This is a genomic window from Streptomyces sp. NPDC028331, from assembly GCF_055565775.1.
The window spans coordinates 55,827-169,816 of sequence record NZ_JBVHTR010000012.1 but is presented as its reverse complement, the minus strand read 5'-3'; the positions used below and the strand labels follow the sequence as shown (position 1 = coordinate 169,816).

The 113,990-nt window shown below is 72.5% G+C and carries 96 protein-coding genes, 1 tRNA gene and 2 pseudogenes (1 of these 99 only partly in view); 46 read left to right on the top strand and 53 right to left on the bottom strand.

Annotation, left to right across the window (positions count from 1 at the left end):
• On the bottom strand, nt 1-275 hold the 5' end (the start) of the coding sequence (locus tag ACZ4SW_RS19700) for a bestrophin-like domain (RefSeq protein WP_468244768.1). The gene continues 490 nt to the left of window position 1, outside the view; only the first 275 of its 765 coding nucleotides appear in the window; it begins with the start codon at nt 273-275; its stop codon lies off the left edge, out of view.
• Nucleotides 276-291: 16 nt separating this feature from the next.
• Entirely contained in the window at nt 292-420 is a 129-nt protein-coding gene (locus ACZ4SW_RS19695; RefSeq protein WP_468244766.1) for a hypothetical protein, read from the bottom strand.
• Nucleotides 421-1,176: 756 nt separating this feature from the next.
• Between ACZ4SW_RS19695 and ACZ4SW_RS19690 the strand changes: the two genes are divergently transcribed.
• The 4 genes from ACZ4SW_RS19690 (at nt 1,177) to ACZ4SW_RS19675 (ending at nt 6,613) form a co-directional block, all read left to right on the top strand.
• The gene (locus ACZ4SW_RS19690) at nt 1,177-2,127 is read left to right on the top strand and encodes an SCO0930 family lipoprotein (RefSeq protein WP_468244764.1); all 951 of its coding nucleotides are present in this window, start codon (nt 1,177-1,179) and stop codon (nt 2,125-2,127) included.
• 311 nt (nt 2,128-2,438) lie between these two features.
• Nucleotides 2,439-3,251 (top strand): SAM-dependent methyltransferase, encoded by an 813-nt coding sequence (locus ACZ4SW_RS19685; protein WP_468244762.1) that lies wholly within the window; start codon nt 2,439-2,441, stop codon nt 3,249-3,251.
• Nucleotides 3,248-5,404: a putative bifunctional diguanylate cyclase/phosphodiesterase gene (locus ACZ4SW_RS19680; RefSeq protein WP_468244759.1), complete on the top strand. Its 2,157-nt coding sequence runs from the start codon at nt 3,248-3,250 to the stop codon at nt 5,402-5,404. Before ACZ4SW_RS19685 ends, ACZ4SW_RS19680 begins: the two co-directional genes overlap by 4 nt.
• Before the next feature lie 285 nt (nt 5,405-5,689).
• Nucleotides 5,690-6,613: a hypothetical protein gene (locus tag ACZ4SW_RS19675; RefSeq protein WP_468244756.1), complete on the top strand. Its 924-nt coding sequence runs from the start codon at nt 5,690-5,692 to the stop codon at nt 6,611-6,613.
• Between the two features lie 57 nt (nt 6,614-6,670).
• Here the strand turns inward: ACZ4SW_RS19675 and ACZ4SW_RS19670 are convergent, their stop codons facing one another.
• Together ACZ4SW_RS19670 and ACZ4SW_RS19665 are read right to left on the bottom strand one after the other, a co-directional pair.
• Nucleotides 6,671-8,698 carry an NACHT domain-containing protein gene (locus ACZ4SW_RS19670; protein WP_468244754.1) on the bottom strand — a complete coding sequence of 676 codons (2,028 nt, stop codon included), beginning with the start codon at nt 8,696-8,698 and terminating at the stop codon, nt 6,671-6,673.
• A 305-nt stretch (nt 8,699-9,003) separates the two neighbouring features.
• The gene (locus ACZ4SW_RS19665; RefSeq protein WP_468244752.1) at nt 9,004-9,888 is read right to left on the bottom strand and encodes a LysR family transcriptional regulator; all 885 of its coding nucleotides are present in this window, start codon (nt 9,886-9,888) and stop codon (nt 9,004-9,006) included.
• A 120-nt stretch (nt 9,889-10,008) separates the two neighbouring features.
• Here ACZ4SW_RS19665 and ACZ4SW_RS19660 point away from each other — a divergent pair, with 120 nt between their 5' ends.
• The 7 genes from ACZ4SW_RS19660 (at nt 10,009) to ACZ4SW_RS19630 (ending at nt 17,563) form a co-directional block, all read left to right on the top strand.
• Nucleotides 10,009-10,680 (top strand): succinate dehydrogenase, encoded by a 672-nt coding sequence (locus tag ACZ4SW_RS19660; RefSeq protein ID WP_468244983.1) that lies wholly within the window; start codon nt 10,009-10,011, stop codon nt 10,678-10,680.
• Nucleotide 10,681: 1 nt separating this feature from the next.
• Entirely contained in the window at nt 10,682-12,631 is a 1,950-nt protein-coding gene (locus tag ACZ4SW_RS19655) for a fumarate reductase/succinate dehydrogenase flavoprotein subunit (RefSeq protein WP_468244750.1), read from the top strand.
• Nucleotides 12,628-13,377 carry a succinate dehydrogenase/fumarate reductase iron-sulfur subunit gene (locus ACZ4SW_RS19650; protein ID WP_468244747.1) on the top strand — a complete coding sequence of 250 codons (750 nt, stop codon included), beginning with the start codon at nt 12,628-12,630 and terminating at the stop codon, nt 13,375-13,377. Before ACZ4SW_RS19655 ends, ACZ4SW_RS19650 begins: the two co-directional genes overlap by 4 nt.
• 258 nt (nt 13,378-13,635) lie before the next feature.
• Nucleotides 13,636-14,406 (top strand): GNAT family N-acetyltransferase, encoded by a 771-nt coding sequence (locus tag ACZ4SW_RS19645; RefSeq protein WP_468244745.1) that lies wholly within the window; start codon nt 13,636-13,638, stop codon nt 14,404-14,406.
• A 218-nt stretch (nt 14,407-14,624) separates the two neighbouring features.
• Entirely contained in the window at nt 14,625-15,404 is a 780-nt protein-coding gene (locus tag ACZ4SW_RS19640) for a lysophospholipid acyltransferase family protein (protein ID WP_468244978.1), read from the top strand.
• A 49-nt stretch (nt 15,405-15,453) separates the two neighbouring features.
• Nucleotides 15,454-16,953, top strand: coding sequence for a metallophosphoesterase family protein (locus tag ACZ4SW_RS19635; RefSeq protein ID WP_468244743.1), 1,500 nt, complete (start codon nt 15,454-15,456; stop codon nt 16,951-16,953).
• A gap of 136 nt (nt 16,954-17,089) precedes the next feature.
• A complete protein-coding gene (locus tag ACZ4SW_RS19630; protein ID WP_468244740.1) occupies nt 17,090-17,563 on the top strand; it encodes a nuclear transport factor 2 family protein in 474 nt (157 codons plus the stop codon).
• Nucleotides 17,564-17,752: 189 nt separating this feature from the next.
• Here the strand turns inward: ACZ4SW_RS19630 and ACZ4SW_RS19625 are convergent, their stop codons facing one another.
• Complete coding sequence (locus ACZ4SW_RS19625; protein ID WP_468244738.1) at nt 17,753-18,454, bottom strand: HdeD family acid-resistance protein; 702 nt, start codon at nt 18,452-18,454, stop codon at nt 17,753-17,755.
• A gap of 188 nt (nt 18,455-18,642) precedes the next feature.
• On the opposite strand from ACZ4SW_RS19625, the gene ACZ4SW_RS19620 reads away from it, so the two are divergent.
• Entirely contained in the window at nt 18,643-19,284 is a 642-nt protein-coding gene (locus tag ACZ4SW_RS19620; RefSeq protein WP_468244736.1) for a DUF1707 SHOCT-like domain-containing protein, read from the top strand.
• A gap of 16 nt (nt 19,285-19,300) precedes the next feature.
• On the opposite strand, the gene ACZ4SW_RS19615 is transcribed toward ACZ4SW_RS19620, so the two are convergent.
• On the bottom strand, nt 19,301-21,256 hold the full coding sequence (locus ACZ4SW_RS19615; protein ID WP_468244734.1) for an APC family permease: 1,956 nt from the start codon (nt 21,254-21,256) through the stop codon (nt 19,301-19,303).
• Nucleotides 21,257-21,792: 536 nt separating this feature from the next.
• Between ACZ4SW_RS19615 and ACZ4SW_RS19610 the strand changes: the two genes are divergently transcribed.
• Nucleotides 21,793-22,197: a luciferase domain-containing protein gene (locus ACZ4SW_RS19610; RefSeq protein WP_468244732.1), complete on the top strand. Its 405-nt coding sequence runs from the start codon at nt 21,793-21,795 to the stop codon at nt 22,195-22,197.
• 25 nt (nt 22,198-22,222) lie between these two features.
• Here the strand turns inward: ACZ4SW_RS19610 and ACZ4SW_RS19605 are convergent, their stop codons facing one another.
• A complete protein-coding gene (locus ACZ4SW_RS19605; RefSeq protein WP_468244730.1) occupies nt 22,223-22,705 on the bottom strand; it encodes an inorganic diphosphatase in 483 nt (160 codons plus the stop codon).
• Nucleotides 22,706-22,905: 200 nt separating this feature from the next.
• On the opposite strand from ACZ4SW_RS19605, the gene ACZ4SW_RS19600 reads away from it, so the two are divergent.
• Nucleotides 22,906-23,427, top strand: a complete 522-nt coding sequence (locus ACZ4SW_RS19600) for a TIGR03668 family PPOX class F420-dependent oxidoreductase (protein WP_468244727.1) — start codon at nt 22,906-22,908, stop codon at nt 23,425-23,427.
• Nucleotides 23,408-23,833, top strand: coding sequence for a CBS domain-containing protein (locus ACZ4SW_RS19595; protein WP_468244725.1), 426 nt, complete (start codon nt 23,408-23,410; stop codon nt 23,831-23,833). Before ACZ4SW_RS19600 ends, ACZ4SW_RS19595 begins: the two co-directional genes overlap by 20 nt.
• Before the next feature lie 10 nt (nt 23,834-23,843).
• On the opposite strand, the gene ACZ4SW_RS19590 is transcribed toward ACZ4SW_RS19595, so the two are convergent.
• Both ACZ4SW_RS19590 and ACZ4SW_RS19585 read right to left on the bottom strand, forming a co-directional pair.
• On the bottom strand, nt 23,844-24,131 hold the full coding sequence (locus ACZ4SW_RS19590) for a hypothetical protein (RefSeq protein WP_468244722.1): 288 nt from the start codon (nt 24,129-24,131) through the stop codon (nt 23,844-23,846).
• A 151-nt stretch (nt 24,132-24,282) separates the two neighbouring features.
• Nucleotides 24,283-25,482: a hypothetical protein gene (locus tag ACZ4SW_RS19585; protein ID WP_468244719.1), complete on the bottom strand. Its 1,200-nt coding sequence runs from the start codon at nt 25,480-25,482 to the stop codon at nt 24,283-24,285.
• A gap of 355 nt (nt 25,483-25,837) precedes the next feature.
• Here ACZ4SW_RS19585 and ACZ4SW_RS19580 point away from each other — a divergent pair, with 355 nt between their 5' ends.
• Together ACZ4SW_RS19580 and ACZ4SW_RS19575 are read left to right on the top strand one after the other, a co-directional pair.
• Entirely contained in the window at nt 25,838-26,470 is a 633-nt protein-coding gene (locus tag ACZ4SW_RS19580; protein WP_468244974.1) for a helix-turn-helix transcriptional regulator, read from the top strand.
• Nucleotides 26,471-26,480: 10 nt separating this feature from the next.
• On the top strand, nt 26,481-26,969 hold the full coding sequence (locus ACZ4SW_RS19575; RefSeq protein ID WP_468244716.1) for a phosphatase domain-containing protein: 489 nt from the start codon (nt 26,481-26,483) through the stop codon (nt 26,967-26,969).
• Between the two features lie 97 nt (nt 26,970-27,066).
• Here ACZ4SW_RS19575 and ACZ4SW_RS19570 read toward each other — a convergent pair whose 3' ends face one another.
• From ACZ4SW_RS19570 to ACZ4SW_RS19540, 7 genes are all read right to left on the bottom strand, one after another.
• Nucleotides 27,067-27,282: a dodecin gene (locus ACZ4SW_RS19570; RefSeq protein WP_468244713.1), complete on the bottom strand. Its 216-nt coding sequence runs from the start codon at nt 27,280-27,282 to the stop codon at nt 27,067-27,069.
• A 44-nt stretch (nt 27,283-27,326) separates the two neighbouring features.
• Nucleotides 27,327-28,298, bottom strand: coding sequence for an L-histidine N(alpha)-methyltransferase (gene egtD / locus ACZ4SW_RS19565; RefSeq protein WP_468244710.1), 972 nt, complete (start codon nt 28,296-28,298; stop codon nt 27,327-27,329).
• Entirely contained in the window at nt 28,295-29,122 is an 828-nt protein-coding gene (egtC, locus tag ACZ4SW_RS19560) for an ergothioneine biosynthesis protein EgtC (protein WP_468244708.1), read from the bottom strand. Before egtC ends, egtD begins: the two co-directional genes overlap by 4 nt.
• On the bottom strand, nt 29,122-30,438 hold the full coding sequence (gene egtB, locus ACZ4SW_RS19555) for an ergothioneine biosynthesis protein EgtB (protein ID WP_468244705.1): 1,317 nt from the start codon (nt 30,436-30,438) through the stop codon (nt 29,122-29,124). Before egtB ends, egtC begins: the two co-directional genes overlap by 1 nt.
• Entirely contained in the window at nt 30,435-31,751 is a 1,317-nt protein-coding gene (gene egtA, locus ACZ4SW_RS19550) for an ergothioneine biosynthesis glutamate--cysteine ligase EgtA (protein WP_468244703.1), read from the bottom strand. The genes egtB and egtA overlap by 4 nt, the downstream gene beginning before the upstream one ends.
• Nucleotides 31,752-32,623: 872 nt before the next feature.
• Nucleotides 32,624-33,070 carry a type II toxin-antitoxin system PemK/MazF family toxin gene (locus ACZ4SW_RS19545; RefSeq protein ID WP_468244700.1) on the bottom strand — a complete coding sequence of 149 codons (447 nt, stop codon included), beginning with the start codon at nt 33,068-33,070 and terminating at the stop codon, nt 32,624-32,626.
• Between the two features lie 78 nt (nt 33,071-33,148).
• Nucleotides 33,149-33,343, bottom strand: coding sequence for an antitoxin (locus ACZ4SW_RS19540; RefSeq protein WP_468244697.1), 195 nt, complete (start codon nt 33,341-33,343; stop codon nt 33,149-33,151).
• Between the two features lie 333 nt (nt 33,344-33,676).
• Between ACZ4SW_RS19540 and ACZ4SW_RS19535 the strand changes: the two genes are divergently transcribed.
• Nucleotides 33,677-34,282 carry a GOLPH3/VPS74 family protein gene (locus tag ACZ4SW_RS19535; RefSeq protein WP_468244695.1) on the top strand — a complete coding sequence of 202 codons (606 nt, stop codon included), beginning with the start codon at nt 33,677-33,679 and terminating at the stop codon, nt 34,280-34,282.
• Between the two features lie 147 nt (nt 34,283-34,429).
• Here the strand turns inward: ACZ4SW_RS19535 and ACZ4SW_RS19530 are convergent, their stop codons facing one another.
• From ACZ4SW_RS19530 to ACZ4SW_RS19515, 4 genes are all read right to left on the bottom strand, one after another.
• Nucleotides 34,430-35,116 carry an SDR family oxidoreductase gene (locus tag ACZ4SW_RS19530; RefSeq protein ID WP_468244693.1) on the bottom strand — a complete coding sequence of 229 codons (687 nt, stop codon included), beginning with the start codon at nt 35,114-35,116 and terminating at the stop codon, nt 34,430-34,432.
• Nucleotides 35,086-35,319 (bottom strand): muconolactone Delta-isomerase family protein, encoded by a 234-nt coding sequence (locus ACZ4SW_RS19525; protein WP_468244690.1) that lies wholly within the window; start codon nt 35,317-35,319, stop codon nt 35,086-35,088. Before ACZ4SW_RS19525 ends, ACZ4SW_RS19530 begins: the two co-directional genes overlap by 31 nt.
• Nucleotides 35,320-35,565: 246 nt before the next feature.
• The gene (locus ACZ4SW_RS19520) at nt 35,566-37,053 is read right to left on the bottom strand and encodes an SPFH domain-containing protein (protein WP_468244688.1); all 1,488 of its coding nucleotides are present in this window, start codon (nt 37,051-37,053) and stop codon (nt 35,566-35,568) included.
• A 136-nt stretch (nt 37,054-37,189) separates the two neighbouring features.
• The gene (locus tag ACZ4SW_RS19515; RefSeq protein WP_468244685.1) at nt 37,190-37,408 is read right to left on the bottom strand and encodes a hypothetical protein; all 219 of its coding nucleotides are present in this window, start codon (nt 37,406-37,408) and stop codon (nt 37,190-37,192) included.
• Nucleotides 37,409-37,666: 258 nt separating this feature from the next.
• On the opposite strand from ACZ4SW_RS19515, the gene ACZ4SW_RS19510 reads away from it, so the two are divergent.
• Complete coding sequence (locus ACZ4SW_RS19510; protein WP_468244682.1) at nt 37,667-38,713, top strand: LacI family DNA-binding transcriptional regulator; 1,047 nt, start codon at nt 37,667-37,669, stop codon at nt 38,711-38,713.
• A gap of 62 nt (nt 38,714-38,775) precedes the next feature.
• On the top strand, nt 38,776-40,209 hold the full coding sequence (locus ACZ4SW_RS19505; protein WP_468244680.1) for a benzaldehyde dehydrogenase: 1,434 nt from the start codon (nt 38,776-38,778) through the stop codon (nt 40,207-40,209).
• Between the two features lie 19 nt (nt 40,210-40,228).
• Here the strand turns inward: ACZ4SW_RS19505 and trxA are convergent, their stop codons facing one another.
• Nucleotides 40,229-40,660, bottom strand: a complete 432-nt coding sequence (gene trxA / locus ACZ4SW_RS19500) for a thioredoxin (protein WP_468244678.1) — start codon at nt 40,658-40,660, stop codon at nt 40,229-40,231.
• 73 nt (nt 40,661-40,733) lie between these two features.
• On the opposite strand from trxA, the gene ACZ4SW_RS19495 reads away from it, so the two are divergent.
• Nucleotides 40,734-42,164, top strand: coding sequence for a dihydrolipoyl dehydrogenase family protein (locus tag ACZ4SW_RS19495; RefSeq protein ID WP_468244675.1), 1,431 nt, complete (start codon nt 40,734-40,736; stop codon nt 42,162-42,164).
• Nucleotides 42,165-42,190: 26 nt separating this feature from the next.
• Here the strand turns inward: ACZ4SW_RS19495 and ACZ4SW_RS19490 are convergent, their stop codons facing one another.
• On the bottom strand, nt 42,191-42,838 hold the full coding sequence (locus ACZ4SW_RS19490; protein ID WP_468244673.1) for a peptide deformylase: 648 nt from the start codon (nt 42,836-42,838) through the stop codon (nt 42,191-42,193).
• Nucleotides 42,839-42,971: 133 nt separating this feature from the next.
• Here ACZ4SW_RS19490 and ACZ4SW_RS19485 point away from each other — a divergent pair, with 133 nt between their 5' ends.
• Nucleotides 42,972-44,366 (top strand): PepSY-associated TM helix domain-containing protein, encoded by a 1,395-nt coding sequence (locus ACZ4SW_RS19485; protein ID WP_468244670.1) that lies wholly within the window; start codon nt 42,972-42,974, stop codon nt 44,364-44,366.
• 38 nt (nt 44,367-44,404) lie between these two features.
• Entirely contained in the window at nt 44,405-44,668 is a 264-nt protein-coding gene (locus ACZ4SW_RS19480; protein ID WP_468244668.1) for a hypothetical protein, read from the top strand.
• Here the strand turns inward: ACZ4SW_RS19480 and ACZ4SW_RS19475 are convergent.
• From ACZ4SW_RS19475 to ACZ4SW_RS19455, 5 genes are all read right to left on the bottom strand, one after another.
• Entirely contained in the window at nt 44,655-45,002 is a 348-nt protein-coding gene (locus ACZ4SW_RS19475) for a tetratricopeptide repeat protein (RefSeq protein WP_468244665.1), read from the bottom strand. The genes ACZ4SW_RS19480 and ACZ4SW_RS19475 overlap by 14 nt on opposite strands.
• An 84-nt stretch (nt 45,003-45,086) precedes the next feature.
• Nucleotides 45,087-45,530 (bottom strand): MarR family winged helix-turn-helix transcriptional regulator, encoded by a 444-nt coding sequence (locus ACZ4SW_RS19470; protein ID WP_468244663.1) that lies wholly within the window; start codon nt 45,528-45,530, stop codon nt 45,087-45,089.
• Nucleotides 45,527-46,015, bottom strand: a complete 489-nt coding sequence (locus ACZ4SW_RS19465; RefSeq protein WP_468244661.1) for a MarR family winged helix-turn-helix transcriptional regulator — start codon at nt 46,013-46,015, stop codon at nt 45,527-45,529. The genes ACZ4SW_RS19470 and ACZ4SW_RS19465 overlap by 4 nt, the downstream gene beginning before the upstream one ends.
• A 77-nt stretch (nt 46,016-46,092) precedes the next feature.
• Nucleotides 46,093-46,602 carry a DinB family protein gene (locus ACZ4SW_RS19460; protein WP_468244658.1) on the bottom strand — a complete coding sequence of 170 codons (510 nt, stop codon included), beginning with the start codon at nt 46,600-46,602 and terminating at the stop codon, nt 46,093-46,095.
• Nucleotides 46,599-47,096, bottom strand: a complete 498-nt coding sequence (locus ACZ4SW_RS19455; RefSeq protein WP_468244656.1) for an SRPBCC family protein — start codon at nt 47,094-47,096, stop codon at nt 46,599-46,601. The genes ACZ4SW_RS19460 and ACZ4SW_RS19455 overlap by 4 nt, the downstream gene beginning before the upstream one ends.
• A gap of 581 nt (nt 47,097-47,677) precedes the next feature.
• On the opposite strand from ACZ4SW_RS19455, the gene ACZ4SW_RS19450 reads away from it, so the two are divergent.
• Complete coding sequence (locus ACZ4SW_RS19450) at nt 47,678-48,670, top strand: PP2C family protein-serine/threonine phosphatase (protein WP_468244970.1); 993 nt, start codon at nt 47,678-47,680, stop codon at nt 48,668-48,670.
• A 19-nt stretch (nt 48,671-48,689) separates the two neighbouring features.
• On the opposite strand, the gene ACZ4SW_RS19445 is transcribed toward ACZ4SW_RS19450, so the two are convergent.
• Nucleotides 48,690-50,180: an RICIN domain-containing protein gene (locus ACZ4SW_RS19445; RefSeq protein ID WP_468244653.1), complete on the bottom strand. Its 1,491-nt coding sequence runs from the start codon at nt 50,178-50,180 to the stop codon at nt 48,690-48,692.
• A gap of 322 nt (nt 50,181-50,502) precedes the next feature.
• Here ACZ4SW_RS19445 and ACZ4SW_RS19440 point away from each other — a divergent pair, with 322 nt between their 5' ends.
• Complete coding sequence (locus ACZ4SW_RS19440; protein WP_468244651.1) at nt 50,503-52,440, top strand: glycoside hydrolase family 97 protein; 1,938 nt, start codon at nt 50,503-50,505, stop codon at nt 52,438-52,440.
• Nucleotides 52,441-52,465: 25 nt separating this feature from the next.
• On the opposite strand, the gene ACZ4SW_RS19435 is transcribed toward ACZ4SW_RS19440, so the two are convergent.
• Complete coding sequence (locus ACZ4SW_RS19435) at nt 52,466-53,275, bottom strand: maleylpyruvate isomerase family mycothiol-dependent enzyme (RefSeq protein WP_468244648.1); 810 nt, start codon at nt 53,273-53,275, stop codon at nt 52,466-52,468.
• Nucleotides 53,276-53,439: 164 nt separating this feature from the next.
• On the opposite strand from ACZ4SW_RS19435, the pseudogene ACZ4SW_RS19430 reads away from it, so the two are divergent.
• The 4 genes and pseudogenes from ACZ4SW_RS19430 to ACZ4SW_RS19415 all read left to right on the top strand — a co-directional run.
• Nucleotides 53,440-53,718: pseudogene (locus tag ACZ4SW_RS19430) on the top strand (DNA topoisomerase IB); the annotation flags it as partial.
• Nucleotides 53,719-53,978: 260 nt separating this feature from the next.
• On the top strand, nt 53,979-54,650 hold the full coding sequence (locus ACZ4SW_RS19425) for a hypothetical protein (RefSeq protein ID WP_468244645.1): 672 nt from the start codon (nt 53,979-53,981) through the stop codon (nt 54,648-54,650).
• A gap of 252 nt (nt 54,651-54,902) precedes the next feature.
• A complete protein-coding gene (locus ACZ4SW_RS19420) occupies nt 54,903-58,787 on the top strand; it encodes a Pls/PosA family non-ribosomal peptide synthetase (protein WP_468244643.1) in 3,885 nt (1,294 codons plus the stop codon).
• On the top strand, nt 58,784-60,235 hold the full coding sequence (locus ACZ4SW_RS19415) for a M1 family metallopeptidase (RefSeq protein WP_468244966.1): 1,452 nt from the start codon (nt 58,784-58,786) through the stop codon (nt 60,233-60,235). The genes ACZ4SW_RS19420 and ACZ4SW_RS19415 overlap by 4 nt, the downstream gene beginning before the upstream one ends.
• A gap of 68 nt (nt 60,236-60,303) precedes the next feature.
• Here the strand turns inward: ACZ4SW_RS19415 and ACZ4SW_RS19410 are convergent, their stop codons facing one another.
• Nucleotides 60,304-60,477 carry a hypothetical protein gene (locus tag ACZ4SW_RS19410; protein ID WP_468244640.1) on the bottom strand — a complete coding sequence of 58 codons (174 nt, stop codon included), beginning with the start codon at nt 60,475-60,477 and terminating at the stop codon, nt 60,304-60,306.
• 196 nt (nt 60,478-60,673) lie between these two features.
• On the opposite strand from ACZ4SW_RS19410, the gene ACZ4SW_RS19405 reads away from it, so the two are divergent.
• Entirely contained in the window at nt 60,674-61,657 is a 984-nt protein-coding gene (locus ACZ4SW_RS19405) for a DMT family transporter (protein WP_468244638.1), read from the top strand.
• A gap of 25 nt (nt 61,658-61,682) precedes the next feature.
• On the opposite strand, the gene ACZ4SW_RS19400 is transcribed toward ACZ4SW_RS19405, so the two are convergent.
• The 3 genes from ACZ4SW_RS19400 to ACZ4SW_RS19390 all read right to left on the bottom strand — a co-directional run bounded on the left by ACZ4SW_RS19400 (nt 61,683) and on the right by ACZ4SW_RS19390 (nt 65,748).
• On the bottom strand, nt 61,683-62,597 hold the full coding sequence (locus ACZ4SW_RS19400) for an MBL fold metallo-hydrolase (protein WP_468244636.1): 915 nt from the start codon (nt 62,595-62,597) through the stop codon (nt 61,683-61,685).
• 79 nt (nt 62,598-62,676) lie between these two features.
• Nucleotides 62,677-65,415: a SpoIIE family protein phosphatase gene (locus ACZ4SW_RS19395; RefSeq protein ID WP_468244634.1), complete on the bottom strand. Its 2,739-nt coding sequence runs from the start codon at nt 65,413-65,415 to the stop codon at nt 62,677-62,679.
• 114 nt (nt 65,416-65,529) lie between these two features.
• On the bottom strand, nt 65,530-65,748 hold the full coding sequence (locus tag ACZ4SW_RS19390; protein ID WP_468244631.1) for a hypothetical protein: 219 nt from the start codon (nt 65,746-65,748) through the stop codon (nt 65,530-65,532).
• A 162-nt stretch (nt 65,749-65,910) separates the two neighbouring features.
• Here ACZ4SW_RS19390 and selA point away from each other — a divergent pair, with 162 nt between their 5' ends.
• A complete protein-coding gene (gene selA / locus ACZ4SW_RS19385; RefSeq protein ID WP_468244628.1) occupies nt 65,911-67,293 on the top strand; it encodes an L-seryl-tRNA(Sec) selenium transferase in 1,383 nt (460 codons plus the stop codon).
• 5 nt (nt 67,294-67,298) lie between these two features.
• Nucleotides 67,299-69,047 (top strand): annotated as a pseudogene (locus tag ACZ4SW_RS19380) (SelB domain-containing protein); the annotation flags it as partial.
• 35 nt (nt 69,048-69,082) lie between these two features.
• Here the strand turns inward: ACZ4SW_RS19380 and ACZ4SW_RS19375 are convergent.
• A tRNA-Sec gene (locus ACZ4SW_RS19375) sits at nt 69,083-69,175 on the bottom strand.
• Nucleotides 69,176-69,209: 34 nt separating this feature from the next.
• On the opposite strand from ACZ4SW_RS19375, the gene selD reads away from it, so the two are divergent.
• Nucleotides 69,210-70,217: a selenide, water dikinase SelD gene (selD, locus tag ACZ4SW_RS19370; RefSeq protein WP_468244626.1), complete on the top strand. Its 1,008-nt coding sequence runs from the start codon at nt 69,210-69,212 to the stop codon at nt 70,215-70,217.
• A 28-nt stretch (nt 70,218-70,245) separates the two neighbouring features.
• Here selD and fdh read toward each other — a convergent pair whose 3' ends face one another.
• From fdh to ctaD, 6 genes are all read right to left on the bottom strand, one after another.
• Nucleotides 70,246-73,506: a formate dehydrogenase gene (gene fdh / locus ACZ4SW_RS19365; RefSeq protein ID WP_468244623.1), complete on the bottom strand. Its 3,261-nt coding sequence runs from the start codon at nt 73,504-73,506 to the stop codon at nt 70,246-70,248.
• 223 nt (nt 73,507-73,729) lie between these two features.
• Nucleotides 73,730-74,749 (bottom strand): NrfD/PsrC family molybdoenzyme membrane anchor subunit, encoded by a 1,020-nt coding sequence (gene nrfD, locus ACZ4SW_RS19360; RefSeq protein WP_468244620.1) that lies wholly within the window; start codon nt 74,747-74,749, stop codon nt 73,730-73,732.
• Nucleotides 74,746-75,780 (bottom strand): 4Fe-4S dicluster domain-containing protein, encoded by a 1,035-nt coding sequence (locus ACZ4SW_RS19355; RefSeq protein ID WP_468244618.1) that lies wholly within the window; start codon nt 75,778-75,780, stop codon nt 74,746-74,748. Before ACZ4SW_RS19355 ends, nrfD begins: the two co-directional genes overlap by 4 nt.
• Before the next feature lie 197 nt (nt 75,781-75,977).
• Nucleotides 75,978-76,718, bottom strand: coding sequence for a DUF4142 domain-containing protein (locus ACZ4SW_RS19350; protein ID WP_468244615.1), 741 nt, complete (start codon nt 76,716-76,718; stop codon nt 75,978-75,980).
• A 121-nt stretch (nt 76,719-76,839) separates the two neighbouring features.
• Entirely contained in the window at nt 76,840-77,211 is a 372-nt protein-coding gene (locus ACZ4SW_RS19345) for a hypothetical protein (protein ID WP_468244613.1), read from the bottom strand.
• Nucleotides 77,208-78,920 (bottom strand): aa3-type cytochrome oxidase subunit I, encoded by a 1,713-nt coding sequence (gene ctaD, locus ACZ4SW_RS19340; RefSeq protein ID WP_468244610.1) that lies wholly within the window; start codon nt 78,918-78,920, stop codon nt 77,208-77,210. The genes ACZ4SW_RS19345 and ctaD overlap by 4 nt, the downstream gene beginning before the upstream one ends.
• Nucleotides 78,921-79,198: 278 nt before the next feature.
• Here ctaD and ACZ4SW_RS19335 point away from each other — a divergent pair, with 278 nt between their 5' ends.
• The 4 genes from ACZ4SW_RS19335 to ACZ4SW_RS19320 all read left to right on the top strand — a co-directional run bounded on the left by ACZ4SW_RS19335 (nt 79,199) and on the right by ACZ4SW_RS19320 (nt 85,313).
• Nucleotides 79,199-80,224: a YihY/virulence factor BrkB family protein gene (locus tag ACZ4SW_RS19335; protein WP_468244608.1), complete on the top strand. Its 1,026-nt coding sequence runs from the start codon at nt 79,199-79,201 to the stop codon at nt 80,222-80,224.
• Between the two features lie 174 nt (nt 80,225-80,398).
• Nucleotides 80,399-82,204, top strand: a complete 1,806-nt coding sequence (locus ACZ4SW_RS19330) for a thiamine pyrophosphate-requiring protein (protein WP_468244606.1) — start codon at nt 80,399-80,401, stop codon at nt 82,202-82,204.
• Nucleotides 82,194-83,366 (top strand): enolase C-terminal domain-like protein, encoded by a 1,173-nt coding sequence (locus ACZ4SW_RS19325; RefSeq protein WP_468244604.1) that lies wholly within the window; start codon nt 82,194-82,196, stop codon nt 83,364-83,366. The genes ACZ4SW_RS19330 and ACZ4SW_RS19325 overlap by 11 nt, the downstream gene beginning before the upstream one ends.
• Before the next feature lie 153 nt (nt 83,367-83,519).
• Complete coding sequence (locus ACZ4SW_RS19320; RefSeq protein WP_468244602.1) at nt 83,520-85,313, top strand: FAD-binding and (Fe-S)-binding domain-containing protein; 1,794 nt, start codon at nt 83,520-83,522, stop codon at nt 85,311-85,313.
• Nucleotides 85,314-85,379: 66 nt separating this feature from the next.
• Here ACZ4SW_RS19320 and ACZ4SW_RS19315 read toward each other — a convergent pair whose 3' ends face one another.
• The 3 genes from ACZ4SW_RS19315 to ACZ4SW_RS19305 form a co-directional block, all read right to left on the bottom strand.
• Nucleotides 85,380-86,189 (bottom strand): ribonuclease BN, encoded by an 810-nt coding sequence (locus tag ACZ4SW_RS19315; RefSeq protein WP_468244599.1) that lies wholly within the window; start codon nt 86,187-86,189, stop codon nt 85,380-85,382.
• A 111-nt stretch (nt 86,190-86,300) separates the two neighbouring features.
• On the bottom strand, nt 86,301-87,296 hold the full coding sequence (locus ACZ4SW_RS19310; protein WP_468244597.1) for a lysylphosphatidylglycerol synthase transmembrane domain-containing protein: 996 nt from the start codon (nt 87,294-87,296) through the stop codon (nt 86,301-86,303).
• Nucleotides 87,297-87,476: 180 nt separating this feature from the next.
• Entirely contained in the window at nt 87,477-87,656 is a 180-nt protein-coding gene (locus ACZ4SW_RS19305) for a hypothetical protein (RefSeq protein ID WP_468244595.1), read from the bottom strand.
• Between ACZ4SW_RS19305 and ACZ4SW_RS19300 the strand changes: the two genes are divergently transcribed.
• From ACZ4SW_RS19300 to ACZ4SW_RS19290, 3 genes are all read left to right on the top strand, one after another.
• On the top strand, nt 87,643-88,242 hold the full coding sequence (locus tag ACZ4SW_RS19300) for a hypothetical protein (protein ID WP_468244593.1): 600 nt from the start codon (nt 87,643-87,645) through the stop codon (nt 88,240-88,242). The two genes, ACZ4SW_RS19305 and ACZ4SW_RS19300, sit on opposite strands and share 14 nt — an antisense overlap.
• A 216-nt stretch (nt 88,243-88,458) precedes the next feature.
• The gene (locus ACZ4SW_RS19295) at nt 88,459-93,057 is read left to right on the top strand and encodes a cation-translocating P-type ATPase (RefSeq protein WP_468244590.1); all 4,599 of its coding nucleotides are present in this window, start codon (nt 88,459-88,461) and stop codon (nt 93,055-93,057) included.
• A 195-nt stretch (nt 93,058-93,252) separates the two neighbouring features.
• Entirely contained in the window at nt 93,253-94,404 is a 1,152-nt protein-coding gene (locus tag ACZ4SW_RS19290) for a glutathione-independent formaldehyde dehydrogenase (protein ID WP_468244587.1), read from the top strand.
• Between the two features lie 125 nt (nt 94,405-94,529).
• Here the strand turns inward: ACZ4SW_RS19290 and ftsH are convergent, their stop codons facing one another.
• On the bottom strand, nt 94,530-96,632 hold the full coding sequence (ftsH, locus tag ACZ4SW_RS19285; RefSeq protein WP_468244584.1) for an ATP-dependent zinc metalloprotease FtsH: 2,103 nt from the start codon (nt 96,630-96,632) through the stop codon (nt 94,530-94,532).
• Between the two features lie 325 nt (nt 96,633-96,957).
• Between ftsH and ACZ4SW_RS19280 the strand changes: the two genes are divergently transcribed.
• The 3 genes from ACZ4SW_RS19280 to ACZ4SW_RS19270 all read left to right on the top strand — a co-directional run bounded on the left by ACZ4SW_RS19280 (nt 96,958) and on the right by ACZ4SW_RS19270 (nt 102,647).
• Nucleotides 96,958-98,514: a cytochrome P450 gene (locus ACZ4SW_RS19280; protein WP_468244582.1), complete on the top strand. Its 1,557-nt coding sequence runs from the start codon at nt 96,958-96,960 to the stop codon at nt 98,512-98,514.
• Nucleotides 98,498-99,505, top strand: a complete 1,008-nt coding sequence (locus ACZ4SW_RS19275; protein ID WP_468244580.1) for a (-)-alpha-amorphene synthase — start codon at nt 98,498-98,500, stop codon at nt 99,503-99,505. The genes ACZ4SW_RS19280 and ACZ4SW_RS19275 overlap by 17 nt, the downstream gene beginning before the upstream one ends.
• Before the next feature lie 238 nt (nt 99,506-99,743).
• The gene (locus ACZ4SW_RS19270) at nt 99,744-102,647 is read left to right on the top strand and encodes an ATP-binding protein (RefSeq protein ID WP_468244578.1); all 2,904 of its coding nucleotides are present in this window, start codon (nt 99,744-99,746) and stop codon (nt 102,645-102,647) included.
• Nucleotides 102,648-102,664: 17 nt separating this feature from the next.
• Here ACZ4SW_RS19270 and ACZ4SW_RS19265 read toward each other — a convergent pair whose 3' ends face one another.
• Nucleotides 102,665-103,081 (bottom strand): ATP-binding protein, encoded by a 417-nt coding sequence (locus ACZ4SW_RS19265; protein WP_468244576.1) that lies wholly within the window; start codon nt 103,079-103,081, stop codon nt 102,665-102,667.
• A gap of 145 nt (nt 103,082-103,226) precedes the next feature.
• On the opposite strand from ACZ4SW_RS19265, the gene ACZ4SW_RS19260 reads away from it, so the two are divergent.
• Entirely contained in the window at nt 103,227-103,994 is a 768-nt protein-coding gene (locus ACZ4SW_RS19260) for an IclR family transcriptional regulator (RefSeq protein WP_468244574.1), read from the top strand.
• 41 nt (nt 103,995-104,035) lie between these two features.
• Nucleotides 104,036-105,553, top strand: coding sequence for a glycerol kinase GlpK (gene glpK / locus ACZ4SW_RS19255; RefSeq protein ID WP_468244571.1), 1,518 nt, complete (start codon nt 104,036-104,038; stop codon nt 105,551-105,553).
• A 436-nt stretch (nt 105,554-105,989) separates the two neighbouring features.
• Here glpK and ACZ4SW_RS19250 read toward each other — a convergent pair whose 3' ends face one another.
• On the bottom strand, nt 105,990-107,720 hold the full coding sequence (locus ACZ4SW_RS19250; RefSeq protein ID WP_468244568.1) for a thiamine pyrophosphate-dependent enzyme: 1,731 nt from the start codon (nt 107,718-107,720) through the stop codon (nt 105,990-105,992).
• A 325-nt stretch (nt 107,721-108,045) separates the two neighbouring features.
• On the opposite strand from ACZ4SW_RS19250, the gene qcrB reads away from it, so the two are divergent.
• Entirely contained in the window at nt 108,046-109,608 is a 1,563-nt protein-coding gene (gene qcrB, locus ACZ4SW_RS19245) for a cytochrome bc1 complex cytochrome b subunit (RefSeq protein WP_468244962.1), read from the top strand.
• Nucleotides 109,609-109,623: 15 nt separating this feature from the next.
• Here qcrB and ACZ4SW_RS19240 read toward each other — a convergent pair whose 3' ends face one another.
• From ACZ4SW_RS19240 to ACZ4SW_RS19210, 7 genes are all read right to left on the bottom strand, one after another.
• A complete protein-coding gene (locus ACZ4SW_RS19240; RefSeq protein ID WP_468244565.1) occupies nt 109,624-110,115 on the bottom strand; it encodes a hypothetical protein in 492 nt (163 codons plus the stop codon).
• A 3-nt stretch (nt 110,116-110,118) separates the two neighbouring features.
• Nucleotides 110,119-110,481 carry a hypothetical protein gene (locus ACZ4SW_RS19235; RefSeq protein WP_468244563.1) on the bottom strand — a complete coding sequence of 121 codons (363 nt, stop codon included), beginning with the start codon at nt 110,479-110,481 and terminating at the stop codon, nt 110,119-110,121.
• On the bottom strand, nt 110,478-112,151 hold the full coding sequence (locus tag ACZ4SW_RS19230) for a cytochrome c oxidase subunit I (RefSeq protein WP_468244561.1): 1,674 nt from the start codon (nt 112,149-112,151) through the stop codon (nt 110,478-110,480). The genes ACZ4SW_RS19235 and ACZ4SW_RS19230 overlap by 4 nt, the downstream gene beginning before the upstream one ends.
• Complete coding sequence (locus ACZ4SW_RS19225) at nt 112,148-112,807, bottom strand: cytochrome c oxidase subunit II (RefSeq protein WP_468244558.1); 660 nt, start codon at nt 112,805-112,807, stop codon at nt 112,148-112,150. The genes ACZ4SW_RS19230 and ACZ4SW_RS19225 overlap by 4 nt, the downstream gene beginning before the upstream one ends.
• A gap of 95 nt (nt 112,808-112,902) precedes the next feature.
• Complete coding sequence (locus tag ACZ4SW_RS19220; RefSeq protein ID WP_468244556.1) at nt 112,903-113,052, bottom strand: hypothetical protein; 150 nt, start codon at nt 113,050-113,052, stop codon at nt 112,903-112,905.
• Nucleotides 113,053-113,117: 65 nt separating this feature from the next.
• Nucleotides 113,118-113,324 (bottom strand): hypothetical protein, encoded by a 207-nt coding sequence (locus tag ACZ4SW_RS19215; protein ID WP_468244553.1) that lies wholly within the window; start codon nt 113,322-113,324, stop codon nt 113,118-113,120.
• A gap of 18 nt (nt 113,325-113,342) precedes the next feature.
• Nucleotides 113,343-113,948 (bottom strand): DUF5947 family protein, encoded by a 606-nt coding sequence (locus ACZ4SW_RS19210; protein WP_468244959.1) that lies wholly within the window; start codon nt 113,946-113,948, stop codon nt 113,343-113,345.
• Nucleotides 113,949-113,990 lie beyond the last annotated feature (42 nt).

The window sequence follows — 113,990 nt, the reverse complement described above, 5'->3', positions numbered from 1 at the left end:
TAGACGCGGACGCGCTCCGAGATCTCGTGCAGCGCCTGGGCCTCGGCCCGCACGTGGTCCTGGGCGGCACTGCGCGCCTCCCACACCCCGGCGATGGCCAGGCCCAGCACGATGGCGTACACCACGCCGATCCACATCGTCATGTACTCGATCACGTCCGGGGTCTCGGACGGGTCCTCGTCCGCGGCGGCCCTCCGGGCGCGTACGAGGGTCACCACGACCACGACGGCGCACGCGGCCGCCATCGCGAGGATGAGAACAAGCCATTCCGACAACAGGGGCCTCCAGGGATCAGCGCGGGCGCAGCGCGGCGATGGCGAACACCGCGGGCGCGACGATGAGCAGGGTGAACGTGAGCGGCGACGGCCCGTCGTGGAGCGGCCGCGGGTGGGACAGGGGGTGGTACGCCGGATAGCGCACCGGTGACGGTGTGGGATGCGAGCTCGGCCTGGGCGGGGGCGTCGGGGACGGCGTCGGCGCGGGGGAGGGGACGCGGACGGGGGCGGGCCTCGGGACCGGCCGGGGGGCCGGTGGCAGGACACGCGGCGGCGGAGGCGGCGGCACGGGCTTCGGTGCGGGGCGCGGCGGTGGGGGTGGCGGGGGCTCGGGCGGCGGTTTGGGTGTCGGAGTCGGGGTCGGGGTCGGTGCGGGGGTGGGGGTCGGCGTGGGGCTCGGACTCGGTGGGGAGCACGGCGGTGTGGGCCAGAGCCGGCCGCCCGCGACCGCCACCGCCTCCGTGCCGCCCGGGCCGGTCGAGGCGTACGCGCACGCGTCGGCCGACGCCGCCCCGGCGGGAGCGCCCACGAGGAACCACGCCAGCGTCACCAGGGTCAACCCCCGCGTGACCAGGGCCCTTCGGGGCCGTTCGGGTCGTTGCACGACGGAGATCATCGGCTTCGTCGCGCCCTCGCACGCCCCAGCCCGTGCCAATTGCCTCGAAGGTGGGAGATCCGTGTTCGTGGCGTTTCACGCAAGCACGCCCGTCCTGTGCGGAGTTGGGTACATCCGTGCGAGGGGTGCCGGGGCCGGCCGAGCCGGTGGCCGGAAACGCGTCACAGACTCCGGAAAGAAATTCCCGGACCGATTGAACACACCGGGTACTCCCGCCCGTACCCATGGCCATACAGCGGCGCACAGAGGACGCTGCAACACCGAAGCTGACAGCGGGAGTTGAGAATGAACACATCCTGGCGGAGCGCCTCCCTCGTGGCGACCGCTGCCGCCGTGCTGGCGCTCACGACGGCGTGCGGTTCGCAGAGCGGCACCCAGTCGGCGGGCAGTCAGAACGTGGGGGCCACCGCTCTGCCGGGCGGCCTCGGTTCCAGCCCCTCCCTCCCCGGAAACGGCTACGGCGCCGACTCCACCGCCGCGCCGAGCGCCTCCGCCTCCGCGGGCGGGCAGTCAGCGGGTCAGCTCGCCGTCGTGGACAACGCCAAGCTGGGCAAGATCGTCACGGACGGCGCCGGCTTCACCCTCTACCGCTTCGACCAGGACACGGCCGAGCCGCCGAAGTCCTCCTGCGACGGCGACTGCGCGAAGACCTGGCCGCCGGTCCCCGCCGAAGGTGCCACCGTCGCCTCCGGTATCGACACCTCCCTGCTGGGCGAGGTCACCCGCTCCGACGGCACCAAGCAGCTCACCATCGCCGGCTGGCCGATGTACCGCTACGCCAAGGACACCAAGGCCGGTGACGTCAACGGCCAGGGCGTCAAGGGCACCTGGTTCGCGACCGCGCCCACCGGCAAGAAGGCCGGCGCCGCGCTGCCCGGCCTGTCGGTGCGCAACGACCCCAAGCTCGGCCCGATCGTCGTCGACAAGAACGGCATGACGGTCTACCGCTTCCTGAAGGACAAGGCCTGGCCCGAGCCGGTGTCGAACTGCACGGGCCCCTGCCTGGAGAAGTGGCCCGTCGTCGCTCCCGTCTCGGCCGACGACACCAAGGGCGTCCAGAAGAAGGGCCTCATGGGCTTCACCCGCCCCGACGGCGCCAAGCAGATGACCGTCAACTGCTGGCCCATCTACACCTTCTCCGGCGACAAGGCCCCCGGAGACACCAACGGTCAGGGCGTGGGCGGCACCTGGTACGCCGTCTCGCCCGACGGAAAGCCGGTCGGCGCGCCGAAGTAACGATCAGACCTCCCCAGGGTTGATCGACCGCCTCACCCAGTCAGCGACGGAACGCGGAAGGGAGTGGACACACAAGCCGGACGAACGGGACACAGGCGCACGACCGGGTCTACCCCCTCCGCACCGCACGGAGGGGGCGGACCTTTTGCCGTGCGCGGCGGCGTGCGTCCCGGATCCTCCATGAAAAGACCACGTGGTGACCGGGAACGGACGGTCAATTTCCGTTTTTACTCGCTCTGTTGGCGGACGATCAGTAGCCTCAGCTCGAACACCGGATCGCCTACACCGTCGCCAACGCCTTGGAGAGCTGCATGGAGCGTCCCGCCTGGGCCCCCCGGAGCATCGACATCTCCGTGCCGAGCGTCGCCCGTATGTACGACTACTACCTGGGCGGCTCGCACAACTTCGAGGTCGATCGTGAAGCGGCGCGCAGGGCCATGGAGTTCCTGCCGGGCCTTCCCAAGATCATGCAGGCGAACCGGGCGTTCATGCGCCGCGCCGTGCGCTTCGCCGTCGGGGAGGGCATCACCCAGTTCCTCGACATCGGCTCCGGCATCCCGACCTTCGGCAACGTCCACGAGGTGGCGCAACAGGCGCACCCGGGCGCGCACGTGGTGTACGTCGACCACGACCCGGTGGCGGTCGCGCACAGCCGGGCCGTCCTCGAGGGCAACGACCACGCGGACATCGTGGTGGCCGACCTCCGCAAGCCCCACGAGATCCTCGCGAGCCCCCAGGTGGAGCGACTGATCGACCGGAACCGGCCAGTCGCGCTCCTTCTCGTTGCCATACTGCACTTCGTGGAGGACACGGACGACCCGTACGGTGCGGTGGCCGAGCTGCGCGACGCGCTCGCGCCGGGCAGCCTGCTCGTCCTCACGCACGCCTCCTACGAGGGGATCCCGCTGCCGAAGGAGCGGGCCGACGGCGCGGTCGACGTGTACCACGACATCCGCAATCCGCTGATCATGCGCTCGCGCGACGAGATCGCGCGGTTCTTCGAGGGGTACGACATGGTGGAACCCGGGCTGGTGCCGATGCCGAAGTGGCGGCCCGACACGGCACCCGAGGACGAGGACCCCTATGCGTTCGCGGGGTTCGCCGGCGTGGGGCGCTCGGCGTGACCGCGGGACCGGGTGGACCGGGTGGACCGGAGGACAGACTGCGCAGGTTCGCGACGATCTGGAGCCGGGCCGTCTACCCGGTGACCTCCACGTCGCTGACCCGGCCGGAGTTCGAGGAGCGGCTGCTGCCGCTGGCCCGGCGGCTGAGCGAGGGACTGCGGGCCAGGGTGTTCGACGCGGCCGCGGCCAAGGGGATCGGCGCGGCGCTCATCGACGCGCACTGCACCGACCCGGAGGCGCTCAGCCGCACCCTGGACTGCGTCGACGCCTACCTCGTGCTCTACTGCGGCGATCCGGACGCCTCCGCGGAGGTCCAGGAGGCGCAGCGCACCCGCTGCTCGCGGCTGCAGCACGCGATGGCCGCCGGGTTCGCGGCGGCGCTCAAGGAACGGACGCTGGCCGAACAGGAGTCCATCGCACAGGCCGCCCTCACGGCCCAGGGCGAAGTGGCCGAGGCCCTGCACTCCAGCGAGGCCCGATTCCGCGCGGTCTTCGAGGGCGCCGCCATCGGCATCGGCATCGCCGACCTCGACGGCAACGTGCTCCAGGTCAACGGCGCGCTGCTGCGCATGTTCGGCGGATCCGAGCAGATGGTGCGCGGCCGCAACGTCGCCGAGTGGACCCATCCCGACGACGCACCCCAGGTCTGGCGCCTGTACGACGAACTGGTGCGCGGCGAGCGGGACCACTACCACGTGGAGAAGGCCTTCTACCGGCCTGACGGAACGGTCCTGTGGACCAACCTCACCGTGTCCCTGCTGCGGGACGCCGACGACAACCCGCAGTACCAGCTCGCGCTCATGGAGGACACCACCGAGCGGCGGCTGTTGAACCTCCGGCTGCGGTATGAGGCCACGCACGACGCGCTCACCGGACTGCCCAACCGGACCCTGTTCTTCGAGCGTCTGGAGAAGACCCTGGCGTCGGGCGAGGGCCGCCGGTTCGGCCTGTGCTACCTGGACCTGGACGGCTTCAAGACCATCAACGACAGCCTCGGGCACGCGGCCGGCGACCGGCTGCTCGTGGAGGTCGCCGACCGGCTGCAGGCCTGCGCGACCGGCCCCGGCGAGATGGTCGCGCGCCTGGGCGGCGACGAGTTCGTGGCGCTGACCACCGGGCCGGATACCGAGCGAGGGGTCGACGAGCTCGCCGGGCGCATCATGAACGCGCTGGTCACCCCGATCAGGATCGACGGGCGGGAGCTGACCGTGCGGGGCAGCATCGGCATCGTCGAGGGCCCGGTCGGGGAGCGGGGCCCGGCGGAGGTGCTGCGCAGCGCGGACATCACCATGTACCGCGCGAAGTCCGCGGGCGGCAACCGGTACGAGCTCGCCGACCCCGAGGCCGACGCGCGCACCATCACCCGGCACGGCCTGACCACGGCGCTGCCCACGGCCCTGGACCGGGGCGAGTTCTTCATCGAGTACCAGCCGCTGGTGCACCTCGGCGACGGCAAGGTGCACGGAGCCGAGGCGCTGGTGCGCTGGCTGCACCCGCAGCACGGCGTGCTCGGCCCCGACCGCTTCATCCCCCTCGCCGAGCACACCGGGCTGATCGTGCCGCTGGGCCGCTGGGTCCTCGAGGAGGCCGTACGGCAGGCCCGCGCCTGGCAGGAGAAGCAGGACCGGCCCGGACCGCTGCGCATCAACGTCAACCTCTCCCCGTGCCAGCTCTCCCACCCGGGTCTGGTCTCCGACACCGTCGACATCCTGGAGCGGGCCGGGCTGGAACCGGACGCGCTCTGCCTGGAGGTCACGGAGTCGGCGCTCATCGGGGCGGACGACGACCTGCTCAAACCCCTGCGCCGGCTGGCCGAGATGGGGGTGGACATCGCCCTGGACGACTTCGGCACCGGCTACTCGAACCTCGCCAACCTGCGCCGGCTGCCGGTGCGAATCCTCAAGCTGGACCGTTCCTTCACCCAGAGCATGCAGCAGTACCCGGCGGACCCGGTCGATCTGAAGATCGTCGAGGGGATCGTCTCCCTGGCCCACAGCCTCGACCTCGCGGTCACGGTGGAGGGCGTGGAGACCGGCGCCCAGGCCGAACAGCTGCGGATGATGGGCTGCGACACGGCCCAGGGCTGGTACTACGCCCGCCCCGGCCCACCGGAGCGGCTGCACGAACTGGCCCTGGTGGACGCGACGGGCTGAGCCCTCACGGCCGTACGGGCCGCACCCTTCGGCCCGCTCGCCCGTCCTGCCGTGTCTCACGCGTGCGCAGACAACCAACGCGGCCGTATCGCCGTCTCAGCCCGTGACCGACGACTGGGGGAGACGATGAACTGGTCCAGGCTGGTGGGGGTCACCGCGGCCGGTCTTGTGCTGTGCGGGTGCACCCATGCGGCGAGCACTCCCGCAACGGGGCACAGCCCGGGAGCATCCGCGCACCGGACGGCGAGCGCGCCTTCTACCACGCCCCGCAAACCGACGTTGACCGTGAACGGCAATCTCGACGCCCGCCCCGGGCAACTGGTCGACATACGGCTCGACGACGTCGGAAGCGCCCAGGGGCAGAACGCGGTGACCGCGCAGTCGCCGGCGTTCAGCGGGCCCGTACGGCTGCGATGGCAGGACGGCTCCTACGGGGGTACGCCGGCCCTGGCGATGACGGACAAGCCCGGCTGGTACCCCCTCTCGGTCGCCGTCGCGGGCCGCGTCGTCGCCCGCGAGAGGATCCACGTGGTGGCGTCCCAACGCCCGTCCTTCACCCTGACGGCGGGGTCGGACGTGGTCCGGCCCGGGGAGCCGGTGTGGCTGGTCTTCGACGACCTGTACCCCGGTGAACGGGGCACCGACTTCACCGTACGGTCCGCAGCTCTGTCCCGGCCGGTGCCCCTCGTGCACAGCGAGCAGTCCGACTTCTACAACCCCCGGGAGTTCACCGCCCGGCCGGAACTCAAACCCGCCCTGGCGGACGGCAGGTACACCGTCGAGCTGTACGGTCCGCACGGCCGCCGCATCGCCGAGAAGCATCTGACGGTCCGTGCGTCGCGTCCCGGCGACCGCGACTACTTCGGCAAGGCGTACGGTCCTGACCTCTACGACCCGCGCATCGGCTACGCCGACAGCCCTCACGGGCGGGACTTCAAGGTCGCCGCCGGAGGACAGGCCGCGGTCATGTGGCACGACACGGATCCGGACCCCGGCGAAGAGTCGAGGCTGACCGCGACCTCCCCGGCGTTCACCCGCGTCCTCCACCTCAGGCCCGACGACAGCAAGGCCGCCGACGGTGACGACCCGCGCTACCTCGGCACCGCCACCGTGCGCGGCGACCTCGCGCCGGGCCGCTACCCGGTGACGGTCGTTGCCCACCACGGCCGCGTGAGGAAGACCGGCTACCTGACGGTGACGCCGCGGTAGGTCCCCGTGTCCTTCACGAGCCATGAGCAGGGCGGTGATCGGAGCTCTGGCGGTGCCTCAGTAGATGCCGGGCGGTGGTGCCGGGCGGGTGGCGAGGTGGTCCTGGAGCTCTCGTTGGCGGAACTGATACGCGATGCCCGCCGTGCGCAGCAGGCCCAGTCGGTGGCACTGCGCGAGGAAGGCGGCCGGCCTCCATGGCAGGACTCCGCGCGTGGAGAGGACGAAAGCGGCATAGCGCAGCGCCGCTGCTCCGGGGCCGCCGAAAAGCGCGAAGCCGATGGACAGCGAGAGCCCTTCGGATGCCCCGACCCACAGTCCGACAGCGAGGCCGCCGTGCGTTCCCCATGCCACACCGCTCGACAGTCCCTCCACGAGGCTGCAAGCGCACCCTGTCAGAGCGAAGGCCACCGCGTCATCGCGCAACGGCATATGGGGCAGTGTGGGCGCTCGGTGGGGCGCGCCCCCGAAGACGGTTGCACACGCGACAAGGATGAAGGCGACGTTGAGGAATCCCAGCGCGACGGCCCAAGGACCGCCCACCGCGTGCCGGACAGCGTATCCCACCGTGATTCCCACAACGAGGGCCAGAACGTAAGCAGGCCAGAGCGTTCTGTGCCGCAGCCGCCGGAGTTCGACTCTTCGAGGCTGCGGCCAGAAGAAGAACGCGGCTCTGGTCACTGCGGCAATGCTGAGCACGGAGACAACGGCGAGGGCGGTCCGGGTGTGGTGTGCCAGGTCGCCCTCCCACATGATCGTGAGCCAACCCGGCTGCAAGAGCGAGAGGACCATGACGGCGTTGACCGTCAACACCCGGACGGGTGCGCCCAGGGGCCAGAGCTCGTGCAGGACGATGTCGGTGCCGGACAGCCGCCGTCCCGCCACCTGAACCGGCTCTGGAGATGCGCAGACGTTGAGGCAACGGGCGAGAGCCGCCAGGTAGCGCCACGTCTTTTCCGGATCCAGCCGCTTGCCGCGTCGGCGGAAGGCCGAATGGCCGGATGAGCCGTCGTCGGACTCGTAGTCGTCGTACCGACTGGCGTTCACCGCGGCTTTGACGTACCGGTCCAGCAGGTGGCGGTAGAGGTCTCCGCGGCGGGCCAGGTTCACGAGGTCGGCCGGGTCGCGCAGGAAGCCCCCTTGTTCAGCCGGCTCCTCGTACACCACTGCGGCCAGGGTCAGTCTCCAGGGACTGCCGAGTTTGCCCGCCAGCACCGACCGTGCCTGCGGCTGCCCCGGCGGTGGGGTGATGTCGTCGAGGACGGGTTGCCAGCGGGCCAGGCTCACCGGCGAGGACCCCACCCGCAGACGAAGGTAGTCGAGTATCTGGTCCGGGGTCACCGGTTCGATCTGTACGCGCGCCGACATCTGCAGCGCTTTCCCCATGCTCAGCAGTGCATCGTAGGTGTCGTGGCGGCAGGTCACCACCACGTGGGCCTTCTGTCCCGCCCTTTCGTGCCGTTCGAGAGCCTCGAGGAGCTGGGCGGCCCGGGTCGTGGCGGCGCCGGTGTCCATCTCGTCCAGTCCGTCGATGACCGGAAGAACCAGGTTGCCGTCGACCAGACGACGGGCCTCGTTCGAGGTGAGGCGGTAGGTGCTGACCAGATGGGCGCGCAACCAGTCGCGCAGAGGTGTCCCCGGCCAGGCTCCGGCGGCAAGGCGGACCGGGACCGGTTCCTTCTCGCCCCTGTCTCGCGCCAGATCGAGCATCAGCTTGATGGCCAGCACGGTCTTGCCTGCACCGGCGTCCGTCGGCCCGTTGCCTCTTCCGCGTCTTCCCTCGCGGGCGGGCGCTCCTGTGATGACCAGCCGCCGAGGCCGCAGGGACGAGTAGTAGTCCGCGACAGCCTTCAGCGTCCCCTCGTCCGCCGCACCTTCCACACCATGGGTGTCGACCAGGCTGAAGGCCAGGTTGATAGGACCGTTCAGCGCCTGCCTGTCACCGCCGAGCAACTGCTTGAACTGCGCTGTCTCGGCCTTCAGCACCTCGTTGGCCAGCTTGGCCGCCAACTCGCCGTCCGGTTGGGCGGGCCACAGGCCCCACACCGCGAGCACCGCGCCCACCACGCTGGGCAGCACGGACAGCACCCCGGCGGTGTCCCCGAAGGACAGGTCCCCGCGCCACAGGGCGTCCACAGTCCAGGCCAGAGAGGCCACGGACACCAGAGTGCCGATGACCCCGACGGCGCGACGTGCGCCTCGTCCCCTCATATGCATGCGCCGCATCATGGCCCGGGGAGCGTCCCCGTGTCGGCTGTGTTACCGAATCACTGCATACGGTGACGTGTGCACCTCACAGGGGCGACTCGCGGCAGGGGCCGGAGCCCGCCCGGCAGCTCGCTGGAGACCGCGGATCGGGGGGCAGGCAACAAGAACCGTGATGGGCCACAACCTCACCGCTCCAGCAACATCCGCTGCAACTCACTCGCGGCCCGCGGCGGAGCCACATCGCTGCGGTGGGCCAGGGCGATCGTCCGGTACAGTCCGGGCCGGGCCAGCGGGGTCACCCGCAGCCCGCGCCCGGAACGGGTCGCGACCATCCGCGGGACCACGGCGACGCCCAGCCCCGCCCGCACGAAACCCAGCACCGCGTCCATCTCGCCGCCCTCCACGGCGAAGTCCGGTTCGAACCCCTCGGCGCGACACGCGGCCACGGTCAGTTCCCTGAGGTCGTAGCCGTGGCGGAACATCACCAGCCGCTCGCCTTCCAGGTCCGCGATCCGCACCGTACGGCGCCCGCCGCCGGGCCGTGGCGCGTCCGGCGACGACACCACGACCAGGTCCTCGCGCAGCAGCTCCACCGTCGTCAGGGCGGGGGAGGGGGTGGGCAGCGGCAGCACGACCAGCGCGAGGTCCAGGGCGCCGCGCGCCAGTTCCCGTACGAGGTCGTGGGAGCCGCCCTCCTCGATCAGCAGCCGGATGCCGGGATAGCGGTCGTGGAAGGCGCGCAGCACATCAGGCAGCAGGCCGGTGCACAGGCTCGGGGTGGCGCCCAGGCGGATCCGGCCGCTGCGCAGTTGCACCAGCTCCTGCACCTCGTGCCGGGCCGTGTCCGCGTCGGCCAGGATCCGGCGGGCCAGCGGCAGCAGTGCCTCCCCGGCGTCGGTGAGCGTGATGTTGCCGCGCGCCCGCAGGAACAGATCCGCCCCCAGCTCCCGCTCCAGCGCCCTGATCTGCTGCGACAGCGAGGGCTGGGCGACATGGACCGTCTCGGCTGCCCGGGTGAAGTGCCGGGTCTCGGCGACCGCCACGAAGTACTGGAGCTGGTGGAACTGCACCCCTCCATCATAGGGTCTGCCTATCGAAACGAGCCGGACCATGTCTTGGACCGATCGGGACCTTCGGCCCTAGCGTGCTGTGCCATGGCACTGGCAACGCGGACGGACCGACGGCCGTCCATGGCACGCACCGTGTGGGACTCCACCGTCGGCAAGAAGACCGTGATGGCGGTCAGCGGGCTGATCATGCTGCTGTACCTGGTCGCCCACATGATCGGAAACCTGAAGATCTACTTCGGGGCGGGCGAGTTCAACCACTACGCCCACTGGCTGCGCACCGTCGGCGAGCCCTTCATGCACTACGAGTGGACGCTCTGGCTCATCCGGATCGTCCTGATCCTGGCCGTCGTCGCCCACGCCGTCTCCGCCTACCAGCTCAGCCGCCGTGACATCAACGCGCGCCCGAGCAAGTACGTGCACTCCAGGCCCCGGGCGAGCTACGCCACCCGCACCATGCGCTGGGGCGGGATCATCCTCGGCCTGTTCATCGTCTGGCACATCCTGGACCTGACCACGGGCACCGTGCACCCGGGCGGCTTCCAGCCCGGACACCCGTACCAGAACGTCGTCGGCGACTTCTCCCACTGGTACAGCAACGTCATCTACATCGTCGCGATGCTGGCGCTCGGCCTGCACATCCGGCACGGCTTCTGGAGCGCCGCCCAGACCCTCGGCGTCGGCAGCCGGAGGCGCGACCGCGCTCTGAAGACCATCGCCAACGTCCTCGCGCTGCTGCTCACGGCCGGTTTCATCGCCGTCCCCGTGGGTGTCATGACCGGAGTGGTGAGCTGACATGACCGACTACGTGAACTACACATCCGGCGGCCCGGTCGTCGACGGCAAGGCCCCCTCCGGCCCCATCCACGAGCGCTGGGACAAGCGCCGCTTCGAGGCCAAGCTGGTCAACCCCGCCAACCGCCGCAAGCACACGATCATCGTCGTCGGCACCGGCCTCGCAGGCGGCTCCGCGGGCGCCACCCTCGCCGAACAGGGCTACCACGTCGTCCAGTTCTGCTACCAGGACTCCCCGCGCCGCGCCCACTCCATCGCCGCGCAAGGCGGCATCAACGCGGCGAAGAACTACCGTAACGACGGCGACTCGATCCACCGGCTGTTCTACGACACCGTCAAGGGCGGCGACTTCCGCGCCCGCGAGTCCAACGTGCACCGGCTCGCGCAGATCTCGGTCGAGATCATCGACCAGTGCGTCGCGCAGGGCGTCCCCTTCGCCCGCGAGTACGGCGGCCTGCTCGACACCCGCTCCTTCGGCGGCGTCCAGGTCTCCCGCACCTTCTACGCCCGAGGCCAGACCGGCCAGCAGCTCCTCCTCGGCGCCTACCAGGCGCTGTCCCGGCAGATCGCCGCCGGCAACGTGGAGATGCACCCGCGCACCGAGATGCTGGACCTGATCGTCATCGACGGCCGGGCCCGCGGCATCGTCGCCCGCGACCTGATCACCGGCAGGATCGACACGTACTTCGCGGACGCCGTCGTCCTCGCCTCCGGCGGCTACGGCAACGTCTTCTACCTGTCGACCAACGCCATGAACTCCAACGCGACCGCCATCTGGCGGGCGCACCGGCGCGGCGCCTACTTCGCCAACCCCTGCTTCACCCAGATCCACCCGACCTGCATCCCGCGCACCGGCGACCACCAGTCCAAGCTGACGCTGATGAGCGAGTCGCTGCGCAACGACGGCCGGATCTGGGTCCCCAGGGCGAAGGGCGACAACCGCCCGCCGAACGAGATCCCCGAGGACGAGCGCGACTACTACCTAGAGCGCATCTACCCCTCCTTCGGCAACCTCGTCCCCCGCGACATCGCCTCCCGCGCCGCGAAGAACGTCTGCGACGAGGGCCGCGGGGTCGGCCCCGGCGGCCAGGGCGTCTACCTCGACTTCGCGGACGCCATCAGGCGGATGGGCCGCAAGAAGGTCGAGGAGAAGTACGGCAACCTCTTCGAGATGTACGAGCGGATCACCGCGGAGAACCCGTACGAGGTGCCGATGCGGATCTACCCCGCCGTGCACTACACGATGGGCGGCCTGTGGGTCGACTACGACCTGCAGACCACGATCCCGGGCCTGTTCGCGATCGGCGAGGCCAACTTCTCCGACCACGGCGCCAACCGCCTCGGCGCCTCCGCGCTGATGCAGGGCCTGGCCGACGGCTACTTCGTCCTCCCGGCCACCATCAACGACTACCTGGCCCGCAACCCGCACCAGGATCCGGTCACCGCCGACCACCCGGTCGTCCAGGAGGTCCTGGCCGAGACGGAGGACCGGCTGAACCTGCTGCTGTCCGTCGACGGGGACCGCACGCCGGACTCCTTCCACCGCGAACTCGGCGAGCTGATGTGGGAGTTCTGCGGCATGGCCCGCAGCGACTCCGGGCTGCGCAAGGCCCTGGAGCGCATCCCGCAGATCCGCGAGGAGTTCTGGCGGCGGATCAAGGTGCCCGGCACCGGCGAGGAACTCAACCAGTCGCTGGAGAAGGCCAACCGCATCGTCGACTACCTGGAGCTCGCCGAGCTGATGTGCCTCGACGCGCTGCACCGCAGCGAGTCCTGCGGCGGCCACTTCCGCGAGGAGTCCCAGACCCCGGACGGCGAGGCCGCCCGCAAGGACGACGAGTTCTCCTACGCCGCCGCCTGGGAGTTCACGGGTACGGGCCAGGCCCCGACCCTCCACAAGGAAGACCTGGTCTTCGAGTACGTCCACCCCACCCAGCGGAGCTACGCATGAAGCTCACCCTGCGCGTCTGGCGGCAGAAGAACGCCGACGCCGACGGCGCCATGTCCACCTACGAGGTGGACGGCATCTCGCCCGACATGTCCTTCCTGGAGATGCTGGACGTACTCAACGAACAGCTCATCCTCTCCGGCGAGGAACCCGTCGCCTTCGACCACGACTGCCGCGAGGGCATCTGCGGCGCGTGCAGCCTGGTCATCAACGGTGACGCGCACGGCCCCGAGCGCACCACCACCTGCCAGTTGCACATGCGGTCCTTCCGGGACGGCGACACCATCGACATCGAACCCTGGCGGGCCGCCGCGTTCCCCGTGGTGAAGGACCTGGTCGTGGACCGCTCGGCCTTCGACCGGATCATCCAGGCGGGCGGCTACATCACCGCCCCGACCGGCTCGGCGCCCGAGGCGCACGCCACCCCGGTGCCGAAGGCGGACGCCGACTACGCCTTCGAACACGCCGAGTGCATCGGCTGCGGCGCCTGCGTGGCCGCCTGCCCCAACGGCGCGGCGATGCTGTTCACCTCGGCCAAGATCAACCACCTCAACGTCCTGCCGCAGGGCGCGCCCGAGCGCGAGACGCGCGTCCTCGACATGGTGGCGCAGATGGACGACGAGGGCTTCGGCGGCTGCACCCTCACCGGCGAGTGCGCCACCGCGTGCCCCAAGGGCATCCCCCTGACGTCCATCACGAACATGAACAGGGAGTGGCTGAGGGCGACCCGCAAGGCGGCCAGGCGGTAGCCCTCGCACGAGACGTTCGCCGGCAGGGTGCGGACGGGCGGGACCGGGTGTGGTGCTCATCCCCGGTCCCGCCAGGCACCCCAGCCCCCCGGGCCCCGCGCCCGGCGCCACCGGCCCGCGCCGTTCAACAGCTCCACATCCGCTCTCCTGGCACAGGTCACGCGCAGGCCAACCGGCATCGGAAGAACAGGAGCGCGCGGACCGCACCGACACGGTCCGCGCCGCACCGCCGAACCGGCCCGTGACCAGGAGAGAGCCATGACCGGCGTTTCCGCCCTCGCCAGCCCCCCACCACCGCTGGCTCCCACCCGCTACACCGTCACTCTCGCCCGTGACGAGGCCGACGTGCGGGCCGCTCAGCGGCTGCGCCACGACGTCTTCGCCGGGGAGATGGGCGCCCTACTGTCCAGCCCTCAGCCCGGACTGGACATCGACGCCTTCGACGCGTACTGCGACCACCTGCTCGTGCGGGACACGGTGACCGGCCAGGTCGTGGGCACCTACCGGCTGCTTCCGCCCGAGCGGGCCGCGATCGCCGGGCGGCTGTACTCCGAGGGCGAGTTCGACCTCGGCCCGCTCGCGCAGCTCCGCTCCGGACTCGTCGAGGTGGGCCGCTCCTGCGTCCACCCCGACCACCGCGACGGTACGGTCATCGGGCTGATCTGGGCCGGCATAGCCCGCTACATGGTGGACGGCGGCCACGAGTGGCTGGCCGGCTGCTGCTCCCTGCCGCTCGCCGACGGCGGTGCCCTCGCCGCGGCCACCTGGGAGCGGGTGCGCACCAAGTACCTGGCGCCCGAGGAGTACCGCGTACGGCCGCTGCTGCCCTGGCGCCCCGAGACACCGGCCCAGGACGGGCACACCGAGCTGCCCCCGCTGCTGCGCGGCTACCTCCGCCTGGGCGCCTGGGTCTGCGGGGAGCCCGCGCACGACCCCGACTTCGGGGTCGCCGACCTGTACGTGCTGCTGTCGATGCGCCGGGTCAACGCGCGCTATCTGCGGCACTTCCTCTCGCTCGTCCCGGCGTGATGAACACGCCGCGGACCGGAGCGACGAACGTGTCCCGTCCCGGCCCGGCCCTGCGACCGCGCCGTGGCACCCCGATCCTGGCGAGCCCGGGCGTGAGCACGGCGGCGCTCCCCGCCCCGGCCGCCGTACCCACGCCGCGGCGCGCCGCCGCCCCGCACCCGGCCTCCGCCCCGGCGAGCCCCTGGCAGCCCAGCGCCCCGTGCACGCCGCACTCCTGCGTGGACGCCGTGGCGTCGGCGGCCGCCGTACCGCTCGCCGTGCTGCGGTTCGTGACGGTGCTGACGCTGCTGGTCGCCGGGTTCGCCCTCTTCCCGGTCGTCCGCAGACTCCCCGTCGCACCGCGCGAGCGGATCGTCAGGACCTGGAGCCGTACGGTCGTACGCGCCACGGGCGTCCGCGTACGGATCACCGGATCCGCCCCGCCGCACGGCGGTCTGCTGATGGTCGCCAACCACATCTCCTGGCTGGACATCCCGCTGCTCGCCGCCGTCCGGCCCGGCCGGATGCTCGCCAAGTCCGACATCCGGCACTGGCCGGTGGCCGGGGCGCTGACCGCGCTGAGCGGCGCCCTGTTCATCGACCGCGACCGGCTGCGCGCGCTGCCGGACACTGTCGCCAGGATCGCGGAGGGTCTGCGCGGCGGTTCGGCGGTCGTGGTCTTCCCCGAGGGCAGCACCTGGTGCGGCCGGGCCCAGGGCCGCTTCCGGCGCGCCGTGTTCCAGGCGGCGCTGGACGCGGGCGCGCCCGTCCAGCCCGTACGGCTCCACTACCGGCACGACGGCGGCCCGGCCAGCACCGCGCCCGCGTTCGTGGGCAGCGACTCCCTGCTGACCTCCGTGTGGCGGGTCCTCACGGCACGCGGGCTGGTCGCCGAGGTCCGGGTCATGCCGGTGATGGCGCCGGGCGGCGCACCGGACCGCCGCACCCTCGCCCTGGCCGCCCAGCGAGCCGTCGAGTCCGTGGAGACCGCGCATCCGGATCCGTACGCGCGCTTGTGACCTACCGGCCCGGCTCCGGTGCGCCGTAGATCATTGCTACGGTGCACCGGTGTCCGAATCCTCACGCGATACCGCCGAGGGCGCCGGCTGGGGCGCCGTCGAGCGCGGCAGCTACCGCGCCCTGATGCCGGGTCAGGTCGAGAAGCTCTCCTGGCTCAACCCCAAAACCCTCTGGGCGGCCCGCAACGGCGTGCTGGCCTCCTGGTTCGGGGACCCGACCGGTGGGACCCGGAGCCGCTGGGTGGCGCAGCGGGAAGCGGCGGGCGCACCCGCGGACAAGGTGATCCGGCGCGACGACCCGGACCGCTTCTCCTTCATGCTCCTCGGGGACACCGGCGAGGGGGACGAGCCGCAATACGCCGTCGTACCCGGCTTTCTGAAGGTGAGTCAGGGCACCGCCTTCGCCGTCATAGCCAGCGACGTGATCTACCCGGTCGGCGCGACCGCCGACTACGGGACCAAGTTCTTCCGCCCGTACCGGGACTACCGGGCACCCATCTACGCGATACCCGGCAACCACGACTGGTACGAGGACCTGAACGGGTTCATGCGCGTCTTCTGCGACGCCTCTGCGCTCACCCCCCGGCCCGCGCCGCGGCCACCGACCCGCGCCTGGCTGCGCTCCCTGCTGTGGCACAGGCCCGGTGCGCAGAACGCGCAGCTCCTCGCCGAGGCACGCGCGTTGCGCTCCGCACCCGACCAGCAGGCCGTGCAGCCCGGCCCGTACTGGGCCATCGACGCCGGGCCCGTCCGCATCGTCGGCATCGACACCGGCCTGCTCGGCACCCTCGACGCGGAACAGGGCCGCTGGCTGCGGGAGGTCTCCCGAGGCCCCCGCCCCAAGATCCTCGTGACCGGCTCGCCGCTGTACGTGGACGGCGAGCACCACCCCTGCCCCATCGACGGCGGCGGCACGGTCGATGACATCGTCCGCGACCCGGACCACCACTACGTCGCGGCGATCGGCGGAGACATCCACAACTACCAGCGCTACCCGGTGCGGGTGGACGACCGCACGATCCAGTACGTGGTCTCCGGGGGCGGCGGCGCCTTCATGCACGCCACCCACACCATCCCGCGCGTGTCCGTCGCGAACGTCACGGAGCAGGACTTCCGCTGCTACCCGCTGCGCGGCGACTCCCTGGCCTTCTACAGCAGGCTCTACGGACGCCGGCTGCGACTGCGCCGCTTCTTCACCCTCACCGAGGCCGAGGCGACCGCCGTCGTCGCCGAGCGCCTCGGCATCCCCCCGACCCGCGCCCCGGGCACACCCGTCCGGATCAGCCGGCGCGTCCGCCTGGTCGCCGGTCTGCTGGGCGCCGGAGGCCGCCCCGACCGGACCTCACGGTTCCGGCTGCCCGTGCGGAAGATCTACACCCAGCTCTTCTCGCCGGGTTCGGCCACCTACAGCCCGCCGTTCTTCAAGAGCTTCCTGCGCCTGGACGTCGCCCCGGAGGAGATCCGGCTGCGCTGCTTCGCGGCGACCGGCAACCTGCGCGAGGAACTGGACCCGCCCATCGAGGACGAGGTGACCATTCCCCTGGTGTGAGGCGGTCGGGCGGGGTGTTCCGCGCGCCGCCGGACCGCCACGGCTGCGGTGGGACCAGTGGTCTCGTACCGTGGTCGCCCGGGTGGGGAACGGCCGTTCTCCACCCACGCGGAGGCGATACCTACGCGGAGGCGACATGACGCACCCACCCCGCCCACCCCTCCCGCCGTTCACCCACGGCACCGCCACGGAAAAGGTGCGGCTCGCGGAGGACGCCTGGAACACCCGCGACCCGGAGAAGGTCGCACTGGCGTACACGGTGGACTCCCGCTGGCGCAACCGAGCGGAGTTCGTCACCGGACGCGACGAGATCGTCGCCTTCCTCACCCGCAAGTGGCGCCGCGAGCTGGACTACCGGCTCATCAAGGAGCTCTGGGCCGTCGACGGCAACCGCATCGCGGTGCGGTTCGCGTACGAGTGCCACGACGACTCGGGCAACTGGTTCCGCTCCTACGGCAACGAGAACTGGGAGTTCGACGAGGACGGCCTGATGCGCCGGCGTCTGGCGTCCATCAACGACCTCCCCATCGAGGAGGCCGAGCGGCTGTTCCACTGGCCGCTGGGGCGCAGGCCCGACGACCACCCCGGGCTGAGCGACCTGGGCCTGTGAGCTCGCTCATGCCCTGGACCGTGCGAGTCGGCCGCCCCGCCGCCCGACTCGCTCGCACGGCGTCATGGGCAGGGCCCGGGCCGCGGGCCCGGGCCCTGCCGCTGCTCGGTGCCCCCTCTCCGTCGAGCGGATCCGCGCACCGGCCCTTCTGCGCCGCTCGCCGCCGCCCGGTCGATCCGGCTCGGGCGGTCAGTGCTGGGCGTGCGGACGGGCGTGGAAGAGGGGGCGCCGCTGGGTGGTCGTGCCCGCAGCGAGCTGGCCGATCTCGACGCGTGTCCTGATGGCGCGGATCGCCTCGGTGAGGCCCAGGACGATGGCCATGACGCCCACGACCAGGGTGAGTGTCGCGATCGAGGCGAACGGCATGATGATCATCACGATGCCCGCCAGGGAACCGATGATGCCGAAGGCCACGTGCCAGCCGCGGGCCGGCATGTCCTGGGCGGAGGCCGCGGCGGCCGTCTCCGTGGTGCCGCGCAGCAGCCAGCTGAAGCCGATCCACAGGGCGAGCAGCAGGATCGACTCCAGGGGGCCCCGGAAGGAGATCAGCCCCAGCAGGATGGAGCCCGCGCCCGTGACGAAGTGCAGTACGCGAAGGTGCCGGGCCACGTGACTGCCGAAGGCGGCGGCGAGCTGGAAGACACCGGTGACCAGCAGGTAGACGCCGAAGAGCACGCCGATGACGCGCAGGGTCGCGCCCGGCCAGACCAAGGCGATGACGCCCAGGGCGATGGTGGCGAGGCCCATGGTGAGGAGGAGCTGCCAGCCCATGTTCGCCAGGGCAGCCATGCCTTCGGCCAGGGGGCCCTCTTGCGTTTGCGGTGTGTGTTGCGTTCGAGGTTCGGTGCCGCGTGAGGGAACGGGTCCCGGGGCATCGGAAGGAGATGTCATGACGCCTGCCTCCTTCTGGGGCGTGGTCACGTCAGTACACGTCCATCGTCACCCGATCGGCCTCATGCCGCGCGGTGGAGCGGATGCGGCCGTGGCCCGCGACCCCTGTCCCCGCATCGGGCTTGGCACCGAGGTATGACGCGATATAACGTGAGTCCTGGGTCTTCGACTGGATCGGGGTGAAGGAAATGCCGGGAGAACTCGCGCACGCGGAACTCGCACACGCTGAGCTTCTGGACGCGGGCGTGGCGCCGGCGCTGCTGCGGGCCTCGCACGCGGACCGCGAGCAGGTCGTCGACGTGCTGCGCATCGCCGCGGGGGACGGCCGGCTCACCGCGGAGGAGCTGGACGACCGCCTGGAAGCCGCGCTCTGCGCCCGCACCATGGGGGAACTGGCCGTCCTCACGGCGGACCTGCCGGCCGGGGCGGAGGCCATGGGGCGGACGCTGCCCGAGGTGAAGGACGTCGTACGGATCGACCAGCAGGGCAGTTCCACCCGGCGCGAGGGACCCTGGATCGTTCCCCGGCGAATGGAGATCCGCTCGTCCTGGGGCGAGGTGACGCTCGACCTCGCCGAGGCCGTGATCACTCACGACACCCTGCGCATCGAGCTGGACCTGCGCGGTGCGGCCCTGACCCTGAGGACCCGGCCCGGCATCGTGGTGGACGCCGACGCGCTCACGGAGAGCTACGCCAAGATCAGGGTGCGCCGGTCGGGCGGCGAAGCTCCCGTGGCCCTGCGCGTCGAACTCGTCGGCCACATCAGGTACAGCCAGGTCACGGTGCGCCCCCGGCGGCGCGCGCTCTGGCGGCCCCGGCCCTCGGCCTGACGGCCGCGCATCCCGCTCAGCCGACGTGCACGCGTGGCCGGCGCGCGCGGTCCGGTTCCGCTTCGCGCAGGACCTCGCGGGTGACCGGTGCCACCTCGCCCTGGCCGAAGAGGAAGAAGCGCAGGAAGTTGGCGAACGGGCCGCCCTCGGTCCACTCGAAGTAGATGTGCGGGATGCAGCCGGTCCGGTCACGCACATGCAGCAGCAGGGCCGCCAGGGCGTTGGGGATCGAGGACGACTCCAGCGTCAGGACCCGGTAGCGGCCGTGCAGCACCTCGCCGCGCACGTTCAGTCCCGCCTCGAACTCCGAGGGGTCGCCGACCGTCACCTCCACGAAGACGAAGTCCTCCTGGGCCGTCACGTCGTTGTCCGCCCGGATCTGCTCGATCTTCTCGCGGTACTCCGCGACGTCGCGCCGGTCCGGCTCATTGGCGATGAAGCGGATACGGCGGCTCGCGATATCCCTGACGAAACGTTCCGCCATGGCGTCGAGCGTCACGCTGGTCACCCGGAGCTCGAAGGCACGAGCGAGCCGCGACAGCAGCGAGACGAGGATGATCCCGGCGATGAAGCAGGCGCCGATCTTCACACCGTCCGGCCGCTCGATGACGTTGACGACGGTGACGTAGAGCAGGACCGCCGAGACGACCGCGAAACCGATGGTCCAGCCCCGCTGGCGGGCCTTGCGCGCGGCGATGGTCACCGCGATGGCCGCCGACGACATCAGCACCAGGACGCCGGTGGCGTAGGCGCCGCCCTGGGCGTCGACGTCGGCGTCGAAGATCCAGGTGACCAGGAAGGCGATCAGCGTGAAGACGATGACCATGGGGCGCACCGCACGGGCCCAGTGCGGGGCCATGCCGTAACGGGGCAGGTAGCGGGGCATCAGGTTGAGCAGCCCGGCCATGGCGGAGGCGCCCGCGAACCACAGGATCGCGATCGTCGAGACGTCGTAGAGGGTGCCGAAACCGCCGCCCAGGTACTGGTGCGCGAGATACGCCAGCGCCCGGCCGTTGGCCTTGCCGCCGGGCTGGAACTCCTTCGCCGGGATGAGCACCGTGGTGATGAAGCTGGTGGCGATCAGGAAGACGCTCATGATCAGGGCCGCGGCCGTGAGCAGCTTCTTGGTGTCGCGAATCCGGCCGGTGGGCTTCTCCTCGGTGTCGCCGGGGTCGCCCTGGACGTGCGGCATGACGGCCACGCCGGTCTCGAAGCCGGACAGGCCGAGCGCCAGCTTCGGGAAGACGATCAACGACACGCCGATCATGGCGAGGACGTTGCCGTGCTGCGCGGTCAGGGCGTTGCTCCAGTCGGTGACCACATGCCCGGCGGTGAGCACGTGCCACAGGCCCACGGCCACCACGACGGCGTTCAGGCCCAGATACGTCACCACCAGGGCGACCGCGACGCCGATCGCCTCCAGGAAGCCCTTGAGGAACACCGCGCCCAGCAGCGCCACCAGGAACAGGGTGATCAGCATCTCCTTGCCGTGCAGCAGACCCGTCAGATGCGGGTTCTCCACCAGGTGGGTGGACGCGTCGGCGGCGGAAAGGGTGATGGTGATCAGGAAGTCGGTGGCGGCGAAGCCGAGCAGGGTGAGGACGAACAGCTTGCCCTGCCAGAAGGAGAGCAGGCGTTCCAGCATGGCGATGGAGCCTTCGCCGTGCGGGCTCTCCTCGGCGACGCGGCGGTAGACGGGCAGGGCGCCGGCCAGGGTGACGGCGACGAGGACGACGGTGGCGACGGGGGAGAGCAGTCCGGCGGCGAGGGCGGCGATACCGGGCTGGTAGCCGAGGGTGGAGAAGTAGTCGACACCGGTCAGGCACATCACCCGCCACCAGCGCTGGCCCTTGTGCGGGGACTCGGGCTGGGCGTGCGGACCCTGCACACCGCCCTTGCCCATGTCGGACAGCCCCTGCAGCATCCACTCCCGCAATCGACTCGCAGGTGGTTGTTCGGTGGTCGCGGCCATGGACGTGCTCTCCTGATGTGCGGCTTGCGCCTGATGTGCGACTTGGCGCGGGAATCGCCCTCACGCGGACGGCCGCACCAGCGTAAGCAGAGAGTGACGCGAGGGCCCACGGATCGCGGGCCTGGAGGCGTCAAGCTTCCGTTAAGAACGGCAGGCGGGCGGCCGACCGCCCTCAAGGCCGCCCGGAAGAACCCAGGACGCGTCGAGGCCGACGGGGACGGCAGGGGCCCGGCCACCCCGGACCGGACACCCGCACCTCTCCGGGCCGGGGCGCGTACCCGCCGGCGACCTCGGGCCGCGCCCGCCTTCCGTACGGCCGACGCCGGACACTCCCCGAGCCGGGAGAACCGGGCATCGACGCGCCCCTGACGGTCGCCGGGACTCTTTGCGCCGTCCGCACCCGCAGGGATACCCGTCCAGGCGGGGCGGGCCGCGGGCACCCCTCGTCGCGGACGCCGCATCTGCCCGACCTCACGGCCCGGTTACAGAACCGTCAACCTCTGGTGGCGGCGGAGTGAGGGGACGACGATGGGCGCATGACTCTGGCCCAGCGCGCCCTGGAGCGGCTCGACGCCTGGCCCGACCTCACGGTGGGGCCGGCCAGTTGCGGCACCGGGCGGGCGCTCAGCACCCCGCACAGCGAGATCGTCCACTTCCACGGCGACCGCGAGGCGGACCTGCACCTGACCGCCGTGGCCATCCGGCGTTTCTCCGGCGACCTTGCGGAGTCGACCGCCATCCGCATGCTGCCCGGCTCGCGGTGGGTGACCGTGCGTCTGGACTGCGACACCGACGTCGACCTGCTGCTGAGCCTGGTGAGCGTGGCGCTGCACGCCCACCAGGCCTCCCGCCCACCGGCCACCCACCCGCCCGCGGCCTGCAACCTGCACCGCGTCATGCTGCTGCCCCGCGACCAGGACCCGAGCGGGTTCAGCCGCTGACAGCCCCCACATCCGTGCGGTGGCGTCAGCCCTCCGAGGCGCGCCTGCGGGAGGCCTCGATCTCCGCGTACGCCTCCTCCCGCCCCTCCCAGTGGGACCCCTCGACCGACTTGCCGGGCTCCAGGTCCTTGTACACCTCGAAGAAGTGGGTGATCTCCAGCCGGTCGAAGGAGGGCACGTCACCGATGTCCTGGACCCCCGCGTAGCGCGGATCGTGCGCCGGGACGCACAGGATCTTGTCGTCGGGGCCCTTCTCGTCCTTCATGACGAACATGCCGACGGCCCGGCACTCGATCGCGCAGCCGGGGAAGGTGGGTTCGCCGACGATGACGAGGGCGTCGAGCGGGTCGCCGTCCCGGCCGAGCGTGTGGTCGATGTAGCCGTAGTCGGCCGGGTACTGGGTGGAGGTGAACAGCATCCGGTCCAGGCGGATCCGGTGCTGTGCGTGGTCCATCTCGTACTTGTTGCGCGACCCCTGCGGGATCTCCACGATCACGTCGAATTCCACGACGGCCTCCTTGCCTGGTCGGTCGGCAGGCCGGGGCGGGCCGGGCTTCCAGTGTGCCCCGGCGCCTCGCCCGACGGCATCCCGGGGCCGACCGTGTGAGAGCGCCCGACACCGGGTACCCGCCAGCGCCGGAAGGAGTACCCGCCGACGTGCCGGAGCTGTCCCGCGGCGGTGTCACGCAACCCTGAGGAGGAGCGCGAGTGCCGCGGATCGCTGAGGGTGAGGCACGGCGACGGTTCGCCGAGGCCCGGGTCGCGCGGCTGGCGACCGTGGACCCCGGGGGGCGGCCCCACCTCGTACCGGTCGTGTTCGCCGTGCGCGACGACGGCGGGATCGTCATGGCCGTCGACCGCAAGCCCAAGACCTCCCGGCAGTTGAAGCGGCTGCACAACATCGCCGTCCACCCGGCCGTGAGCCTGCTGGCCGACGCGTACGACGAGGACTGGGAGCGGCTGTGGTGGGTACGGGCCGACGGAGGCGCCCGAGCCGTTCCGCCGGACGCGCCCGCGGCGGACGACCGCGGCGAGTACGAGGCCGCCGTCGCCCTGCTGGCGCGGAAGTACCCCCAGTACCGGGACAGCCCACCGGACGGGCCGGTGATCGTGGTGACCGTCCACCGTTGGAGCGGCTGGCACGCCGGCCCGGAGTCCGACGCGGCCGGACGGGAGCCGCACCCCGACACGACGAACCAGGAGGTTCCCCATGACCAGGCAGGTACGTGACGTGATGTCCCGCGGCACGGTCGCCGTCGAGCCGATGACCTCCGTCGCCCGGGCGGCCCGCCTCATGCGCGACGAGAACGTCGGCGACGTGCTGGTGGCGTACGACAGCGACCTCTTCGGGATGCTCACCGACCGCGACATCGTGGTCCGCACCATCGCCGAGAACCGAGACCCGAACACCACGACGGCGGGTTCGGTGTGCAGCCGTCCCCCCGTGGTGACGCTGGCCCCCGACGACAGCACCGAGCACGCGGCCGCCTTGATGCGCCGCCATGCGGTGCGCAGGCTCCCCGTCGTGGAGAAGGGCGGCTGCCCGGTCGGCATCGTCAGCCTGGGCGACCTCGCCGCGGCCGACGACCCGCGTTCGGTTCTGGCGGACGTCAGCAACGCCCGGCCCAACCGCTGAGGGTGCCCCGTCAGGGCCGGGTACCGGGTTCCCCCAGATCGTCGGCCACGGTGGTCCGGCGGGCCCGGCGCGGGCCTCGCGGCCGGTGTGTCGTCGCGGTCACCGCCGTGGCCAGGCCCAGCGCGAAGATCAGGGCCAGGGCCAGACCGGCGCAGAAGATGGCGAGGGGGTTCATGGTGGCGACGTTCTGACCGAGCATCGACACGCTGTAGTGCGGGCCGCCGCCCAGATTGTCGGCGATCACCAGTCCGGTGAAGGCGGCGGTGGCCGCGAGGAGAAGCAAGCCGAGGAAGCGCATCCGAGTCATCTCCCCAGAGAGTCGTGACACCCTGCGGGTACCCGCCTCGCCAAGGGCCAGACAGCGGCGACACCACTCCCGGGGCACCCGCGCCGCACTGCGCGACCGGCACCGCGCCCCCTGAACGCCCGCAGGCCCTGAACCGGCTTGCTCACAGCGGAGTGCGGCTGGCCGTCACCAGGTACGTCCCGTAGAGCACCGACAGCAGGACGAGCGCGGTGCCGAGCAGAAAGGCCTGTTTCGGCCGCACCCGCCAGGTCCGTACGAGCCCCCGCGCGAGGGGGATCAGCAGCGGGAACGCGGGCAGCAGGAAACGCGGCTTCGACGCGTAGGGACCGGAGCCGCCGACGGTGATCAGGAGCAGTATCCCGGCGTAGATGATCAGCGCCAGCGGCGCCCGGTCGACGCACAGCAGGCAGAACAGCAGGATGGCGGCCGCGACGATCACCAGGGCCAGGGGGTAGACGACCCGGCCGCCGTGCACCAGCAGCCCCTTGAGGAAGTGCAGGGAGCCCGCACCGAAGTCGAAGCGGGAGTCCCAGGCGCGCTGCACCGTGAAGTAGCCGCCGAACAGATCACCCATATGGGCGCCCACCCACAGCACGAAACTCACCCAGCCGAGAGGCGCGATGGCGGCGCCGAACCACAGCCGGAGCGGGACCCGGCCGCGCCGCCTGACGATCTCGTGCACGGCGACGACGACCACCGCGGCGGCCACGGAGAAGCCCGTGGGGCGGGACAGGCCCGCGAACGCGGCCAGCACCCCGGCCCACAGCCAGCGCCCCGTCAGCACGGCGTACAGAGCCCAGACGGCGAGCGCGGTCAGCAGGGACTCGGTGTACGCGATGTCGAGGACGACGGATTGCGGCATCGAGGCCCACACCCCGACGAGGACGGTGGCGACCGCCCGTCCGTACAGGCGGTGGCCGATCACGTAGATGCCGTACGCGGCCACCGCCGCGGCGCCCCAGGCGACCAGCAGGGCGGCGGCGCCCGGAGTGACCGGCACAACGGTGTACACGGCGCGGATGAGTCCCGGGTACAGCGGGAAGAACGCCCAGTCCCGCTGGACGGCACCGTTGTGCAGGACGTGGACGTAGGTGCCGTAGCCGTGCTGTGCGATGTGCAGGTACCAACTGCTGTCCCAGGAGTGGGCCAGACCCTTGAACACCGGGTGACCGGCGAGGCGGTTCGCCACGGCGATGGCGACCAGACCGGCGATGCGGATCGTGGCGAACAGGGCGAGGGCCGACGCGGCGCCGGGCAGAAGTCGGTTGTCGAAGGGAAGGCGGATGCGACGGGCACCGCCCCCGGTGCGCAGGGAGGCGGGAGCGGGTGAGAGTGCACTCACCCTTTGACCCTGCGGTACCGGCGCACGGTCCGCAACGTGAAGTTTGGCCATGGTTGGGTCATATACCACTGCTGTACGAGAATCTGGCGTGACCGAGTCCTGAAGCAGGTGAGTTGTCCTACGCCCGAAGAGACGAGGACCTGCGGTGGGCGGTTGCCTCGCGGTCGGAACTTCTCACTCTTCCGCGTGACAACTGGCACCGGCGCGGCCCCTGACAGTTGACTGGAGGTGAACCGCCCTTGTGCCCGACGGAAGGAGGAGCCGCGTGGATTTCCGCCCGCAGCGGATACCCCTGCCGCCCACCAGATCCCCGGCGCCGGACAGCCGCGCGGCGGTCTTCTGACGCAACCGTGCGCTGGGTCTCTTCGACCGGCTCCCGCTGCCCACGGCGTACTGCACGACCGACGGCACCATCCTGCGGGTCAACGCGGCGATGGCGGGGGAGTGGGGCACACTCGCCGGCCCCCTGCGCGGGCGCAGCATCCTCGACCTGTTCCACCCGGAGACCAGGAACGAGCTGCGCGCCGTCACCGAGGCGATCCGGCTGCACCGCAGGTCCCGTTACACCATCGCGGTCGGCTGGACCACCGCGGCCGGCGTCGAGCGCCGTGGCGAGATGACCGTCGACCTGGTCGGCGAGGCGTCCACCGACACCCCGGACCTGCTGACGATGCTCCGCATCCGCGAGGACGTCCCCGCACCGGTGGAGGAGGCGGGCGCCCCGCCGGTCAAGGCGGACGAGATCGATGCCCGGATCCTCGCGCTGGCCGCGGCCGGTTCCACGACCGGTCGGATCGCCTCCGCCGTGGGGCTGACGGTGGACGGCGTCAACTACCACTTCAAGCAGCTCTCCCGCCGCTGGGGTGTGACCGGCAAGGCGGCCCTGGTGGCTCGCGCCTACGTGGAGGGCGTCCTCGCGCCCGGCGTGTGGCCGCCGGCCCCCGCGCGCCCGGAGGGCCGAGGGCCCCGGCGGGGCGCCTCTGCCTAGAGTGGGGTGCGTGACCCACGACAGCAGGCCCGTCGCCGTCTTCGACCTGGACAACACCCTCGCCGACACGGCGCACCGGCAGCGCTTCCTGGAGACGAGACCGCGTGACTGGGACGCCTTCTTCGCGGCCGCGCCGCAGGACCCACCGCTGGCCGAGGGGATCGCGCTCGCGCTGAGGACCGCCGAGGAGTGCGAACTAGTCTATCTGACCGGGCGGCCCGCGCGCTGCCGGCGCGACACCCTCGACTGGCTCGCCGCCCACGGACTGCCCGAAGGGCGCCTGTACATGCGGTCGAACGGTGACCGCAGGCCCGCCCGCGTGACCAAGCTGGAGCTGCTGCGCGAACTCGCACGCGGCCGGGAGGTCCGCGTTCTCGTCGACGACGACGAACTGGTCTGCCAGGAGGCCGAACGGGCGGGTTTCACCGTCGTCCGTGCCCGCTGGGCGTCCTCCTCCGAGGCCCTGAAGGACGCCCAGGAGCGGGAGGGGCGGACCTGAGGGGACCGCCCCTCCACGGCTCGGGCGACCCGAGAGGGCCTGCCCTGCGCGGACCTGAGAGGACCGCTCCCGCGGGGCCTTGAGGACCGGCCGTGCGCTACTCGCCGTCCTCCAGCCGGAAGCCCAGCTTCAGGCCGACCTGGTAGTGCTCGATCCGCCCGTTCTCGATCCGTCCCCTGATCTGCGTCACCTCGAACCAGTCCAGGTGGCGCAGGGTCTGCGAGGCACGTTCGATCCCGTTGCGGACGGCCTGGTCGATGCCCTCGGGCGAGCTGCCGACGATCTCGGTGACCCGGTAGATGTGGTCGGTCATGCGGGTGCTCCTCTCCATGGCGGGTGTGTCACACGCGCGCCCGCTCAGACGGCCGGGCGCGCCGAACTCAGGGACAGGGCGAACCTCCCTTCCCGGTCCGTCCACCAGTGCGTCAATTCCAGCCCCGCGGCGGCCAGTTCACGGCGCACGCCGTCCTCGCGGAACTTCGCCGACACCTCCGTGCGCAGCTCCTCGCCCTCGGCGAAGTCGACCGCCAGGTCCAGCGCGGGCACCTTCACGGTCTGCGCGGTTCGCGCCCGCAGCCGCATCTCGATCCACTCGTTCTCCGCGTCCCACAGCGCCACGTGGTCGAATGCGTCCGGGTCGAAGTCGGCGCCCAGCTCCCGGTTGACGACGGTCAGCACGTTCTTGTCGAACGCGGCCGTCACCCCGGCAGCGTCGTCGTACGCCGCCACCAGCACCGAGGGGTCCTTGACCAGGTCGGTGCCGAGCAGCAGCGCATCCCCGGGCGCCATCAGTGCCCTTACGGCCTTCAGGAACGTGTCCCGTTCGGCGGGCACCAGGTTGCCGATCGTGCCGCCGAGGAACGCGACGAGCCGCGGCCCGGGCGTGTCCGGCAGCGTCAGGCGGGCGGTGAAGTCGGCGATGAGCGCGTGCACGTGCAGACCGGGCCGCTCGGCGGCCAGTGCCTGCCCCGCCTGGGTGAGCGCGCTCTCGCTGACGTCGACGGGGACGTACGTGTGCAGCCCGCTCATCGCGTCCAGCAGGTGCCGTGTCTTCTCGGACGAGCCGGAGCCCAGCTCGACCAGCGTGCGCGCGCCGGCCGCGGCCGCGATCTCCCCGGAGCGGGCGATGAGGATCTCCCGTTCGGCGCGCGTGGGGTAGTACTCCGGCAGCTCGGTGATCTTTTCGAACAGGTCGCTGCCGTGGGCGTCGTAGAACCACTTGGGGGGCAGCGTCTTGGGGCTTCCGGTGAGGCCGGTCAGGACGTCCGTGCGCAGCGCGGCGTCCGTGGTGTCCTCGGGAAGGGTGCGGGTGAGATGGAACGGGCTCACGTGCGGGGCTCCTCGGGTGATGTCGGTGCCCCCACTCGAGCCGAGCCGGGAGTGGGGGAGGATGCCATGTCGTCGCGCGGGTCCTTGAGCGGGGTCAGCAGGACGTCGGTGGTGTCGGCCGTGAGCAGCGTGCGGTCCGGCACCTCCCGCCAGTGCGGGTCGTCGTCGTAGGGCTCGGAGGCCACGACGACGCGGCTGCCCGGCTCGGCGAGGTACCAGAGGGTGTCGCCCCACGCGGTCGCCGCGATCGTCGAGCCGTTGGTGAGCAGCAGGTTGAGCCGGGAGCCGGGGGCCGCCGCGGCGACGTCCAGCACGGTGTCGGCCAGCGCCTGCCCGCCGTCGTCGCCGAGGCGCAACCGGTTGAGCACGAGCGCCCAGACCAGGGCCGAGTCGGTGCGGGCCTCCAGCGACAGCAGTTCGGCCGACGGCAGGGACCGGGCGAGCTGGGCGACGGAGCGGGGCCAGCCGGGGACGGCCCCGTTGTGGCTGAACAGCCACCGGCCCGCGACGAAGGGCGCCGCCGCGGCCTCCCCGGCGGCACACCCTTCGGTCGCGTCCCGCACGGCCGCCAGCAGCGCACCGGAGCGCACGACCCGCACCAGATCGGCGAAGGACGGGTCGCTCCAGATGGGCTCCATCCGGCGGTACCGCGCGGGCACCGGGTCACCCTCGGCGTACCAGCCGACGCCGAAACCGTCGGCGTTGACCGTCCCGTACCGCTGCCGCCTCGGCTCCCACGACTGCCGGTACAGGCTGTGCGACGGCTCCTTGAGGAGCCGGCCGAGCGGCTCCTCCGGTCCCAGGTAGGCGAGATGACGGCACATCACACGTCCCGGGCGGTGCGGAAGCCGGAGAAGATCTGCCGCCGGATCGGATAGTCCCAGTTGCGGAACGTGCCCCGGCAGGCCACCGCGTCCACGGCGAACGAACCACCGCGCAGCACCTTGTACTCCGGCCCGAAGAACACCTCCGAGTACTCCTTGTACGGAAACGCCGTGAACCCCGGGTACGGCAGGAAGTCGCTCGACGTCCACTCCCACACGTCACCGATGAGCTGCCGTACGCCGAGCGGTGAGGCGCCCGCAGGAAAGCTGCCGGCCGGCGCGGGACGCAGGTGCCGCTGCCCGAGGTTGGCGTGCTCGGGCGTCGGGTCGGCGTCGCCCCACGGGTAGCGCCGGGACCGTCCCGTGGCCGGGTCGTGCCGGGCCGCCTTCTCCCACTCGATCTCGGTGGGCAGCCGGCGCCCGGCCCAGCGCGCGTACGCGTCCGCCTCGTACCAGCACACGTGCAGCACCGGCTCGTCGGGCGGTACGGCCTCGGTGACGCCGAAGCGCCGCCGCAGCCACTGCCCGCCCTCGCGGCGCCAGAACAGCGGGGCCTCGATGCCGTGGGCGCGGATGTGGTCCCAGCCCTGAGGGGTCCACCAGCGCTCGTCGCCGTAGCCGCCGTCCTCGATGAAGGCGATGTAGGCCCCGTTCGTCACCGGCGTGGCGTCGATGTAGAAGGGCGCGACCTGACGCTGGTGGGCCGGCCGTTCGTTGTCCAGCGCCCACGGTTCGGTGGAGGTGCCCATGATGAACGGGCCGCCGGGCACGAAGACCTCGGGCGGTCCGTCGTAGGGCTCCACCGGCTCCGGATCGGGGGCGGTGAGCGCCTGGGGGCCCTTGCGGAGCTGGTGTGTGATCAGCATGGTCTCGTCGTGCTGCTGCTCGTGCTGGGCGATCATGCCGAAGGCGAAACCCGCCTCCGTCAGGCGCCGGCCCTCGAACGGCGTGCGCTCCAGCACGTCCAGGGCCCGCCCGCGCACCTCGGCGGCGTAGCGGCGGGCCTCGTCGGGCGGCAGCAGCGGCAGGGAGGGCCGCTCGGCGCGCGGGTGCTCGAAGGCGTCGTACAGCCCGTCGATCTCGGGGCGCATCGCCTCACGGCCGGCGACCGCGCGCAGCAGCCACTGCTCCTCCTGGTTGCCTATGTGCGCGAGATCCCACACCAGCGGTGACATCAGCGGGGAGTGCTGCGCCATCAGGTCGGCCTCGTCGACGCACGTGGTCAGGAGCGCGGTGCGGTCGCGGGCCGTGGTGAGGGCGTCCAGCACGCGCTTGCGGAGTATCTCGGGGTCGATCGGGGACCGTTCGTCGGTCATGTGCGGATGTCCTTCCCGTGGAACCGGGTGTCGTCCCCGCCGGCGGGGCTGTTCTTCCCGTGGAACCGGAGCAGCAGGTCGTCGGCGGGGCAGCGGCCCCGCGCCACATAGCGGTCGGTGAACTCGGCGACGGCGTCCAGCACATCGGCGGTGGCACCGAGCCTCGGCAGCGCCTCGGCGGCGGCCGTGAAGCAGGCGACGGCTGCCTCCTGCAGATCGGGGTCGGCCAGACCGTCGCGCGCCGCGGCGATCCACAGCGGATTGCACGGCGCCGGCAGGGGGCCGGCCCGCTCGGCGAGCGGTTTGACCGACCGGTACGCGGTCTCGGCGGCCTCCGGGTCGTCGAAGAGCGCGGCCGCCACGGCGAGCGGCACCATCCAGCCGTCGTCACCCGGCTGCGCGTCGATCATGCGCAGTTCCAGGTGGCCGCGGGGGCGGACCGGAGGGAACAGGGTCGTCAGGTGGTAGTCGAGGTCGCCCCGGTCCGGGGGATCGGCGGACCGGGTCCAGTCCCGGAAACTCAGGCCCCGCGGCACCCGCCAGGCACCGCCGCCGTTCCGGACGCACATCACCGGTGCGTCCAGCACGTGCCGGGCCCAGGCGGTGCGCGGGTCGCCGTCGAGCGGCGGCGCGCTGGAACGTCCCGGGTCCATGGCCGACCACAGGGACTGCCGCGTCGAGCGCCAGCCCGTGGGCCGGCCGCCGGCCAGCGGGGAGTGCGCGAACGCGGCGACCAGGACCGCGCCGAGCTGGTGCGCCAGCCACCACCGCCGCCCGAAGCCCAGCGGCCCCGGCTCCTCGTGCCCGGCGTCCAGGCACACCTGCACGGAGGCGGAGGAGCACATCATGGACCGGCCCTCGGGCCCCGTACGGTCCAGGCAGCGCTCCATGGCCTCGTAGCGCGGCTCACGGAGGTAGCGGCGGGGAGGGCGCCACGGGTCGTGCCCGTGGCCGCTGAGGCCGAGCCCCGCCTCGCGCAGTACGGCGCGCACCGCGTCGAGGTCGGCGGAGACGGAGCCGATGCACTCCATCAGGGAGGCGGCCGGAGCGGAGCTGAGCTCCAGTTGGCCGCCGGGTTCGACCGTGAGGGCCGAACACAGGGGCAGGGTCCGCAGGGCGGCATAGGCCGCGTCGAGACGTTCCGGCGGTACGGGGAGCCACGGCGTGCGCAGCTCGTGGACGAGCCATTCCACTTCGACACCGAGCGAGCGGGGCGGTCCGGTCTTGAAGCAGATACCGCGGACCAGCGCCTCCACGTCGGCTTCGGTGACGGCGGAGCGGTGCTCCGTACAGTCACTCACCGAATCGGACATGTCGGGATCCTCCTGAGAGTCCACCATGTCGCCGATCCGGGCCCCAGGAGGCCGGACCGGCATCGCTCGTCCCACCCAAGACGCTCCCGTGGATTCGCACAAGGGTGCACAGCGGGGCTTTCCGGACTGCTTGCTTCTTGTTGTGCGCGTGATGAGAGGTGGTTTCCGGGGCCGCGAAACTCTGTTGCGGCGTGAGACCAGCATCGCTCACCATGCGTTCATGAGCACGACGGGGGAGATCGGCGCTGGCGGACCTCTCGCGGGTCGGTACGACGCTGCGAGACTCCACAAGACGTCCCGTCGGACGTCTCTAGAGCTTGGGGGAGGGCGCGCGACGCGCTCACGGCGCCCACGGGGGTGGCGCCGTGAGCGCGCGCCTGCGCGCGGTGGCGCGGCGGACGCGGGAGATCGCGCCGTCGGGCGCCTGCCGGGCGCCCGACGGCGTACGGTGACCATCGCCGCGGCGGTCGAGTCGGCCCGCGCGGGCGCGCGGGTGTACGTACGGCCCGGACACGGTGGGGGCACCGCCGGCCGCACCGGTCGCCACGGGCCTGGAGGTCACCGGCGAGAGCAGTCCGGAAGCGGCCCGCCGCCCGGTCGGCCGTTCGGGTGACCCGGTGGCGTGCCGAACTTCGCCCCCGCTCTCCTCGCGTCGTCCGTTCACCCGCGGTGCCCGTCTTCCGCAACGACCACGGGCGCCTGCTGGACGTGCCGTACGGGGTGGTCTCCCTGACCGCCGCAGCGCCGAACGTGCAGGCCGCACGCCGGGGGCGGCGACCCGGGCCGCGTTCGCAGATCACCGGGCCTCGTACCGCTGACGGGCACCCGCCCCGCACGCCGCGATGCTCGTTGATCACGGCGCGATACGCGCCCTAGTTCCAGCCGTAGCGTTCCCGCAGCCGGTGCACCACGAGGTTGAACCGCATGCGGTCCAGCGCGCACGCCTCGCGCCGCATGCCGGCCTCGTGCACCCGCAGGACGCGGTCCACGTCCACCCAGGAATCGCGCCCCGACCGGTCCCAGGGGCCACTGCCGATCGGCACCCACTCCCGGTCGCCGTCGTGCCGTTTGCTGGACAGCTGCACGGCCAGCAGCGTGCCGGCCGCCTCGCGGGCCACCACGAGCACCGGGCGGTCCTTGCCGCGCCCGTCGTTCTCCTCGAACGGCACCCACGTCCACACGATCTCGCCGGGGTCGGGGTCGCCGTCGTGCGCGGGAGAGTACTCGGTCCGCACCCGGCCCACCTCGCGGGGGTCCGCCTCGGTGGTGGCGGTGGGGCCGTGGCGGCCGGGCACGTCTTCTTCGGTAAAGGCAGTCACGCGGCTCACGGTAGAGCGTCACGCCGGAGACGCACCGAGCGGGTCGGCCCTTGACGCCGCGTCAACTACGATCGGCTGTTACGGCTCGGGCGGGTTGTCCTGCTCCGGCCGGGACCGCATCTGTTCCCTCAGCGCGTCCGGGCCCTTGTCCACCTGGCCCGGCTGCGTTCCCTGAGCCTGCTCGCCGGTGGGCCGCCCCGCCCTGTCATGGCCCTCGCCCATGCGTTCCCCGTGCCCCTTGAGCATCTGCCTCAGCTTGTCCATCACGGACATGACACCCTCCTTCGCGTGTCCGCCCCTTCCTTCAAGGATCGGGGCCGTTCGCCGGGGGTGCATCCGCTGGGCGCGCCGGGGTGCGGGACATCGGGCCGTCCAGGCCGCATCGGTGTGGTCAGCGCTTGCCCGGCTCGCCGTCGGGCAGCCAGGCCGTCGGCTTCCCGCACCACGGGGCGGGTCGTACGGCGCCCGCCCCGGGAGACCCTCCCCCGGCGGCGGGCGCCGTTGCGGCTTCGACGGACCGTCGTCGACGCAGCCGCGCTAGTGTCGGGCTGTCGGGGCGGCCGCTCGACGACCGCCGCCGCCGGAGCCATTGACGGGGAGCCGCACATGACCACTGCACGGGACCTGCTGATCGTCGCCCTGGACGCGGCGCCCGTCCGTCCTGCCGAACCGGGCGACCTCTCCCTCGCGCTCGCGGGAGCGGAGTTGCTCGACCTCCGGGACGCCCGGGCCCTCACCCTGGACGGAGACCTCGTCGTGCCGGGCGACCCGCCGGTGACCGACGACCCTCTGGTACGGCAGGCCGCGGCGTCACTCGTCCGGCAGGCGCCCTACGAAGCGGTCGAGGACTGGCTGTGGCGCCGCGGGCGCGGCCTGTCCTCGGCATATCTGGCGGCCTTCGAGGACGAGGGGCTGCTCAAGCGCCAGCACCGCCGCCTGCTCCCGTCCTGGACCGGCGAGGCCGTGCTGACCGATTCCGCCGCCCGGCAGCGGGCGGCGGGCCGATGGACCGAGGGCGAGCCCGTGCTCGCCGCGCTCGCCACGGCCGTCGGGATCCGCGAGACGCCGGCCGGAGAACTGCCGGAGGAAACGGACGAGGCGGTGACGACGGTGCTCGCGGCCGTCGACGACGCGGTGACCGAACTGACGGCCGTCCGACAACGACGGGCCATCGAGAAGGCGGCCTTCGACAACATCTGGAGGGGGAACTGACGAACATCCGGCGGGGGGGGACTGACGACGACCATCCGGCGGGGACTGACGCGGACCCGGGCCGCCTGCTGTCCCGAAGGGCGGGTCGCTGACCCGGAGGACGGGTCGCTGACCCGAGGGAGGGGTCGCTGACCCGAAGGGCGGGGCCTATGCGTCGAGCGGCTGGGACAGGGCCGCCTTGACCTGCCTCGTCCGCTCGTCGGCGAGGACCTCGACCCGGTTGTCGGCCAGAGCCCGCATGGTCTGCTCCGCGACGTCCGCGGCGCTGATCTTCGGTGCGTCCGTCCAGCCGGCCAGGTCCGTGTCCACGAAGCCCGCGTGCACCCCGACCACCAGCGTGCCCTGGTCGCGCAGCCCCTCGCGCAGCGCGCCGGTCAGCGACCACTGCGCCGCCTTGGAGGCCGCATAGCCGGGCCAGCCGGGCCGGCCCGCCCAGGACGCCACCGACAGCATGTTCACCAGGGCACCGCCCCCGTTGCGTGCCAGGACGGGGGCGAAGGCACGGGCGACGGCCCAGGTGCCGAAGAAGTTGACCTCCATCGCCTCACGGGCACCGTCGAAGGAACCGTCGAACAGCTTGGTGTCCCAGCCGCCCACACCGGCGTTGTTGATCACAATGGTGACGTCGCCCGCGGCGGTGGCGGCCGCGGCGACCTCCTCCTGCCGGGTGACGTCCAGACGCAGCGGCGCGACGTCCGGGTCCGTCACGCTCTCCGGGTTCCGCGCCGCCGCGTAGACCCTGGCGGCACCGTGGTCGAGCAACGCGCGGGCGAAGGCCCTGCCGATGCCGCGGTTCGCGCCCGTCACCAGGGCCACCGATCCGGTGATGTCCATAGCTCCTCCTCAAGCGTCCTCGGCCGCGAACAGCCCGGCGCGCGCCACTCGACCGGCCGGAGCTGCGGGCGCCACAGGCGCAGCAGGCGCCCCTGCGCGGCCGGCTCCCGCGAGTGCGCGGCCTCACGGGCCCGGATGTCCGCGCCGGCTTCGTCCGGTACGCCCTCGGGAACACGGGTGGTCATGGTGACGAGGGATTCCACGGCGAGACTCCCGCTGCCGCTGACGGTGCCCTCCGCACCACCATCACGCGCGGCGCGGCGACGCGCACCCTTGCCGACCGCGCATCACCGGTCGGATCAGTGACCATGGGTGAGCGGCCGTCGCGTCGCGGAACGTGCTTCGGGCGTACGGAACCGGGGTCCCGTACGCCCGAAGCCTGAACGCCGTAACGCTTCGACGGTTCAGCCGCTCAGCGGTTCAGCGGTTCAGTGGTTCACTGCGGGGGATCACCCCTCGTCCGTCTCCACCGCCACCTTCTCCGCCCGCGGCGGCACGAACCCGTTGAGCCCGGCCGTACCGGCCTCCGGCGTTCCGTTCCGGTTCATCGAGGACAGCAACTGGCGCGCGAGCCCCAGGCCGGTGCCGCCCATCGTCAGGGCCTTGGCGAACACGTCGGCCATACCGTCCGCACCGTTGAGCAGCACCATGTTGTCGACGTTGCCGAACGCGGACGCGCCCGCCTCGACGATCTCCGGCCACTTCTCGGCGAGCTGCTGCGCGACCACGGCTTCCTGGTTCTCCGCGAGGGCCGCGGCGCGCGCCTTGATGGCCTCCGCCTCCGCGAGACCCTGGGCGCGGGTCGCCTCCGCCTCGGCCAGGCCCCTCGCCTGGGCCGCGGCCGCCTCGGCCTCACCGGTGGCGCGAGTCGCCTCGGCCGCCGCCGAGCCGCGCGCCTTGGTCGCCTCGGCCTCCGCCGCCGCGGCCGTCTTGACCCGCGTCGCCTCGGCCGCCGCGGCCAGCTCGGTCTCCTTCGCCTTGGCCTGCGCCGCCGAGATCCGCGCGTCACGTTCGGCCTCGGCCAGGGTGCGCTTCTCGTACGCCTTCGCGTCCGCCGGCTTGCGCACGTCCGCCTGGAGCTGCTGCTCGCGCCGGTGCGCCTCCAGCTCCGCGACCCGGGTCTCCTGCACCACGACCTCCTGGCGGGCCGCCGCGTCGGCGAGCGGACCGGCCTGGCGCGCCTTGGCGGCCGCCTTGTCCCGCTCCGCCTGGTAACCGGCCTGCAGGATCTCGCTGTCCCGCGTCGCCTCCGCCATCCGAGCGAACGACTGCTGCTCCGCCTCGGTGGCGAGACGGTTCGCCTCCGCCTGCGCGATGCGCGCGTCCCGCTGCACCGCCGCCGCGTGCGGCGCGGCCAGGTTCTGGATGTACCCGGTGGGGTCCTCGATCTCGTGGATCTGCAGCGAGTCCACGATCAGGCCCAGCTTCTCCATCTCCGTACCGCAGGCGGCCCGGGTCTGACCGGTGAGCTTCTCGCGGTCGCGGATCATGTCCTCGACCGTCAACCCGCCCACGATGGACCGGAGATGACCGGCGAACACGTTGTGTACGCGCTCCGACATCAGCTTCTGCTGGTCGAGGAAGCGGCGGGCCGCGTTGGCGATCGACACGAAGTCGTCGCCCACCTTGAAGATGACCACACCCCGCACCTTCAGCGGAATGCCCTGATGGGTCACGCAGTCCACGTGCAGTTCGGTCTCGTTGAGGTCGAGCGACAGCTTGCGCACCGCCTGCACGCCCGGCAGGACCAGCGTGCCGCGCCCCGTGACGATGCGGAAGCCCATGCCTTCCTCGAGACCCTCGGTCCGATGCTTCGAACCGGAGATGATCAGTGCTTCGTTGGGCTCCGCCACACGCCACATGAGCTTGAAGATCCCAACGATGACAAGCAGCGCGAGGACGACGGCCCCCGCGACGACGCCGATGACCATCGGCATACGCCCCCTTTGCCTGGTGCCGGGTTTCGGCACCGAACGAAGGCGAGTCTGCGCCTTGGCAAGCCCGGGGTGAAGACACTGACGGAACCTTGTTGCAATCTTGACGCCCACGCCTCTCACCTGCGGTGACAGGGGCTCAACTGTCGTACATGGCCTCCACGTAGACCGTCCGCGGCGGCAGATACTCCACCACCATCACCACCGCGCCGCGCTCGATGCGGCCCGACCCGTCCGCGGGATACGCGAGGAAGTGCTCGGCGCCGCCACGCACCCGGACGATCACCTCGCCGACCAGCCCGGGCCCGACGGTGCCGGTGACACGTCCCATCAAGCCGACCATCGGCGCATCGTCCATGGCCACAGGGTACGGTCCGAACACGTCGACGTCGCCGGTGCGTCCGGGGCGGTCCCGCGCCGCGGCCGGCCACCGCCCGCACCGGTGCAGGCCGCCTCCGACTGCACCGCCGGTGACACCACAAGCGGCTCGCTGTCCGCCGGACCGGGCAACCGCGCCCCCGGCCGGCGCCCGCTGCATGTGCAACTGCCCTTGTGGAAGGGGTAGTTCCGGCCATGCGCCCACCCCGGGGACGGGCGGTGTGAGCGTTCTGCGAAGATGCGGTACGTCATGGTGCAGATACCGGAACAGCCCGTCCCTGCGTCGCCCGCACCATCCGCCGTGCCGACGAGTGCCGATGTGGCACGCCTGGCCGGTGTCTCGCGCGCGACCGTCTCCTACGTGCTGAACAACACCAGCGCCGTACGGATCAGCGAACCCACCCGCCGCCGCGTCCACGAGGCCGCCAAGGAGCTGGGGTACGTCCCGCACGCCGCCGCCCGCAGCCTGCGCGCCGGACACAGCCGCATGGTGCTCATGCCCTCCCCGAACGTGCCGGCGGGCCCGCTCTACAGCCAGTTCCTCAACGAACTGCAGTGGGCGCTCGGCCGGCTCGACTACACGGTCGTGCAGTACGGCGGCCTCGGTCTCGACCGCGACGAGGCCGCCCGCGGCTGGGCGGAACTGCGGCCGGTCGCGGTCATCGTGCCCGGCGGCGGCCTCGGCCCCGAGGGCGTGCACGTCCTCAAGCGGTCCGGGGCCCGCGCCGTCGTCACCCTCGGCCCCGAACGCGTCGAGGGCGCGCACACGCTGCTCCTGGACCACCACGGGGTCGGGCACAGCGCCGGGGCCCATCTGCTGGCCCGGGGCCGCCGCCGCGTGGGCGTGGTCATGCCGGAGGAGCCCGGCCTGGGATTCTTCTCCCGGCCCCGGCTGGCAGGCGTACGGCGTGCTGTGGAGGGCACCGGCGCGACCGTCACCGAGCTTCCGCTCGCCTACGAGGAGGACTCCGCGGCCCGGCTCGCCGCGCGCTGGCGCTCCCTGGGCCTGGACGCGGTCTTCGCGTACAACGACGAGTACGCGATGCTCCTGATGCGCGCCCTGCAGGACGAGGGCGTGGCCGTCCCGGAGGAGACGGCCGTGGTCGGCGCCGACGACCTGATGCTCGGGCGGCTGCTGCGGCCGCGGCTGAGCACGGTCCACATCGAACTGCCGTCCGGGCGCCACCTCGCCGAGCTGGTCGACCGCGCCGTGCGCGATCCTGGAGGTGTGCCGGAGGTGCACGAGGTGTTCGGGGCACGGATCGTGCACCGCGATTCAAGCTGAGCACGCGGGACGGGACTCCGCCGGCACCGCGCCCCCACCCGGTGCCGGATCGGAGAGCCGTCATGCTGCTCGACACGGAGACCTGGCAGCCCCGCCCGCTGACCGGCGCCGAGTACGCCGTGACCGAGCCCGCCACGGGCGAGTCGCTCGGCACCGTCACGCTCGCCTCCGAACAGGACGTGGAGACCGCCGCCCGGGCGGCCGTCACCGCCCAGGGCGCCTGGGCGGGAACCCCGTACACCCTGCGCGCCGCCGTGCTCCGCAGGGCCGGCGACCTGCTCGCCGCGCACACCGCCGAACTGCGCGACTGGATCGTCCGCGAGTCCGGCTCCGTCCCGGACAAGGCCGGCCTCGAACTCCATGTCGCCGCACAGGAGTGCTATGAGGCGGCGGCCCTGGCGTCCCACCCGACGGGCCAGGTCCTGCCGTCGGAGGCACCCAGGCTGTCGTACACGCGCCGCGTCCCCGTCGGCGTGGTGGGCGTCATCGCGCCCTTCAACGCGCCGCTGATCCTCGCCATCCGCTCCGTCGCCCCGGCCCTCGCCCTCGGCAACGCCGTCGTGCTCAAACCCGACCCGCGCACCGCCGTCTGCGGCGGCCTCGCCCCGGCGGCCGTGCTCGCCGAGGCCGGACTGCCCGACGGGCTTCTGCACGTCCTGCCCGGCGGCCCCGACGTGGGCCAGGAACTGGTCGCCGACCCGCGCGTCCCGGTGATCTCCTTCACCGGCTCGACCGCCGCCGGCCGGGCGATCGCCGAGGCCGGCGGACACCACCTGAAGCGGGTGCATCTGGAGCTCGGCGGGAATTCCGCGCTGATCGTCCTCGAGGACGCCGACCTCGAAGCCGTCGTCTCCACGGCGGCCTGGGGTTCCTTCTTCCACCAGGGCCAGATCTGCATGACGACCGGCCGCCACCTCGTCCACGCGTCCCTGTACGAGGAGTACGTCGAGCGGCTCGCCGCCAAGGCCGACACGCTCACCGTGGGCGACCCCTACCGTGAGAAGGTCCATCTCGGCCCCGTCATCGACGCGGGCCAACTCGCCCGGATCCACGGCCTGGTGGCGGCCAGCACCGCCCGCGGCGCGAAACTCGTGGCGGGCGGCACGTACCGCGGCCTGTTCTACCGGCCGACGGTGCTCGCCGGAGCCGACGACACCACACCGGCCTACACGGAGGAGGTCTTCGGGCCGGTCGCACCCGTACGCCCCTTCACCACGGCCGAAGAGGCCGTCGGCCTCGCGTCCGCGGGGCCCTACGGCCTCTCCCTGGGCATCGTCACGCGCAACACCGCGCGCGGTCTCGACCTGGCCGAGCGGATCCCGACGGGCATGGCCCACATCAACGACCAGACCGTGGGCGACGAGCCCGTCGCACCCTTCGGCGGTCTCGCCGCCTCCGGCACCGGCTCCCGCTTCGGCGGCGAGGCGAACCTGGACGCCTTCACCCACCTGCGCTGGACGACGCTGCGCGGGGACGTGGCGACGTACCCCTTCTGACTGCCCTCACCGGCAGCCGCTACTCGCCGTTCTGCTCGGCCTTGGTCTGCTGCTCCGCCACCGCCTTGCGGACCTCGTCCATGTCCAGCCTGCGGGCCTGCCCGATCACGTCGTCCAGAGCGGACTGCGGCAGCGCACCAGGCTGCGCGAACACGGCGACCCGGTCCCGGACGATCATCAGCGTGGGGATCGACTGGATGCCGAACGCAGCCGCCAGCTCGGGCTGCGCCTCGGTGTCCACCTTGCCGAACACCAGGTCCGGGTTCTCCTCGGCGGCCTTCTCGTACACCGGCGCGAACTGACGGCACGGCCCGCACCAGGACGCCCAGAAGTCGATCAGCACGAAGTCGTTGTCCTGCACCGTCTGGTCGAAGTTCTCCTTGGTGAGCTCCACGGTGTTGCTCATGGCGAATCCCTCTTCCTGATGTCGGGGCCGAGCCGCTGTCGTCAACGGTCACACCTGGTCACGTATTCCGCGCCCTACCCGTGTGGCCACCGGGCACACCACCCACCAGACTGTCCCCATGACGGAAACGGAATCCATCGCGTACGACGTCGTGGTACTCGGGGCCGGTCCCGTGGGGGAGAACGTCGCCGACCGCACCCGTGCGGCGGGCCTGTCCACCGCGGTCGTGGAGAGCGAACTGGTCGGCGGCGAATGCTCCTACTGGGCGTGCATCCCCAGCAAGGCGCTGCTCCGCCCGGTGATCGCCCGCGCCGACGCCCGCCGCGTCCCCGGCGTCGCCCACCGCGTGCAGGGCCCCCTCGACGCCTCCGCGGTCCTCGCCCACCGCAACTACGAGGTCGGGGACTGGAAGGACGACGGGCAGGTCTCCTGGCTCGACGGCATCGGCGCCGACCTCTACCGGGGCCACGGACGGCTGGACGGTCCACGCAGGGTGACCGTCACGGGTCCGGGCGGGGAGCGGCAGGTGCTGACCGCCCGCCACGCGGTGGCCGTGTGCACGGGCAGCGACGCCCAGCTTCCCGACCTGCCCGGGGTCGCCGAGGTGAACCCGTGGACCAGCCGTGAGGCCACCAGCGCCGCATCCGTCCCCGGCCGGCTGATCGTCGTGGGCGGCGGTGTGGTGGCCGCCGAGATGGCCACCGCCTGGCAGGCCCTCGGCTCGCGGGTCACCGTGCTGGTCCGCGGCAAGGGCCTGCTGCCGCGCATGGAGCCGTTCGCCGGGGAGCTGGTCGCCGAGGCGCTCACCGAGGCGGGCGCGGACGTGCGCACCGGGACCTCGGTGGAGTCGGTACGTCGCGAGGGCGACACGGTCGTGGTCGTCACGGACGCCGGCGACCGCCTCGAGGCCGACGAGATCCTCTTCGCCACCGGCCGGACTCCGCGCACCGGCGACATCGGCCTCGACACGGTCGGCCTGGAGCCCGGCTCCTGGCTGCCCGTCGACGACTCACTGCGCGTGACGGGCAGCGAGTGGCTGTACGCGGTCGGCGACGTCAACCACCGCGCGCTCCTGACCCACCAGGGCAAGTACCAGGCCCGTATCGCGGGCGCGGCGATCGCGGCCCGCGCGGCGGGCGTCCCGCTGCTGGAGACGGACCGCTGGGGCGCCCACTCCGCGACCGCCGATCACGCGGCCGTCCCGCAGGTGGTCTTCACCGACCCGGAAGCGGCGGCCGTGGGCCTGTCGCTGGCCGAGGCGGAACAGGCCGGCCGCCGGGTCCGCGCCGTGGACGTCGAGTTCTCCTCGGTGGCGGGTGCGAACCTCTTCGCCGACGGCTACCGCGGCCGCGCCCGCATGGTCGTCGACCTGGACAGCCAGACCCTGGTGGGCGTCACGTTCGTCGGCCCCGGCGTCGGCGAACTCATCCACTCCGCCAGCATCGCAGTCGCCGGCGAGGTGCCCATCGACCGTCTGTGGCACGCGGTGCCCTCGTTCCCGACGATCAGCGAGGTGTGGCTGCGGCTGCTGGAGGCGTACCGGGGATGATCGACCGGCGATGACCCCGGCCCACGCTAGCCGGGCAGCGTGAACCCCATTTCCCGCGCTGCCCGTTCCGGCGTCGGCTGGGCCCACCGTGCCGCGACCGCCTCGTTCGACGACAGCGAGCGCAGCTCGGCCCGGTCCAGGTAGAGCGTGCCGTCCAGGTGATCCGTCTCGTGCTGGACGATACGGGCCGGCCATCCCGTGAACTCCTCGTCCACGGCGGCCCCGTGCTCGTCCAGCGCCCGCAGCCGCACCCGGGCGTGCCGGGCCACCACGGCCTGCCAGCCCGGCACGCTCAGGCAGCCCTCGAAGAACGCGGCGCGCTCGGTGCCGACCGCCTCGTACGACGGGTTCACCAGCACCCGGAAGGGCTGCGGCACCCGCCCGCGTGCCACCCGCACCTCGTCCGGCACCGGCGCCGGGTCCTCGATGACCGCGATCCGCAACGGCACCCCGACCTGGGGCGCCGCGAGGCCCACTCCCGGCGCCGCACGCATCGTCACACGCAGGGCCTCGACGAACCGGGCCAGCAGCGCGGGCTCCAACTGACCGTCGAACGGCTCGGCGCCACGGCGCAGCACCGGCTGACCGGCGGCGACGATCGGCAACGGGCCGCCGGCGGCGAGCAGTTCCTCGACCCGCTCGGCGAGAGGCTTCAGGTCACGTGCGGATGCCATCGCGCCAGCATGCCACGGCACCCTCGGCTCCTTCGTGTGACCCACGCCACGCACACCTGCCGGAACTCGGCCCCGTCCTTCCCCGACCTCTGGACCGCCACCGCTGAGAACCGAGCCCTCGGAGAGGCCGCCGATGTCCACCGCTCCCTCACCCACGACGGACCAGTCCCCGCCGCCCGTCGCCCCCTCGCCCTCCCCATGGGCGCCGCTGCGGCCCCTGGTGCTGCGCCTGCACTTCTACGCGGGCCTCCTCGTCGCCCCGTTCCTGCTGGTCGCCGCGCTGACGGGAGTCCTGTACGCCGCCTCGTTCCAGGCCGAGAAGATCGTCTACGCCCACGAGCTGACCGTCCCGGCCGGCGACGCCAAGCTGCCGATCGGCGACCAGGTCGCCGCCGCCCGCAAGGCCCACCCCGAGGGCACCGTGTCCGCCGTACGCCCCTCACCGGCGAAGGACGCCACCACCAGGGTGCTGCTCACCGGCGTCCCCGGCGTCGCCGAGGGCCACACACTCGCCGTCTTCGTCGACCCGTACACCGGGAAGGTACGCGGCGCCCTGGAGCAGTACGGCTCCACCGGCGCCCTGCCGCTGCGTACCTGGATCGACGAGTTCCACCGCGACCTGCGTCTCGGCGAGAACGGGCGGCTCTACAGCGAACTCGCCGCGAGCTGGCTCTGGGTGATCGCCGGCGGCGGCCTCGTGCTGTGGTTCGCACGCCGGCGTGCACAGCGAGCGGTCCGCGGCACGAGCGGCCGCCGCCGCACCCTCGGACTGCACGGCACGGTCGGCGTGTGGGCGGCGGCCGGGTTCTTCTTCCTCTCCGCGACGGGCCTGACCTGGTCCGCCCACGCGGGGGCCAACGTCGACGCGTTGCGCACCTCCCTCGGCCAGGCCACCCCGTCCGTCTCGGCGGCCGCGGGCGGCGAGCACGCGGGCCACGGCTCGGCGGCGGCCACCGGCGGCGGCGAGCACGGCGTGGGCCCCGACGCGGTGCTGGCGGCGGCACGCGCCAAGGGGCTGAGCGACCCGGTGGAGATCGTCCCGCCCGCCGACGCCGCCTCCGCTTACGTCGTGAAGCAGGTGCAGCGGAACTGGCCCGAGAAGCAGGACTCGGTGGCCGTCGATCCGGCCACCGGCGAGGTCACCGACGTCGTGCGCTTCGCGGACTACCCGGTCCTGGCCAAGCTGACCCGCTGGGGCATCGACCTGCACACCGGTGTCCTCTTCGGGATCGTCAACCAGGTCGCCCTGATGGCCCTCGCGCTCTGCCTGGTCCTGCTGATCGTCTGGGGGTACCGCATGTGGTGGCAGCGCGGCCGGGCGGGCGCGTTCGGGCGGCCGATCCCGCGCGGCGCCTGGCAGCACGTGCCACCGCAGTTCCTCGTGCCCTGCCTGGCGGTGATCGCGGTCCTCGGCTACTTCCTGCCGCTGCTCGGCATACCGCTCGCGGTGTTCGTCGCGGTGGACGTCGTGCTGGGCGAGATCGCGCACCGGCGTGGCAGGCGCACGTACGGCGGCCGGGTGGCGTAGTCCGATACGCGGAAGCGGATGCCGGAGGGAGATGACGGATGGCACAACGCGACCGCGAGGCCGTCCTCGCCCGCTTCGTCACCGCGCTGTCGCCGGCCGGCGAACAGCTCCTGCGCGCCCTGCCGGAGACGGCCGGCGCGGGCGGCACGACGGACGCCCCCACGGGACGGACCCGGCGGACGGCGGCGGCCGACACTGAGCGCCGCCGTCCCGCGGCGGCCGGTACGCGGCCGCCGGCGTGCACGGTGGTGGGGCTCGCCGCGTGGGGCGCCGCCGGCCGCCGCGTGATCAGACGTCCGTGAAGTCACCCGCGAGCGCCGAGGCCAGCCGCAGATGCGGTGCGGCCTCGCTGTCGCGCCCCTGCCGCTGGAGGGTGCGCCCGAGCAGCAGCCGGGCGTAGTGCTCCACCGGGTCGCGCTCCACGAGGACGCGCAATTCCGCTTCGGCGCGGCGCAGTCGGGCCGAGTGGTAGTAGGCGCGCGCCAGCAGCAGCCGCGGCCCGGTCTGCTCCGGCACCTCGGCGACCAGCCCCTCGAGGACCTGCGCCGCGGCGTAGTAGTCCTTGGCGTCGAAGAACATCCGCGCCCGCTCCCAGCGCTCCGCGGCTGTCCCGTGGTCGTAGTACGTGGTCTTCACGGAGGACCTCCTCACGGGGCGCACAACCGGCACGGATGGTTGAATATTCCACGACCTTGGGAGCGTGGCGTGTGGGGTTCGTGCCTACGCGGCCGTCAGCTCGGCCGTCGCACGGTCGAGCACCAGCGTCAGCACGCGTCCGGCCGCCTCCAGGTCCTCCCGCGGGATGCCCGCATAGAGGCGGGAGGCGATCTCCTGGCCGGCGGCCTGGATGCCGTCGAACCGCTCCCGGCCGCGGTCGGTGAACGAGACCCGGCCGTCGGCGGAGACCTGGAGAACCTCCTCGGTGACGAGCTCGTCGACCGCCGTGCGGACGGTCTGCTCATCGGTGACCTTGAGCGCGTCGGCCACCAGCGCCGCGAGCGAGTTCCGCTCGACGTCCCCGCCGTTGTCGGCGAGCGTCCGCAGCACGGTCGACTGGGTGAAGGTGGTGCCGGTGCGGGCGAGCGCGCGCTCCAGCAGGGCACGGCTCGCGTAGTGGGTGAGGCCTATCAGCCGCCCGTTGGCGAGAGGGGTGGGCTCGGTCATGACTGCTCCTTGTCGAGGTCGGTGACGACGAACGGATCGAGTGGGGCGTCGAGCAATGTCCGCACCTCACGCATGAAGTCCTTCGTGCGGGCGCTGCCCGGTCCGCCGAGTGGCTGGAGGAACTGTTCATGGAGCCGCTGGACCGCCTGGATCGCCTGCCGCGCCACCTCCTGCCCCCGGGTGGTGAGCGAGAGCTGCACGGCCCGCGGGTCCGCCGGGTCCCGGGTCCGGTCCAGGAGGCCGGCCGCCTCCAGGGTGCGGGCGAGCTTCGAGACGTAGAGCGCCTCGAGCCCGGTGTGGTCCGCGAGTTGCCGCTGGCTGGGGCGCCGGCCGGTGCGGTGCATGCCGGACAGTGTCGCCACCAGCGAGTACTGAGCGTGGGTCAGGCCGAGCGGGGCCACCGCGCGGTCGACGGCCACACGCCACTTCATCGACAGCCGCCAGACGAGGAATCCGGGCGTCGCGCCCTCGGGTGCCGTACTCATGAAAGATACAGTACATGGCTACTATGTCCATGGCTACTATCCCTGTGACTACTGTTTTCCTTCTGCCGCAACGAGCCCTAGCCGGCGTAAGGGTTGCCGCCGAGCCAGGTGGTGCCGTCGATCAGTTCGCGCACCGCGTCCAAGTGGCCGCTGTGGCAGGCGACTTCCGCGAGCACGTGGATCAGGACGTGCCGCACGTCGGGCAGCCGCCAGGTCGGCCAGATCTCCACGGGCCAGGCGGCGGGCGCCTGTTCGGGCGCGGCGGTGGCGAGCACGGCGTCCGCGCGTGCGATGGCCGCCCGGTAGCCGGCGAAGACCTCCTCGGCGCTCATCCCCTCGGGCACGTACCAGTGCGCCTCCGCGCCCGCGGTGAGCTGCCCGGCCACATCCGGCTCGCCCGCGATCACCCCGGGGAACCAGAAGCGTTCGACGTCCAGGGTGAGGTGGCGCACCAATGCCAGGCAGCTCCAGCCGCTGGGCAGCACCGGCCGCCGCAGATCCTCCTCCGAGAGCCCGTCGAGGATCCCGAAAACGTGCCCGCGCTGGCGGTCCAGGGCGCCCTTGAGGGCGTCGAGTTCGGCGTTCACCGGGCGGCGCACAGTTCGGCGAGGCGTTCCAGGGAGCGAGCCATCTGCGTCTGCCACCAGGCGCGCCCGCCGTCCACTTCCGCGCGTTTGTCCTCCGGCATGCGTGAACCGTCGAAGATCTCCGTCACGACCGTCGCCCCGGCTCCGCGCGGGACCAGGTCGAAGATCCAGCGGTGGCCCCACGCGGCCCCGGGCGTGGAGGCGTCCGGGTGCCCTCGACCGGGCCTCGGCTCCCAGCCGATGCGGCGGTCCGGCTCGTACTCGACGACGTGGTTGATCATCTCGTAGTCGCCGTAGCGCTCGTAGTGCATCCGCATCACGAAGACGTCCCCGACGCCCGAGACCACGGATGCGGAGACCCCGCCCCGCAGCATCCCGGAGCCGTCGAGGTCCGGATGCCGTCCGGGGTCGGCCAGGATCCGGAAGACGTCCCCCGCCGGCGCGTCGATGCGCCGGGACACCACGACCACGGGCTCGCCCGTCGTGCTCGTCATCCCCACTCCTCCGTCCACCGCCGAGCATGAGCCCGACTCCGGCCCGGACGCTACACCGGGGGTACGACAACGCCCGGCCGAGCACCTACGCGCCCCGCCCGACCCGGACTCCCGCCCGGTCGGCCCCGGTCACGGCTCCTGCCGAATCCGAAGCGAACACCGCGCCGACCTGCGGGGGCAGTGGGGGGAACGGAACGGCCCGGGACACTCCGAGGGGGGCCTGCCCGGCGGCCGTCGCGTCGCCATCGCTCGTCTCGCCTCCCTGACCGTCCGCCACCCGGCACGGGCACCACGGTCACGTCTCCCGGTGATGCCCGGATGGGAAAGAGATGGGAATCGGATGAGCCCTGCGGTCGCCCCGGCGGTGAGGTCTCCCTCTTTACGGGGATGGGCGAAGCTTTCGGTGAGGATCGACAGGTACGTCTGCGACGATGCGGTGTGCGAGGCCCGCAGCGCGGGGGGAAGGTTCCAGCGGCCTGTCCGCCCCCCTTGATCCGCGACAGGCCGCCCGGGTTCCGGAGGGCGACGTGACCGTGAACGACCGCCAGTCGACTTTCCTGTCCGTGGTGCCGTTCGCCGTGATGGCCGCGGTCGGGGTGGTCGATATCGCCGCCGGCCCGTCCATGCACTTCCTGCCGCTGGTGTCGCTCGGGCCGGCGTTCGCCCCGCTCGTGGGCGGCTGGAGACGCACCGCGTGCGTCGGCGGGACGGGGCTGCTGCTGTGCGTCGGCCTGGCCTGGTGCGACAATCTGACCGATGTGCGACGCGGTTCCATGACCTTCGCCTCCGTCGTGGGAGTGACCGTCGCGGGGCTCGTGGCCGTGTCCATGCGCCGGAAGCGGGAGGCGGAGCTGGACAGCGTCCGTTCGATCGCCGAGGCGGCCCAGCGGGTGCTGCTCAAGCCGGTGCCGCGCCTGGCCGGCCACTTGAGGGCGGCCGTCTCCTACACGTCCGCCGTCGCCGAGGCCCGGATCGGCGGAGACCTGTACGAAGTCGTCGCCGCCTCCCAGGGCGTTCGGGTGATCGTGGGCGACGTCCAGGGCAACGGGCTGGAGGCGGTGGAGACCGCGGCCGTGGTTCTCGGGGCCTTCCGGGAAGCCGCGTTGGACGAAGCGGACCTGGTGCAGGTCGGGCGCAGGCTCGAGCGGTCGGTCGCACGGCAGTTGAGCGACGAGAGGTTCGTCACGGCCATCCTGGCCGAGCTGAGCGGGCACCAGGTCACGTTCCTGAACGTCGGCCACCCCGCACCCATGGTGATCCGGTCCGACGGCAGCGTGCACCTGCCCGAACCGCCCGCCTACGCGCTCCCGCTCGGCCTGGGCGAACACGGCGGTGCCGAACCGGTGCCGTTCGACACCGCCTTCCTCCCGGGTGACCAACTGCTGCTGTACACCGACGGAATCATCGAGGCGCGCGATGCCGACGGCCGGTTCTACGCCCTCACCGAACGCGCCCACCTGCTCAAGGAGCCGGACCCCGAGGACGCCCTGGAAACCCTGCGCCAGGACCTGCTCCAGCATGTGAACGGCCCGCTCCAGGACGACGCGGCGATGCTGCTGCTGCGCTACCGGTGACGAGGCCGCGGACACGGAATCAGGAGAGGCTCCACTGCTGGCTCGTCCCGCCGGTGCCCGTCTCCTGGTCCACCGCCGTCCCCTTGGTGGTGACACCGCCCGCGACGCCGATGTCCAGGTCGCTGCCCACGCCGGCGAGCATGTACGTGCTTCCGGTGTAGCTGCCCACCAGGTCGAGGAACCACTGCTGGTTCGTGCCGCCGTTGCAGGTCCACTGCTGCAGTTGCACGCCGGTGTCGGTCGACTGGTTGGGCACGTCCAGGCACAGGCCGCTGTTCACGCTCTTCAACGTGTAGACGTTGTCCCCGACCCGGGTGAAGGTCCACTGCTGGTTGGCGCCGCCCGTGGACGGCCACTGGATGACCTTGCCGCCGTTCGACGTGGAGGCGCCCGACACGTCCATCAGCAGAGCGCTGTTGACGTCGGTCAGGGTGTGGACCCCCGCGGCGGGAAGGCCGCTGTCGGCGGTCCAGGTGCCGGCGCCGGCGTCGAGGGACCACGTGGGGTACTGACCGAGGTTCACCGTGCGTCCCCTGATGGTCAGCGGCAGCCAGATCAGCTTGGACGAGCCCAGGTCGGAGGTGTTCCAGCGGTCGCCGGCGTAGATGTAGGTCGTCCCGGAGGTGCCCTGGACCGTGATGACGTTCGCCGTCTGGCTGCCGTAGGTGTGGGTGCCGGGAGCGGCGAAGTTCCGGAACGCCGACCACGGGCCGCTCAGCGACGTGGCGGTGGCGTAGACGTTGTCGTTCAGGCTCCACCCGGTGAGGTGGGAGCCGAACACGTAGTAGACACCGTCGACCTTGACCATGGCGGGCGCCTCGACGCTGTTGCTGCCACTGCCGCCCAGCACCGCCACCGCGCTGTCGACGGAGAGGTAGTCGGCGGACAGCTTGTCGATGCGCAGGCCGTTGTTGCGGTCCTCGCTGAGCAGGTAGGCGGTGCCGTCGGTGTCCTGGAACAGGCCGAGGTCACGGCTGAGGTTGCCCAGCGGCCGGAAGCTCCCCCGGTAGGTGTACGGGCCGCACGGCGTGCTGCTGGTCGCCACGCCGACCTTGGCCTCGGAGTAGTTCGTGCTGTCGATGTGCATGTACATCACGTACGTGCTCGTCGAGGCGTTGTAGATGACCTTGGGACGCTCCACGATGCGGCCCGGCCCCAGGTCGCCGCTGCTCTGCCTGGCCAGCGCGACGCCCTGGTAGGTCCAGGTGCCCAGGTCGGAGGAGGTGTAGCAGGGGATGTCCTGGAACGACGTGTCCGAGGAGGTCTCGCCGGTCTTGTCCTCCCCGAAGCCGTACCAGGTGCCGCCCACCTTGATGATGCCGAGGCCGTGGAGCTGAAGGGCGTTGCCGTTCTGGTCGGTGCGTGCGGCGCCGGTGGTGAACGACACGCCGGCCGCGTGCGCCTCGGTCGCCGGAAGCAGCAGTGCCGCAACGGTGCCGAGGAACGTCACAAGGGCGGCGGTTCTGCGCCGCCACCGGTGGGCGGGCCGACGGGGTGCTTCCTTGGGCATGCTTCGTCCCTCTCTTCGGCTCGTCCCCCTGCCGGGGCCCAGCGGCCCCTGTGCCCGGCGGGCGGGGGACCCCATGAGAGTCGGGCCCGTTCACTGACGTCAAGATGTGCGTTCGATTTTGTTGATTCTTGACCGGCCGCAACTCGGCCAGTGGGTCTCGGTGGAAACCTGGGTGCCCCTCCTGTCCGAGATTTCGGCCAATGCCCGTTCCTGTAACGAGGGTTGACCTGTGGTCGGTCAGGTACTAGAAACGCTCCGGCAGTCGAAATCTGTTGTTTGATGGTCGGCTTTGTTGGTTAGCCTCTGCAGCGAGGAGCACGCCGTGATCGTTTCCGGACGTCGGGAACCCTCCCGCCGCGGGGTCCTCAAGGGCGCCGCCGTCACCGCCGCGGCCGCCGCGCTCGGTGTCGGCACCGCGCGCACGGCCGAGGCCGCCGACGCCTCGGTCACCGCCACCTCGCTCGACGGCACGACCGCCATCACGATGTCGCTGATCGACGGTGCGCTCCGGTGGTCCGCCAAGCGCAACGGCACGACGGTGATCGACACCTCGACGATGGGTCTGCGGCTGAGCGACGGCACCACGCTCGGTGCCGAGGCCGTCCTGACGAACTACCAGCACTGGCACGTCGACACCACCTGGAACCCGGTGTACGGACGCAACGCGACCGTCGCCGACACCTACCAGGAGATGCGCTGGAACCTGCGCGACACCCGCACCTCCGTCAACTTCGGCGTCCAGATCCGCGCCTATGCGTCGGGCGTCGCGTTCCGCTACGTCCTGCTCGACTCGGGCACCGCCACCATCGCCGACGAACTGACGACGTTCGTCTTCCCCGACGGCACGCTCGTCTACAGCGCCCGGGACGAGGACCCCTACAACCCGGTTGCTCCCGGCTCCATCCCGTCCACCGGCACCTCCTCCACGGACACCGGTCCCTTGACCGACCTGCCCCTGACCGCGACCTACACCGGCGCCGGCGGACTCATCGCCTGCGTCTGCGAATCCTCCCGTGTCAATTACCCCCGGCTGATGCTCGGTTCGGTGTCGGGTGAGCCCAACACCCTTGCCGCGTATCTGATGGAGCACACGGCCCGCGGCTCCGGAACGGTCCAGACGACCTCAACGGTCACGACACCCTTCGCCACGCCCTGGCGCGCGGTGGTCATCGGCTCGACCCACGCCGAGCTGGTGGACAATGCCGAACTGGTGCTCAACCTGGCTCCCCCGAACACGCTCGCCGACACCTCGTGGATCAAGCCGGGGAAGGTCTTCCGCTGCCAGTTGACCACCGCCGCGGGCATGGCGGGCGTCGACTTCGCCGTCGCCCGCAACCTGCAGTACATCGAGTACGACTCCGGCTGGTACGGCCCGGAGCACACGACGACCGATGCCACCAAGCCGATCCCCGACATCGACCTGCCCTCGGTGATCTCCTACGCCAGGAGCAAGGGCATCGGCGTCATCCTCTACGTCAACCCGCTCGCCATGCCCGACGCGGACTCCCTGTTCGCCCTCTACCGCAACTGGAGCGTCGCCGGCGTCAAGCTGGGCTTCATCAACGACGGCACCCAGGCCATGACCAACCAGATCACCGCCTGGGCCAGGACGGCGGCGAAGTACAAACTTCTGCTCGACACGCACGACGACGTGCGGCCGTTCGGCTACGAGCGGACCTGCCCGAACTGGATCAGCCTCGAGGGTGTGCGGGGCAACGAGCACTTCCCAACCGCCACCCACAACGTCACCCTGCCCTTCGCCCGCAACGTCGGCGGGCCGATGGACTACACCATCTGCTACGGGCAGTCCCGTGACCAGACCACCAACGCCCACCAGATGGCGATGGCGGCGGTCTACTACCAGCCGCTGAACTTCCTGTACTGGTACGACGCCCCGTCCAAGTACGCCAACACCGCCAACTGGCCCGGCCTGCCCTGGTTCGACGCCGTTCCCGCCACCTGGGACCGAAGCAGGACGCTGACGGGGTCCATCGGCCAGTACATCGCGGTCGCCCGCCGCAGCGGCGTGAACTGGTTCCTCGGGGCGATGACCAACGAGACCGCCCGCACCCTGTCCCTACCGCTGTCCTTCCTCGGCAGCGGCACCTATACGGCGACGATCTATGCCGACGGAACCCCGGGCACGAGCCCGTACCAGACCCCGGTCGTCGTGAGCACACGGACCGTCACCTCGGCGACCACGCTGAGCGTGTCGATGGCCCCCGCGGGCGGCCAGGCGGTCGTACTGAGGCCGAGTTGAGACCCGCCCGGAGCCCCGGCTCGGCTCAGAAAGCCGTGTGGGCGAACCAGCGGTCCAGTACAGCGGTCTCTCCCGAGACGTCGAAGGCGCTCTCCTGGTACGCCCGCCGCCCGTAGAGCAGCAGCAGGAGGTCCGCGGCCCGCCCCCGGACCTCCGCGGTCGGCGCCGCGTCACCTTCGGCCTCCGCCGGGGGCAGCAGGCGGAAACCGTCCGGATCCAGTCGCACCCGCCACTCCTCGCCGGCTGCGCCGCCGGAGTCCGCGCACCGGAAGGCGATGACCTCGCCGTTGCCGTTCAGCTTGGTCACGCCGGGGGCGAAGACACCCGCGTAGGGCAGATTGACGAGGAACTCGTCCACCCCGTCCGCCGCCAGCACGGCGTCGATGTCCGACGCGAGGCCGACGGCACGCTCGGCGTCCACCCGGTGCACCAGCGTTTCGCACAGCATCCGGCGGGCCCAGAACCGCGCGTGCCGGTCCTCACCCCAGGCCCACATCCCCGCCTGAGGATCCGTGTCCCGCAGCACCTCGGCCACCGTAGGCACGCCCGCCGCCACCCAGTCGGCATACTCCTCCGCGCGTTCCGGGAGCCCGAGTTCGACGTCGCGGCTGCGCGGAGGCTCCTGCACCCGCCGGGTCAACAGCGTGCAGAACCACCGCTGCAAGGCCCCCACGTGCCGGGTGAGCTCCGCCAGCGTCCAGTCGGGGCAGGACGGCACGGCGGTCGCGGGGTCCGCGCCTGAGACCACTTCGACGAAGCGCAGCGTCTCCCGCTCGAGCGCCTGCCGGTAGGTGTCGTACGGCAGAGGGTGCCCTGCCGGGTTCGTCGTCCCCATGTGCTGCTGCCGCCCTTTCACGTCCCCAGTCGGATTCGGCCGTGATCAGTGTGCGGGCTGGAGTCCACTCGAAGGCAAATCCACCGGGCGCCCGGCGAGCGACTGGCGGGTTCCGATGAGGGTACTGGTGAGCCCGTCAGGGCGTCGGCGGCCGGACGCCCGCGGCCCGCAGCGAGACGGGGCGGCGCCGGGCGATCGTCCGTGCCGTCCGTGAGGTCGCCGACTACCTGGGCAACACGCCGGCCGTGTGCCGCGCCTCCTACATCAACCCGCGTGTGATCGAACTCTTCGAGGAAGGCGCCACCATCGCCCCCTGTCTGGACCGCCTCGGCGCCGAGGGCGCCTTCGGCGTGCCGGCGACGCAGGGAGCGATCGAGAGGGCCGTCATTCATCTGATCACGACGGGGCGCCCGCCCGACGGCAGCGGGGCGGATCCGATCTAGTCGCGCCCGGTCCGGTCCGCCGCCCGTCCGCTGCCCGAGGCCCCGGCCTGATGTCCGTCTCATGCGTTTTGTCCTGTGGTGTCCGGGTACTGCGGGCCTCGGGTGCCGCGTTGGGGACGGCGCATCCGGGTACCCCGGCGCACCACCGAACGGGAGGAGTCCCGATGAATCCGCTGTGCGTGGCCCGGGCCCACGGCGTGTTCGACCTCGTCGGCGACGGCCGGCCGCTGAGCGGTGACCGTGGACGGGAACGGTGAGGCGTGCCGGGCACGACCGCGCCCCACGTCGGCCATGGGCCCGGCCGACGCGTACGGCTGCGGTTCGAGGGGTGGATCGCGGGGATCGGTACGTCGTCGGGTACGCGGGTGGTGCTGGGCCACTGGCCGCGGTCGCCGTTCGGGCCGTTCAGCGATGTGATGCTGGAGCGGAAGGACGGCCACCGTGTCCTTCTGGCCCCCTCGGCGCGGACGGCGCGTTTCGTCGCCGGGACCTACACCTTCGACGAGGTCCGGGTCGTACCGGTCGGCGTGGACGTCGGCCGTAGGGAGTGGACGGTGACGACGCCCGTGTTCCGCCTGCGTTTCGTCACCGGCCGCAGAGGTCCCGTGGGCCTGCTGCTCAAAGCCGTGCCCGGTCCGCTCGCCGCCCGTCCGCTGTGGGCGGTGCTGGTGGCCCCGGCCGCCAGGGCGTTGCTGGGAGTGCGGACCCACGGCAGCGCGGGCGCCGGCCGGCGCGAGTGGTACGGGGCGAAGGACCTGCGTCCCGTCGTCGAGGCCCGGGCCGTCTACGAAGGCGAGGACCTCGGCTCCCTGGCACCGGTCGAACCCGCCGTGCGGTTCGGGTTCGGCTCGACGCCCCGCAGGCCGTGCGTGGTGGGCGTCACCACCACGGTGGCGCTGCGGGGGAGCCGTTGGGCGGTTCGCGTGCAGTGACCCGCAGGAGCGCGGCCCGTGGTCGCCGACGGTGTGGGGGATCTCTCGTCACGATGACACATCTCCATGTCAGCGCGCCGGAATTACTGATTCCGCGTGGCTCCGGCCGCCCCTCCAGATGGCGGAACGTCCTGGTCCCGGCCGTGACGTACTAAAGTTGACCGCTTGTTTGGAGCTGGACGGAAGATCCCCAGGCATCCCTGCGGGCCCACCAGCGCCCGGAACGATCCGGGAACGACACGTGAGGACCCGATGGCAGCCCTCCAGCAAGGCCCCGCAGTCGCCCTGTCCGACGACGAGATGCGCGCCGAGTTCGGCGACCGCGCGCGCTTCTCGGCCGCACCCGCCGCCGCGCCGCGGACGCTCCTGGACATCCTCGACGCCTCGGTGCGGGCGTACCCCGACGAACCGGCCCTCGACGACGGCCGCCGCTGCCTGACCTACCGCGCCCTCGCCGTCGAGGTCGAAGCCCTCCGGCGGCGGCTCGCGGACGCCGGGGTCGGCCTCGGCGACCGGGTCGGCGTGCGCGTCCCGTCCGGCACCGACGACCTGTACGTGGCGATCCTCGCCGTCCTCGCCGCGGGTGCCGCCTACGTCCCCGTGGACGCCGAGGACCCCGACGAGCGCGCCGAGTTGGTGTTCGGGGAGGCGCAGGTCCGCGCGGTCGTGGGCGCCGGGCACCGGATCACCGTCAACGGCACGTCCGACGTCCCCGCCGCCCGCCCAGGCGTCGAGCACGACGCCTGGATCATTTTCACCTCGGGCTCCACCGGGAAACCCAAGGGCGTCGCCGTCAGCCACCGCAGCGCCGCTGCGTTCGTGGACGCGGAAGCCGCCCTCTTCCTGGCGCAGGAACCGATCGGGCCCGGCGACCGGGTCATGGCGGGCCTCTCCGTGGCCTTCGACGCCTCCTGCGAGGAGATGTGGCTGGCCTGGCGCTACGGGGCCTGCCTGGTGCCCGTACCGCGCGCGCAGGTGCGCAGCGGAGCCGACCTCGGACCCTGGCTGGTCGATCAGGAGATCACCGTCGTCTCCACCGTGCCGACGCTGGCCGCGCTCTGGGAGCCCGAGACGCTCAACGACGTACGCCTGCTGATCTTCGGCGGCGAGGCCTGCCCGCCCGAGCTGGCGCAGCGGCTGGTCACCGAGGGACGCGAGGTCTGGAACACCTACGGGCCGACCGAGGCGACCGTGGTGGCCTGTGCCTCGCTGCTGACCGGCGAGGAGCCGATCCGGATCGGGCAGCCCCTGAACGGCTGGGAACTGGCCGTCGTGGACGACGCCGGGCAGCCGGTGGCGATGGGGGAGAGCGGGCAGTTGGTGATCGGCGGCGTCGGCCTCGCCCGCTACCTCGACGCCGAGAAGGACGCCGAGAAGTACGCGCCCCTCCCCTCCCTGGGCTGGGCGCGCGCCTACCGCAGCGGCGACCTCGTCCGGGCCGAGCCGGAGGGCCTGATCTTCCTCGGGCGCGCCGACGAGCAGATCAAACTCGGCGGGAGACGCATCGAACTCGGCGAGGTGGACGCCGCGTTGCAGGCCCTGCCCGGGGTCGCCGGCGCCGCCGCGGCCGTACGGACCGCGCGCAGCGGCAACCAGCTCCTCGTCGGATACGTCGTCACCCAGGACGGCTGGGACCACACGGCGGCCGTCGAGAAGCTGCGCGCCGAACTGCCCGCCGCACTCGTCCCGTTGCTCGCACCCGTCGCCGACCTGCCGACCCGGACCTCCGGCAAGGTCGACCGGGGCGCACTGCCCTGGCCGCTGGAGGGCCTGGAAGGCCCCGCCGCTCAGCTCTACGGCACGGAGGCCTGGCTCGCCGAGCAGTGGACCGAGGTCCTGGGCGTCCCGGTGACCGACGCGTCCGACGACTTCTTCGCGATCGGCGGCGGCAGTCTGGCCGCCGCCCAGCTCACCACCCGGCTGCGCACCCGCTATCCCAGCGCCGCCGTCCTCGACATCTACCAGCAGCCGAGGCTGCGCCAACTCGCCCGCCACCTTGAGGAGTCGGCGCAGGACGACGGCGCGCAGCGCGTGATCGCCCCCGTGCCCGCGCGGGCCGGAGCGCTGCAACTCCTCCTGCTTCTCCCCCTGTTCACCGTCCTCGGGCTGCGCTGGACCGTGGCGCTGGCCGCGCTCGGCAACGTATTGCACTGGTTCGGTCCGTACCCCTGGGCGCCGACGACCTCCTGGTGGGCCGTGGCGGCCGGGGCGCTGCTGTTCTTCAGCCCGCCGGGGCGGATCGCGATCGCCGCGGGCGGGGCCCGGCTGCTGCTGCGGGGCGTCGAACCGGGCCGGTACGCGCGCGGCGGCGGCGTGCACCTGCGGCTGTGGGCCGCCGAACGGCTCGCCGAGTTCAGCGGAGCCACCTCGCTGACGGGCTCGTGGCTGGAGCGGTATGCCCGGGCGCTGGGCGCCAAGGTCGGCCCCGACGTGGATCTGCACTCGCTGCCCCCGGTGACCGGCATGCTCAAACTGGGCCGGGGTGCGGCCGTCGAGTCCGAGGTGGACCTGGCGGGCCACTGGCTGGACGGCGACCGGCTGGAGATCGGCCCGGTCAAGGTGGGCGCGCACGCCGTCGTCGGCACGCGCAGCGTGCTCTTCCCGGGTGCGCGCGTCGGCAAGCGCGCCGAGGTCGCACCCGGGTCGGCCGTCGTCGGGCAGATCCCGACCGGGCAGCGCTGGGCGGGCGCACCCGCCGTCAAGCTCGGCAGGGCCAAGCACAACTGGCCCAAGGAGCGGCCGGCCCGCGGCACGCGGTGGCGGGCGGTGTACGGCGTCACCGGCTTCGCGTTGACGGCCCTGCCCGTGCCGGCGGCGCTGGCCGCGCTCCTGGTGGCGCACGCCTTCGCCGGCCCGGCCGCCGGTCTCGGCGCGGCCCTGCGGGGCGCCGCCGTGGCACTCGTGCCCGCGACGCTCGCCTTCGGTCTGACGTACGCCCTGTCGCTCCTGGTCGCCGTACGGCTGACCAGCCTCAAGTTGCGCGAGGGCACGTACCCGACGCACAGCCGGACCGGCTGGCAGGCCTGGACGGTCACCCAGTTGATGGACCGTTCGCGGGAGATGCTGTTCCCGCTGTACGCCGGGCTGGTCACCCCGGTGTGGCTGCGGCTGCTCGGCATGCGGATCGGGCGGGGCGCCGAGGTGTCGACCGTGCTGGCGCTGCCGAGCCTGACCACGGTCGGCGACGGGGCGTTCCTGGCGGACGACACGCTGACCGCCCCGTACGAGCTGGGCGGCGGCTGGGTGAGGATCGGGCACGCGGAGATCGGCCGGCGGGCGTTCCTCGGCAACTCCGGGATGACCGCACCGGGCCGCAGCGTGCCGGACGGCGGGCTGGTCGGTGTGCTGTCGGCGACGCCGAAGAAGGCCAAGAAGGGCAGCTCCTACCTGGGTCTGCCGCCGGTGAAGCTGCCGCGCGCGGTGTCCGGCGGCGACCAGAGCCGCACCTACGAACCGCCGGCCCGGCTGTTGTGGGCGCGCGGGCTGGTCGAGCTGTGCCGGATCGTGCCCGTGTTCTGCTCGGCGGCCCTCGCCGTGCTGACGGCCGCGGCGCTCAGCGCGCTGGGCGGCTGGGCCTGGCTGCTGTGCGGGGCGGTCCTGCTGTGCGCCGGACTGGCCGCGGGCGCCCTGTCGGTCGCGGCCAAGTGGCTGCTGGTGGGCCGCCACCGGGCCGGGGAGCACCCGCTGTGGAGCTCGTTCGTCTGGCGCAACGAGCTGGCGGACACGTTCGTCGAGGTCGTGGCCGTGCCGTGGCTCGCCGGATCGGTGCCGGGCACGCCGCTGACGACGCTGTGGCTGCGCGGCCTGGGCGCCCGGATCGGCCGGGGCGTGTGGGTGGAGAGTTACTGGCTGCCCGAGACCGACCTGGTCACGCTGGGGGACGGAGCCACGGTCAACCGCGGCTGTGTCCTGCAGACCCACCTCTTCCACGACCGGATCTTGCGGACGGATACTGTGGTCCTCCGTGAGGGCGCCACGCTGGGTCCTGGCGGAATCGTCCTGCCCGGCAGCACGGTCGGGGCCCGCACCACGCTGGGTCCGGCCTCGCTGGTGATGGCGGCGGAGTCCGTGCCCGACGACACCCGCTGGCTGGGCAACCCGATCGAGGCATGGCGTCCCCGGAAGCGAGCGACGTGACGCCGTCCGGGCCGGGGGACGGGGCACCGGCACGACGTACGAGCACAGCGCAGGGAGCAGAAGCACCAGTGAGCCCTCGGCAGAAGGCGGAAGCAGATCCCTACTTCCCCGACAACGGCGACCCGCGTTACCGGGTCCACCGCTACGAGCTCACGCTGGACTACCGCCCCGGCCCCAACCGGCTCGCCGGGACGGCGCGGCTGGGCGCCATAGCGGGCCGGGCCCCGCTCGACGAATTCCAGCTCGACCTGGCCGACTTCCGCGTCGGCCGGGTCAAGGTGGACGGCCGGGCGGCGCACTACACGCACCGTGGCGGCCGACTGCGCATCCGACCGCCCAAACCGGTCCGGGCGGGCGCCGCGTTCACCGTCGAGGTCCACTGGTCCGGCAATCCGAAGCCCGTCACCACCCCCTGGGGCGGCGTCGGCTGGGAGGAACTGGAGGACGGGGCGCTGGTGGCGAGCCAGCCGGTCGGGGCACCCTCGTGGTACCCGTGCAACGACCGCCCGGCGGACAAGGCGTCCTACCAGATCTCGGTCACCACGCCGTCGGCGTACTCCGTCGTGACGGGCGGGCGACTGCTGACCCGCACCACGAAGGCGTCGACGACCACGTGGGTGTACGAGCAGCCCGCACCGACCTCCAGCTATCTCGTCGGGCTGTCGATCGGCAGGTACCAGACCGTGCTGCTCGGCGATCCGGGGGAGGACGGTGTGCCGCAGCACGGGCACATCCCCGCGCGCCTGCTCCCGCAGTTCTCCCGGGACTTCGCGCGCCAACCCGCCATGATGGCCCTGTTCCAGGAGCTGTTCGGTCCCTACCCGTTCGGCGAGTACGCGGTGGTGGTGACCGAGGAGGAACTCGACGTCCCCGTCGAGGCACAGGGGTTGTCGCTGTTCGGCGCCAACCACGTGGACGGCGCGCGGGGTTGTGAGCGGCTGGTGGCGCACGAGCTGGCGCACCAGTGGTTCGGCAACAGCGTGACCGTCGCCGACTGGCGGCACATCTGGCTCAACGAGGGCTTCGCCAAGTACGCGGAATGGCTCTGGTCGGAGCGGTCCGGGGGCCCGGCGGCCGCTCGGCTGGCCGAGACGGCCCACCGGAAGCTGTCCTCGCTGCCGCAGGACCTGCGACTCGCCGACCCGGGCCGCAAGCGGATGTTCGACGACCGCCTCTACGAACGCGGCGGCCTGGTGCTGCACGCGGTGCGCTGCGCGCTGGGCGACGAGGCGTTCTTCCGGATGCTGCGGAGCTGGGCCGGCCTGCACCGGGGCGGGACCGTGACGACCGGCGCCTTCACCGCCCACGCCGCACGGTTCGCGTCCCGGCCGCTGGACGACCTGTTCACGGCGTGGGTGGAGGAGACGGCGCTGCCGCCGCTGCCGGCCCTCGAGCCCCCGGTGCCGGCGCGTCCGCCGTACCCGCCGGGCAACGCCCGGTCCGCGTAAGGCAGGTCGCCGCGGTGCGTGCGGTTCAGCGCCGGTCCGAGCCGACCGCCCGCCCCTGCCGGGCGGGCTCATCCCTCCCCGGCCGTCCGGCGCTTGTGCCGCCTGTTCCGCTTCCAGGCTGCTCCCGCCCACACCAGCAGCCCGACCACCGGCAGCCCGACGGCCGCGCAGACGGCCGTCGCCCACGCTCCGGCGAGCAGCATGCCGAACAGCGCCTCTCCGATCGACGGGTCCTCACCCAAGGCCGCTCCCGGCATCCGTCACGGCCCACGACCTCGGCGGTTGCTCCTACTTCGACATCCGCAACCGTACGGCAGCCTCGCGGTTGCGGACCACCGCTGGAGGCCGTGGACTGAGAGCGTGGGCGCGCCCGCCGTCCTGTTGTGGAGGAGCCATGATCGTCGCTGCGGGGGCGGTGACACCCGGGGACGGCGCGCCGTGCTGAGTGTGCTGCTCGCCGTCCTTGCGGCGATCGCGAACGCGCTGGCCTCCGTGCTGCAGCGCAAGGCGGCACGAGACCGACCGGAGAGCGAGAGCCTGAGCTGGCGGCTGGTGTGGCACCTGTTGCACCGGCCCGTGTGGTTCGCCGGTGTTCTCTCGATCATCGTCGGATTCCTGCTGCAGGCCGCGGCACTGGGCAACGGCCAGATCTCGGTGGTGCAGCCGATGCTGGTGCTGGAACTGCCCGCGACCCTGCTGCTGGCGTCGCTCGTGTTCAAGAGCCGACTCGGCGCCCGGGAATGGGGGGCCTCGGTGATGATGGCCGTCGGCCTGGCGGGGCTGCTGTTCTCCCTGGCCCCCTCGCAGGGTTCGGCCACCCAGACCGGTGCCGTGACCTGGGCGATCGCCTCGGCGGTGAACGTCCTCCTGGTCGCCGGCATGGTGGTGTGGGCCCGTCTCGCCGCTCCCGGCGCCCGCAAGGCGGCCCTCCTCGGCGTGGCGACCGGGTGCGCTTTCGGGTTCACCGCCGCGCTGATCAAGGGCATGACGGAGACCTTCAGCCAGGGCATCGGCGCGCTGTTCACGAGCTGGCAGCTCTACGCCATGATCGTGGCCGGCGCCGGCGCGATGTTCCTGCTGCAGTCCGCGATGCACGCCGGACGACTGCTCGCCAGCCAGCCCGGCCTGACGATGTCCGATCCGGTCGTCGCGATCCTGTGGGGCGTCTTCGTCTTCGACGAAGCGGTCCGCAGCGGCGTCTACACCGTCGTGTCGGTGGTGGCGGCAGCCGTCGTGGCCGTCGCCGTCGTGCTGCTCACCCGCTCCCCCCTCCTCGCCGGTCAGCCCGGTCGCGGAGAACGCGGAACAGGGACAGCCCCGCGGCGAGGCGGGCACGGAGGCGGACTAGCCACCCCGGCCCACGTCGTACGAGGCCCGCGAGAGGTCATGCGGGACCCGCGAGAGGTCATGCGGGACCCGTGAGAGGTCACACGAGGCCGGCGAAGGGTCATACGAGGCCGGCGAGGGGGTCGCTCGGCTGCCAGGCGGCGGGCACGACGACGTCGACACCGTCACGGCGTGCCAGGGGCAGCAGCCGGCTCATCGTCGCCTCGAGGTCGTCGAGCAGGTAGGGCATGGGGCGCAAGGGGCGACCCAGGCCGGTGAAGAAGTCGTCCCAGTGGACGAGGATCACGCGACGCGCCCCGGTGGCGGTGACGACCTCGTCCCAGTACGCCTGGAGGAACGCGGCGGGCTGCCTGCCCAGGTTGCCGACGCCCAGATAGACGACGTCGGCGCGGTGGCCGCGCAGGGCGCCGGGCCGGTGGTTGGCGCTGGCGTGCAGCAGGATACGGCCGCGGGGGTGGGCGACCAGCACCGAGTACACGGTGCCGGTCCTCCAGGCGCGGGCGCGGGCCGGGGGGACGAGGGGGCGGTCGACGGTGCCCGGGTAGTGGTCGCCAGGGCTGTGCAGGGAGGTCAGGAACGTCAGAACGAAGCTGCCGTAGGTGAGGGTGTCGCCGTCCTCGACCACCCGCAGCGAGCGTGCGGGGACCCCCTGGCCCCGCCCGATGTTCGCGGTGGAGCGCGACCCGACCAGGTCGGCACCGGTCTCCAGCGCCCACAGCGGGGCGTCGAGGGCATGGTCGTAGTGGGAATGCGCGCACACCACCGCGGCGAGGCGGTCCACGCCCAGCCGCGCGGCGGCCGCGCGGACGAGCGTGCGGTCGGGCGCGATCCGGCCCAGGAGCACGCGCAGCATGCGGGGCCGGGTGACGAACCCGTCCATCAGGATCCGCGTCTCGCCGTCCGACAGGAGCACGGAGCTGGTGCCCAGGAAGTGGGCGGTCAGACCGTCGTGCGAGGGCGCGGCACGCTGCAGGTACGGCTGGCAGGACCGCAGGCTCGGGCGACCGATCGGCATCTTCACCCGGTCATCCTCAAACGTGTGCGGCCCCCCGGTCCACCGTTCTCGCGCAAGAGATGCCGGGGCGGGTCCGCTCTCACAGGGTGGGGTCCCCGAACTGTTCCAGCAGGAGGTCGACCGGTGTGTGCTCGGCGGCGGCGGACGCGCCGTCGTGGAGGGTCTGTTCCGCCCAGATGACCTTGCCCTGGGCCGTGTAGCGCGTGCCCCACCGCTGGGCGAACTGGGCGACCAGGAACAGCCCCCGCCCTCCCTCGTCCGTCGTCGCCGCCCGCCGCAGCCGGGGCGAGGTGCTGCTGCCGTCCCCCACCTCGCAGATCAGGCAGCGCCCGTACAGCAGCCGCACGGTCACCGGTGGCGAGCCGTACCGGATCGCGTTCGTGACCAGCTCGCTGAGGATCAGCCCCGTGGTGAACCCGATCTCCTCCAGTCCCCACTCCCGCAGCCTCTGCCTGCACCGGGAACGCACCGAGGGCACCACCGCCGCATCCGACGGCACGCTCCACTCGGCCACGCGCGAGGGCGGGAACCGCCGGGTCCGTGCCACCAGCAGGGCGATGTCGTCGGCGGGATGCGCCGGCCGCACCGCATCGATCACCGCCTGGCACGCCTCCTCCGCGGTGCGTCCCCCGCCCCCGTCCAGTGCCCGGCGCAGCCGATCGAGGCCGACGTCGATGTCACAGGCGCGTTCCCCCACCAGACCGTCGCTGTAGAGCACCAGTTGGGAGCCCTCGGACAGGTGCAGCTCGGCGGTCTCGAAGGGGTAGCAGCCCAGGCCGAGCGGGGCCGACGCCGGCACGTCGGGGCAGGTGACGGTCCCGTCCGGACGCACCACGACCGGGTCGGGCTGTCCGGCGCGGGCCACCGTGCACGCCCCCGTCACCGGGTCGTAGATCGCGTACAGACACCTCGCGCCCGTCACGCCCGCACCCTCGCGGTCGTCGGCCGCCCCGCCGCCGTACTCCTCGTTGTCCATGCGGACGACCAGGTCGTCCAGGTTGCCGAGCACCTCGTCCACGGGGAGGTCCAGCGTGGAGAAGTTGTGCACGGCGGTGCGCAGGCGCCCCATCGTCGCCGCCGCGTGCAGCCCGTGGCCGACGACATCGCCCATCACCAGCGCCACCCGCGCGCACGGCAGCGGGATGACGTCGAACCAGTCCCCGCCGACCCCCGCCTCCGCCGGCAGGTACCGCCAGGCCACCTCCAGCGCGTCCTGTTCCGGCTGCCCCCGCGGCAGCAGGCTGCGTTGCAGCGTCACGGCCATGGCGTGCTCCCGCGTGAAGCGCCGGGCGTTGTCGATGGCCACCGCCGCCCGCGCGGCCAGCTCCTCCGCGAAGGAGAGGTCGTCCGGCTCGAACCCGGGGGAGTCCGTCATGCGGTAGAAGTTCACCACGCCGAGCGGCACGTTCCGGGCCTGCAGAGGCATGCTCACCAACGAGTGCATCCCCAGTGCCAGGGCCTTCCGGGCGCGCTCCGGATCCTGCTCCCGCCAACCGCGCGCCTGCCGCAGGTCGGCCTCAAGCACGCCCCGCCCCTCCTGGAGCGCGTGCATCTGCGGGGTTCCCGGGGAGAGCGTGATCGTTTCACCCATCGGGTACACCGGCATCATCTGCCGGTCCAGGCTGATCGCCGCACGCCGCAGATGCCGCCACCCCTCCGCGGTCGGCTCCTGACCGTGCACCACCGCCTCCAGCAGATCGACGGTGACGACGTCGGCGAACTGCGGTACCGCCACGTCCGCCAGCTCCTGCGCCGTACGCCCCACATCGAGCGTCGTCCCGATCCGCAACCCCGCCTCGTAGAGCAGCTTCAGCCGCTCCCGCGCCACCTCGGCCCGTCCCGCGACCACCGCCAGCTCCGTGGTGTCCCGCAGCGTCACCACGCTGCCTCCCGGGGTCCCGTGCGGGAACGTGAGCCGCTTGTTCACGGCCAGCAGCCGGTCCTGCGCGAGATGCACCTCGTCGGTGACCGCGTCCGGCGAGAGCAGCAGGCGCGTGATCTGATCCGGCAGTCCCAGCTCGCGCACCGGGAGCCCGTACGCGTCCGCCGACAGGCCCAGCAGCCGCCGTGCCTCGTCGTTGGCCAGCAGCAGCCGCCCTTCGGAGTCGATGATCAGCACGCCCTCCCGCACCGCGTGCAGCACCGCGTCGTGGTGCTCGTACAGCCGTGCCAGTTCCACGGGGGCCAGACCGCGCGTCTGCCGCAGCAGCCGCCGGGACACCAGCGTGGTCCCGGTCGCGGCCAGTGCCAGCCCGGCCGCCCCGGTACCGAGGATGATCGGCAGTTGCGGCGTCCACAGATGCGAGACGTTCTTGACCGTGATCCCGGCCGAGACCAGCCCGACGACCGTGCCGTGCGCGTCGTGCACCGGCACCACCGCCTGTATGGCCGTGCCCTTGCCCGCGGGAAGGGGTGGCCCGCCCGCCTGCTGGACGACGGTACGGCCGTGCAGCGCCGGCGTGATGTCGCCGACGAACTTCTTCCCGATCTCCTGCGGGTACGGGTACGTGTACCGCGTTCCCTTCGTGTCGGTGACGACGATGAAATCGACGCCCGACTTCTTGCGCGCCGCCTCTGCCCGCGGCTGCAGCACCGCCGTGGGGTCCCGGCTGCGCAGCGCCTGAGCCGTACCGGGGGCGTTCGCGAACGACTGGGCCGCGACGACCGACACACGGCGCCCCTGCTGCAGCGCGTCACGCGCCGCCTGGAGCACCACGCTCGTCATCGCGGCCAGGACCAGCAGCACCACGATCACGATCTGAAGGAGGAACACCTGCCCGGCCACGCTGTGCGGGTTCAGCAGGGAACTGCGACGCATACGCGGGCGTCCGGTGGGCGGGGGCCGCGACTGGGTCCGATCTCGACGGAAACGTACCCTCATGTTCCCTTCATAGCACCGCTGTGCACTCGGGGAGCGACTGACCTGAAGCGGTCAGCGCTCTCGCTCCCACACCTCGGGGCCACCGCCGTGCCACTCGATCAAGGGTGATTCGGCCACGTCCACCTCGTCCACGCCCTCCAGTCCGGCATGCTGGAGGAAGACCGTCAAGTCGTGCAGCGAATAGGCGGTGCCGAGGGTCTTCCCGTCCGTGCGCACGCGCCGGCCGCCGCTCTCGCTGGGCGGGTAGACGATCACGCGACGCTCGGCCATGGCACCAGCCTCGCGCGTGAGCGCCGGGCACGCATGCCGGGCTACTCCGCACCGCCCCCGGCGCCGCCGTCCCCGGCGTGTCGAACGGGCCGCCGTGGGCACTGGGAGACGATGGGTCCTCCTCGAAAGAGCCAGAGGTCGGGCCGGAGAGGCAGGGGCCGCATGGAACAGCGGGTCGCACGGGAGCGGGCCGGCGACGGGGCAGGGGCGGTCGCGCCCGGGATCGGACACGCGCCCGGGCCGGTCGACGCGGTCGACACGCGACGGCGCATTCCCCGCACCGACGCCCTGCTCGGCGATCCGCTCCTCGCGGAGGCGGTGGGCCGCCTGGGGTCGCGCGTGGTCAAGGCGGCGGTGCGGCAGGCACAGGAGCGGGCGCGTGAGGGCGGCATCCCGCCGGAGCGGGTGCGGGACACGGCCCTCGCCCTGCTTCCGGACACCGCCGGCGGGCTGCGGCCGGTGATCAACGCCACCGGGGTGCTGCTCCACACCAACCTCGGCCGGGCGTCGCTGTCCGCGGCGGCCCGGCAGGCGGTGCTGGAGGCCGCCGGGCCGACGGACGTCGAACTGGACCTGCAGACCGGCGTCCGGGCCCGCCGCGGGCGCACGGTGCTGAAGGCGCTGTGCGACCGGGTGCCGTCCGCCGCCGCGGCGCACGTCGTCAACAACGGTGCCGCGGCGCTGGTGCTGGTCGCGACCGCACTGGCGGTCGGCAAGGAGATCGTCATCAGCCGGGGGGAGATGGTGGAGATCGGCGACGGGTTCCGGCTTCCGGACCTCCTGGTCTCCACCGGGGCCCGGCTCCGCGAGGTCGGCACCACCAACCGCACGACCACCGCGGACTACGCCGCCGCGATCGGACCGCAGACCGGATTCGTGCTGAAGGTGCACCCCTCCAACTTCCGCATCACCGGGTTCACCCGCGCCGCGCATGTCGGCGAACTGGCCGGGCTGGGCGTGCCGGTGGTGTCCGACATCGGTTCCGGGCTGCTCGCCCCCCACCCGCTGCTGCCCGAGGAACCCGACGCCGAGACCCAGTTGCGGGCCGGCGCCTCACTGGTCACCGCCAGCGGCGACAAGCTGCTCGGCGGCCCGCAGTGCGGACTGCTGCTCGGCGACGCGGAGTTGGTCCGGACCGTCTCCCGGCATCCCCTGGCCCGGGCCCTGCGCGTGGACAAGCTGACCCTGGCCGCGCTGGAGGCCACGCTCACCGGCCCACGGACCCCGACCGACGCCGCCCTGGCCGTCGAGCCGGCGGACCTGGCGGCCCGCGCCGACCGGCTCGCCGAGGCGCTGAGCGCGCACGGCATCGACGTGCACGCGGTGCGGAGCGCGGCGACCGTCGGCGGCGGCGGCGCGCCCGGGGTGACGCTGCCCAGCGCCGCCCTGTCGCTGCCCGAGCCGTACGCCGCCGCGCTGCGCACCGGCCCCGTTCCCGTCGTCGGGCGCGTGGAGGCGGGGCGCTGCCTGCTCGACCTGCGGGCGGTACCGCCGGAGGACGACGAGCGGCTGGCCGAAGCCGTGCGGTCGGCCGCGGGAAGGTAGGCGTCATGCGGGTGCTGGCCACCGCCGGGCACGTCGACCACGGCAAGTCGGCCCTGGTGCGGGCGCTGACCGGGATGGAACCCGACCGCTTCGAGGAGGAGCGGCGCAGGGGGCTCACCCTCGACCTCGGCTTCGTGTGGACCCGGCTCGGCACGGACGGGGAGCATCTGGCCTTCGTGGACGTCCCGGGCCACGAGAGGTTCGTGGCCACGATGCTGGCCGGGGTCGGACCCGTGCCCGCCGTGCTGTTCGTCGTGGCCGCCGACCAGGGCTGGCAACCCCAGTCCGAGGAACACCTGGCGATCCTCGACGCCCTCGGGGTACGGCACGCCGTGCTCGCGGTGACCCGCAGCGACCTGGCCGACCCCGGGCCCGTGCGCGCCGACGCCGTGCGGCGCATGGCCGCCACCTCCCTCGGCACGGTGCCGTCCGTGGCGGTCAGCGCGGTGACCGGCGCCGGTCTGGACCGACTGCGCGCGGAACTGGCCCGGTTGGCGCGATCGCTGCCGGTGCCGCCCGCGGACGCGGACGTGCGGCTGTGGCTCGACCGCGCCTTCACCGTACGCGGCCACGGCACCGTGGTGACCGGCACGCTCGGCGCGGGCACCCTGCGCGCCGGTGACCGGCTCGTGACGGGTGACGGCTCGACCCTGCTGAAGGTGCGCGGGCTGCAGTGCCTGTACGAGGAACGGTCCGCCGCCAGCGGCGTGGCGCGCGTGGCGGTCAATGTGCACGGCCCGGTGGAGGGCGTTCTGCGACGGGGCCAGGTGCTCCTGACACCGGACCGCTGGCTGCTCACCGACCTCCTGGACGTCCGTGTCACCGGTGAACCGGTCGCCGACCTGCCCCGTACGATCACCCTCCACATCGGTACGGCCGCCGTCCCGGCGACGGTCCGCCCGCTGGGGCAGGACACCGCCCGGCTGACCCTGAACCGGGCCCTGCCCCTGCGCGTCGGGGACCGGGCCGTGCTGAGGGAACCGGGCGGGCGGCGCATGCCGTGCGGGGTGACTGTGCTCGACGTGCGCCCGCCGCGACTGGCCCGGCGGGGCGCGGGACGGGCCAGGGCGGCCGAACTGGCGGCCATGACCGGTCGCCCGGACGGAGCCGGGGAGCTGCGGCGCCGACGGCTCGTCCGCCGGTCGGAGCTGCTGGCGATGGGCGTGCCGCCGCCCGCCGCGCCGGTCGCCGGGGAGTGGCTGGTCGACGAGGCCCACTGGGCGGAGCTGCGGGAGCGCCTGGCCGCCGAGGTGAAGCGGTACGCCGCGGAGCACCCGCTCGAACCCGGCCTGCCGACCGAGGCGGCCCGGCGCCTGCTCCGCCTGCCCGACCGGACGTTGGTGGACGCGCTCGCCGGGACACCGGGCCCGGACCGGCTGCTGCGCCGGCAAGGACGGCTGTACGGGCCCGGCAGCCTCCGGCCGACGCTGCCCGCGCCCCTCGACGCCGCCGTCGACGCCGTACGGCGCGAGCTGACGCGGACACCGTTCCGCGCGCCGGAGGCCGACCGGCTGAAGGAACTCGGGCTCACCCGCAAGGCGGTGGCCGCCGCGGTCTCGGCGGGCGCGCTGCTGGCGGTGGCCGACGGCATCGTGCTGCTTCCGGGGGCGGACGCCCGGGCCGCCGACGTCCTGCGCCGGCTGCCCCAGCCGTTCACGCTCAGCGAGGCCCGCCGGGCTCTGGACACCACCCGCAGGGTGGCCGTGCCGCTCCTGGAACTGCTGGACGCCCAGGGACAGACCGAGCGGGTGGACGACCAGCGGCGGCGCTGCCGGCCCGCGCCGGGGAGCGGAGGCGGACGGGAATCGAACCCGCCTGCCCGAGATCCTCGGGCACCTCGGTTTTGAAGACCGGGAGGGCCACCAGGCACCCACACGCCTCCACCGCTCGCCAGGCTAGTGCCCCAGGAGACAGGTATGACACCGACCCGCCAAGCAACCGTCCGCCTCACGCAGTTCGCCCACGGCGGCGGCTGCGCCTGCAAGATCCCGCCGGGAGAGCTGGAGGAGGTGGTCGCGGGGCTGACCGCGCCACCGCTCGCCGGGGGCGACACCCCGCTGCTGGTGGGCCTCGCCACCGGCGACGACGCTGCCGTGGTCACCCACCGGGGGACTGCGATCGTCTGCACGGCCGACTTCTTCACCCCGGTCGTGGACGACCCCTACGACTGGGGGCGCATCGCCGCCGCCAACGCCCTGTCCGACGTGTACGCGATGGGCGGCCGGCCCGTGCTGGCCGTGAACCTCCTGGCCTGGCCGCGCGACCGGCTCCCGTTCGACCTGGCCCGCGAGGTGCTGCGCGGCGGACTGGACATCGCCACCGAGGCGGGCTGCCACGTCGGCGGCGGGCACAGCGTGGACGACCCGGAACCCAAGTACGGCATGGCCGTCACCGGTGTCGCCGACCCCGGGCGGCTGCTGCGCAATGACGCCGGCCGTCCCGGACTGCCGCTGTCGCTGACCAAGCCGCTGGGTGTCGGTGTGCTCAACAACCGGCACAAGGTCACCGGCGAACGATTCGAGCAGGCCGTCGCCACGATGGCGGCCCTCAACCGGGACGCGGCCCAGGCCGCCCTCGCCGCCGGGGTCACCTGCGCCACCGACGTCACCGGCTTCGGCCTCCTCGGCCACCTGCACAAGCTGGCCCGCGCCTCCGGCGTCACCGCCGTGGTCGACAGCGCCGCCGTGCCCTACCTCGACGGCGCCCGGGAGGCCGTACGGGACGGATACGTCAGCGGCGGCACCCGGCGCAACCTCGAATGGGTCGCCCCGCACACGGACTTCGGGGACACGGACGCGGACACCCGTCTGCTGCTGGCCGACGCGCAGACCTCCGGCGGCCTGCTCGTCGCCGGGGAGGTGCCCGGCGCGCCGGTGGTGGGGGAACTGGTACCGCGCGGGGCCCATTCCATCGTGGTCAGGTAGGGAGCCGGGGCGTGCTCGATCAGGCGCCTCAGACCTCCGTACCGGTGTGGTCGTCGATGCCCGCCCGGGCCCGGTAGGCGCGCACCAGCTCGACGGCCGCCGGGCCCCTGGGGCGGCGGCCCGGCCGGATGTCGACGGCGAACGCCTTCGTCTCCTGGATGTGCGTGTTCGGGTCGAGGGACAGGTGCACCAGCTCGTTGGCGGCGTCGCCGGTGCTGTAACCGTTCGGCCCCCAGTGGTAGGGCAGACCGACCTGGAGCAGGGTCCGCCCGTGCACGGTCAGCGGCGGCACCCGGTCGGTCACCAGCACCCGCGCCTCGATCACGCCCCGGGCGCTGACGATCGTCGCCCAGCCGGCGTGCTCCAGACCGCGTTCCGCGGCGAGTTCGGGGGAGACCTCGCAGAAGAACTCCGGCTGCAGCTCCGCCAGGTAGGGCTGCCAGCGGGACATGCCGCCCGCGGTGTGGTGCTCGGTGAGCCGGTAGGTGGTGGCGACGTAGGGGAACACCTCCGTGCCCGGCTCGTCGCCGCTGGGCTGGTAGCGGTTGTCCGGGTGCGGCGGCAGCAACTGCCGTACCGGGTTGCGCTGCCGGGGGTACAGCAGGTTGGTGAAGGGCGAGTCCTGGGGCTCGTAGTGAGTGGGCAGGGGCCCGTCGGTCAGTCCGGCGGGCACGAACAGCCAGGCCTTGCCGTCGGCCTGCATGATGAACGGGTCGGTGCCCGACAGAGCCTCCGGGCCGCTCGCGTCCTGCGGGGGCCGGTGGTCGGGGGCCTTGTCCTTCTTGAAGTCCGGCACGTCGTGGCCCGTCCACTGGCCCTCGTCCGCGTCCCACCACACCAGTGCCTTGCGCTCGCTCCAGGGCCTGCCGTCCGGGTCCGCGGAGGCCCGGTTGTACAGGATGCGGCGGTTGGCCGGCCAGGCCCAGCCCCACTCGTTCGCCACCCAGTCCTGCTGCTCACCCGGTGTGCGGCGGGCCGCCTGGTTCACGCCGTCGGCCTGGACCCCGCAGTAGATCCAGCAGCCGCAGGCCGTGGAGCCGTCGCCCTTGAGCTGCTCGTAGGAGGCCAGGGGACGGCCCTCGGCGTCGTGGCCGTTGATCTCCGCGAGGACCGCCTCCGCGTCGGGTTCGGCGAGTTCTCCCTTCGTGGGGTAGTTCCATGTCAGGTCGAGCACCGGGCGGTCCATCGGGTCGGCCGACCCGGCGAGCTTCTCGCGGATGATCCGCCCGAGGTGGTAGGTGAACCACAGGTCGCTGCGCGCCTCGCCGGGCGGCTCGACGGCCTGGTGGTGCCACTGCAGCAGCCGCTGGGTGTTGGTGAAGCTGCCGTCCTTCTCGGTGTGCGCGGCGGCCGGCAGGAAGAACACCTCGGCGCGGATGTCGTCCGTGCGCATCTCGCCGGTCTCGATCTCCGGGCCGTCCTTCCACCAGGTGGCCGACTCGATGAGGGAGAAGTCGCGTACGACCAGCCAGTCGAGGTTGGCCATGCCCAGCCGCTGCATCTTGGAGTTGGCCGAGCCGACGGCCGGGTTCTCACCCATCAGGAAGTAGCCCTTGCAGGTGCCCTCGAGCTGGGCCATCACCGTCTCGTAGGTGGAGTGGGAGCCCGTCAGACGCGGCAGGTAGTCGAAGCAGAAGTCGTTCTCGGGCGTCGCGGCATCGCCCCAGTACGCCTTGAGCAGGCTCACCAGGTAGGAGCGCATGTTGCCCCAGTAGCCCTTGTGCGCCGCCTCCGCCTCGATGAAGGCGTCGAGGTCCTCGTTCTTGTGCGCGTGCGGCATCGGGATGTAGCCGGGCAGCAGGTTGAACAGGGTCGGGATGTCGGTCGAACCCTGAATGGAGGCGTGCCCGCGCAGGGCGAGGATCCCGCCACCGGGACGGCCGATGTTGCCGAGCAGGCTCTGCAGCACGGCCGCCGCGCGGATGTACTGGACGCCGACGGTGTGCTGCGTCCAGCCGACCGCGTAGGCGAAGGCGGTGGTCCGCTCGCGCCCCGAGTTCTCCGTCACCAGCTCGCACACCTGGCGGAACAGGTCCTGCGGCACCCCGCAGATCCGCTCGACCATCTCCGGCGTGTAGCGGGCGTAGTGACGCCTGAGCACCTGGAACACACAGCGCGGGTGGGTCAGCGTCTCGTCGCGCTCGGGCTCGCCCTCCGGGATCACGGCGCCGCCCGCACCGTGGGCCTCACCGCGCGCCGCCTCCGACACCGAGCTGCCGCCACGGGTGCGCTCCTCGTACTCCTGGTCACGTTCGCCCGAGGCCGCCTGCATCTCCGTGCCCTCGTACTGCCAGCTGCTGTTGTCGTAGCTGCGGCTGTCGGCGTCCAGGCCCGAGAAGACGCCGTCGAGGTCCTCGGTGTCCCGGAAGTCCTCCCGCAGCACCACCGGCGCGTTGGTGTACGCCACGACGTAGTCGCGGAAGTACTTCTCCTGGCTCAGGACGTAGTTGATGATCCCGCCGAGGAAGGCGATGTCCGAGCCCGCGCGCAGCGGCACATGGAGGTCCGCCAGCGCACTGGTGCGGGTGAACCGCGGGTCGACGTGGATCACCTTCGCTCCGCGGGCCTTCGCCTCCATCACCCACTGGAACCCGACCGGATGGCACTCGGCCATGTTCGAGCCCTGGATGACGATGCAGTCGGAGTTCTGCAGGTCCTGCTGGAAGGTGGTCGCGCCGCCGCGGCCGAACGAGGTTCCCAGACTGGGAACGGTGGAGGAGTGTCAAACACGCGCCTGGTTCTCGATCTGGATCGCTCCCAGCGCCGTGAACAGCTTCTTGATCAGGTAGTTCTCTTCGTTGTCCAGGGTGGCCCCGCCGAGGCTGGCCATGCCCAGCGTGCGCCGGGTGCGGGTCCCGTCGACCTCCCACTGCCAGCCGGCCCGGCGCGCCGCGATCACCCGGTCGGCGATCATGTCCATCGCCGTGTCGAGGTCGAGCCGCTCCCAGTCGGTGCCGTACGGGCGCCGGTACAGGACGTGGTGCTCGCGCGAGCCGCCCGTGGTCAGCTGCAGGCTCGCAGCGCCCTTGGGGCACAGACGGCCGCGGGAGATGGGGGAGTCGGGGTCGCCCTCGATCTGCGTGACCCGCTCGTCCTGGACGTAGACGTTCTGGCCGCAGCCCACGGCGCAGTACGGGCAGACCGACTTGACCACCCGGTCGGCGGTGGCGACCCGCGGGGTGAGGCGCGCGCTGGTGCCGCTCTTGGCGGCGGCCCCGCGGCCCAGCGGGTCGGTGCCCTTGAGCTGGCGGTAGACCGGCCAGGAGTCGATCCATGTGCGTACGCCCATGTCTGCTGCTCCTCCCGCTCGGTTCCTCGTCGTGCGGCCCTCGGGCGAGGGCGACGCCGGACCCCGGGCGCTCGCGGTCCCCTGCGGCACATTGTCCCGCAGGGGGGCGAACGCGGCATCCTGCGACGTCCCGTGACGAGAGGTTCGCCCCCTGCCGGCCCGGCCGGTCCTGATTACCCTCCGCGCGGACGGCGAAACGGCCGTCCGTCGGGGCGCCGGACCGTCAGCGCTCGCGTGCGTCCAGCCGTTCCCGCTGCGGCACGACCGTGTACTTGGGGTCCTCCGCGGACGCCACCCCGGCGTGGAACACGGCGAACCGCAGCATCGCCGAGCCGGCCAGCAGTGCCGCGCCCGCCGCCGCCGACGGACGGCGGCCCGCACGCCGGCCCGCGAGCGCGGCCAGCGCGGCCCCGCCGGCCGTGAGCGCCTCGGCGCAGCGCAGCAGCGTACGGGGCCTGCCCTGCTCGTACGGTTCGGCCGCCAGGCCCGTGCTCCGCTGCATCAGCCGGAAGGCGCCCAGCTCCAGGGCGGCACCCAGCACGGCCATCCGGCGCGCGGGCCCGGCCTGTGCCGCCGGAGCGCAGACCAGGCCCAGTCCGGCCGCCGCGCTCGCGGCGGATCCCGCGAACACGAACGGCATCTGGCGGTAGCCCTCGTGCCAGGACGGCACCGCCGTGTCGGAGATCAGGACGGCGGTGTAGGTGGCCACGGCCGGGCCCAGCACGGCCGCGCCCGCCGTGGCGGTGGCCCCGATCCTGCGGTGGCGGCCCGCCACGTCGGCGGCCGCGGCGGCCACCGTCAGCGGCGCGTAGCCGGCGAGCAGCCAGGAGCCCACGCTCATCGGGGAGGTCGGCTTGAAGACACGGAGCATGTTGACGAAACGGGCCGGGCGCCCCAGGTCGTGCACGAGCGCGGCCAGGGAGAGCGAGATCGCGCCCGCCGCGCCGAGCTTCCCGGCCCGGGCCAGCCCCGGCCGCCCGGTGGCCTGGCTCCCGGCGGCCAGCAGCGAGGAGGCGCCGGCGAGGCCGCCGAGGTAGAGGTAGCCCGCGATGTCCAGGGCCTTCCAGACCGGCTTGTTCAGGATCGGTTTGCCGTAGTACGACGAGAACCGTGCCTCGGGCACCATGGACCGCTCGCCGCGTCCGCGGCGACGCAGACGGCGTCCGGCGCCCGCGCCGGTGAGGGCCTCGCGTCCGGGGCGGGCGCCCTGCACGCCGTCACGGGTGACGTCCGAGCCGGTCATCGGGGCCTCCTGACGAAGCTGACCGCGGCCAGCGCCGCGAGCGACGCGGCGGCCGCCGCCGCGTGCCGCCACATCGAGGGCAGGTCACGGGTGGTGACGACCGGGTCCGGCGGCAGACCGTAGACCTCCGGCTCGTCCAGCAGCAGGAAGAACGCGCCGTCGCCGCCGACGCCGTCCTCGGGGTCCTCGCCGTACAGGCGGGCGTCGGTGACGCCGGCGGCGTGCAGCCGGGCGACCCGGGCGGCGGCGCGTTCGCGCAGTTCGTCGAGCGGGCCGAACTGGATGGAGTCGGTGGGGCAGGACTTCGCGCAGGCCGGTTCCATTCCGACGCCGAGCCGGTCGTAGCACAGGGTGCACTTCCACACCCGTCCGTCGTGGGGACGCTGGTCGATGACGCCGTAGGGGCAGGCGGGCACGCAGTACCCGCAGCCGTTGCAGATGTCCTCCTGGACCACCACCGTGCCGAACTCCGTCCGGAACAGCGAGCCGGTGGGGCACACGTCGAGACAGGCCGCGTGCGTGCAGTGCTTACAGACGTCCGAGGACATCAGCCACCGCAGTTCGGTGCGTCCGTCCGGGGACACGGGAGAGATCTCCCCGGCCGGTGCGCCGGCGGGCGCGGGGGCCGTGGCTCCGGGGCCCGGGGAGGAGGCGGAGGCGCCGAGGCTGCGGGCGGCGTCGAAGACGTCGACGTCCTGGTGGCCGACACCGGGCTCCTGCCCGCCCAGCGGTTTGCGCTGCTCGATGAACGCCACATGCCGCCAGGTGTCCGCGCCGAGTCCCTGGGTGTTGTCGTAGGACATGCCGGTGAGCTCCAGGCCGTCCTCCGGCACGGCGTTCCACTCCTTGCACGCCACTTCGCACGCCTTGCAGCCGATGCACACGGAGGTGTCCGTGAAGAAGCCCACGCGCGGCGGGGCGTCGGTGTACCCGGCCGCCCCCGCCACGTCGGGTTGCGGGCCGAAGAGCAGATTGCCGCGCACGGCCCCCTCGCCTGCCCCGCCGGTCTCCGCGGCGCTGCCACGCGTCATGGCCAACCTCCTCGCCCAGGCGTCATCGGCACCCGCCGCGCTTGCCGCTCGCTCGCTTCGAGCCTGGCACGAGTCCCCCCGGCTCGCTCGCCGGAAACGCCCCCGGGCGGCCGCGTCCGCCAGTCCGCGTCCGGGTTCGCGTGGACGGCGGTCGCGGCCCCGCGGTCCGTCTCCGACCCGCCCGCGCGGGCGGGGCGTCAGTTGGCCGACGGGCTGGGCGTGGGGGAGGCGGTGTGGATGTTCAGGTCGGGACGCTGGGTCAGGACGACCATCGGTTCTCCGGGCTGGGGAGCCGGCGGGGTGAGCTGGTCCTTGGGGAGCTTGGGCGGGGTGGTCTGCTGGAAGTTGGCCTGGTCGAAATTGACCGTGCCCGTCTTCTCCATCATGGTCAGGTGGTCCAGGACGGTGTCGTTGGCCAGGTCGGCGAGCTGACGCACCAGGGTGTTCTTGGTGGTGGCGCGGATCTTGGCGATCACCGGGAAGATCTGCCCGTGGGTCACACGCATGATGTTGGCCGCGGTGGAGTCGAACTCCTTGCCGTTGGCCGCATCCGCGGTCGCCACGAACTGCTGCTGTTGCGGTGTCGCCCGGTTGGGCAGGGTGATGCCCAGCTCCGGGGCGATCTTGCGGCACATCTCGTCGAGTCCGGCGTGCCCGACGATCAGGTGCTTGCCGGCTTCCCGCATCTCCGGCGACGAGCCCTTCCTCAGCGAGATCTCGCCGAGGGGGTACTCCCACAGCCCCGCGGAACGCACCTTGACGACGAAGTCGCGGTCGGCCTCGGTCAGCGGGCCGTACCGGGTGTTGGCGATGATCCGGTCCGGAGAGCTGGACGTGGTCTGGACGCCGAGCATGGCGGGGTAGGCGAGAGCGGTGAGGGTCAGGCCCAGTGCCCCGGCCACGACGAGGGTTCCTGCGGTGTTGCGGGATATGGGCATGCTGCCTCCATGCACGAGCGGCTTCTACAACAGCAAGTACGGAGGCACCAGCCGCATTGATCATTGCTTTGGGAAAAAGTTGTCCACGTCCCTGTGCCGTGCGTCACAGAAGGTGGTGTGGTCAGCGTGTCAGGGAGCACAGCGCCGTGATCAGTCCCGTGAGGCCGAGCAGGGCGCAGGCGCACGCGGCGTGGCGCTTGAACAGAGCGCGCCGCAGGGCGGCATAACGGGCCTCGTATTCTTCCCGGAGCTGCACGGAGCGCCGCGCGATGTCGGCCAGTGTCCGGCGGGTGACGTCCAGGCGCCGGCTGACGTAGTGGCGTGCCAGGTCCTCGGCCTGCGCGCCGGTCAGCCAGGGGAGCGCGGCGCACAGAGCCTCGGCTTCGCGTTGCGCCCTGTCGTACTCGGCGCGGGCGAGCAGGTACCCCTCGACTTCGGCGGCGAGCTCGGCACCGGTGACGTGCGGTGCCCGGTCGTCGGGCGGGGCGCTCACGGCCGGGGTCCCTGGTGTCCCGGCGCTTCGATGGCGTCGCGCCGACCGGTGTAGGTCGCGTAGTCGACCTCGGCCAGGTCGGGGTGGTGGAGGTCGAAGGCGGGGGACTCGGAGCGGATCCGGGGGAGGGTGGTGAAGTTGTGGCGCGGCGGTGGGCAGGAGGTCGCCCACTCCAGGGAGCGGCCGTATCCCCAGGGGTCGTCGACCTTCACGCGCTCGCCGTACTGCGCGGTCTTCCACACGTTGTACAGGAACGGCAGGGTGGACAGACCGAGCAGGAAGGCGCCGATGCTCGAGACGGTGTTCAGCCAGGTGAAGCCGTCGGCGGCCAGGTAGTCGGCGTAGCGGCGGGGCATGCCCTCGGCGCCGAGCCAGTGCTGCACGAGGAACGTCATGTGGAAACCGACGAACAGCGTCCAGAAGTGGATCTTCCCGAGGCGCTCGTCGAGCAGCGTGCCGGTCATCTTCGGCCACCAGAAGCTGAATCCGCCGAACATCGCGAAGACGATCGTGCCGAAGAGCACGTAGTGGAAGTGCGCCACGACGAAGTAGGAGTCGGTGACGTGCCAGTCCAGCGGTGGCGAGCCGAGGATGACACCGGTCAGTCCGCCGAAGAGGAAGGTGACGAGGAAGCCGGCCGCCCACAGCATCGGTGTCTCGAAGGAGAGTGAGCCCTTCCACATGGTGCCGATCCAGTTGAAGAACTTCACCCCTGTCGGTACCGCGATGAGGTAGGTCAGGAAGGAGAAGAACGGCAGCAGCACGGCCTGGGTGGCGAACATGTGGTGCGCCCACACCGTGACCGACAGTCCGGCGATGGCGATGGTCGCGCCCACCAGTCCCAGGTAGCCGAAGATCGGCTTGCGGGCGAAGACCGGGATGATCTCGCTGATCACGCCGAAGAACGGCAGCGCCAGGATGTAGACCTCGGGATGGCCGAAGAACCAGAACAGGTGCTGCCACAGGACCGAGCCCTCGACCGCCGGATCGAAGACGTGGGCGCCGAATTTGCGGTCCGCCTCCAAGGCGAGCAGCGCAGCCGCGAGGACCGGGAAGGCGAACAGGACGAGGACCGAGGTCAGCAGCACGTTCCAGGTGAAGATCGGCATGCGGAAGATCGTCATCCCGGGGGCACGCATGCACACGATGGTGGTGATGAAGTTGACCGCGCCGAGGATCGTGCCGAATCCCGACAGCGCCAGCCCCATGACCCACAGGTCGCCCCCGATCTGGGTGGTGCGCTCAGGGCCGCTGAGCGGTGTGTAGGCGGTCCAGCCGAAGTCCGCGGCGCCGTTCGGACTGAGGAAGCCGCTCATCGCGATCAGGGCACCGAAGAGGAACAGCCAGTAGGACAGCATGTTCAGCCGCGGGAAGGCCACGTCGGGTGAGCCGATCTGCAGGGGCATGACGGCGTTGGCGAAGCCGGCGAAGGTGGGGGTGGCGAACAGCAGCAGCATGATCGTGCCGTGCATCGTGAAGAGTTGGTTGTACTGCTCCTTGGACACGACCTGCAGCCCCGGGCGCGCCAGCTCCGCCCGGATCAGCAGTGCCATCACCCCGCCGATCAGGAAGAAGGCGAACGACGTGATCAGATACAGATGCCCGATCTTCTTGTGATCCGTCGTCGTCAGCCACGCCACGACCACGCGGCCCGGGTGGCGACGCCCCTCGACCGGTACGAGCGTGACCGGCTCCGTCTGTGTGGTCATCGGAAGAACTCCAGTACGGGAAAAGCCGCGAATGGGAATTACGCGGTCAAAGATCCCGTAACGGCCCTTGATGTGCATGTGCACGGGGCTGAATGGCTCGTCGTGTCGCGACCGGCCGTCGGCACGGGGGTGCCGGCGGTTCACGGGGGTGCCGGCGGTTCATGGGAGGGCCGCGGGAACCGCGGCGCGGTGGCGGGTGCATGCCACCCGGCTTATCCTCGGGACCAAGGAGACATGAGGGGGCCGGCGGGTTCCCGGCAGAGCGCACGAGGCAGACCATGGGAGTCGTGGCCCGCGTGGACGCGTACCAGCGGCGCCACCGCTGGGCGGGGCTCCCGCTCGCCGTGCTCTACAAGTTCTACGACGACCAGGCCACCTATCTCGCGGCGATCCTCACCTACTACGCGTTCCTCTCGCTCTTCCCGCTGCTGCTGATCCTCGTCTCCATCCTCGGCACCCTGCTCAGCGGCGATCCCGAGCTGCGGCAACGCGTGCTGAACTCCGCGCTCCACGAGTTCCCGGTCATCGGAGACCAGCTCGGCGAGAACATCCACTCCTTCCACGGCAGCGGTGCCGCCCTCGTCGTGGGTGTGGTGGGCAGCCTCTACGGCGCCCTGGGCGTGGCTCAGGCCGCACAGCACGCGCTGAACAAGATCTGGGCCGTGCCGCGGCACGCGCGCCCCGATCCGTTCCGCTCGCGGCTGAGGGGCCTGCTGTTCCTGTCGATCCTCGCGCTGGGGCTGTGCCTCACCACGGGTCTGTCCTTCGCGGAGTCACGGGCGAGCGTGTTCGGCGCCCGGCTGGAGACCGGCGTCAGGGTGGCCGCCGCGGCCCTCGCCGTCGTCCTCAACGCCGCCCTGCTGCTGCTCATCTACCGGACGCTGATCCGGCGCCGGCTCCCGCTGCGCCGTCTGTCCGGCGCCGTGCTCGGCGGCGCCCTCGCCTGGCAACTGCTGCAGTGGGGCGGCTCGTACTACGTCAGCCACGTGCTGCGGGGCGCAACGGCCACCTACGGCCTGTTCGGCATCGTCCTCGGTCTGCTGGCCTGGCTCTACCTCGGCGCCCTCATCTTCCTCATGACGGCCGAGGTGAGCGTGGTCCGGATCATGCGGCTGTGGCCGCGCAGCCTGCTGACCCCGTTCACCGACCGGGTGCACCTCACTCCGGCCGACCGCCGGGCCTACCACTCGTACGCCGCCACGGAGGCCTTCAAGGGCTTCGAGAAGGTCAGGGTCCGCTTCGGCCGGCCCCCGGTCCCGCCGCCCGACGACCCGTCGGACGACCCTCCCGGCCCGGCGGGCTGACCGGGCGGCCGCCACGCCGGGCAGAGCGATCCCGAAGCGCCGTGCGAGGTCACCGAAGCATCGGTCGGGTTGCTCTGTCGCGGCGCGAGGGTGGCCGCGTCGCGCGTGCTGTTTACGGGTGTCCCCGGAGGGTCACTCATCGTGGCGGCACAGGTGCGTGGCGAGGGAGCAGACATGACGTTGGTGGCCGATTTCGTGTTGCAACGCCTGCGTGAGTGGGGTGTCGAAAGGGTCTTCGGCTATCCGGGTGACGGCATCAACGGACTGCTCGGTGCCTTCGACCGGGCCGCGGGGCACCCGGAGTTCGTCCAGGTCAGGCACGAGGAGATGGCCGCCTTCATGGCGTGCGCCCACGCCAAGTTCACCGGCGAGGTCGGCTGCTGCACGGCCACGTCCGGCCCCGGCGCGGTCCACCTGCTCAACGGGCTGTACGACGCCAAGCTGGACCACCAGCCCGTGGTCGCGGTGGTGGGCCAGCAGAAACGGCTCTGTCTCGGCTCGCACTACCAGCAGGAGATCGCTCTCGAGCAACTGTTCGCAGACGTCTCCGAGTTCTGCCAGATGGTCACGCATCCGGCGCAGGCGCGGCACGTCATCGACCGGGCGTTCAAGACCGCGCTGACCACCCGGGGCGTCGCCACCGTCATCATCCCCGAGGACATCCAGGAGGCGGAGGCCCAGCCGTCGCCGCCCAAGATGCACGGCGCCGTCTTCTCCAGCGTCGGCTGGAGCCGGCCCCGGGTGCTGCCCGACGAGGGCGAACTGCGCAAGGCGGCCGACGTGCTGAACTCCGGCAGCAAGGTCGCCATGATCGTCGGCCAGGGCGCGGCTCGCGCCGAGAGCGAGGTCGTCGAGACGGCCGAACTGCTGGGCGCCGGCGTGGCCAAGGCGCTGCTGGGCCGCGAGGTGCTGCCGGACGACCTGCCGTTCGTCACGGGCCCCATCGGCCTGCTCGGCAGCAAGGCCAGCGACAACATGATCCAGGGGTGCGACACCCTGCTCATGGTCGGCACGAGCTTCCCGTACGCCGAGTGGCTGCCGGACGAGGGGCAGGCCCGCGGCGTCGAGATCGACATCGACGGGCGGATGATCGGCATCCGCTACCCGATGGAAGCGCACCTCGTCGGGGACTCCAAGGAGACGCTCAAGGCCCTCCTGCCGCTGCTCAAGCGCAAGGAGGACCGTAGCTGGCGGCAGAAGATCGAGAAGGACGTCGCCGAGTGGAGCGCGGTCTGCGAGAAGTGGTCCGACCAGCACTTCGGCGGGAAGATCAACCCGCAGGCCGTCGCGGCCGAGCTGTCGCCCCGGCTGCCCGACGGCGCGATCCTGACCGCCGACTCCGGTTCGGGAACGAACTGGTGGGCGCGTCATCTGAAGCTGCGCAAGGGCATGCAGGCCTCCCTGTCGGGCACGCTGGCCACCATGGGGCCGGGGACGCCGTACGCGATCGCCGCGCGGTTCGCGTATCCGGACCGGCCGGTCATCGCGTTCGTCGGCGACGGCGCCTTCCAGATGAACGGCATGAACGAGATGATCACCATCAAGCGCTACCTGGACCGGCTGTCCGGACCCGCGCCGTTCGTCTTCTGCGTGTTCAACAACCAGGACCTCAACCAGGTGACCTGGGAACAGCGGGCCATGGCCGGTGATCCGAAGTTCCCGGGCTCGCAGTACATCCCGGACGTCCCCTACGCCAAGTACGCCGAACTCCTCGGCCTGAAGGGCGTCTACTGCGACAAGCCGAAGAAGGTCGGCGCCGCCTGGGACGAGGCCCTGTCCAGCGACCGGCCGGTGGTGCTGGAGTTCAAGGTGGACCAGGAGATCGCCCCGATCCCGCCGCACATCATGACCGAGCAGGGCAAGAAGGCGGCCAAGGCCGTCGTGCACGACCCGGAGAGGGTGGGCATCGCCACCAAGGGCGTACGCCAGAAGCTCAGCGAGTACGCCGAGCGCCTTCCCGGACGCCACCATGGGGACTGACACCGGGGCCGCCGGGGCGCCCGGTGCCGCGGGCCCGCAGCCGGGCGAGTGGCGCATCGACGAGGTCGACGTCCACGCCTTCGAGGTGCCCACCGACGGCCCGGACGGCAGGGAACAGGACGGAACGCTGGACTGGGACTCCACAACGGTCGTCCTGGTCCGGGTCCACGCCGGCGGGCGGACCGGCCTGGGATACACCTACGGGGACGTGTCGGCCGCCTCGTTCGTCGACTCCAAGCTGGCGCCGGCGATCAAGGGCCGGGACGCGTCCTCGCCGCCCGCCCTGTGGGAGCGGATGGGGGTGCGGATCCGCAACGCCGGGCGCCCGGGCGTCGGAGCCATGGCGGTGTCCGCGGTCGACGTCGCGCTGTGGGACCTCAAGGCGAGACTGCTGGGGCTCCCCCTGGTCCGGCTGCTCCCCGCCTACCACGACCGCGTCCCCGTCTACGGCAGCGGCGGCTTCACCAATTACTCCCTGGACCGCCTCACCGACCAGCTCACCGGATGGGTGGACCAGGGGATCCCCCGCGTCAAGCTGAAGACCTCGCGCGAGCCCGAGCGCGACCCGGTCCGGCTGACCGCGGTGCGCAAGGCGGTCGGCGACGAACCGGAGCTGTTCACCGACGCCAACGGGGCGCTCGGCCGCAAGCAGGCGCTGTACTGGGCGCGCAGGTTCCACGAGGAGTGGGACGTGCGCTGGTTCGAGGAACCCGTCAGCTCCGCCGACCTGGAAGGACTGCGCCTGCTGCGCGAGCGCGGACCGGAGCGGCTGGAGATCGCGGCGGGCGAGTACGCCTACACCCTGCGGGACTTCGTGAACCTCGTGGAGCGTCCCGCCGTGGACTGCCTCCAGGCCGACGTCACCCGCTGCGGCGGCATCACCGGCGTCCTGGAGGTGGGCGGCCTCTCGGCGGCCCATGACCTCGACCTGTCGGCGCACTGCGCCCCCGCGGTGTCCGCGCACGCCTTCTGCGCCGTACGCAGGCTGCGGCACCTGGAGTACTTCCACGACCACGTACGGGTCGAGGGCCTGCTGTTCGACGGCACCCTGTCGCCCGCGGACGGCGCCCTGCGACCGGACACCGGCCGTCCGGGACTCGGTCTGGACGTCAAGTGGGCCGACGCCGAGCCGTACCGCGTGTACGGGACCCGACCGGTCTGACCGGGCTCGCGAAGGAAAGGTGAGGACCCGATGGCGAAGGCAGCACGCCGGACGACGCGCGAGGTGCCGACCAAGACCCACCCGGAGATCGCGGGCCCGCCGCGGGCCGGATGACCCTCGACGTCGGCGGCCTGGAACGGGCCCTGCGAGTACGTGCGCGAGCTGCGCAGGGTCATGGACCGGCACGGCATCACCGGCGCCATGTACGGCCACTTCGGCCAGGGGTGCATCCACTGCCGGCTCAGCTTCGACCTGCGCACCGCCGACGGCCTGGCCACCTACCGGGCGTTCCTGGAGGAGGCCGCCGACCTGGTCGTCTCGATGGGCGGTTCGGTCTCCGGCGAGCACGGTGACGGCCAGCAGCGCGGGGAGCTCCCAGAGAAGCAGTACGGGCCCGAACTCCTCCAGGCCATGCGGGAGTTCAAGGCGATCTGGGACCCGCAGGGCAAGATGAACCCGGGCAAGGTCGTCGACCCGTACCGGTTGGACGAGAACCTGAAACTGGGCACCGACTACAACCCGCCCCGGTACCGCACCAAGTTCGCCTACGAGGAGGACGGCGGGGACTTCGCGCACGCCGCCCTGCGCTGCGTGGGGATCGGCAAGTGCCGCGTCCCGCAGGCCGAGAACACGATGTGCCCCAGCTACCAGGTCACCCGGGAGGAGAAGCACACCACCCGGGGCCGGGCGCGGCTGCTGTTCGACATGCTCCAGGGCGACGTCATCACCGACGGCTGGCAGTCCGAGGAGGTCGCCGAGGCTCTCGACCTGTGTCTGGCCTGCAAGGGCTGCACCAACGACTGTCCCGTCAACGTGGACATGCCGACCTACAAGGCGGAGTTCCTGTACCACCACTACAAGTCGCCCCGCCGCCGGCGCCCCCGCTACGCGTACGCGTTCGGGTTCATCGACCAGGCCGCCCGGATCGCCTCACGCGTTCCGGAAGCCGTCAACCTCGTCACCCACACCCCTGGGCTGTCCCACCTGGCGAAGCTCGTCGCGGGCGTCGACCGCCGCCGCCCGCTGCCCCGCTTCGCGCCCATGACCCTCCAGGAGTGGTTCGCCCGGCGCGGCGGCACCGCCAACCCGGCCGGGCGCCCCGTCGTCCTGTTCCCGGACACCTTCAACAACCACTTCCACACCCAGGTCGGCGTCGCCTGCGTCGAGGCGATCGAGGCCGCCGGCTGGCGGGTGATCATGCCGGAGCGGCACATCTGCTGCGGACGGCCCCTGTACGACTACGGCTTCCTGGACACCGCCGAACGCTATCTGCACCAGGTGCTGGACGTCCTGCGGCCGCACGTCAGGGCCGGCACCCCGGTCGTCGGCATGGAACCGAGCTGCCTCGCCGTCTTCAAGGACGAGCTGCCCAAGCTGCTCCCGCACGACGACGACGCGAAACGGCTCACCCGCAACGCCTACCACTTCCCCGAGTTCTTCCGGGCCTTCGGGATCGAGCCTCCCGCGCTGAAGGGCAAGGCGCTGCTGTGGGGCCACTGCCACCAGCGTGCCACCGGCGGCATGACTCCCGACCAGGAGCTGCTGGAGAAGATGGGCCTGGACGTGCAGAACCTCAAGGGCGGGTGCTGTGGCCTGGCCGGGTCCTGGGGTTTCGAGTCCGGCAAGTACGGCATCTCCATGGACTGCGGCGAACAGGCCCTGCTGCCGGCGGTCCGCGATGCCGACAAGGACTGCCTGGTGGTCGCCGACGGCTTCTCCTGCAGCACGCAGATCAAGGACGCGCGCACCGGACGGCGGGCCCTGCACATCGCCGAAGTGATGAAACTGGCCCGGGACCAGGGCGCCCACGCGGTGTCCCGGCGACCGGAGCGCGCTGCCGCACGCCGGCCGGCGCCGCCCTGGCGGGAACGGGCGCTGCGGGTGTCGGCGGCGCTCGCGGCGGTGGCCGCCGTGACGGCCTGCGGCGTCCGGGCGGTGCGCCGTTGACCCCCGGCACCTGCGGGGACGGACGCGGGCGGCGGGACCGGGCGGCCCCCGGCCCGTGACCGCCGGTCAGTGCCTGACGCGCGGCCGCCAGTGGTGTGCGCAGAACCAGCGGCCGAACAGCGCGCCGCCGTAGACCACGAACCCCACACCCGTCAGCCACGACTCCAGCACGAGGACGACCCCGAGCGGTCCGTAACTGACCGCGTTGCTGACGATGAGCGGCGTGAAGACGAGATAGGAGAAGACCCGCAGACCGATCAGCCCCACCATGGTGGCGATCGCGCCCGGCAGCAGGTCGCGCCAGCGGATCTGACCGCCCAGAAGGAAGCGCTGGCCCCACCAGAAGAACAGCACGCCGGTCGCCAGGGACACCACGACCCGGAGCCATCCGTGCAACGCCAGACGTGTCTGCACCTCCTGGTACAGGTAGGTGGTGAGCACGATCAGCCAGGTGGCCTGGCGCCAGATGCGGTGCCACGGCCCGGGAGGCAGGTTCCAGATCCGCTCGTACCCGTTCTGCACGCTCCCGCCGAAGGACACTCCGAACACGGCCAGCAGGATCCCGCCCCACACGCTGGTCGCGCTGATCACCTTGCGGGGCGCGGCGGTGATGTCGGTGACCACGTGCGCGGACCGGCCCGACAGCCCCATGCCGTCGACCAGCCACGTGGTGAAACCCCCGTGCGCCAGGGGGTCGGCGGCGGCCACCACGATGAGCAGGGGAGCCAGGGTCACCAGGGCCAGAGTGGCGAAGCCGAGGGCGCGGTGCATCAACTCCAGTTCACGGCCGCGCCGGACCAGATCGTAGGTCTTGAGCCGGTCCCACACGTGGTGTGCGACCTGCCGGATCAGTTCCACGGCCCGCTCCGCGATCATCCTCCCGCTCCTCCGGTGCCCCGTCGATGCATGTCGGGTGATCGGGGGACGGGGGGACAAACGTGGGACGGTGCGGGCGGGACCGCCGGGACCCGACGGGGTTCCCCCGGATCACAGCACCCGGCGCTGGACCAGGGCCGCCAGGACCAGGGCGCCCGGGAGCAGCGGCAGCCAGACCGTCAGGACCCGGTAGCCGATCACCGTGGCCGTGGCCAGGTCCACCGGCGCGCCGTAGGCGACCAGGGTGACCACCAGCGCCGCGTCGACCGGTCCGATGCCGCCCGGTGCGGGGACGGCCCCGACCGCCGTACTCGCGGCGAGGAACGCGAAGATCACCAGCGGCCAGGACAACGGCAGGCCGAGCGCCGCACCGACCGAGGCGACCACACTCGCCTGGAGCACCGGGGCGGCGGCCGAACCGCCCCACAGGGCGAGGACCCTGCTGGGCCGCGTGTGCAACAGCCGCGCGTCGGCCAGGGCGGTGCGGGCGAAGCCGAGCGTCGCGCGGCGCAGCGGACGGACGGCCGTCAGCAGCACGGCGGCCGCGCCCAGAGCGAGCGCCACCCCCGCGGCCACCAGCAGCAACGTCCCCTCGTCCGGGACCAGTCGGTCGAGCCTCAGCATCCTGGGGAACGCCAGCACGAAGGCCAGGAGCACCAGCGTCTTCGCGATCGGTTTGACCAGCGAGTACAGGGCGAGGGAAGCGGTGGCCCGGGCCAAGGGGATGCCACGGGCCTGCAGGAACCGCAGGGTGACGGCGTGGGCGCCGATGCTCGCCGGCAGCACGTGGTTCGCCGCCCCGGCGGCGAACTGGGACGCCAGCAGCGGCAGCGGCTCCAGCCGCTCGGGCAGGGCGCCCTGGCGGACCCACGCCGCGGTCACCCAGCCCAGGCAGGTGAAGAAGACCCCGGCGAGCATCCACCAGGGGTCGGCGGAGGCCAGCCGGGCGGTGCCGTCGCGCACGGCACGCCAGTCGGCCACCGCCCACGCCCCGATCAACAGGAGCGGGACCAGGGTCAGCACGCGGCGGGCCAGGCGCGCGTAGGCGGGGGAGCGGCCGGGGGCGGGGAGCGGTCGGGAGAGGTTGTCGAGCGGGAGCAGGGACACGGCGCACATCGTCCTTCCCCGTCGCTCCCGCGGCGTGGCGGCGGACGGATGCAAGGCGAGGCAGGGGGACGCAGGCAACGTTCCCGTCCCGTGTGACGGCACGGTGTCAGCGAGGCGAAGGCCGGTCGGCGGGCCGGCGACCGGCCGACGCCCGCCGCCTCGGGGCCCCGACGTCCGCCGTCACTTCCGGGGGAAGAACCGGGCGAGCGGGCCCTTGCGCCGGAGCACGGTGTAGCCGATGCCGAGCCCGAGGGCCACCGGTACCTCGAGCGCGCCCGTCACGGCCAGCGCGCCGAGGCCGGCGTACAGGGGCAGGCCGTGCGCGGCGGGCAGAACCCGGCGTGCGGTGGCCAGGGGCACCGCGACGGCGTTGACCGCCCAGGTGGCGGCCTCGCCGAGCGAGGGGACGGTCAGCGTGATCGTGCGCCCGGCGGACGCGGCGCGCGGGGTCCTCGGCGGCCGCTTCGCGACCGACTGCCGCGCGGCCGGCCGCGCCGCCGCGGACTGCCTGGCGGACGCCTGCCTCGTGGCCGCCTTTCTCGTGGCCGCCTTTCTCGCGGAGACCTGCCTCGTGGCCGCCTGCCTCGCGGCCGGCCGGTCACCTGCCGGCCGTCGCGCGACCGGGTTGTGCGCGACCGGCCGTTGTACGACCGGCCTTTGCGCGGTCGAGCGTTGCGGGGCCGACCGCGTCGCGGAGGACTGCGTCGCGGACGACCGCGTCGCGGAGGACTGCCGAGCGGTCGCCTGCCTCGTCGTGGGCTGTTTCGTGGCGGGCTGTTTCGTGGCCGGTTGTCTCGTGGCCGGTTGTCTCGTCGTCGGCCGTGTCGCGGACGGTTGTCCGGCGGCCGGGGTTCCGGTGGCGGACGCGGCGTCGGGGCGCTGCCCCCTGCCTGCCGCGGCGGCGGTGCGCGCCGCCTTCGTGCTGTTCGTCACGGTGCGTCTCTGAGTGGTCTTCACCGGGCGCTGCTGCGTGGTCTTCGGCGTGGTCACGGTTCACATCCGTTCGCGGTCCGGGACGTCGCCCCCCACCGAGGCAGACGGTACCGGCGGGGACAGGGGCCTGCGAGCCGGGAAGCCGTTCGGATCAGCCCGCCGCGCGGGCGGGGCCGGTGCGCGCCATGATCGGACCCGTACGAGGACCGGCGCGCTCGGAGGTGGCACGATGTCGCTGCTGTCAGGGACGCGCCTGCCACTGCCGGGCCCGCTGGCCGACGGGCTGGCCGCCGGTGCCCGGGGGGCCGCGGAGGCGGCCGCCGCGCTGCTCGGTCTCGGCCGGCGGGACGTGTGGTCCCGCCCGGGCCGGTGCCACATCGAGGTCCGCGGCGTGCACGGTCCCCGCGGGACGCGGGTGGGCCGCATCGTGGAGCGCGCCCTGGAGGAGCATCCCGGTGTGCTGTGGGCGCGTGTGAACGCCCCGGCGCAGCGGGTCGTCGTGGAACTGGCCTCGCCGCCACCGCCACAGCAGGAGCTGATCCGGATCGTCGCCCGGGCCGAGGCCCAAGGGGCCGCCGCCGAGAACGGCGAGCACGACGCGTGGTCCCCCGAACCACACCACCCCTGCGAGGCGCCGGGCAGCCGGCCCGCGCTTCCGGTCCTCGCCGCGGACATCGCGGGCCTGGTCCTCACGGTCGCCACCCGCCTGTCGCCGTGGACGCCGCTGCCGGCGGAGGTGGGGGCGCTGGCCAGTGCCGTGCAGTGCCACCCCCGGCTGCACAGGCTGGTCACGTCGGGCCTCACGGAACGGCAGGGCCCCGCATCGGTGGTCCCGGCGCTCAACGCGCTCGTCCAGGGCCTGGCCACCCGCGGCGGAGGGCTGATGCTCGACGCGGCGCAGCGCGTCGCGCAGTGGCGGGAGGCGAGCGCGACCCTCGAGGCGTGGGCGGACGCCGAGCCGCGGCTGGTACGGGGGCCGGAGCACGCGCAGGCCGAGCCGATCGTCGTGGAACGGCCCCGGGCGCATCAGGACGTGACGGCGCGTTACGCCGAACGGGCCATGGGAGCGGGCGCCGCCGTGGGCGCCCTGACCGCGCCGTACGCGGGCCCGCGGCGTGCGCTGGCGGTGGCGCTGGCCGGTATGCCGAAGGCTCCCGAGGCCGGGCGGGAGGGCTTCGCCACCTGCCTCGGCCGGTTTCTCGCGCTGCGCGGCGTCGTGGCCATGGACCGCGGTGCGCTGCGCCGCCTGGGCCAGGTGGACACGGTCGTGCTGGACGTGGACGTGCTGCGCAGCGGGCGGTACGAGCTGACCGACCTGGTGCCGCTCGACGAGGCCGACACCGAACAGTGCTCCGACCGGCTCTTCTCCCTGTTCGACCCGGCCGCGCCGGCAGCGGTCCGGCGCGACGGCGAAGGGTGGGTGCTCGGCCCGCTGGAGGACCTGGGGCCGACCGGCCGCACCGGGCGCGGGGCCGCCGAGCGGTTGCGGTCCCGGGGCGGCGAACGGGTGCTGGGACTCGCCCTCGGGGGCCGCCTGATGGCCGTCGCGGGGGTGGCGACGCAGATCCTTCCGGGTGCCCAGGCCCTGGCCGCGGCCGCGCGACGTTCCCAGATCCGGGTGGTCCTCGCCGGCGGCCGGCCCGACCCGCAGCTCGGGTTCGCGGACGCGACGGTGCCCTCGGGACGCCATCTGGTGGCCTCCGTACGCGCCCTGCAGGCGGACGGCGCGGTGGTGCTGCTCGTGTCGGGCGACCGCCGTGCGCTCGCGGCGTCGGACTGCGGCATCGGCGTTCACCGGGAGGACGAGGCGCCGGCCTGGGGCGCCCATCTGCTCGTGGGCACCGATCTGGAGTCGGTGGCGCTGCTCCTGTCCGGTGTCGGTGTGGCCCGCCGGGTCGACCGGGACAGCGCCGTGCTGTCCGCCGGCGGCAGCGGCATCGGTGCGGTCGCGGCGATGCGGGCACCGGCCGCCGAGGCGTGCTCGCGCGGGCAGGCGGCGTGCAACACCGCCGGGGCGATCGCCTTCTGTCTGGGCGTCTGGCGCGCCCGGCAACTCTGCTCCCGCCCGGTCACCCCTTCGGTGGCGACCGTCCCGTGGCACCTGATGCCGCCCGCGCGGGTCCTGCAACGGCTGCGGACGTCCGCCGACGGGCTCTCCCCCGAAGAGGCCGCCGCCCGGGTCGAGGGACCCTCGGGGACGGGCGCCGCGCCGCACACCACCCTGCTGTCCGCGTTCGTCGAGGAACTGGCCAACCCGCTGACACCGGTGCTCGCCGGCGGGGCCGCGCTGGCCGCCGCCGTCGGGTCCCGGGCGGACGCCGTGCTGGTCGCCGCGGTCACCGCCACCTCGGCGCTGGTCGGCGGCGTGCAGCGGGTCCGCACCGAGCGCGCCCTGGCCGAGCTGACCGCCCGCTCCGCGGTCGGGGCACGGGTGCGGCGCGCGGGCGTCGAGCGGCTGGTCACCGCGCAGGACCTGGTCCCGGGGGACGTCGTCCTGCTGCGGCCCGAGGACGTGGTGCCCGCCGACTGCCGGGTGCTGCACGCCGAGGGGCTGGAGGTCGACGAGTCGTCACTGACCGGGGAGTCCCTGCCCGTCGCCAAGTACCCGGCCCCCGTGGTCGCCTCACAGCTCCCCGAGCGCTTCTCGATGCTCTACGAGGGCAGCACCGTCTCCGCCGGCGAGGCGGTCGCCGTGGTGGTGGCCACCGGCGCGGCGACCGAGGCCGGACGCACCATGGCCACCGCGCGGGAGGCCGCACCGGTCACCGGCGTCGAGGCGCGGCTGTCGTCGCTGACCAGGGCCAGCCTGCCCGTGGCCACGGCCTCCGCGGTCGCGGTGGCCGGGGCGGGGCTGCTGCACGGGCGTCCGCTCGCGCAGAGTCTCGCCTCCGCGGTGAACCTGGCCGTCGCCTCGGTCCCCGAAGGGCTGCCGTTCCTCGTCAACGCGGCCCAACTGGCCTCCGCCCGCCGCCTGGCCGAGCACGGCGCCCTCGTCCGCAACCCGCGCACCATCGAGGCCCTCGGCCGGGCCGATGTGCTCTGCTTCGACAAGACCGGCACCCTCACCGAAGGCGATCTCCAGCTCGTCGCGGTCGGCGACGGGGAGCGCAACGTGTCCGTCGACCGGCTCGGCCCGCGGCACAAGGCGGTCCTGTCCGCGGCGCTGCGGGCCACCCCCGCCGCCCGGCAGTCCGAGCCGATGGCCCACCAGACCGACCGGGCCGTGGACGCCGGGGCCCGCCGGGCGCGGGTGTCGGTCGGCCACGGCGCGCCCGGCTGGCGGCGCACCGGCACCCTGCCCTTCGACCCCTCCCGGGCCTACCACGCCACGACGGGCCGCACCGCCGGCTCCACCCTGCTGAGCGTCAAGGGCGCACCGGAGACCGTACTGGCCCGCTGCCGGCGCAGACGCCGCAACGGGGCGGAGAGCGCGCTCGACGACTCCGGGCGCAGGGCGCTCGCCCGGGCCACCGAGGAACTCGCCGGCGCCGGCCGCCGCGTCCTGGCGGTGGCCGAACGCACCCTGGGGCAGGGCGAGGAACTGGCCGACGAGGCGGTGCGGGACCTGGTGTTCGTCGGCTTCGTCGTCCTCGCCGATCCGGTTCGCCCCTCAGCGGCGCCGGCCACCGCTCGGCTGCGCGCCGCGGGCGTGCACACCGTTCTGCTCACCGGGGACCATGCCGCCACCGCCGAGGCCATCGCCGCCTCCGTCACCGGCGAGCCGAACCAACGGGTCTGCACCGGGCCGGAGTTGGACGCGCTCGATGACGAGGAACTCGACGCGCTGCTGCCCACGGTGAACGTCGTCGCCCGGTGCACCCCGCACCACAAGGTCCGTATCGTCGAGGCGTTCCAGCGGCTCGGCCGGGTCGTGGCGATGACCGGCGACGGCGCCAACGACGCCCCGGCCATCCGGCTCGCCGACGTCGGCATCGCCCTGGGCCGGCGCGGCACGCCCGCGGCGACGGCCGCCGCCGATCTCGTCATCGGTGACGACCGTCTGGAGACGATCGTCACCGCGCTCACCGAGGGCCGGGCGATGTGGACCTCCGTCAGGACCGCGCTGGCCATCCTGATCGGCGGCAACCTGGGCGAGGTCACCTTCAGCGTGCTCGCCTCGGCCCTCGCGGGCGGTTCACCGCTCAGTGCCCGCCAGATCATGCTGGTGAACCTGCTCACCGACCTCGCCCCCGCCCTGTCCATCGCCGTCCGCACACCCGCCGAGAGCACCGGGGAGCAACTGCTCCGGGAAGGCCCGCACCAGTCGCTGGGCGCCGCGCTCAGCCAGGAGATGGTGCAGCGCGGGCTCACCACCGCCCTCGGCGCGGGACTGGCGTGGACGGCCGCGCGGTTCACCGGCACGCGGCGCCGTGCCGCCACGGTGGCGCTGGTCGCGGTGGTCGGCACCCAGCTCGCCCAGACCCTCACCAGCGGCGGCGCGGACCGGCAGGTGCTCGCCGCCACCCTCGGTTCGGCCGCCGTGCTCGTCGGCATCGTCCAGACCCCGGGCATCAGCCAATTCTTCGGCTCCACGCCGCTCGGGCCCGTCGGCTGGGGCACCACGTTGGCGGCGATCGCGACCGCCACGGTCCTCCACGGGAGACTGGAGCCGCTCTCCCGTCGCCTGGCCGGCGCGGGGTGGCTGCCCACCGGGGCCGAGGACGTCGGGACCCAGGACGCCGGGGGGACCCAGGACGTCGGGTCCGAGGACGCCGGCGCCGGGGAGGCCGCGGCCCCGCCTGTGGCCGCGGCCCTCACGGCCTGGCTGAGCGGTGCGCTGTCCCGCCTCGGCCTGACCGTACTCGATCCGGGAGCGGCCGTCGCGTGACGGCAGGGTGACGCCACAGCGGCAGCGGGACCGCACCGACGTGGGTTGCGGCCCCTGTCGTACGGGCGTTCCCTGGAAGTGTCCGGCGGTGAAACGGGGCCACGGCACAGCCCGAGGGCCCACGCCTCCTGTGCGTCCCCCGGTAGCGGCTCGGTCTCGCCGCCGTCAGCCGGCTTCGACGCGGAGGTGACGCAGGTGAAAGCCGTCGTCTATGAAAAGCCCTACAGCGTGACGGTGAGGGACGTCGACGATCCGCAGATCAAGCACCCCAACGACGTGATCGTACGGGTCACGTCGTCGGCGATCTGCGGCTCCGACCTGCACATGTACGAGGGCCGTACGGCCGCCGAGCCGGGCATCGTCTTCGGCCACGAGAACCTCGGCATCATCGAGCAGGTCGGCGAGGGTGTGACCGCCCTCTCCGAAGGAGACCGGGTGGTGATGCCGTTCAACGTCGCCTGCGGGTTCTGCAAGAACTGCCTGGCCGGCAAGACGGGTTTCTGCCTGACGGTGAACCCCGGATTCGCCGGCGGGGCCTACGGATACGTGGCGATGGGGCCCTTCCTCGGTGGCCAGGCGGAGCGGGTACGGGTGCCGTACGCCGACTTCAACTGCCTGAAACTGCCCCCGGGAGAGGAGTTCGAGACCGACTTCGTGCTCCTCGCCGACATCTTCCCGACCGGCTACCACGGCTGTGAGCTCGCCATGGTGTCGCCGGGCGAGTCCGTGGCGGTCTACGGCGCCGGCCCGGTGGGTCTGATGGCCGCCTACTCCGCACTGCTGCGCGGGGCGTCGAAGGTGTTCTCCGTCGACCGGGTGCCCGAGCGGCTCGCCAAGGCGGAGGAGATCGGGGCCATTCCCATCGACTTCACCAAGGGCGACCCGGCCGAGCAGATCAAGGAGCAGACGAACGGAGAGGGCACCGACAAGGGAGTGGACGCCGTCGGCTACCAGGCCCAGGCGCACGACGCCAGCCACGAGGAACCCGCCATCGTCCTCAACGAGCTCGTGGAGACGGTGCGGCCGACGGGCATGCTCGGTGTACCGGGCCTGTACGTGCCCTCCGACCCCGGCGGACCCGACGAGCACGCCAAGCGGGGACAGTTGCTGGTCTCCATCGGCCGGATGTTCGAGAAAGGGCAGCAGATGGGCACCGGCCAGTGCAACGTCAAGCGGTACAACCGCCAGCTACGCGATCTCATCATCGCGGGGCGCGCCAAGCCCAGCTTCGTGGTCTCCCATGAACTGCCGCTGGACCAGGCGCCGCAGGCGTACGAGAAGTTCGACAAGCGCATCGAGGGCTACACCAAGGTGGTGCTGCACCCCGGTCACGCCCTCGCGGCCTGAGCCACGGGGCCCGGGCGCGCACGGGCGCTCGGGCCCCGTCGGCCCATGGGTGAGCGGAGACGGCGGGAGGCGGCGCCGGCCGACCGGGGATCGCCGGCCTGCCGCCCGCCTCCGCGCATGAGCCGCTAGGCGCCTGTTCCGGAGCCGGTACCCGTACCGGCTCCGGAACCGGTACCCGTACCGGCGCCCTGATCGTCCCGCCCCGGAATTCCGCGCGGCCCGGACCCCTTCCCCGGCACATGAACCGGCGGCGCCACGGGTCGCAGGTCCTCGACCGGGTGGTCCGGGACGTTTCCGTCCGCCTCCCGCCGCTCCTCCCGCTCCTTGCCCAGGACGTCGAGAACGGCCGAGCCGTCGATGGTCTCACGGGTGACGAGCAGGTCGGCGAGCCGGTCCAGGGCCCGGCGGTGCTCCCGCAGCAGCCCCGTCGCCCGCTGTTCCGCCTCGCGCAGCAGACGTGCCGCCTCCTGGTCGACGATCCGCTGCGTCTGTTCCGAGTACGGCTGCCGGATCGAGTCCTCCGCGGTCTCGCCCAGGTAGTGCGGGCCGGCGGAGGCGTAGCCCACCGGGCCCAGCGCCGGTGACAGGCCGAAGTCCCGCACCATGCGTGTGGCGATCTGGGTCGCTCCCGCCAGGTCGTTGGCGGCGCCGCTGGAGCCCTCGCCGAAGACCACCAGCTCGGCCGCCCGGCCGCCGAGCCGCACCGCCAGCAGATCGGTCAGGTAGGCCTCGCTGTACAGATGGCGTTCGGCCTCCGGAAGCTGCTCGGTGACCCCGAGCGTCATGCCCGACGGCAGGACGGTGACCTTGGCGACGGGGTCGGCGTGCTCGCACAGCGCGGCGACCAGGGCATGCCCCGACTCGTGCACGGCGACCGAGTGGCGCTCCTCGGGCAGCAGGGCGTTGGACGCCTCGCGGCGGCCCAGCAGGACCCGGTCGCGGGCGGTGTCCAGATCGTTCTGCTCGATCAGCACGCGGTCGGCCCGTACGGCGTTGATGGCGGCCTCGTTGACCAGGTTCGCCAGGTCCGCTCCGGAGAAGCCGGGCGTGCCGCGGGCGACGGTGTCGAGGTCGACGTCGGATGCGAGGATCTTGCCCCGGGCGTGGACGGTGAGGATGGCGGCGCGCTCGGCCTGGTTGGGCAGGGGAACGGTGACCTGCCGGTCGAAGCGGCCCGGGCGCAGCAGGGCGGGGTCCAGGGCCTCGGGCCGGTTGGTGGCGGCGAGCACGACGATTCCGGTGGACTGGTCGAAGCCGTCCATCTCGGCCAGCAACTGGTTGAGGGTCTGCTCGCGTTCGTCGTTGCCGCCGATGTGGCCACTGCCGGAGCGGCGCGCGCCCACGGCGTCCAGCTCGTCGATGAAGATGATCGACGGCGCCCGTTTGCGGGCCTCGTCGAACAGGTCCCGCACCCGTGAGGCGCCCACGCCGACGAACATCTCCACGAACGCGGAACCGGTCACCGACAGGAACGGCACGTCGGCCTCACCGGCGACGGCACGCGCGAAGAGCGTCTTGCCCGTACCGGGCGGCCCCACCATCATCACTCCGCGCGGGCCCTTGGCACCGGCCGCCGCGTAGCGCGCCGGGTTGCGCAGGAAGTCCACGACCTCGCTGATCTCCTGCTTCACCCCGTCGTATCCGGCCACGTCGTCGAAGCGGGTGGTGGGCCGCTCCGCCTCGATGATCTTCGCCCGGGAGCGGCCGATGGCGCTGAGCCCGCCGGTCACCGAGCGTGCGGCACGGCGCCCGAACCACCAGAAGACGCCGACGAGGAGCAGCAGCGGGAGGAAGGCGAAGAGGAACGACAGGAACGGGTTGCCGCCGCTCTTGCTCTGAGAGGCGGTGATCTGCACGTGCTCGGCCTGGAGCTTCTGCTGCAGCGACCCGGTCCCCAGCGCGGTGGGCAGTTGGGTGGTGAACCGGGTGCCGTTCTTCAGGCTGCCGCTGACCGCCCCCTTGTCGTTGATGTCGACGGTCTTGACCTGTCCGGCACCGACCTTGGCGGTGAAGTCGCTGTACGTCAGGTGGGCCGGCGGGGTCCCGGACGGGGCGCGCACCAGCATGATGACGACCAGGAACGCCACCCACAGCAGCGGAACGATCCACCACTGCCGGCCACCCGGCCTGGGCCGCTGGTTGCCGGGCGGCTTCGGCGCGTCCCGAGGCGGCCCGGACTTGGCCGGTGGCGTGAGATGCCGGTGCGGCATCCGCACTCGCGTGATCACACCCACCGCCTCCTCCCACCTGAACGACGTGACCCGGCGCCCGGCGGCGGGGGCATTCCCGGGTCACTTCTCATGGTCCCTCGCCCGGTCCCGGAACGGCGCCCGGGAAGGTAAGTCGACGGCGAAACCCTTGAAGGAAAATTGCCGGTCGGTGTAGCGGACATCAACAGCGGCCGACGCCATGCGCCTGCGTGCTCCCGTGCGCCCCCCGGGAAAAGCGCGCGGGAAGCGGGCAGCGGGTTGGACTAGGCAGGACAGGACTCATGCTCCGCGTCCTGGGAACATTCACCGATTTACCTGTGCAGACCGCGGAAGGTGGTATTCGATGAGCGGTTACCTGCCCGCCGCCGAGCGAGTGTGGACAGTGGGTACTGCGCCGGGCATATTCCCATTCGTCGGTCACGGTATGACCCTGTTCCGGCACCCGCTTGCCTTTCTGAATTCCGTTTCCAGGTACGGGGACCTGGTCGAGATACGCCTCGGTCCCCAGCGTGCCTGGCTGGTGTGCCATCCCGAGCTGGTGCACCGGGTCCTCATGGACGCCCGCACCTTCGACAAGGGCGGTCCGCAGTACGACAGGCTGCGGCCGCTGATGGGCGACGGCCTGGTCACCTGCGCGCACGACGATCACCGGCGGCAGCGCTCGCTGATCCAGCCCGCCTTCCACCCCGCCCGGATCGCCGCCTACGCGCGGGTGATGGGTGAGGAGGCCGAGTCGGTGTTCGGCGCCTGGCGGCCCGGCGAGCAGGTCGACGTGAGCGGGGCGATGCTGGCCCTGACCACCCGGGTGACCAGCCGCTTTCTGCTCTCCGACGCGCTGGACGCGACGACCGTCGCCGAGCTGCGGGACTGCCTCGCGGCCCTCGTCCGCGGCCTGTTCGTCCGTACGGTGGTGCCGCTCGCCCCCCTCTTCCGCCTCCCCACGCCCGCCAACCGCCGCTACCGCCGTGCCTTCGACCGCCTGCACGCGATCGTCGACTCCGTCATCGACGAACGGCGGCGGGGCCGCCCCCGCGACGACCTGCTGGGCACCCTGCTGGAGGCCGAGCAGCGCCACGGGGGAGCGGCTGCGGTCACCGGCCGGGAGATCCACGACCAGTTGATCACGGTCCTGCTCACCGGCGTCGAGAGCACGGCGATGTGCCTGGGTTCGCTGTTCGCCCTGCTGCCCCGCCGCCCGGAGGTCGAGCGCGGGCTGCACGCGGAGGTCGACGAGGTGCTCGCCGACGGGCGGCCGCCCGGCCGGGAGGAGCTGACGCGCCTGGTGTACACCCGCAGCGTGGTGACGGAGACGTTGCGGGTGTATCCGCCCGGCTGGCTCTTCACCCGGACCACCACCAGGGAGACCGACCTCGCCGGCATCCGGCTCCCCAAGGGGGCGACCGTCCTGTACAGCCCCTACGTCCTGCACCACGATCCCGCCTCGTTCCCCGACCCCGACCGGTTCCTGCCCGAGCGCTGGCTGTCCGGGCGGTCCGCGGCGGTACGGAACGGCGCCCTGCTCCCCTTCGCCGCGGGCAGCCGCAAATGCGTCGGGGACGCCTTCGCCATGGCGGAGGCCACCCTGGCCGTGGCGACGGTCGCCCGCCGCTGGCGTCTGCGGCCGCTGCCCGGGCACGTCGAGCAGCCCCGCCCCGCGGCCACCCTCGGGCCGAGGGCACTGAAGATGATCTGCGAACCGCGGTCACATACACCGCCCGGGAAACCGCAGGCGCGGACCTCCCCCATCCCGGACAAGGACGCCGCACCCCGGACAGCGGCCGTCCGCATTCCGCCCGGCGCTCCCGCCCGATTCCCGCAGGAATTCCCCCCAAACGGAACGGCCACATCCTTGCCGCGGAACCGCCGAAGGGAAGGCGACAAAGGTGCAGGCGGAGCATGAACGCACGACGACCGGACCGCACACCGGGAATCCGGCCGGAAACCTCAGGGAACTGATCGAGTCCGAGCTCTACATGCCCTTTCCCCCGATGCGCAATCCGCACGAATCCGAGGCCGCGGCCGGTGTCGAGGAATGGTTGGGCACCTGGGGTCTGACCGGCGACCCCGCGGTCGCGGCGATGGTCGCCCGCACCCGTCCCGCGGAACTGGCCTCCTACAACAGCCCCACCGTGGACGCCGGCCTCCTGCGGATCGTGGCGAACCAGATCGCCTACCAGTTCGTCTTCGACGACCGGGCGGAAGAGGTCGGCCGGCACCGGCCGAGCCGGCTGCTGCCCATGCTGTGCGAGAGCATCGAGGTCCTGCGCGACGGCCGGCCGCCGACCACGCCGCTCGGTTCCGCCCTGGCCGACCTGCACCGGCAGGTCGCGGAGCGCTGCACACCCGACCAGGCGGCGCGCTGGGCATGGCACGGCCGCGAGTACGTGCACGGCCTGCTGTACGAGGCGGTGGCCCAGGCCGACCCCTCCCGCATACGGTTCGGCCTGTGCCGCTCGATACGGTCCCTCACCGCGGGCGTCGAACCCTTCTACCCGCTGTGCGAGGCCGCACAGCCCCACCCGCTGTCCCCCGACGAGCTGTGGCACCCGGCCGTGCGCCGGCTGCGGAGACTGTCGGCCGACGCCGCGGTGTGGATACCCGACCTGTTCTCCGCCGTGAAGGAGCAACGGGAGGGCGGCATGATCAACCTGGCCCTGGCCTACCGCAGGGAGCACCACTGCACCCTGCCGCAGGCGGTCCGGCTCGCCATCCGGCGGATCAACGGCACCATCAGGGAGTTCGAGCGGCTCTCCCGGGAGATCGGGCCGCGGCTGAGCCCCGCCGGCCTCGGCTATGTGGACGGCATGGCCGGCTGGATCCGCGGCTGCTACTACTGGTCCCGCGACGTGCCGCGCTACGCGGACACCGCGGCCGTCCCCGTCGCCCGGTGAGGTACGGTGGCGCGGCGCGACTCCCGCCCGCCGGCGGCGTCCTGACGGGCACGTACCGCCGGGCTCCCGCAAGGAGTCCGGCTCGGCCGCGTTACCCGAGGTGGGGACGGGCAAACCGCCGCCGTTGATGATTCATTCTTTCCATACGCTCTACCGCTCGAAAGCCTCCCGGCGCGCCCACCAGGGCGTACGCTCAGCGCTGTCTTCCGACAGCTGACGGCAGGAAGCGGCGGGGCACATGGCGCACGGACCACGGCAACCGGACACCGGGCACCGGACGTTGCTGGAGCGAAACCGGGAACTGGAGGCGATCGACTCCGCGTTGACGGACCTGTGCGGCACGGGAGACGGCGCCGTGCCCGTTCGGCAGGGCGGACTGCTCGCCTTCAGCGGATCGGCCGGCCTGGGCAAGACCAGGCTTCTCGCGGAAGTCCGCGCCCGCGCCGCGGCCCACGGATGCACCGTGCTCTCCGGCAAGGGCGGCGAGAACGAACAGGGCGTGGCCTTCCGCGTGGTCCGGCAACTTCTGCAGCCCGTCCTCGCGGCGATGGACGGCACGGACCGCCGCGAGCTGCTGGGGAGTTGGTACGGCACCGTCGCCGCCGCCCTCGGGCTCGAGGCGGAAGGCGTCGCACCGGTGCCGGACCCGACCGTGGTCCGCGACGGTCTGGACTGGGTGATGACCCGCCTGACGGTGCTGAAGGCGCCCGTCGTCCTGCTCCTGGACGACCTGCACTGGGCCGACGACGAGTCGCTGAGCTGGCTCACCTCCTTCGCGCCACGGGCCGACGGCCTGCCGCTGCTGATCGTCGTCGCCTACCGGCCGGACGAACTGCCGCCCGCCGCGACCGCGTTCGGCTCCCTCACCGAACGCCACGGAGGCCGCCCCTACACCCTGGCGCCGCTCACCTCCGACGGCGTGGCGCGGATCCTGCGGGACGAACTGGGGGAGGAGGCCGAGGACGCGTTCTGCGGCGAATGCCGGCAGATCACCGGAGGCAGCCCGTTCGAGATCGTCGAGCTCGCGATCCGGCTCGGCCGGCGCCGGGTGAAGGGCACCCGCGCGGAGCTTCCGGTGATGCGGGACCTCGCCTCGGCGGTCAAGGGTCCCGGACTGCTCGCACGCCTGCGGCAACTCGGCACGCCCACCGTCCGCTTCGCCTGGGCCGCGGCCGTGCTGGGCAGTTCCATCTCGCGGGAACTCGCCGCCACCATCGCGGTGGTCGGCAGCGAGCAGGCGGCCGAGGCCGTCGAGACGCTGCGCTCCGCGCGCATCCTGGCCGAGGGCGAGGACTCCCGGGGCGCCCTGGAGTTCGTTCACCCGCTGATCGCCACCACCGTCTACCGGGCCATCCCGCCCGCCGTGCGGGTCGGGCTGCACAACGCGGCCGCGGAGGCCGTCCGCACGGCCGGGCTCGGCGCCGTCGCAGCCGCCCGGCATCTGCTGGAGGTTCCCTGCGAGGGCAACGCCGACGCCGTCGACTGCCTGCGCGAGGCCGCCCGTGAGTACCTGCGCGCAGGGGCCCCCGAAGCCGCCCGGCGCGTTCTGCTCCGGGCGCTGCGCGAGCCGCCCGCCCAGGAGGAGCGTGCCGCGCTGCTCCACGAACTCGCCGGTGCCACGTTCCTGATCGACCCGGCGGCGACCGTCGGCCACCTGCGGGCGGCGCTCGCGGAAGACGCCATCGACGACGAGCTGCGCGCCCGCATCGTCTACCGGCTGACCCAGGCGCTCGCGCACACCGACCGGGTGGCCGAGGCCGCGGCCGTGGCGGAGGCGGAGGCGCGCCGCGCCACGCACTCGCGCACGCGCCTGAGGATGCAGGCCGACCACTTCCAGTGGAGCTCGTGCCGCACCGACGAACCCGACCCGCGGGCCCGCTCACGCCGGCTGGCCCGGCTGGCCGCGCGGCTGCCCGGCCGGAGCCTGGAGGAGCGCTGCATCCTCGGGCTGCGGGCCTGGGACGCCCTCCTGTGCGGCGAGCCGCGCAGCACGGTCCTGCAGTACGCCGAGAAGGCCCTGCGCGGCGGACTGAGCTGGACCGAGGAGAACCGCGGTTTCGAGGTGCCCGTCTCGGTCGCCCTCACCTTCATGTACTGCGACCAGCCACGACGGGCCGAAGAGCTGTTCACCCGGGGCATCGCGGAGTGCGAGGCGAAGGGCTGGCGCGGCTCCCACCTCGCGCTCGGGCAGACCCTCCTCGGCTACATCCGCTACCGCCGCGGCTGCCTCGCCGAGGCGGAGGACCTGGTACGGGAGGGCCTGCGCACCGCCGAACGGGTGCGGGAGGCGGTTCCGGCGCAGTGGTTCGCGATCGGCGTCCTCATCCAGATCCTGCTGGCCCGGGGCCGCACCGCCGAGGCGCGCCGCCTCGCCGACGCGCACCGCTACGGCGAGATCGTCCCGCGCGCCGTCGTCTACCCCGACCCGCGCACGGTCTACGCCGAACTGCTCCTGGCGGAGGGACGCGAGGAGGAGGCGGAGAGGCTGCTGTCCGCCGTCGGGAACTGGCTGGAGTCACGGGCCTGGCGCAATCCGGCCTGGTGCCCCTGGCGGCTGGACCTGGCGTCCGCCCTCGCCACCAGGGCCCCGGAGCGGGCGGCCCGCCTGGCCGCGGAGGCCGTCAAGCGGGCCCGGGACTTCGGCGCGGCATCCGTCATCGGTCAGGCCCTGCACATCGAGGCCGAGGTGACCGGCGCCGCCGCCGCGCTCGACACGCACGCGGAGGCCGTGGCTCAGCTGGAGCGCTCACCGGCGTCGTACGAGCTGGCCCGGGCCCTGGTCGGGCACGGCGCCGCACTGGTGCGCGGCGGCAGGGTGCAGGAGGCCGCCGACCGGCTCTACCGGGGGCTGGAGGTGGCCGTCCACTGCGGCGCGGAGGGCCTCGCCGCCCGGGCCAGGGCGGAGCTGTCCGCGGCGGGCCTGCGGTCGCTGCCCCTGCGCTACGCCCAGTCCGACACCCTGACCGCTCACGAACGCACCGCGGCGGAACTGACCGCCCAGGGCCACCCGGCGTCGGTCGTGGCCAAGGAACTGCGCCTCACCGAGCAGGGCGTGAGACAGTTGCTCTCCTCCGTCTACCGCAAGATCGGCACCGATGCCGCGGGCCTCGCCCAGGCCCTGAGGACCTTCCCCCGGCCGTGACCGCCCACGCGGGCCCCTCAGTCCACGAGCACGTCAGCCCAGCGGCTGGTCCCGCCGGGGTGCGTGTGCACACCGCACCGGGCCGACAGGGTGGTGACGATGTCGATGCCCCGGCCGTGCTCGTCCGGGTCCACCTCGCACGGCGTACGCGCGGGTCCGGTGTCGGTCACGTCGACCCGTACCGCCCCGTGCCCGTCCACCAAGACCCGCGACAGCGTGAGCGTCGCGGGCGGCAGGGCGTGCACGACCGCGTTGGTGAGCAGTTCCGAGGTCACCAGGAGCACGTCGTCGGCTATGTCGGCGGGCAGGTTCCAGCGGGTGAGGACCGCCTGTACGCGCCGGCGCACCGTGGAGACGGCCCGAGGGGCGTGCGGCAGCGGAAAAACGTACTCCACGCCCACACGCGGCGCGGCGTCGAGCTGCGCTGTGATCATGGGGTCTCCTCCTTGAGCGGCGCCACAGGCCGGAAGCCGGGCGTGATGGAACGCTAAGGACGGAAATATCGCCGGTCAATGAACTGCGGTCGGCATTACCGAACACAAGTCCTTAATCGGGACGAATCGGGACTATGATCGCTTCATGGCAGGCCCTGTCCAGTCCATAGAGAGGGCGGCGGCGATCTTGCGTTTGCTCGCCGCCGGCCCCCGTCGGCTCGGACTCGGCGAGGTGGCGGCCTCGCTGGGCCTGGCCAAGGGCACCGCTCACGGCATCCTGCGCACCCTGCAGCACGTCGACTTCGTGGAGCAGGACGCGGCGACCGGGAAATACCAGCTCGGGGCGGCCCTGCTGCACCTCGGCACCAGCTACCTCGACGTGAACGAGCTGCGGTCGCGCGCGATCAACTGGGCCGACGCCCTGGCCGCCCGCAGCGGGGAGGCGGTCCGCCTGGGCACGCCCCTGGAGGGCAAGGTGCTCGTGGTCCACCATGTCTTCCGGCCGGACGACACCCTCCAGACCCTGGACGTGGGCGCGCTGCTGCCGCTGCACGCCTCCTCGCTCGGCAAGGTCCTGCTCGCCTTCGGCGCCGCGCCCGTCGAGCCCCTGCTGGAGAGCGACCTGGAGGCGTACACCCGGCACACCCTGGCTCTCCCGGAGCAGCTCACCCGGGCGCTGGGCGAGATCCGCGAGCTCGGCTGGGGCGCGGAGGTGCAGGAGATGAGCGTGGGCGAGGCCGGGATCGCCGCGCCGATCCGGGGGCACGGCGGCCTGGTGGTGGGCGCGATCGGCCTGTCCGGCCCCGTCGAGCGGATCTGCGACACGAAAGGCCGGCCGCTGCCGGCGCTGATCACCTTGCTACGGGAGGCCGCGCGGGCGATCTCCAGAGACCTGGGCGCGGCCCGCTGGTAGGTACGGGCACCGCGGCGACGCATCGGAAGGCAGGCCCGATCATGGTTGAACGGTATGTGGTGTCCATCGACCAGGGCACCACCTCCACGCGGTGCATCCTGTTCGACCACCGTGGGCGGCTGGTGTCGGTCGCCCAGCGGGAGCACCAGCAGTTCTTCCCCCGGCCCGGCTGGGTGGAGCACGACGCCGTGGAGATCTGGCGCAACCTGCAGCGCGTGGTGCCCGAGGCGCTGTCCAACGCCGGTATCGACCCCGGGCAGGTCGCCGCCATGGGGATCGCCAACCAGCGCGAGACCACCGTGCTGTGGGACCCGCGCACCGGGGCCCCGCTGGGCCACGCGATCGTCTGGCAGGACACCCGCACCGGCCCGATGGTCGAGGACCTCATGGACCGTCCGGGGGACGAGTTCTTCCTCGACCGCTGCGGCCTTCCCCCCTCGACCTACTTCTCCGCCCCCCGGATCCGATGGCTGTTCGACAACGTCGAGGGCCTGGAGCAGCGGGCCGAGGCGGGCGAGGTGCTGTTCGGCACCATCGAGAGCTGGCTGATCTGGAACCTCACCGGCGGCACCGACGGCGGTCTGCACATCACCGACGTCACCAACGCCAGCCGCACCATGCTGATCAACATCCGGACGCTGACCTGGGACCGGGAGCTGATGGAGTTCTTCGGGGTGCCCGGCCCGATGCTGCCGGAGATCCGGTCGTCCGCCGAGATCTACGCCGAGGCCCGCTCGGTGCTCCCGGGCGTGCGCATCACGGCCGCCCTCGGCGACCAGCAGGCGGCCCTGTTCGGACAGACCTGTTTCTCGCCCGGCGAGGCGAAGTGCACCTACGGCACCGGCAGCTTCCTGCTGATGAACACCGGTACCGACCTCGTGCGGTCCCGGCACGGGCTGCTCACCACCGTCGCGTACCGGATCGCCCCCCATCCCACGGTCTACGCACTGGAGGGCCCGATCGCCGTCACCGGCTCCCTGGTCCAGTGGTTCCGCGACCGTCTCGGCCTGATCAACAGCGCACCCGAGATCGAGACCCTGGCCCGCAGCGTCGAGGACAACGGCGGCTGCTACATCGTCCCCGCGTTCTCCGGCCTGTTCGCCCCGCACTGGCGCAGCGACGCACGCGGCGTCATCGTCGGCCTCACCTCGTACATCACCAAGGGCCACCTGGCCAGGGCGGTCCTGGAGGCCACCGGCTGGCAGACCCGGGAGGTCGTCGACGCGATGAACGCGGACTCCGGGCTCGCCCTGAAGCAGCTCAAGGTGGACGGGGGCATGACCTCCGACAACCTGCTCATGCAGTTCCTGGCCGACGTGCTCGACGTCCCCGTGGTGCGGCCCATGGTCGCCGAGACGGTCTCCCTCGGCGCCGCCTACGCCGCCGGACTCGCCGCCGGCTACTGGCCCGACCTGGAGGTGCTGCGCCGCAACTGGCACCGGGCGGGCCAGTGGCTGCCCGACATGGACCCCGAGCGGCGGGAGTGGGAGTACGAGAACTGGCAACGCGCGGTGGAACGGTCCCTGGGCTGGGTCCGCCCCCCGAAACACTCCACCTGAGGGAGGCGACGGCACGCGGCCGGACACGGGCGGGACCGTCGCACCACAGCACCGGTGCGGCCCCGCCCGCCCCCCGGTCCCGGACCCGCGACAACCGCGCCCGCCGCCCGGTCGCTCCCCGCCCGGCCGAACCGCCGCCGAGGCGGGCCGCGGCGGCGGGCAGCCCCGCGGCCGATCGCACATCCGCACTGCCCGCCCCCGCGCCGCACCGAGCGGGCCGGGCCCGTCAGACCGCGGCCGCCTGCGTCCGGGCTGCGACCGGGCTGCGGCCGCCCTGCGTCCGGCCTGCGACCGGGCTGCGGCCCCTGGGACGGTCTCCGGGCCGTGGAGGCCCGGCCCGCAGGCCCTGCAGCCGCTGGGAGACGCGCCCCAGCCGCCCGGGACCGCCCCCGGCGCAGCAGGCGTCGGCACCGTGACCCGGCCGGCAGCCGCCCGCTCAGCTCCGCAGTCGGTGCAGGAGGGCGCGGAGCCGTCGGCGGCGGCCCTCCTCGGCCGGGGTGAGGGGCCGTGGCGGCTCCGTCTCGGCGTCCACCACGAACTCCACCACCACGGGCCGCCGGGCGGCCAGCGCGGCGTCCCAGGCGGCGCCGATGTCCCCCGGGCGGTAGCAGTGGACGCCCTCCAGGCCGAGCAGGCGGGCGTAGGCGGCGTAGGGCACGTCCGGGACCGAGGAGGTGCCGCTCAGCCGGGGGTTTCCGGTGGCCGCCCGCCGGTCCCAGGTCGCCTGGTTGAGATCGCGGTTGTTGAACACGCAGAAGACCAGCGGGGGACCGCCCGAGAGGCGGTCCAGACAGTCCTTGACGGTGATCATCTCGGCCATCCCGCTCATCTGGAAGGCGCCGTCGCCCACGAAGGCGATGACCGGCCGGTCCGGGTGCGCGAAGCGGGCCGCCAGGGCGTACGGGACGGCGGTGCCCATGGCCGCGTGGTGCCCGGAGAGCGCGGCGCGCATCCCGGCGCGCAGATGGAGGTGGCGCGCCCACCACACGGTGCTGGATCCCGCGTCGGCCGTGAGCAGCACCCGGTCGGGGAGCCGGTCGGACAGTTCCCTGGCGACGGCGGCCGGGTTGATGAGGTGCCCGAAGTGCTGCCGTGCCTCGCTGCGCCGCTCCTCGTGCCACCTCCGCACGCTCTTCTCGACGCCGCGGCGCCAGGCGCGGTTCTTCTTGCGGTGCAGCAGCGGCAGCAGCGCCTCGAGCGTCTGTCCGGGGTCGCCGACCAGGCGCACGTCCCCCGGCCGGCACGGGGCGGTCACGCCGGCCTCGGGGTTGATCTCGACGCTGCGCACCGCCCACCGGCCGGGCGGCAGCCAGGCCTCGCGGGGACCCGCCCCGACCAGCAGCAGCGTGTCGCAGGCGCTGACCAGCCTCTCGCTGGCCGGGCTCGCGACCCGGCCCGCCGGACCGGTCACGTACTCCAGGTCGTCGGGGAGGACGTCCAGTGCCAGCAGCGCCTTGGCCACCCCGGCGCCCAGCAGCTCCGCCGCCCGCTGGACCTCCGCCCCCGCGTGCGTCGCACCCCGCCCGATGACCACGGCCACCTTCCGGCCCTCGTCGAGGATGGCGGCCGCACGGCGCAGCTCCCCCTCCTCCGGCATCGGGCGCGGTCGGCCCCGCCCGAGTGCGAGGGCGTCCGCGGGAACCGCCGTGCCGGCCGCTGACGGGGCCTGCTGTTCGAGGACGTCGGCGGGAAGGATCACCACGGCCACCCCGCGCCGGGCCGACGCCGTCCGCAAGGCCCGGTCCAGAGCGGGCCCCGCCTGATCCGGGGAGGTCACGACCTCGCAGGACTCCGACAGGTCCGCGCACAGCCGCTCCAGGTGCACCGTCTGCGGCCGGCGCGCCTGTGCGCCGGTCCGCGGCGTGTCGCCGAGGAGGGCCACCACCGGCTGCCGGTCCGACTGGGCGTCGTACAGCCCGTTGAGGACCTGCACGGCACCCGGCCCGGACGGGGCGAGGCAGCAGCCGACCGTCTCCGTGAACCGCGCGTGCCCGCACGCCATGAACGAGGCGGCCTCGCCGTGCCGCGCCTGGACGAACTCGGGCTCCCGGCCCGCCCGGCGGAACGCCTCGAGGAGCGGGTCGGCCCCCTGTCCCGGATAGCCGTACACGCGGACGACGCCCCAGGCGCGCAGGCGCTCCCGTACGACTTCGGAAACCAGGGCCATGAGTCCTCCCGCACATGTGCTGTGTCGAGACCTGCCCCGGGCCCGGCAGTCCCCGACGGCCACCGGGGCGAATGGGTCCCGCCGGACCGCTTTTTCCACCCATTGGCGCAGGTCCCCGGAGACTTCCCGGTCATCGGGGGCGTGCGGGACGCGGGCACCTGTCCGGCGCAGCGGGCGTTTCGCCCGCGCCACGGCAGGACACGGCTGTGTCGATCGAAGCGGACGGCTGCCCCGGGAGGACGAGCACGTGCCGGCGTCAGAGGATGAGCGGTCCAGTGAGGCGGAGCACCGCGGAGAGCGCCTGGTGTCGGTGCTCGATCGGCGCATGCCGCTGCGGACCCTGGCACGGGAGTACCTGCGCAAGGCCTTCCCCGACCACTGGTCGTTCCTGCTGGGCGAGATCGCCCTCTACAGCCTGCTCGTCCTGGTCGTGACGGGTGTCTACCTCACGTTCTACTTCCGCCCGGACATGACCGAGACGGCGTACACCGGCTCCTACGTCCCCCTCCGGGGCACCCGGGCCTCCCAGGCGTACCTCTCCGCCCTGGACATCAGTTTCGACGTCCGGGGCGGGTTGCTCCTCCGGCAGATCCACCACTGGGGCGCGCTCCTCTTCGTCGCCGCCATCGGCTGCCACCTGCTGCGCATCTTCTTCACCGGCGCCTTCCGCCGCCCCCGCGAGGCCAACTGGACGATCGGGGTGACGCTGTTCCTGCTGTCCCTGCTCGAAGGGTTCTGCGGCTACTCGCTCCCCGACGACCTGCTCTCCGGCACGGGGTTGCGCACCTCCCAGGGGATCGTGCTGTCCATCCCCGTCATCGGCACGTACCTGAGCTTCTTCCTCTTCGACGGCCAGTACCCCGGGCACGCCATCATCCCGAGGCTGTACATCGTGCACGTCCTGCTCGTCCCCGGGCTGCTGCTGTTGCTGATCCGGGTGCACCTCGGGCTCGTGGTGAAGCTCAAGCACACCCAGTGGGCCGAACCGGGCCGCACCAACCGCAACGCGGTCGGCAAGCCGATGTTCCCCCAGTACGCGGCCAAGTCGACGGGCCTGTTCTTCGCCGTCGCCGGTGTCCTCGCCCTGATGGCGGCGCTGTTCCAGATCAACCCGATCTGGGACTTCGGCCCCTACCGCCCGGACCAGGTCTCGCTCGACTCGCAGCCCGACTGGTACGTCGGCTATCTGGAGGGCGCGCTGCGTCTGATGCCCGCCTGGGAGACGGACTTCGCCGGCCACACCATCGCCTGGGACGTGTTCCTGCCCGGGGTGGCCCTGCCCGCCGTGCTGTTCGCTGTCCTCTACTGCTATCCGCTGTTCGAACGCTGGCTCTCGGGACCGACCCGCGAGCACCACCTCTGCGACCGGCCCCGCAACCAGCCCACACGCACGGCGCTCGGCGTGGCGGCCGTGACGGTGTACGGGGTGCTGCTGCTGGCCGGGGGCCAGGACGTGCTGGCGTACGTCTTCCACGTTCCGGTGGAGTTCCTGACGTACGCCTTCCGCACCCTGCTGTTCGTCGGGCCCCTCTTCGCCTACTGGGCGACGCGGCGTCTGTGTCAGGGGCTGCAGGCGGCGGACCGGCGCAGGCTGCGGGAGGGAGGAGGCACCGGAGACGTGCGGCGGACGGCGGCGGGCGGCTACCGCGAGGGCCGGACGCCGGTCCCCGCGGAGGAGCTGTACAAGATCCTCGTGCGTGACACCCCCCGTCCCCGGGCGCACGGCACGGAGGTGTGGCGGCTCTTCCGCAGGCACCGGGTGCGCAACCGGCTCAGCGCCTGGTACTTCGGCGACCGTGTCGAACTGCCCGCCGCCCACTGGCAGGTGCGGGCGGTACGGGCCGTCACCGCCGACCCGGAGGAGTTCGAGAAGGCCCACAGCGGCTGAGGGCGCCGCTGGGGGTCAGCCGGCGCGTCCCGCCTCCCGGGCCTCCTCCGCGTGGATCCACCGCCAGGTCACCGCCAGCGCCGCGAGACCGACCGGCAGCATGGACACCACCATGGCGAGCCCCGCCGCGTCCTCGCCCGCGGCGATCAGTCCCACGGCGGGAAGGTCGAGCAGCGGCATGGACAGGTAGAGGTACAGGCAGCGGCCGGGGTCCGAGAGCCGGTGCCGGGTGCCCACCACCGGCAGCCAGAACCACACCGCCGCCGCCACCACTGCCGCCTCCCACCAGACCATGGGGCCCGGTGGCCGGGCGGCCCCGGCGTGCGCGAGGGTCACCGCGGCGTGCAGCAGGACGAAGAACGGCAGCGCGGCCGCCACGGGCAGCGACAGGCGCCGCCACACCGGATGCCGCCGGGTGGCCCGGAGGACGCCGGGCACCAGCACGGACACCGACAGCCCGGTCAGGGCCATGCTCCACACGGGGCCTGCCGTCGGATGCCCGGTCACGGCTCATCCCTCGCCCGGGGTGGGGACCCGCCGCACCGCGAGCGCCGCGGCCACGCCCAGCAGCGGGACGGCGACGACCAGCAGCCACCAGCCGTAGACGTAGCAGAGCACACCGAGGGTGATCCCCGCCGCTGCGGGCAGGGCCGCCCCCGCGCCGCCGCGCGGCAGCCGGTAGCGGGTGTGCTGGTCCGGCCCGGCCTCCGAGGATCCGAGCACCAGCAGCGCGGCCAGTTCGAGCAGCGCCACCGCCGAACCCCACAGCCAGTAGACGAGGCTCGTCTCCCCGTAGACGGCGAGGACCGCGAGCAGCACGCCGTTGAGCAGGCCCCAACCCGCCACCACGAGCGCCGCCGCATGCCGTTTCACTCGCGGCTCCCGGACAGCGCGGCCGGGCCGCCCGACCGCGCCCGCTCCTCCCGCAGCGTCAGCAGCGGCGCGTGGCCCTTCACCGGAGGCACCGGGAACTCGGGCGTGAAGTTCGTCGGCGGCGGGGGCGAGGAGGTGGCCCATTCCAGGGTGTTGGCGCCCCAGGGGTCGGGCGGCGCGGGCACATGGCGGCCCAGCGAGCGTGTGCGCAGCGTCCACAGCACATTGACGACGAACACGACCATGCCCGCCGCCAGCACGGCGGCTCCGCAGCTCGCGAGCAGGTTGAGCAGGCCGAATCCGTCGAAGGAGGCGTAACTGACGACCCGGCGCGGCATGCCCTGGTAGCCGAGCACGAACATCGGCAGGAAGGTGAGGTTGGTGCCGATGACCAGCAGCGCGAAGTGCAGACGGCCCAGGCGCTCGCCCAGCTCCACACCGGTGGCCTTCGGGAACCAGAAGTAGACGGCCGCGAACAGCCCGAAGGCGCTGCCGGCGAACAGCACGTAGTGCAGGTGGGCCACCACGAAGTAGCTGTCCGTCAGGTGGTAGTCGAGGACCGGGGTGCCGACCATGATCCCGGTCAGGCCCCCGATCAGGAACTGCGGCAGGAAGGCCAGGGCGAAGAGCATCGGGGTGCGGAAGACCAGCCGGCCGCCGAGCACCGTGCCGACCATGGCGAAGTATTCCACCCCGGCCGGCACCAGCAGGCTGATCGACGTCAGGGAGTAGTAGTCGTTCGCGACCTGCCCGGTCGCGAACATGTGGTGGGCCCACACACTCATCGACAGTGCGGCGAACACCAGCAGGGACAGGACGGTGCCCTTGTAGCCGAAGAAGGCCCTCCCGGAGAAGACGGCCAGCACCTCGGCGACCGCCCCCAGGTACGGGAAGAACATCACGTACACGACCGGGTGGCCGTAGAACCAGAACAGGTGCTGGTAGCCGATGTTCCACGCGTTCGCATGGAAGACGGACGGGTCGGCGCGGCCCACGGCGAGCAGAACGAGGGCGGCGAGGAGCGAGGGGAAGGACCCGATGACCATCAGACAACTGGCCACCATGGACCAGGTGAAGACGGGCATCCGCAGCATGGTCATCCCCTGGGTCCGCTTGCGCAGCGCCGTCCAGAGCACGGTCCAGCCCATGAGGATCATGCCGGTGGTGGAGACCAGGACGCCGACGATCCACAGATCGGGTCCGACGCCGGGGGAGTAGTCGCTGTCGGCCAGCGGCGGATACGAGAACCAGCCGGAGCTCGCGCTGCCGTTGGAGGCGGCCAGGCTGACCAGCAGCAGAACGGCCCCGCACACGTAGAGCCAGTAGCCGAGCAGTGTGGTGCGGGGCGCGGCGACGGCCGGGGCACCGATCTGCAGGGGGACCAGGTAGACGCCGATCCCCAGCGCGAACGGCGTGACGACGAGGTAGATCATCCCCGAGCCGTGCAGGGTGAACAGCTCGTTGTACGTGTGCGGGGCCACCAGGTCCAGCTCCGGACCGGCGAGCTGGCTGCGCATGATCAGGGCGAGGACCCCCATCACCAGCAGCAGCACCAGCGAGGTGGCGATGGTCAGCAGGCCGATGCGCTTGTGGTCGGTGGTGGTCGCCCAGCCGAGCCAGTTCCCCGTCGGCACCTGCCTGGATCCGCTCGGCGCCTGAGCGGTCGTCATGCGGGCGTACCGCCCGCCGGCGCTCCCGTGTGCTGCGCCAGCCACTTGTCGTACGCCGCGGGCGACACCGCCTTGAGCCAGAAGTCCATCGTGTGGTGGCGGTCCCCGCAGAACTCCCCGCACCGGCCGGTCCAGCGGCCCTCGCGGTCCACGGTGAGGGTGACGGTGTTCACGTGGTGCGGGAAGATGTCCCGCTTGTAGCGGAGGTCGGGCACCCACAGCGAGTGGATGACGTCCCGGGAGGTCATCGTGAACCGGATCGGCCGCCCGGTCGGCACCACGAGCGTCGGCTGCCTTCCGCCGCGGCAGTCGGCGGTCACCTTCAGCAGCTTGGCGGCCCGCGGATAGTCGAACCGCCAGCACCACTGGAAGGACGTGACCTTCACCTCCACCGGATCGCCGTGCGCCGCCGCGTGGTGCTCGTCGTGGTTCTGCCGGGCGGTGTAGGCCACCAGGAAGGCCGCCACGGCGATCAGCACGGCGACGTAGAAGGCTTCGGGACGGGTGCGCTCCAGCCGGCGCGACGGGCCGCGCCGGGCCCCCGCCCGGCGCAGCGCCACGGCGAGGAACACGAGCACCACGACGACGGCGAACACGAAAGCGGCGAGGGCGGACTCGAGCGCGAACACCGTCCCGAAGAACTGCCGCGTGGTCATGGGGCTCCTGTTGTGTCGCGCCGGACGCGTGAACAGGAAGGGACATTAGGGGCGAACGGTGCTTTACAGCCAGGTGACACACCGTGCGCCGACGTTCAGCGGGGGCGCCTGGAGCCGTGCCGGAGCGCAACCATCCGCCAGATCCTGACCTCGCGCATGATTCCGGGCATCTCCCTCACCAGTAGGGTCAGGGCCACGCCGCCCACGATCAGCGCCTCCGCCATCAGCACTCGTCTGGCCGTCATCTTCCGTACTCCTCGCTCGTCGTGTGTCCGGCCGCGCCCGCTCGGGCGCGGCCGTGGCCTGCGCCTCACCCCGGGGAGAGGCTCGGCATGATCTTCATGATCGCGTTGTGCTTCTTCCAGTGGATCCCGGTCGAGCGGCGTGCGTCCGCCGTCCCGTCCCTGTGGTGTCCGGGCTGCCGGTGGTAGGGGCCCTTGTTCCCCTGGTGCAGCCCGGTGACGTGCCGGGGCGTATAGGTTTTGACCTGCGGTCTGCCTACTCGGATCCTGCCCATCGTCAGCTCCTTGCCGGGTCATCGAGGTTGTTCGGTCAACTCCGCGAAGAACCGCTCGACCGCGGGCCACACCCGGCTGCCGCCGGACAGGCCCCGCCACTCCCGCCGGACGAGCGCCACCATCCGGAAGCAGTCGTCCACGGGGACGATCCAGTGATGTTTCGCGGAGCGCGCGGTGTTCACCAGCAGTGCCTCCACCTCCGGTACGAGACCGGCGAGCGGGGGACAGCGGGCGACGACGTCCCGCCAGGCCTCCGCGTCCGCCTCCCAGCGGGTGGCACCCGCGGGGCTCGGGTAGTGCGCGGTCACGGTGCCGTCCGTGTGCCGTACGAAGAACGCCAGCCCCACCGGAACGCCGAGTTCCCGGGTGCCGACCTCCGGAAGCCGGACCCGGCGCCGCGGCACCAGCCGGTACCGCCCCTCGCTCGCCTCCTCCTCCACGAACAGCAGGGAACAGGGCCGGCACGCGCACAGCACCTCCTCCTGGCCAGTGTCGTACAGATGCCGGTGCTCCGGCTCGACGTCGGCCCCGCACAGGTCGCACCGGTCGGGGGGGGGGAGGGGGGGGGGGGAGGAGAGGAGGGAGGGGGGAAGGGGGGGGGGGGGGGAGGAAGCTCCCCCCAGCTCGAGGTGAGAAGAGGGATGTGGGGGGAAAGGGGTCGCCCC

Excerpts from the sequence above, each read along its gene's own strand:
- glpK (WP_468244571.1), top strand. The coding sequence starts at position 104,036 with ATGGTTGAACGGTATGTGGTGTCCATCGACCAGGGCACCACCTCCACG.
- ACZ4SW_RS19230 (WP_468244561.1), bottom strand. The coding sequence starts at position 112,151 with ATGACGACCGCTCAGGCGCCGAGCGGATCCAGGCAGGTGCCGACGGGG.
- ACZ4SW_RS19350 (WP_468244615.1), bottom strand. The coding sequence starts at position 76,718 with ATGCCCATATCCCGCAACACCGCAGGAACCCTCGTCGTGGCCGGGGCA.
- ACZ4SW_RS19280 (WP_468244582.1), top strand. The coding sequence starts at position 96,958 with ATGAGCGGTTACCTGCCCGCCGCCGAGCGAGTGTGGACAGTGGGTACT.
- ACZ4SW_RS19495 (WP_468244675.1), top strand. The coding sequence starts at position 40,734 with ATGACGGAAACGGAATCCATCGCGTACGACGTCGTGGTACTCGGGGCC.
- ACZ4SW_RS19445 (WP_468244653.1), bottom strand. The coding sequence starts at position 50,180 with ATGCCCAAGGAAGCACCCCGTCGGCCCGCCCACCGGTGGCGGCGCAGA.
- ACZ4SW_RS19465 (WP_468244661.1), bottom strand. The coding sequence starts at position 46,015 with ATGAGTACGGCACCCGAGGGCGCGACGCCCGGATTCCTCGTCTGGCGG.
- nrfD (WP_468244620.1), bottom strand. The coding sequence starts at position 74,749 with ATGACCGGCTCGGACGTCACCCGTGACGGCGTGCAGGGCGCCCGCCCC.
- ACZ4SW_RS19455 (WP_468244656.1), bottom strand. The coding sequence starts at position 47,096 with ATGACGAGCACGACGGGCGAGCCCGTGGTCGTGGTGTCCCGGCGCATC.
- ACZ4SW_RS19650 (WP_468244747.1), top strand. The coding sequence starts at position 12,628 with ATGAAGCTCACCCTGCGCGTCTGGCGGCAGAAGAACGCCGACGCCGAC.
- ACZ4SW_RS19480 (WP_468244668.1), top strand. The coding sequence starts at position 44,405 with ATGGCACAACGCGACCGCGAGGCCGTCCTCGCCCGCTTCGTCACCGCG.
- ACZ4SW_RS19595 (WP_468244725.1), top strand. The coding sequence starts at position 23,408 with ATGACCAGGCAGGTACGTGACGTGATGTCCCGCGGCACGGTCGCCGTC.
- ACZ4SW_RS19520 (WP_468244688.1), bottom strand. The coding sequence starts at position 37,053 with ATGCCGATGGTCATCGGCGTCGTCGCGGGGGCCGTCGTCCTCGCGCTG.
- ACZ4SW_RS19220 (WP_468244556.1), bottom strand. The coding sequence starts at position 113,052 with ATGACGGCCAGACGAGTGCTGATGGCGGAGGCGCTGATCGTGGGCGGC.
- ACZ4SW_RS19485 (WP_468244670.1), top strand. The coding sequence starts at position 42,972 with ATGTCCACCGCTCCCTCACCCACGACGGACCAGTCCCCGCCGCCCGTC.
- ACZ4SW_RS19685 (WP_468244762.1), top strand. The coding sequence starts at position 2,439 with ATGGAGCGTCCCGCCTGGGCCCCCCGGAGCATCGACATCTCCGTGCCG.
- ACZ4SW_RS19615 (WP_468244734.1), bottom strand. The coding sequence starts at position 21,256 with ATGGCCGCGACCACCGAACAACCACCTGCGAGTCGATTGCGGGAGTGG.
- ACZ4SW_RS19570 (WP_468244713.1), bottom strand. The coding sequence starts at position 27,282 with ATGACCGACCACATCTACCGGGTCACCGAGATCGTCGGCAGCTCGCCC.
- ACZ4SW_RS19625 (WP_468244738.1), bottom strand. The coding sequence starts at position 18,454 with ATGACATCTCCTTCCGATGCCCCGGGACCCGTTCCCTCACGCGGCACC.
- ACZ4SW_RS19610 (WP_468244732.1), top strand. The coding sequence starts at position 21,793 with ATGACTCTGGCCCAGCGCGCCCTGGAGCGGCTCGACGCCTGGCCCGAC.
- ACZ4SW_RS19420 (WP_468244643.1), top strand. The coding sequence starts at position 54,903 with ATGGCAGCCCTCCAGCAAGGCCCCGCAGTCGCCCTGTCCGACGACGAG.
- egtB (WP_468244705.1), bottom strand. The coding sequence starts at position 30,438 with ATGACCGACGAACGGTCCCCGATCGACCCCGAGATACTCCGCAAGCGC.
- ACZ4SW_RS19530 (WP_468244693.1), bottom strand. The coding sequence starts at position 35,116 with ATGGACATCACCGGATCGGTGGCCCTGGTGACGGGCGCGAACCGCGGC.
- ctaD (WP_468244610.1), bottom strand. The coding sequence starts at position 78,920 with ATGACCACACAGACGGAGCCGGTCACGCTCGTACCGGTCGAGGGGCGT.
- ACZ4SW_RS19215 (WP_468244553.1), bottom strand. The coding sequence starts at position 113,324 with ATGGGCAGGATCCGAGTAGGCAGACCGCAGGTCAAAACCTATACGCCC.
- ACZ4SW_RS19490 (WP_468244673.1), bottom strand. The coding sequence starts at position 42,838 with ATGGCATCCGCACGTGACCTGAAGCCTCTCGCCGAGCGGGTCGAGGAA.
- ACZ4SW_RS19390 (WP_468244631.1), bottom strand. The coding sequence starts at position 65,748 with ATGGCCGAGCGTCGCGTGATCGTCTACCCGCCCAGCGAGAGCGGCGGC.
- ACZ4SW_RS19315 (WP_468244599.1), bottom strand. The coding sequence starts at position 86,189 with ATGATCGCGGAGCGGGCCGTGGAACTGATCCGGCAGGTCGCACACCAC.
- ACZ4SW_RS19630 (WP_468244740.1), top strand. The coding sequence starts at position 17,090 with ATGACGCACCCACCCCGCCCACCCCTCCCGCCGTTCACCCACGGCACC.
- ACZ4SW_RS19225 (WP_468244558.1), bottom strand. The coding sequence starts at position 112,807 with ATGACCACGCGGCAGTTCTTCGGGACGGTGTTCGCGCTCGAGTCCGCC.
- ACZ4SW_RS19590 (WP_468244722.1), bottom strand. The coding sequence starts at position 24,131 with ATGCGCTTCCTCGGCTTGCTTCTCCTCGCGGCCACCGCCGCCTTCACC.
- ACZ4SW_RS19515 (WP_468244685.1), bottom strand. The coding sequence starts at position 37,408 with ATGGACGATGCGCCGATGGTCGGCTTGATGGGACGTGTCACCGGCACC.
- ACZ4SW_RS19335 (WP_468244608.1), top strand. The coding sequence starts at position 79,199 with ATGGGAGTCGTGGCCCGCGTGGACGCGTACCAGCGGCGCCACCGCTGG.
- ACZ4SW_RS19690 (WP_468244764.1), top strand. The coding sequence starts at position 1,177 with ATGAACACATCCTGGCGGAGCGCCTCCCTCGTGGCGACCGCTGCCGCC.
- ACZ4SW_RS19250 (WP_468244568.1), bottom strand. The coding sequence starts at position 107,720 with ATGGCCCTGGTTTCCGAAGTCGTACGGGAGCGCCTGCGCGCCTGGGGC.
- ACZ4SW_RS19505 (WP_468244680.1), top strand. The coding sequence starts at position 38,776 with ATGCTGCTCGACACGGAGACCTGGCAGCCCCGCCCGCTGACCGGCGCC.
- ACZ4SW_RS19355 (WP_468244618.1), bottom strand. The coding sequence starts at position 75,780 with ATGACGCGTGGCAGCGCCGCGGAGACCGGCGGGGCAGGCGAGGGGGCC.
- ACZ4SW_RS19270 (WP_468244578.1), top strand. The coding sequence starts at position 99,744 with ATGGCGCACGGACCACGGCAACCGGACACCGGGCACCGGACGTTGCTG.
- ACZ4SW_RS19470 (WP_468244663.1), bottom strand. The coding sequence starts at position 45,530 with ATGACCGAGCCCACCCCTCTCGCCAACGGGCGGCTGATAGGCCTCACC.
- egtC (WP_468244708.1), bottom strand. The coding sequence starts at position 29,122 with ATGTGCCGTCATCTCGCCTACCTGGGACCGGAGGAGCCGCTCGGCCGG.
- ACZ4SW_RS19540 (WP_468244697.1), bottom strand. The coding sequence starts at position 33,343 with ATGTCCGTGATGGACAAGCTGAGGCAGATGCTCAAGGGGCACGGGGAA.
- selA (WP_468244628.1), top strand. The coding sequence starts at position 65,911 with ATGGAACAGCGGGTCGCACGGGAGCGGGCCGGCGACGGGGCAGGGGCG.
- selD (WP_468244626.1), top strand. The coding sequence starts at position 69,210 with ATGACACCGACCCGCCAAGCAACCGTCCGCCTCACGCAGTTCGCCCAC.
- ACZ4SW_RS19395 (WP_468244634.1), bottom strand. The coding sequence starts at position 65,415 with ATGCGTCGCAGTTCCCTGCTGAACCCGCACAGCGTGGCCGGGCAGGTG.
- ACZ4SW_RS19325 (WP_468244604.1), top strand. The coding sequence starts at position 82,194 with ATGGGGACTGACACCGGGGCCGCCGGGGCGCCCGGTGCCGCGGGCCCG.
- ACZ4SW_RS19260 (WP_468244574.1), top strand. The coding sequence starts at position 103,227 with ATGGCAGGCCCTGTCCAGTCCATAGAGAGGGCGGCGGCGATCTTGCGT.
- ACZ4SW_RS19510 (WP_468244682.1), top strand. The coding sequence starts at position 37,667 with ATGCGGTACGTCATGGTGCAGATACCGGAACAGCCCGTCCCTGCGTCG.
- ACZ4SW_RS19265 (WP_468244576.1), bottom strand. The coding sequence starts at position 103,081 with ATGATCACAGCGCAGCTCGACGCCGCGCCGCGTGTGGGCGTGGAGTAC.
- ACZ4SW_RS19450 (WP_468244970.1), top strand. The coding sequence starts at position 47,678 with ATGGCCGCGGTCGGGGTGGTCGATATCGCCGCCGGCCCGTCCATGCAC.
- ACZ4SW_RS19620 (WP_468244736.1), top strand. The coding sequence starts at position 18,643 with ATGCCGGGAGAACTCGCGCACGCGGAACTCGCACACGCTGAGCTTCTG.
- egtA (WP_468244703.1), bottom strand. The coding sequence starts at position 31,751 with ATGTCCGATTCGGTGAGTGACTGTACGGAGCACCGCTCCGCCGTCACC.
- ACZ4SW_RS19435 (WP_468244648.1), bottom strand. The coding sequence starts at position 53,275 with ATGGGGACGACGAACCCGGCAGGGCACCCTCTGCCGTACGACACCTAC.
- ACZ4SW_RS19330 (WP_468244606.1), top strand. The coding sequence starts at position 80,399 with ATGACGTTGGTGGCCGATTTCGTGTTGCAACGCCTGCGTGAGTGGGGT.
- ACZ4SW_RS19535 (WP_468244695.1), top strand. The coding sequence starts at position 33,677 with ATGACCACTGCACGGGACCTGCTGATCGTCGCCCTGGACGCGGCGCCC.
- ACZ4SW_RS19660 (WP_468244983.1), top strand. The coding sequence starts at position 10,009 with ATGGCACGCACCGTGTGGGACTCCACCGTCGGCAAGAAGACCGTGATG.
- ACZ4SW_RS19645 (WP_468244745.1), top strand. The coding sequence starts at position 13,636 with ATGACCGGCGTTTCCGCCCTCGCCAGCCCCCCACCACCGCTGGCTCCC.
- qcrB (WP_468244962.1), top strand. The coding sequence starts at position 108,046 with ATGCCGCTGCGGACCCTGGCACGGGAGTACCTGCGCAAGGCCTTCCCC.
- ACZ4SW_RS19400 (WP_468244636.1), bottom strand. The coding sequence starts at position 62,597 with ATGCCGATCGGTCGCCCGAGCCTGCGGTCCTGCCAGCCGTACCTGCAG.
- ACZ4SW_RS19655 (WP_468244750.1), top strand. The coding sequence starts at position 10,682 with ATGACCGACTACGTGAACTACACATCCGGCGGCCCGGTCGTCGACGGC.
- ACZ4SW_RS19295 (WP_468244590.1), top strand. The coding sequence starts at position 88,459 with ATGTCGCTGCTGTCAGGGACGCGCCTGCCACTGCCGGGCCCGCTGGCC.